Raw genomic sequence first — 115,343 nt, 5'->3', positions numbered from 1 at the left:
CCTGCTGCACATCGTGCGCACGATCTTCCTGTGGCGCGGCACGGCGTATCAGCGCATCGGGCTGCAGAACCACGGCGAGCAACGTGCCAGTTTCGAGCTGACGCTGCTGTATGACAACGATTTTGCCGATCTGTTCGAAGTGCGCGGCGAGCGGCGTCCTCGCCGTGGGACGGGGACCAGCAAGCTGCTCGGGCCAACCGACGTGCTGTTCGAATATCGCGGCCTCGACGATGCCGAGCGGACCACCGGGCTGCACTTCGATCCGCGTCCGACGCGGCTTTCGGTCAATGCCGCGACCTGGCAGCTCGAGCTCGATCCGCATGAGTCGAAATCGCTGTTCGTGGCCGTGTCCTGCAACCGGCCGATCGCGGAGAAGCCGGCGCGCTTTTTCAGGGGCCTGCTCGCCCACCGCCGCGAGATGCGGCAGTCGACGATTGGCGCGGCCTGCATCGAGACCTCCAATAACATTTTTAACGAGGTGCTGTGCCAGGCCATGGCCGACCTCAACATGCTCATGACGGAGACGCCGCAGGGGCGTTATCCCTATGCCGGCATTCCCTGGTACTCGACGACGTTCGGCCGCGACGGCCTGATCACCGCGCTGCAGATGCTATGGGTCGATCCGCGTATCGCCAAGGGCGTGCTGCGGCGGCTCGCGCATTTCCAGGCCGAGGCGGTTGATCCGCTCGCCGATGCCGCGCCGGGAAAAATCCTGCACGAGATGCGCGGCGGCGAGATGGCTGCGCTGCGCGAGGTGCCGTTCTCGCAATATTACGGCAGCGTGGATTCGACCGCCTTGTTCGTCCTGCTCGCGGGGCGCTATGTCGAGCGCACCGGCGACGAGAAAACGCTCGTCGAGCTGTGGCCCGCGATCGAGGCCGGGCTCGCCTGGATCGATGGTCCCGGCGACCCCGACCAGGACGGCTTTATCGAATACCAGCGCGCGACCGAAAAGGGGCTCGCCAACCAGGGCTGGAAGGACTCTTTCGACGCGATCTTCCATGCCGACGGCAAGCTCGCGGAGGGCAACATCGCGCTCGCCGAGGTCCAGGGCTATGTCTACGCCGCAAAACAGCTCGCCGCGCGATGCGCGCTGCGGCTTGGCAAGCCTGATGTCGCGAACAGGCTCGAGGCGGAAGCCAAGACGCTCGCCGAGCGCTTCGAGGAAGCGTTCTGGTGCGAGGACCTCGGCACCTATGCGCTGGCGCTCGACGGCAAGAAGCGGCGATGCGAGGTGCGCACCTCGAATGCCGGGCAGGTTCTGTTCAGCGGCATGATCCGCCAGGACCGCGCCCGTCTCGTCGCAGCCGATCTGATGCGGCCGCATTTCTTCTCGGGCTGGGGCATCCGCACCGTCGCGCGCGGCGAGGTGCGCTACAACCCGATGTCGTATCACGACGGATCGATCTGGCCGCACGACAACGCGCTGATCGCGCTTGGCCTGGCGCATTACGGGCTCAAGCACTCGGTTGCGCATGTGTTCAAGGGCCTGTTTGATGCCGCGACCTATATGGATCTGCGCCGGCTGCCGGAGTTGTTCTGCGGCTTCCGCCGCGAGAAGCGGCGCGGCCCGACGCTCTATCCGGTCGCTTGCGCACCGCAGGCCTGGGCCAGCGCGACGCCGTTCACGCTGCTGGAGGCGGCGCTCGGCATCGAGTTCGACGTCGCGCGCTGCGAGATCCGCCTGCGCAATCCGCATCTGCCGGCGTTTTTGAACGAGGTCATCCTGCACGACCTGCGGCTCGGCGAGTCCAGCGTGGACTTGCGCGTCAGCCGCCACGGCCACGACGTGGCGCTGGAGGTGCTGCGCACGCGCGGCCAGATCCAGGTCTCGATCGTGCTCGCGCACTAACAGCGTGCGGCAAGGAGGGTTCATGCGTACCGCCGGATGGTTGGTCCTGAGCGTGGCGACCGTCGCGGGCTTGACGGTTGCCGTATCGCGTGCCGCGGAGGAGCAGCCCGCGGCCGCAACCGAGGCGAACGCGCCGCCGACGGTGCAGCCGCCTGCTTCGGTCGTGCCCGTCACGCCGAAGGATGCCGCGCCACCGCCGTCGGTGACCATCATCGGCGCCAGCGACGCCCATGGCGTGCTTGGACGCGACGTGCGCAGCGCGGCGGACGAGGACATGGGCCATATCGTCGACGTCATCGTCGACCTCACCGGCCATGTGCGCGCCGCCGTGATCGATTTCGGCGGCTTCCTCGGCGTCGGCAGCCGCAAGATCGTGGTCGACTGGAACGCGCTTCGGTTCGGCAAGATCACCAACAAGAAGGACAGCATCACGCTGGAATTGACCAAGGCGCAGGTCGCGGCGGCGCCGGAATACAAGGAAGACACGCCGATGGTCGTGCTCGGCGCATCCGGCAGCCTGCAACCGCTGCAAGCGGTTCAGTGAGGCGAGGGAAGGGATGGCTGCCTGTGCTGTTGTCGAGGAAGCCGAACCATGCAGGTCGCGAGGGACGCGTTGAACAGGACAACGTCACCTTGCCCCTGCCTGCCGGCATTCCGGCGCCGTCGCGCCGGAGCCTGCGCGGCCTCGACTGGTTCATCTTCTTCCTCGCCGACGTGCAGACCGGCTTCGGCCCATTCATCGCTGTCTATCTGACCACGCAGAAATGGACCCAGGTCGAGATCGGTCTCGTGCTGTCGATCGGCGGCATCGTTGCGCTGATCGGCCAGATGCCTGGCGGTGCCATCATCGACGCCGCGAAGTCCGAGCGGCTGGTCGCAGCGCTTGCGATCGCGACCATCGGCTGCTGTGCGCTCGCCTATGCGGCGATGCCGATCTTCCCCGTCGTGGTCGCCGCCGCTACTTTGCATGCGGCGGCGAGCTGCGTGCTGGGGCCCGCGATCGCGGCGATCAGCCTTGGCCTGGTCGGTCCGCTCAAGATCAGCGAACGGCTTGGCCGTAACGCCCGGTTTGCTTCGCTCGGCAACGGCGTTGCCGCCGCGGTGATGGGCACGGCCGGATATCTTCTCTCGAGCCGCTCGGTATTTCTCGTCAGCTTCCTGCTCGCGATTCCGACTCTGATCGCGCTGTCTCGCATCCGCGAGGAGGAGGTCGATATTGGACGCTGCCACGGCGAGATGCCGCGTGAGGCGCCGATTCCCGGCGACACCAATATCTGGCATCTGATCCGGCAGCGGCCGCTCATCGTGTTTGCGCTGAGCGTGCTGCTGTTGCAGCTCGCGAACGCCTCGATGATGCCGCTGATGGCAAGCGCCGTGACGGCGCGATCGAGCCAGTGGGCGACGGTGCTCGTTGCCTTCTGCATTGTCGTGCCGCAGGCGATTGTCGCGCTGTTGTCGCCGACCGTCGGACGCAAGGCGCAGCTCTGGGGCCGGCGGCCCCTGCTGCTGATCGGGTTCGGTGCGCTGGCGATCCGCGGCCTGCTGTTTGCGACCGTGCGCGATCCCTATCTGCTGGTGCTGGTGCAGGTGTTCGACGGTTTTACCGCGGCGGTGTTCGCAGTGATGATTCCGCTGATCGTCGCCGACGTCGCCTTCGGCAGCGGGCACTTCAATCTGGCGCAGGGCATCGTCGGCACGGCGACCGGCATCGGTGCGTCCTTGAGCACCGCGCTTGGCGGCTATGTCAGCGACAAGTTCGGCAATGCCACCGCCTTCCTCGGGCTGGCGAGCATCGCCGCGACCGGGCTGTTGCTGATCCTCTTCGTGATGCCCGAGACCAGGCGCACGGGCATGACGGCAAACAAAATGGCCGGCTGAACGAGATCGGCCGGCCATAAGTGGAAGACAAAATCAGGCGTCGAGGTTGTGCAGGCGCTGGCGGTTTCGCAGCACCGATCTGGCGAGCGCCGGAGAAACCAAGAACGCCCTGGGCGTGAAGCTGCGACAGCGCGCGCGACACGGTCTCGAGCGTGAGGCCGAGATAGTCGCCGATGTCGCGGCGGCACATCGGCAGCGCCATCATGCCGGCAACGGCGAGACGACGATCCAATTCGAGCAGGAAGGTCGCAACCCGCTCCATCGCGGTCTTGCGGCCGAGCAGCAGCATGTGGTCTTCGGCATGGCGCAGCTCGCCGGCCGTCATGGCCCAGAGCTTGCGGGCGACCTGGTCGGCCGCTTCCTCGACCAGAACATGCGGCGCCGGACGCGCGCGGTCGCCGGCAATCTCGCCGCGTTGAAGGCGGAGACTGCGGCGAAGTTCGTCGGGCCCGATGAAATCTCGCAGGTGCCGGTCGCTGCGATTCATCCCGGTGACATCGTGCTGCTGCGGCCCGGCGAGCGCTGCGCGGTCGACGGCACCGTGATCGAGGGGCGTTCCGAGATCGACCAGAGCCTGATCACTGGCGAGACGCTCTACGTCACGGCCGAGCAGGGCACGCCGGTCTATGCCGGCTCGATGAATATCTCCGGCACGCTGCGGGTGCGGGTCTCGGCCGCTTCGGAAGCAACACTGCTCGCCGAGATCACGCGGCTGCTCGACAACGCGCTTGCGGCGCGTTCGCGCTACATGCGGCTCGCCGACCGGGCCTCGCGGCTCTATGCGCCGGTGGTGCATGCGACCGCGCTCATCACCATTCTGGGCTGGGTCATTGCGGGTGCCAGCTGGCACGATGCGATCGTCACCGGCGTTGCCGTCTTGATCATCACCTGTCCCTGCGCACTCGGGCTTGCGATTCCCACCGTGCAGACGGTGGCGTCGGGCGCGATGTTCAAGGCGGGCGTGCTGCTCAATTCCGACGATGCCATCGAGCGGCTGGCCGAAGCCGACCACGTCATCTTCGACAAGACGGGTACGCTGACACTGCCTGATCTCGACGTGACGAACGCGGCCGACATTCCCGCCGATATTTTCGAGCTCGCCGGCCGCCTCGCGCTGTCGAGCCATCATCCCGTCGCCGTCGCGGTTGCGCAGGCCGCCGGTGCCAGATCGCCGATCGTCGGCGCGGTTGAAGAGGCCGGGCAGGGCGTGCGCGCTGTGGTGGATGGTGTTGAGATCCGCCTCGGCCGCCCGTCCTTCTGCGGTGCCGAGGATTTGGTCGGCAGCGCCACGCTCGATCCCGAAGCCTCCATCGTCGCTTTCAGCAAGGGCAGCGAAAAGTTCATCCTCTCGGTGCGGCAGGGCCTGCGCCCGGACGCACAGGCAGTGATTGTGCGCTGAAGGATCGTCACATCAGCATCGAAATCCTCTCCGGCGACCGGGAGCCTGCGGTGATTGCGGCGGCTCACGCACTCGGCATCGCCGGGTGGCGCGCCGGCGTCACGCCGGCCGACAAGATCGCGCGGATCGAGGAGCTGAAGCGGCGCGGCGCAAAGGTGCTGATGGTCGGTGACGGCATGAACGACGCGCCGTCGCTGGCGGCGGCGCGTGTCTCGATGTCGCCGATCTCGGCTGCGCATCTGAGCCAGGCTACCGCCGATCTCGTCTTCCTCGGCCGGCCGTTGGCCCCGGTCGTGGCCGCCATCAATTCCGCCCGCAAGGTGCTACATCTGATGCGGCAAAACCTCTGGCTTGCGATCGGCTACAATGCACTGGCCGTGCCGGTCGCGATCAGCGGCGTGGTGACGCCCCTGATCGCGGCGGCCGCCATGAGCGGATCCTCGATCCTGGTGATGCTGAACTCGCGCGGGCCCGGAGCCGCGCGCGGGAGATCGTGTGATGGAAATCCTGGTCTTTCTGGTGCCGCTGGCGCTGATGCTCGGACTTGCCGGCCTCGCCGCCTTCCTCTGGTCGCTCCGCAGCGGCCAGTACGACGATCTCGACGGCGCTGCTTGGCGGGCGATTGCCGACGACGACCCGCCGCCGGCGGAAGCGCCGGCCAAACGCTAGCGCGTCAGCCTGAAGGTGAGCACGGCGGCCACCGCGAGGGCCGCGCCGACACCGGCGACGCAGGCGTGCCAGCCGAAATTGTCGAACAGGCGGCCCAGCACGGCGGTGCCAACGAGGCCGCCGCAGAAATAGCACGCCAGATATGTTCCGCTGGCAATGCCGCGGTTGTCGGTGGCCGTCTGCCCGACGAATCCTGTCGCTGCGGCCTGCGCGAAAAAGGTTCCGACGCCGACCAGGACCATGCCGGTGAGGACTTCGCCGAGATTCGGTGCCAGCATCAGAGGCAGGCCCAGTCCGGCGACCACAAGCGAGCCCCAGATCGTCGGTCGCGTTCCCAGGCGCGACGCCACCTTGCCCGCCAGCAAGGTCGTGACGACCGACGGCAGGAAGACGAAATAGACGAGACCAAGGTCCATCATGCCGAGCGACAGCGGCGGCCGGACCAGGACGAAATTGACGAAGGTGAAGGTGCCGATGAAGGCGAACAGGATGCAGAAGCCGATGCCGAAGGCGGAGCGCAGCCGCGGATCGCGCCAATGCGCGATCGTGGCCGCCAGCGGTGATCCCCGCGGCATCATCGCATGCATCGGCTGCACGTGCTTGATAGTGAAATAGACCGGTAGGGCGCCGGCCAGATTAAGCGCTGCAAAGAAATAGAAATTCCACGCGAGGCCAAGGCCGTCGGCGACCGCCGCCGAGATCAGCCGGCCGACCAGATTGCTTGCAACATTGCCGGTGATGTAGGCGGCAAAGGCGCCGCCAGCGTCCATGGCGCTGCATTGCTCGCCGAGATAGGCGAGGGTGAGCGCGAAAGCAGATGCCATGCAGAGGCCCTGCGCGATCCGAAAAATGGTGAAGACGGCAAGGCTCGGCGCCGACGCCAGCAGGCTCGTCGGGATCGCCAGAAGCGCGAGGCTGAGCAGGATACCGGTTCGCCGGTTGATGTGCGGGCTCAAGAACCCGACGATAAGTCCCGCAACCGCCATGCCGAATGTGCTGGCGTTGACGGCGAAGCCCATCGCAGCCGGCGTGACACCATAATGCCGCGTCAGCGAGGGCAGGATCGCCTGTGTCGCGAAGAGATCGACGACCGTCAGGAACGCGGTCAATCCGATCACGAGCGAGCGGAGTGCTGCTCCCGGCGAATGCGCATCCATTGTCACGGCGATAGGCCTGATGGGGGTGGAGAGATCAGTCATGGCGTGCTTGTCCTTCTTGTCATTCCGGGTTGGTGCGCTAGCACCCGACCCGGAATCTCGAGATTCCGGGTTCGCTTCGCGCCCCGGAATGACGGCGCATTCAGGCACCCGTTACATGTTATGGTCGTGCGGATCCCTGCGAACGTCGCCGACATAGAGAATGACCGTCTCCTTGCCGAGGTTCTTCCACCAATGCGAGGTGCCTGATACCTCGGGGCGGATGTCGCCGGCCTTGTGCAGGATCGGATCGACACAATTGGAAGCGTATTCGACGATCTCGCCCTGCTGCACGAAGATCAGGGCCGGGCGGTCGTCATGGCTGTGCCACGGCACGATGCCGCCGGGCTCGATCGTGAGCTTGCGGAAGCGAAGCTCGCGGCCTTCGATATGGGCCGGCTGCTTGCCGAGGTCGATCGCACCCAGCGTGGTATCGGTGACGCCGACCGGCTTGTAGTCGACCATCTGATGCGCGTTCGGCTTGATCTTGTCGGCGGGGCATTCGCCGGCAAGCACCGGTTGCGCGAGAAGCGTCAATGTGCCGGCGACGGCGAGGCCCGGCCAGATCAGGCGTGACAATGTGGGATGCTTGGACATGAGACGTCTCCCGTGTTGGCCGCAACCTCGCTGGTTGCCGGCTATGGCAGGAGCTTGGTCGAGACCAAGCCCATCCTGAAATGCCGGTTGGCTCTCGATGCGATAGTCCCGCGCTATGTTGATGCGCCGCGGCTATCGAACCGATTGGGGATCGGTATTTCCGTCTGACCGGGAGCTGGCATTAGATAGCCATCACCCCCTTGCACGAGGGGCGGAACGCAAAAATAATGCGACCCCCGATGCCGGAGCCGGAGATGCCGGAGATGACATCACTTTCGCCAGCCGATGCCGAACGTCTCAGGCTCGCCTTCCAGCGCTGCCGCGACATGGAAGGGACCCTGAACGAGCAGCTCCACGCCTATGCCGACGCCAGCCGCGAGGTTTTTCCGGCCTATGGCGAGGCGGTCGATCGCCTGGTGGTGCGATTGAATGGCAACGGCGGCGGCGAGACCGCGCCGCGTCCGGGCGACGCGATGCCGCCATTTATGTTGCCCGACGAGACGGCGCGTCTGGTCGCGCTATCCGCGCTGCTGGAGCAGGGCCCGGTCGCGGTGATGTTCTTTCGCGGACACTGGTGTCCCTATTGCCGCCTCAATATGCGGGCGGTGGCCCAGGCCGAAGCGCGCATCCGGGCGATGGGCGCGCAGGTCGTCGCGATCATGCCCGAGACCCAGGAGTTCACCGAACAGCTCAAGGACGATGCGGACGCGCGGTTTCCAATCCTGACCGATCTCGACAATGGCTATGCGCTGTCGCTGAACCTCGCGATCTGGCTTGGCACGGAGATCCAGCAATTGCTGTCCTACCAGGACATGGCGAAGTTTCATGGCAATGACGGCTGGGTGCTGCCGATCCCGGCCGTGTTCGTCGTCGGTCGCGACGGGATCGTGAAGGCCCGCTTCGTCGACCCCGATTTCCGCAAGCGCGTGGAAATCGATGACCTGCTCGCCGCGCTGGAGAGTGCGAGCCGAGAGCGGTGAATTCCGCGCGGGATGACTACCCCACAACAATGCGCCAGTCCGCACCGCGCAGCATGCGCATCACGGCGTTGGCGACCGCCGTGCGCTGCCGGCCTGCCACGCCATAGAGGCTGACAGTGCGGCGCGCGTCGAGCCCGGCGACTGCGGCCCGTTTCAGGCTCTCCGGCACCGGCGAGGTGCGCGGCATCATGGCGATGCCGATATCGGCCTCCACCAGCTCGATCAAGTCGCGCTCGCTCGAAATCTCGTGGCAGTACTCGATGTCGACGCCGTGCTCGCGCAGGCTTGCCGAGATGCGCCTGGAATGCTCGCAATAGCTGCGGCCGAGCAGTTGCTCCGCGCGCAGATCGTCTGGCTCGATCGTGTCGTGGCCGGCGAGCCGGTGCTCTCTGCTGACGACGAGATCGAACGCTTCGGTGAACAGCGGCCACGTGTCGAGCCGATCCCAGGCTTCGTCGATCTCGGCGGCGATGCCGAGCTCGGCGTCGCCCTTCTTCAGGAATTCGCCGACCTCGCGGCTGGTCCCGCGCAGGAAGCGGAATTCGAGACGATTGAACTGCCGCCTGATCTCGTTGAGATGCGGAATCAGCAGCGACAAATCGATCGCATGCGTCAAGGCAATGCGCAGCGCGCCGATCTCTCCGCTCCTGAACGAGGAGGCGAGCGAGCGCGCGCCCACGGCGGCGTCATAGCACTGCTTCAGCAGCGGATGCATGCGCTGACCGAGCTCGGTCAATTGCGCGGCCGGCCGTTCACGGCGGAACAGGTCGCCGCCGAGCTCGGCCTCGAGCTGCTTGATCGCGCGCGTCAGCGAGGGCTGTGTGACGTTGCACTCCTCGGCCGCGCGCGTGAAATTCAACAGCTGCGCCACCGCGAGGAAATAGCGGACCTGGTGCATTTCCATGGATCGGCTCCCAGCGAGATCGCCCCGAAATCTAGCCGATCGGAGCCGGAAATGACATCCCGCCCGCGATAGCGCCGACGTATGGACTCGGAAGCCAGCCGGCATTTCAAAAGGTCCCGTAATCTCGTAAAACCATCAGGCGTAACATAACCACCGCGTTCGACGAATATTCGACCAGTACGGGCTCACCGGGAGCGAATCATGAACGGCATGCAAGGCAAAGGCGCTGACCTTCCGGGTCAAGTCGTCCTCGTGCTGCAAGGCGGCGGCGCGCTCGGCTCGTACCAGGCCGGCGTCTACCAGGCGCTGCACGAGGCTGGCATCGAGCCGGACTGGGTGATCGGCACCTCGATCGGCGCCATCAATGCAAGCCTCATTGCAGGCAATGCGCCGGCGCACCGGCTCGCGCGTTTGCGGGAATTCTGGAAGCGGATGGAGCAGAAGCCGGTCTGGGGTCCGGGCAGCATCTTTCCCGGCTTCAACGAGAAGCTGGCCTATTGGTCGACCGTCACCCACGGCGTTGCCGGCTTCTTCCGGCCCAATCCGCTGGCACATGTCAGCGAGACCTACCCGCTCGGCGCCGATCACGCTGGATTCTATTCAACCGCGCCACTGGAGACGACGCTGCGCGAGCTGGTCGATTTCGATCTGGCCAATCGCTGCGCGCCGCGACTCACGGTCGGCGCGGCTCATGTCGGCACCAGCCAGATGCGCTATTTCGACAGCCGCGACGGCGAGCTGACGGTGCAGCACGTGATGGCTTCGGGCGCATTGCCGCCGGCCTTCCCGGCGGTGCGCATCGATGGCGAGCTGTATTGGGACGGCGGCATCCTGTCGAACACGCCGACGGAAGCGGTGTTCGACGACAATCCGCGCCGGGACTCGCTGATCTTCTCCGTGCATCTGTGGAATCCCGTCGGCGGCGAGCCGACGACGATGGCGGAGGTGCTGAACCGGCACAAGGACGTGCAGTATTCAAGCCGCATCGCCAGCCAGATCGTCCGCCAGCAGCAGGCTCATCGCCTGCGCCACGTCATCAACCAGCTTGCGGCACGATTGCCCAAGAGCGAGCGCGACGATCCCGCGGTAAGAGATTTGATCGGCTACGGCTGTTCGACCCGGATGCATGTGGTGCGGCTGCTGGCGCCGCAGCTCGAGCGCGAGACCCACACCAAGGACATCGACTTCAGCCCGTCGGGCATCACGCGGCGCTGGAATGCGGGTTACGCTCACACGAGGTCCGTGCTGGCGCGCAAGCCATGGGTCGGCGAATTCGATCCGTTGTCCGGCGTGGTGCTGCACGAGCATATGGACGAGATGCCACTGGCGGCGGAATAGCGCCACAAGCCGCCGCTCGCTTCATGGAATTGCCACAGGCCTTGTGGATCGTCGGCGCCGGTCCGCAGGCGAAAGGCTCTGCAAGTGGTATCCGGCAATGATCTGGAATTGGCTCTCGATCAGGTCCGCACCAGTGCGGCGGGACCGATCCCGGGCGTGTTCGGCCCCGACACGGTGACCTGGCGGATCGACCGGGAGGCCGTCATCTTTCTCGGTGCCGGCCGTGCGCTGCTGCTGCAACTGGCGCATCCCTGGGTCGCCGCCGCCATCGCCGAGCATTCCAAAACCTTGGCCGATCCGATCGGCCGCTTCCATCGCACCTTCGACATCGTCTTTGCCATGGTGTTCGGCTCGCTCGACCGGGCCATGCTGTCGTCGCGGCAGCTGCACCGGCGCCACGCGATGATCGTAGGCCTGATGCCGGAGACGGTCGGTCCCTTCGCGGCCGGCTCGCGCTATTGCGCCAACGACATCCCGTCGCTGTGCTGGGTTCACGCGACCTTGGTCGAGACGGCGCTGATGGTGCATGATCTGGTTCTGCCGCCGCTCTCGGCCGAGGAGCGCGAGCGCTACTGGACCGAGAGCCGGACCTTTGGCGCGCTGTTCGGTCTGACGGGCGATGATCTGCCGGCGGACTGGTCCGGCTTCTCGGCTTACGCTGCCGCGATGACGCAGTCGGACACGCTGACCGTGAGCCCGGCAGCACGCGAGATCGCCGCGCAGATCTTTGGCGGTGCGCGTCCGTGGCTGCGACCGCCGCGATGGTATCGCGCGCTCACGGCAAGCCTGGTGCCGGAGCGTCTGCGCGCGGGCTTTGGGTTTGAGTTCGATGAGCGCGACGCCAGATCTGCCGACAACGCGCTGCGATGGATACGGCGCGTCTATCCGAAACTCCCCGACCGGCTGCGTTACGTCGGCCCCTATCAAGAAGCGCAGGCCCGGCTACGCGGCGAGCCGCAGCCCGACTGGATGACCCGCTGCCTCAACCGCGCCTGGATCGGCCGGTCGCAGATGGATGTGCGCGGGAAGCGGTGAGGTGCTCAGCTCTTAATCCGTCCTCCTGAGGTGCGAGTGGCGCGATGCAGAAGCATCGCGCCGGGAGCCTCGAAGGATGCACGGCTCCGCTGCTGCAGCCGGGCCGTCGCCCTTCGAGGCTCGCCGAAGGGGCGAGCACCTCAGGGTGACGGGAGATGGAGTGTCGTACGTTGCTCTCACGCCGCCGCCAGCTTCCGATACAGCGCGCTGTAGCTGCCGGCCGAAATGCTCCAGGAGAACGAGCGGCCCATGGCGCTGCGGCGCATCGTGTCGAGCTGGTCCTGGGCCATGAACGCCTCGAAGGCGCGGCGGACGCCGCCGAGGAAAGAGTCATGCGAGGGCCTTGAGAACAAGAAGCCGGTCTCGCCGTCGGTGATGGTCTCTGCCAGGCCGCCGGTCTGGTGGCCGATCGGCAGCGAGCCGAAGCGCTGGGCGTACATCTGGCTGAGCCCGCACGGCTCGAAGCGCGACGGCATCAATGTGAAATCGCTGCCGGCAAAAATGCGTCGGGCCTGGGCGTCGCTGAAGCCGATGGTGACGCCGATAGCGTCGGGCCGGCGGCGATGGGCGTCGATCAGCGCCTGCTCGAGCGCGGGTTCGCCGGAGCCGGTGACCACGATCTGCCCGCCGGCATCGACGATCTCGTCGGCCGCCGATAGCACGAGGTCGATGCCCTTCTGGTGCACGAGGCGCGCGACGATCGCGAACATCGGCCCGCGCGAGACCGCGAGGCCAAACTGCTTGCGCACATAATCCGAATTGGCCTTCTTCCCGACCCAATCTCCGGCACCGAATTGTTGCGCGAGCTGGGCGCAGGAGCGCGGGTCCCAGCTCTCGTCGATGCCGTTGAGGATGCCCGTGAGCTCGGACGCGTCGGAGCGGACGCGCAACAGGCCTTCGAGGCCGCAGCCGAATTCCTCCGTCGTGATCTCGCGCGCATAGGTGCCGCTGACGGTGGTGAGGTGCGAGGCATAGACCAGCCCTGCCTTGAGGAAGGAGAGCTGGTCGTAGAACTCGACGCCGTCGATGTGGAAGGAGCTTTCGGGGACGCCGATCCGCCGCAGCGACTCCTTGGGGAAGAGACCCTGATAGGCGAGGTTGTGGATGGTCAGGATCGACGGCAGCTTGCTGCCGCGCCAGGCGAGATAAGCCGGCACGAGCGAGGCTTGCCAATCATTGGCATGGATCAGGTCTGCTGCCCAATTCTTGTCCAGCTTGCCCATGGCAAGCTCAGCGGCCGCCGAGGCAAAGCGCGCGAAGCGGATGTCGTTGTCGGGCCAGTCGCGCCCGGACTCGTCGCCATAGGGATTGCCGGGCCGGTCGTAGAGTTGTGAGCACAACAGTACATAGACCGGCAGGCCGTCCTTGGTGGCGGCCCGGCCGAGCGAGCAGGCCGGCATCTCCGCAAATGCCGGGCAGCGGCCAACGATCTGAATATGCGTGAGTTGTTCGATGATATCGCGATAGCCGGGCAGCATGATCCGGATATCGGCGAAGGGGCGGAGCGCTCGAGGGAGGGCAGCGGAAACGGCACCAAGTCCGCCGACGCGGACGAAGTCGTCCATCTCCGTGGTAACGAATAAGACCCTCAAGAACGATTGCCCTCTTCCGATCCCGATTGCTGCTATGCAAGATCGGGTCCAGTTGCCCCTGGAAATCTCGGCCTGCCCACGAGACGCGTTCGTTCGGTAAAGACTTTCCTACTCAGCCGCCGCCATCTAGGGTCGGCGCACCAACAAGAGAGAACAACATTAGTTCCTTAAGGGACGGGCCGGGGATGCAGCTACCAGATAAGCACGAAGACATGACGACAAAGGCCTTCGCGGGCTTAAGGGTCCTGGATTTTTCGACCACCATCGCCGGCCCCCATTGCGCGCGGATGCTGGCCGACATGGGCGCCGAGGTCATCAAGATCGAGACCGACGGCGGCGAGACGATGCGGACGCGGCCGCCGCTGCGCAAGGGCTGCAGCACCGTGTTCGGCCAGCTTAATGTCGGCAAGAAGAGCGCGGTGCTCGACCTCAAGTCGGAGGACGGCAAGGAGGCGGTCCGCCGGCTGGTCGCCACCGCCGACATCCTGGTCGAGAATTTTCGGCCCGGAGTGATGCGCCGGCTGCGGCTCGACTATGACAGCCTGCGCTCCGTCAATCCCAGGCTGATCTACTGCTCGATCTCGGGCTACGGCCAGACCGGTCCTTCGGCCGAGCTGCCGGCCTACGCGCCGGTGATCCATGCCGCCTCCGGCTACGACATGGCGCATCTCGCCTACCAGCCCGGCCGCAACCGTCCGGACTATTGCGGCATCTACCACGCCGATGTCGTCACCGGCACCTACGGCTTCGGCGCGATCGCGTCTGCGCTCTATCAGCGCACGGTGACCGGGCTTGGTCAGCACATCGACGTCTCCATGCTGGAGTCGATGCTGACCTTGACAGTGATCGAGCTGCAGAGCTCGCAATTCGCGGTGAAGCCGCCGCCGCGTCCGATGTTCGGGCCGACCGAGACCGCCAACGGCTATGTCATGATCACGGTCGCCAGCGAGAAGACGTTCCAGGCCTTGATGGGTGTGATCGGCAGGCCTGAATGGATTTCCGATCCGCGCTTCGCCTCCTATGCTTCACGGCGCGAGAACTGGGCCGACATGATGGACGGCGTCGAGGTCTGGTCGAAGCCGCTCACGACCGATGCATGCCTTGTGGCCTTGAGCGCCGCCGGCGTGCCGGCCTCGGCCTACCGCAGCATCAAAGAGGCCCTGGCCGATCCGCAACTCGCGCACCGGTAGGCGCTCTCGTCGGTGGAAGACGGAGGCGGCTCGTTCCGGGTGCTCAATCTGCCGTTCCGGATGACGGGTGCCGACACGACTCCGGGCGAGACGATCGCTGTCCTCGGCGAGCACACGGATGCGCTGCGCGACGAGATCGGCCTCGCCAATGCAGCGCCAATTCCGTCAGGCAAAACAGAAGCGGCCAACTGAGCGCGTCACGCCGCGCGCATGGGGCATCGAACCCCGTGTGTTCCTCTTGCCGTGGCGAGCATTTGTCGCCAATCTCGCCTCCAAGTCATTCAACGATCCGAAACATCGGACGAGGATCCCGGGAGGAACCATGACGAACATTGCTGCCGCGGCGTGCAAGCGCGCGCCGATTTTCCTTGTTGCGGCATTTGCGCTCCTTCCGCTGGCACAGCCCGCGCAGGCGCAGAAGGCGGGCGGCAGCATCACCGTCGGCCAGGAGCTCGATATTCCCGGTTTCGATCCGCTCAAGGTCGGCGTCTACGACACCTCGACGTTCACCGCGGCGGCCGCGATCTTCGACACGCTCACCACGCTCGACGACAAGGGCGAGGCGGCGCCAAAGCTCGCGGAATCCTGGATCCACTCCGACGATTACAAGAGCTGGACCTTCAAGCTGCGCCAGGGCGTGAAATTCCACGACGGCACGCCGTTCAACGCGCAGGCCTTCAAGGAAAATTTTGACCGCCAGAGGGACCCCGCCAACAAGTGCCGCTGTGCCTTCTACATCACCAACGTCAAGGAAGTGCTGGCGCCGGACGAATACACCCTCGTCTATAACCTGACCGATCCGTCCGTGAACCTGCCGGCGGTGATCAGCATCCAGAGCCAGAACAACGCCGTGCATTCGCCGACGGCCTGGAAGACCAAGGGCGACGACTATAATCGCAATCCCGTCGGCACCGGCCCCTACATCCTGAAATCATGGACCGCCGGCGACCGCATGGTGCTGGAGAAGAACCCCAACTATTGGGACAAGGGCCGTCCCTATCTCGATCGCATCATCCTGAAGCCACTGCCCGACGCGCAGTCGCGCTTCGCCTCGCTGCAATCAGGCGAGGTCGACATCATCTGGGACGATGAGAACGACGCCGACAACATCATGAAGGCGCAGAAGGACTCCAAGCTCACCGTGCACACCTACAAGGGCTCGGGTGCCGCAGTCTATGCCTTCAACACCAAGGTGGCGCCGTTCGACGACGTCCGCGTGCGCCAGGCGCTGGTGATGGCGATCGACCGTCCAAAAATGTCGCAGGCGATCAGCAACGGCCTGAGCCGGCCGGCGACCAACCCCTATGGCGACGGTTCATGGGTCAGGTGCAAGGACGACGGCGCACTGCCTTACGACGTCGAGAAGGCCAAGGCGCTGCTGAAGGATTACGGCAAGCCGGTCGACTTCAAGATGCTGGTGACGGCGACGCCGCGCGGCCGCGTGATCGGGCAGGTGCTCCAGCAGTTCTGGAAGCGGGCCGGCGCCAATATGGAGATCGACCAGGTCGACCAGGCGACGATTCCGTCGCGCGCCTTCTCGCGCCAATTCCAGCTGACGCCGTGGCGCATTGTTGATCTCGCCGATCCCGATCCGCAGGTGTACGCGAACTTCCACACCGGCAGCCCGCTCGCGCTCTCCGGATTCTCCGATCCGGAGCTGGACCGGCTACTCGACCATTCCCGTGTCACCGCCGACACCGCAGCGCGCATCGAGGACTATTGTGCGATTAGTCGCTTGATCAACAAGGAGGCGATCTGGTTCTGGGCCTTCCAGAATACCTATTACGCGCTGTCGAGCGCCAGGCTGAAGGGTTTTCCGAAAATTTACAACGGCGTGATCGACGTCTCGACCACCTGGCTGGAATGACTGCGCGATGCTGAACTTCGTCGTGCGGCGGATCCTGGCCATCCTACCGGTGTTGCTTGCCGTCTCGCTGCTCACCTTCCTGATCGCCTCGCTGCTGCCGGGCGATCTTGCTTTCGTCATCCTCGGCGATCAGGCGACACCGGAGAATGTCGCAGCGCTCCGCCACGAGATGGGGCTCGACCAGCCGTTGTGGTGGCGCTACCTGAGCTGGCTCGGCCACGTCCTGCAGGGCGATCTCGGCCGCTCGTTCCGTACCGGGCAGACCGTGCTGCAGGCGATCTCCGAGCGCATTCCGGTCTCGCTCGAGCTGATGCTGATGGCCGAGTTCATCGGGCTCCTGATCGGCGTGCCGCTGGCGATCGCCTGCGCCGCGCGCGCCGGCGGCGCGTTCGACCGCTTCATGACCGGCAGCGCGTTTGCGATGCTGTCGATGCCGTCCTTTCTGATGGCGATCCTGCTGATCTATCTGTTCGCGGTCGAGCTGCACTGGCTGCCGGCGACCGGCTATGTCCCGTTCACCGAGGCGCCGCTCGCCAATTTGCGCTTCTTCGTGCTGCCGGCGCTGACGCTGGCGCTGGCGGAATGGCCGGGGATCATGCGGGTGCTGCGCTCCGACATGATCGCGACCCTGCAGGAAGACTACATCGCGCTGGCCAAAGCCAAGGGGCTGAAGCCCTCGCGTATCCTGTTCGTGCATGCGCTGAAACCCTCGTCGCTGACGCTGGTGACCGTCACAGGCATCAATATCGGCCGCCTGCTCGGCGGCACGCTGATTGTTGAGTCCATCTTCGCGCTGCCCGGCATCGGCCGGCTGCTGGTCGGCGCGATCTACACCCGCGACCTCGTCATCCTCCAGGGCGTGGTGTTGCTGGTCGCCTGCGGCTTCGTCATCGTGAACTTCATCGTCGACATGCTCTATGCCGTGCTCGATCCGAGGATCCGCCATGGCCACGCTTGAGCTCTCGATGCAGGACGAGGAATTGGCGCCGGTCGGGCGCAAACGCAAGCTCGGCCTGCTGTTCTGGATCGCGAGCCTTTGGCTCGCCGCTGTCATTGCGGTCGCGATCCTCGCGCCGGTGCTGCCGCTGCAAAATCCTGTAGACATGGACATGCTGGAGCGCCGTGCCGCCTTCTCCACCGAGCATTGGCTCGGCACCGACGGCCTCGGCCGCGACGAGTTTGCCCGCCTGATCTTTGGCGCACGCGTGTCGCTGACGGTGGGGCTGATCGCGCCGATGATCGGTCTGATACTCGGCGGCGCGCTGGGCCTGCTCGCCGGCTATTTCCGCGGCCGGTTCGAGACGCTGGTGGTCGGCAGCATGGATGTGCTGCTGGCCTTTCCGCCGCTGATCTTCGCGCTCGCGGTGACGGCCTATCTCGGCCAGTCCATCCCCAATCTCACGTTGATTTTGGGCGTGCTCGGCATTCCCGCCTTCATGCGGGTGGCGCGTGCGGCGACGCTGACGCTGGCGCGGCGCGAATTCGTGATCGCGGCCGAGGCGCTGGGCGCCAGCCATGCGCGCATACTGCTGCGCGAGCTGCTGCCGAATGTGATCCTGCCACTGCTCGCCTTCTTCCTGCTCGGCGTCGCCGTCACCATCGTGGTCGAGGGCGCGCTGTCCTTTCTCGGGCTCGGCGTGCCACCGCCGATGGCGAGCTGGGGCAGCATGATCGGCGAGGGGCGTGACAGCCTCGACGTCGCGCCGCGGCTCGCCTTCCTGCCGGCGGCCGGACTGTTCCTGACCGTGCTGGCATTCAACCTCGTCGGCGACGCCATGCGGGCGCTGACCGACCCGCGTCAGGGGGCGCTGTGAGCACGCCGCTGTTGACCATCGCGGACGTCGCGGTCGAGCTGCCGACCCCGCGCGGCAACTTGCGCGCCGTCGATCATGTCGATCTGTCGCTGGAGGCCGGGCGTACGCTCGGCATTGTCGGCGAATCCGGCTGCGGCAAGACCATGCTGTCGCGCGCGATCCTTCAGCTGCTGCCGAAGAAGGCGAGGCTCTCTGGACGCGTCATGTTCGACGGCCAGGACCTGGTGCGGCTTGCGCCTGAAAGCCTGCGACGGCTGCGCGCGCGCGAGCTCGCGGTGGTGTTCCAGGATCCCATGACCTCGCTCAATCCGGTGCTCACGATCGGCACGCAGTTGATGGAGACGATCCAGGAGCACCTCGAGCTCGATGCGCCGGCGGCGCGGAAGCGCAGCATCGAGTTGCTCTCGGCCGTCGGCATTCCGGCGCCGGAGCAGCGGCTCGCGCAATATCCACATCAATGCTCCGGCGGCATGCGCCAGCGCATCGCGATTGCGATCGCGCTGTCCTGCGAGCCGAAACTTCTGATCGCGGATGAGCCGACCACCGCGCTCGACGTCACCATCCAGGCGCAGATCCTCGACCTGCTGGCGCGCGAGCAGCGCCGCCGCCACATGGCGATGATCATCATCACCCACGATCTCGGCGTGGTCGCCGGCCGCGCCGATGAAGTCGCGGTGATGTATGCGGGCAGGGTGGTGGAACACGCGCCGACGCAGGCGCTGTTCAAGCACATGCACATGCCCTACACCGAGGCATTGCTGGCGGCGATCCCGAAGCTGGAGACCGCGCCGCATACGCCGCTGCCCGCCATCTCCGGCCGGCCGCCCGATCCAACGCGGCCGCTCAAAGGCTGCTCCTTTGCGCCGCGCTGCCGCTATGCCGCCGGGCGCTGTCACGAAGCCAAGCCCGAATTGAAGAGCGCCGAGGTGCCGGGACATCTTTACGCCTGCTTCCACCCGATCCAGATGGCGGGAGGGATTGGCGCATGATGCAGTCGGCCGTGCGCGATGAGACGCTGCTGGACGTCGACAATCTCGTCGTCGAGTACGGTCTCGGCAACAAGACGGTTCACGCGGTTTCGGGCGTCAGCCTTCACGTCGCGCGCGGCGAGACGCTGGGACTGGTCGGCGAGTCCGGCTGCGGCAAGTCGACGCTGGGCCGCGCGGTGCTGCAGTTGCGCCGGGCCAAATCCGGCCGCGTGTTGTTTGACGGCGAGGACCTCACTGCGATGGAGGGTGAGGCGCTACGAAAAATGCGCCGGCGCGTGCAGCTGATCTTCCAGGATCCGATCGCCTCGCTCAACCCGCGCCGCCGTATCGGCGACATCGTGGCCGAACCGCTGATCATCGCCGGTGTCAAGGATGCTGCCGAGCGCAAGCGGCGTGTTCACGAGGTGCTCTCCGCGGTCGGGCTCGATCCTGATTTGGTGGCGGGCCGGCTGCCGCACGAGTTCTCCGGCGGCCAGTGCCAGCGCATCTGCATCGCGCGATCGCTCGTGCTCAATCCCGAGTTCATCGTTTGCGATGAGCCGGTCTCGGCGCTTGACGTCTCCATCCGCGCGCAGATCCTCAATCTGCTGGAGGAGATGAAGGCGTGGTTCGGCCTGACGCTGCTGTTCATCGCGCATGACCTTGCCGTGGTCAAAGCCGTCAGCGATCGTGTCGCGGTGATGTATCTCGGCCGGCTCTGCGAGGTCGGGCCGTCGGAGCAATTGTTCGCAAGACCAGTGCATCCCTACACGAACCTGTTGCTGCAGGCGATCCCGGTGCCTGATCCTGATGTACGTCCCACCGAAAGCGTGGCGACTGGCGAGCCGCCATCGCCGATTGCGCCGCCATCCGGTTGCCGCTTCCGCACCCGCTGCCCGCGGGCGGATCAGCGATGCAGCGCGGAGATACCGGAGTTGCGTGAGGTGGCAATCGGCCAGTTCGCGGCTTGCCACCATCCGCTCGCCTAAGACGGTGATTTGTCTCGCCCCGCCGCCCGTGGCATGGTGGCGCGACGAAGAGTGTGCCGGGAGGATGCCGATGAAGAGTTTCAAGGTCGCCGATTTCAAGGCGCCGCTGCAGGAGTTCGACGAGGCGACGCCGCAACCATCCGGCACGCAGGTGCTGATCAGGGTCAAGGCCGCCGGCGTCTGCCACAGCGATCTCCACATCTGGGAAGGCGGCTACGATCTCGGCCACGGCCGCAAGCCGCTGTCGTTGAAGGACCGCGGCATCAATCTGCCGCTGACCATGGGCCACGAGACCGTCGGCGAGATCCTTGCGTTCGGACCCGACGTGAAGCCGACCGACCAGGGCGGCCTCAAGCTTGGCAATGTCGGCCTGGTCTATCCCTGGATCGGCTGCGGCAAATGCGCCACGTGCCTCGCCGGTGACGAGAACATGTGCCTGACGCCGCGCTCGCTCGGCGTCTATTGCGACGGCGGCTATTCCGATCACATGCTGGTGCCGCATCCGCGCTATCTGCTCGACCTGAAAGGGCTCGATCCCGCGTCGGCCGCACCCTACGCCTGTTCGGGCGTCACCACCTACAGCGCGCTGAAGAAGGTCGAGCAGCATTTTGATACGCCGATCGTGATGTTCGGCGCGGGAGGTCTCGGTCTGATGGCGCTGTCGTTGCTGAAGGCGATGGGCGGTAAGGGCGCGATCATGGTCGATATCGACGCCAGGAAGCGTGAGGCCGCCGAGAAGGCCGGCGCGCTGGCGACCATTGATCCCAAGGCGCCGGATGCGCTGGAGCAGTTGGCGAAGAAGGCGGGCGGGCCGATCCGTGCCGTGATCGATCTCGTCGGCAATGCCGCGACGACACAGCTTGGCTTCGACTGCCTGACCAAGGGCGGCAAGCTCGTCATCGTCGGCCTGTTCGGCGGCGGCGCGACCTGGGCGCTGCCGCTGATCCCGATCAAGGCGGTGACGATCCAGGGCAGCTATGTCGGAAACCTGCGCGAAACGCGGGAGCTGCTCGATCTCGTCCGCGCCAGGAACGTGGCGCCGATCCCGGTGACGAAGGCGCCGCTCAACAAGGCCAACGACGCGCTGCTGCAGTTGCAGCAGGGTGCGGTGGTCGGGCGCACGGTGCTGACGCCGTAATTTCACTCTCTCCGCCGTCATTGCGAGCGAAGCGAAGCAATCCAGAATCCATCCGTGGAAACAGTCTGGATTGCTTCGTCGCTTCGCTCCTCGCAATGACGACTTGGCTGGCTCCTTCTTCAAGGTCCTTAAATGTCCGCAAACAACGCCTTCCACATCGCCGTGCTCGCCGGTGACGGCATCGGTCCCGAAGTCATGGCGCCCGCGCTCGAGGTGCTGCGCAAGATCGAGGCGAAGTCCGGCTTGAGCTTCCGCTTCACCGAGGCGCCCGCCGGCGCCAACAATTATCTCGCCACCGGCAAGTCGATGCCGGATTCCACCATCAAATTGTGCGAGGAAGCCGACGCGATCCTGCTCGGCGCCTGCGGCCTGCCATCGGTGCGCTATCCCGACAATACCGAGATCGCGCCGCAGATCGAGCTGCGCTTCATCTTCGATCTCTATGCCGGCGTACGCCCGGCGCGGCTGATTCCGGGAGTGCCGAGCCCGATCGTCGGCGCCGACAAGCGCGGCATCGATCTCGTCGTGATCCGCGAATCCACCGAAGGCCTGTTCGCCTCGATGGGAAAGGGCGTGGTCACGCATGAGGACGCGCGCGAGACCATGGTGATCACGCGCAAGACCTCCGAGCGGCTGTTCGATTTCTCGTTTCGTCTCGCCGAGCGGCGCAAGGCGCGCGGCAAGCCGGGTTCGCTGGCCTGCGTTGACAAGGCGAATGTCTTCAAGGCGTTTGCATTCTTCCGCGGCATTTTTGACGAGATCGCCAAGAAGCATCCCGAGGTGAAGACCGATCGCCTTTATGTCGATGCCTGCTCGGCGATGCTGGTCAAGCGTCCCTGGGATTTCGACGTGATGGTGATGGAGAACATGTTCGGCGACATCGTCTCCGACATCACCGCGAGCCTGATCGGCGGTCTCGGCATGGCGCCATCAGCCGACATCGGCGACAAATACGCCGTGTTCCAGCCGTGCCACGGCACCGCGCCCGATATCATGGGGCAGGGCAAGGCCAATCCCACCGGCATGATCCTGTCGGCGGCGATGATGCTGGACTGGCTCGCCGACAAGCACGGCGTCGAGAGTGCGGCGGAAGCCGGCGAGCGGATCGAGCACGCGGTCGATCAGGTCTATGCCGGCGGCCTCAAGCCGATCGAGTTTGGTGGCAGCAACGGCACGGCCGACATTACCAAGGCGGTGCTCGCCGCGCTGTAGGAGTGAACCACGTCCTAAGGTACCTTCTCTGAAAGGCTTGGACGACCATGAGCAAGCCGGTCCCCGAACACTATCGACACCTCCGGAGTTTCGCCTTCGGCGACAGTCCGGCGCTTGCGGATGAATTGCTCGAGCTCGTCGTCAAGGGCGTCAAGACCGCGACCTGCAGCACGGAAGACGAACCCAACACGTCGACGCCGGGTGAGCGCTGGGTCGTGCTCGACGGACGGGGAGAGCCGCGCTGCGTCATCGAGACCGTCGAGATCACCTATCGGCGGTTCAATGACGTCGACGCCGCCTTTGCCTTCGATGAGGGTGAGGGCGATCGTAGTCTTTCCTATTGGCGCAACGCTCATCGCACCTATTTCGGCCGGCTCGGACGATTCAGCGAAGACATGATGCTCATGTGCGAGCGCTTTCGCCTGATCGAAGTTTTTGGCGATTGACCGCCTGCGACGCCTTGCAGGAAAAAGGGGCCTCGCGGCCCCTTTTGTCATTTACCAGCGGTGCCAGCGATGGCCCCAGCCCCACGGACGCGGGCCGTAACCGTAGAAGCGCCGCGGTCCGCCGCCGTAATAGCCGTACGCGCCGTAGTAGTTCGGACGCCACCAGCAGCGGCCCCAGGCATTGCAGACCATCCGCACCTGGTCGACATGCGCGGCCGGGCCGCCTGCCACCTGATCGGCCTGCGGAATGCCGTTCGGCATCGCCGCCAGCGCTTGTCCCGACGCCAGCGCCACGCCGCCCAGGGCAGCCAGACCAAGAACAGCAAGTTTGAGTTTCATCACGATCTCCCTCATTGGTGGCGGGAGAACTTGCGGCAGATCAATTGGTTGCTATCGCAACGCGAAGCCGCAAGGAATTTAATCTTGGTGAATGACCGTTCAGATCGGCTGACGGTTCCGGACGCGTTGGGCGCCTCCACCTCGCCATTGCTGCCTTCTGATCGATGCCGATTCAAACGCGGCCGGTTGCCTTTACAGTCCACATTCGCTCCCGAATGACACTGCAAATCTGGAATCTGAATTCGCTGAAAAAGGACTCGATTCCACGCCGCTTTGCCTTGCCATGCTCGGGATCAATCCGCCATTGATGGAGCGCTTCCTCCGTCTCGAATTCGACGATCGTCACACGCTCTCCATCGTCCGCGACGAAACCCTTGTGCGAGATGTAGCCGGGCATTGTTCGCGCCAACTCGCTCATGCGCTTTGCCATCGGCCCATATTCCTCTTCCGCACCTGGATTCATCCGCGTGCGAAATACGGTGACGATCATCAGATAATCTCCTGCGTGGGACGAATTCTGTTCACGGCTATGCGGCGACGATCGCCCTAGTCGGCGATGCCATCAATGATGATGAAATCGGCGTCCGCGCACTTTTGGCGAATAGCCCGCGCACCCTGGTATTCCGGACTTGCGTAGCAGGCAGCGGCCGTGGGGCGATCCTTGAATTCGACCACGACGTTCCGGTCGCGGGCGTTTCCCTCCATTCGTTCGAACGCTCCTCCACGCACGATGAACTTTGCGCCGAATTTCTTGAATGCCAGGTCAGTCGCAGCAAGATACTCGGGATAATTTTGCTCATCGCGAACCGAGACGCGCACAATCCAATAGGCCTTCGACACATCAGTCTCCTCTGTTTCCCGGACGGCAGAAGCCGCCGTCGGGGCCGCGATCTTTACCCAATGCAAAATATCACATATAATGAATAATTATGATGTAGTTGATCACTAGGAGAGATATATGGATCTGCCGGATCTGCGGATATTCGTCGCGGTCGTGCGCGAAGGCGGCGTGACCCGCGCGGCCGAGCGCCTGCACCGCGTTCAGTCCAATGTCACAACCCGTGTCCGGCAGTTGGAAGAGGATCTCGGCGTTGCTCTCTTTGTACGAGAGGGTAAACGCTTGCGTCTGGCGCCTCAGGGCCAAGTGCTGTTTGGTTACGCCAATCGCCTGCTCGCTCTTGCGGATGAAGCACGTAATGCCCTGCAAGATGCAAAACCCCGCGGTACGTTCCGCCTTGGCGCGATGGAAAGCACGGCGGCTGTCAGGCTGCCGGGACTGCTCAGCGAATACCACCAAAGGCATTCAGGGGTCGTTCTGGAGCTTCGTACAGGCAATCCGCAGGTTCTGGCGAGCGCCATCCTCGCCGGCGATCTCGATGCAGCGCTTGTTGCCGAACCAATAGCCGATGAGCCATTTGAGAAAGCGCTCGCCTTCGAGGAAGAGTTGGTGATTATTGCGGCCGCCAATCATTCACCGATCGGCAAGAAAGGCGGCGACCTGCCGCGTACCATCATCGTCTTCGAACACGGATGCCCGCATCGCAAGCGGCTTGAAGACTGGTACGCGAAGCGAAACGAAATGCCGGAACGCATGATCGAACTGGGGTCGTATCACGCCATGCTGGGTTGCGTTGTTGCGGGCATGGGGGTGGCGCTGATTCCAAGGAGCGTTCTGGCCACTTTTCCAGACAGGAGACTCCTGAGCGTCCACCCGTTGGGAAGAACAGAGAACCGGGCATGGACTGTGCTCATCTGGCGCAAGGGAGCGGGCTCCGCGAACGTTCAGGCCTTGAGGGAATTATTGCAAGGCCCCCGGTTGGCTGGTCATCGGCAAGCGAGGATCGCCAAGGCTGTATGAGGTGCGTCCGGCGCCGAGGCTACTTCCCCTGGAACTGCGGCTTGCGCTTCTCCATGAAGGCTTGCCGGCCCTCGCGAAAATCCGCGCTGTCCATGCAAGCCGTGCCGATCGCCTTGATCGCACCCATGTCGCGTGCGCTTTCGTCCTTCAGCACTTCTGCGATGGTGATCTTGGCGGCCTTGATCGCAAGCGGCGCGTTGTGCGAGATCGTCTCCGCAATCATCATGGTCTCGCCCCAGAGCTGGTCGTCCGGGATCACGCGCTCGACGAGGCCGATGCGCAGCGCCTCGGCGGAATCGATGCGCATGCCCGTGTACATCAGAAGCCGCGCCCAGGACGGGCCGACCAGCGACACCAGGTGCCGCAAGCCGTCATAGCCATAGGCGATGCCGAGCCTGGCGGCAGGAATGCCGAACTGGCTGTCATGCGCGGCGATCCGGATGTCGGCGAGCATCGCGACCTGCATGCCGCCGCCGAGACAAAAACCCCGGATGCAGGCAATCGTCGGCTTCGGGTAATCGGCGAGCAGCGCGCGTTGGGCGGCGCTGCGCTTGCCGTATTCCTCGGAGGCCGCTGCGTTATGACGGGTCCTCTCGAACTGGCTGATGTCGGCGCCGGAAACGAATGCCTTGCCGCCGGCACCACGCATGATCACGACGCGCACGGCGTCGTCTTCTCGCAAGGCTGTCAGCGCCTCGCCAAATCCCACCCACATCTCCAGCGACATCGCGTTGCGCTTGTCGGGATTGTTGAAGGTGATCACGCCGACGCCGTCGGTGACCTGTGTGATGATCTTGCCGTCGGCGTAGGGAGTCTCATCGGAGAGATCAGGCATCGCGCGCTCGCTTGTCATTGACGAGGCGCAATGTGCGACCGGGCCAAGGCCCAGGTCAACCGCGGCAGGGGATGCGGCTCTGCATCCGCCCGTGCCGCGATTGCATGCCTACTGCGCCATATGCGCGGTCAGCGGATGGTTGCCGGCATTGCTGAAGAACGCGGCTTCTTCGGCGGTCGCCTCCAGCAACTGCTCGTCCTGGTTATAGACGTCGTTGCGGAACTGGATGGTCTGGTCCTTGGTCATCCACGCCGTGAGATAGATCCAGGCCACCGGCACCTTCCTGGCCATGGCGACCTCCTGATGCTGACCGGTGGCGATTTCCGCGTCGATCGCGGCGCGCGTCCATTTCGGCTGGTCCTTCAGCAACCAGGCGGCGAGATCGCGCACATTGTCGACGCGGGAGCAGCCGTGAGAATCGAAGCGGTAGTCGTCGCTGAATAAATTGCGCTGGTTGGTGTCGTGCATGTAGACCGAATAGGAGTTCGGCATGTCGATCTTCACCGCGCCCAGCGCGTTGAAGGTGCCGTTCTGCTGCCGCACGGTGAAGTTCGGCGTGTGCGTGCCCGACCAGTCGACCGAATGCGGGTCGATCGGATTGTCGTGGCCGTCGAGCACCTCCATGTGCATGCGCGACAGATAGGTCGGATCCTTGCGCATATGCGCGGAGATCTCGGTCTTGGCGATCGAGGAGGGTACCGTCCAGGTCGGATTGAGCACGACGCCGGTGATCTGGGCCGTCAGCGTCGGCGAGGGTTTTTCGGTCTTGCCGACGATGACGCGATAGCGCCGCACCACGACGTCGTTCTCGACCGCCTCGGCAAAGGCGGCGGGGATGTTGACCACGACATAGCGCGGGCCGAAGCTGAAATTCGTGTTCTCGAGCCGCTCAAGCGACGCCTCGAGTTGACGGATGCGCTTTTGGACCGTGACGTTCAGGGCCGCGAGCGTGCGCGGCGTCATCGTGCCGGTGGGCGCAAGACCGTGGCGGGCCTGGAAGCGCTTCACACCGTCCGCGAGATCCTGGTCGAAAGCGCCACTCGCCTTCTCGGCGGCGAGGTCGCCCGAGAGAATCAGCCGCTTGCGCAGGAGGTCGTCATTGGCGCCCTGGACGCCTGGCGCGAACTTGGCGTCCGCAGGAATCGTCGGCCAGCCGCCGCGTACCGCAAGATCGGAATAGCTCAACGCCGCGTCCTTGATCCGCTGCGCGGTGCCCTCGTCATAGGTCGGCTCATGCGTCAGCGCGAGCGCCGCAGCCGAACGGCTCTCGGCGATCGAGGCCGGTGCCGCTGCGGTTTTGGGGACGGCGGCGTGAGCCGGGTTGGCGGTCGCCGGCACGGTACCGGTCGGCTTGGGGCCGGCCTGGCCCGTGGTCTCCGTCTGCGCAAGCGCGGAGGCGCTGGCGAGGAGGCCCATGGCAATGATCACGGCATGGCGTTTCGACATCTGTCTGGTTTTCCCCCAAGAGGCAATTCCCGGCCGCTGTGCTGCGTGCGCCGATTCGCGAAATCGGCGAGAAGCTAGGGCATCAGGGTTGCGGTCCCATTAAGCACGAGGCCCCGTGCGTCCGACGCGGAGGCTCTCGATTAGGTCGCAACGAGGTTGGGATGGGTTCGCGAAAACCGCGACGAATGACAACGAAATGCCAAAAAAAGAGCGGCCAAGCCGCTCCAAAGATCGAAGGCCGCGCGTAAGGCGCGCAAGCCTCGGTTCTGCCAATCAGGCCTCGCCCAATCCGGCCGCGCCCCCGCGACGCGGCGGATTGAACATTGGCCGTTAAGGCCAGGCCGTCGACCGGCTCAGCTCTCGTTCGCTGCGATCGATTCCATCAGCGAGACGAGCTGACGCTGCACCGTCTGATCCTTGATCTTGCTGTAGGCGCGCAGCAGGCGGAGGCTGAAAGCCGAGTCCAGGAACAGGAGGCTTTCGACTTCGCGGGCCTTGTTGTCGCCGTCATAGAAGAAGGTCACGGGCACATCGAGGGCGGTGGCGATCTGCTGAAGCCGAGCCGCGCCGACGCGATTGACGCCCTTCTCGTATTTCTGGACCTGCTGGAAGCTCACGCCGAGCTTTTCGCCGAGCTCGGCCTGCGAGATCTTCATCTCGACGCGCCGCAAACGAATCCGTTTGCCAAGCTCGATGTCCGGCTTGCCGGCACTGCGTTGCTTCATTCTCTTCGCCGCTGCTTTCATTTTCGTTTTCACCTTTGTTCTTCGGTTGAAAATCCCCCGAAGAGCTGGGTCAGGGGTTCGCCCATATACGAGTCCTTGAATTCATGCGGATGCACGAATTCTTCCTTAAACCACGGGAAGCGAGCTGGATTGAAAGCTTCGATCAGCCAGTCAATCATGTGCCGCACGCGGGGAATCCGGCCGCTACCGGGATGGTAGGACAACCAGATATCCAGCGGTCGGTTCAACTCGACCTCCAGTGGAATCAACTTCCCGCCAAGCGCGATCGCATAGCTCGGGAATACGCCGATTCCGGCTCCATTCGCGACGGCCCAGTAGTTGGCGCTTGAGACGTTGGTCTTCATGACCAGGAGGTCACGTTCCGGAACGCCCGGGAAGAAGCTCTCAAAGGTTTCCTTGGCGGCGATCTGGTCAGCGAATTGCAGCACCAGGCGGTGCTTGATCAATTCGACGGCCGAGCGCGGCGTGCCGTATTTCTCAAGGTATTTTTCCGAAGCCCAGAACATCAAATGCATGCGGCCAAGCCGCACCAGCTTGACGTCGAGCGCCGACGGCCGCGACAGATGGATGGCGACATCGGCTTCGTGGCGGGAAACGTCGGCCGAGCGCATCGCGCAATGCAGGTCGACCAGGACTTTCGGATAGGCCTGCTGGAATTCCACCAGCCGTGGGGCGAGCCAGAAGGTGCCCAGTCCCTCGGTGACGGCGACGCGGACTTCGCCGGTGAGGGCGTTGGCCGTCGAATCGCTGGTGCGCAACACGTCGAAGGCGGCCGCCTCCATGCGCTCGACCGCGGAGACCACCAGCGCGCCTTCATCGGTGAGATGGGTGCCGTGGACATCGCGTGTGAACAGGGTGGTGCCGGTCTGGCGCTCGAAATCATCGATGCGGCGGCGGACAGCGTTGATCGACAGCGACAAGCGCTCGGCCGCCGAGCGGAAACTGCCGCATCGAACGACTTCCAAAAAGATGCGGGCCGCATCCCAATCGGAGAGGCCGCTGATGTTTGTCTTTAGGCGTTCCTCCAGTGGAACGCCCCTTTCCGCCAAGGAGTGCATACAAGTCCCTTCGGGGCGCTAAACTGGCAGAATCTAGCGAAAACCACAACCACGACGGGTTGGGGAACGGTGAGTTTTGAACGCCATACTTACCGCGTCCGAAGTGGTATTTGAGTGTGCTTGAGGTTGGGAATCGGGCTAGTTGTTGCCCGGAAGAGGGGTACGCGTGCGTTCCGTTGCGAGCCTTACCGTGGCTGCGGGATTGCCGGGTCCATGTGGGCCAGAGGGTGGCGTGCGAAGTGTCGCGCGCTTTCGTGCAGTGGATCGATCGCGCGGACCCAGGCGTTTGAATTTTCACCGTTCCGACCTGCGCCGCGGAGCGATGCTGTCTGGAACCGCGGTTTCGACGCAGAAACACATTGAAATGGTATTCGAGGGTGCGGACTCCTCATGCTATCCTTGTCTCTCTTTGGGGGCCCAGGGGATCGTTTCAAGCACGTCTCGAAGCCCGAATTAACGGAAAGAACTCCGGTGTCGCATTCAGACGAACAATTGCAGTCGGTGCTCGAGACGCTCGAGGAGTGCCGCAAGGTTCTCAACGAGAGCAACAGCCGTGAGTCGGCTGAGCTGCTCTCGATCGTCATCCTCGATGTCAGGATGAAGCTCAAAGGAATTGACAGTGCCGACCTCAAGGCGCTGTGCGACGAAATGCTGCGGGGCGCTGCCAGCGAACCGCTTCCCCCCTCCAAGCAGACGCAGGACCAGCCCCGGCGTCCGCTGCTCCGCGTGGTGAAGTAGCCGCGCCGCTGAATCTCGCTTTTTGGCGAGGTTTGTGCGCGTCCCGATGCCGCATCTGTGATCGCAGACGGCATCGGGAGGAGCCCTGGTTTGATCGCGCCTCTGTTGCGCATTCCCCGGCATCGGCTACACCAGAGCCGGTTCGGCTCCGGTTGCGTGCGCATTTCCCGCGCCCGGCCCGAGGGCCCGGGATGGCTCCGACTACATCATGCAAAATGTCTCGATTACGGCGGCGCTGATTGCCGGCCTTGTCAGCTTCCTCTCGCCGTGCGTTCTGCCCCTGGTTCCGCCCTATCTGATCTATCTCACAGGCGCCACGATCGAGCATGTCGAGAGCGACGAGCCGGCCTCGGCCTCCAAGCGCGCGATCATGATAGCGGCGCTGCTGTTCGTGCTCGGATTCTCCACGGTGTTCGTGGCGCTCGGCGCCAGCGCCTCGCTGATCGGCGGGCTGATCCGCGCCTGGTCGGCGGAACTGTCGATCCTTGCCGGCATCGTCATCATCATCATGGGCCTGCACTTCCTCGGACTGACGCGGATCGGCCTGTTGATGCGCGAGGGGCGTCTGACCGCGCCAAAGCCCGTCGGCCTCTGGGGCGCCTATGTGATGGGGCTCGCCTTCGCCTTCGGCTGGACGCCCTGCATCGGTCCGATCCTCGCCGCGATCCTCTCGATCGCCGCGGCCGAGGCGACGGTGACCAAGGGCGCAGGGCTCCTCGCGGTCTATTCCGCGGGCCTCGGCATTCCCTTCCTGATCGCGGCGTTGATGATCGAGCAATTCTCAAAACTATTCGCGCGCATGAAGGGCCAGCTCGTCAATGTCGAGCGTGCGATGGGCGTGTTGATGGTCATCACCGGCATCGGCTTCCTCACCGGCGCGGTCTCCAATGTGAGCATCTGGCTGCTCGAGACGTTTCCGGCGCTGCAGACGATCGGGTAGCGCGCGGCTCGCAATGCCGGCAGTCATTGCGCGCTCCACATACTGAGCGCTTGCTCAATCGAGCGTAGCTGGAAATGTCGATTTCCGGTTGCGGTCCAAGGCCGACGCGCAGTCATGTCAGTATCAACGTCGCTTCCCGAGTCACCGGGTTTCATCCAGCGCGCAGATCACCGTGCAGACCACGCCGCGTGGCAGGAAGTCGACCGTTGCCTCGCCGCCGAGCTGGTCGCGGGCGCTGCGCTCGATCAGGCGCGAGCCGAAGCCGCGCTGCACCGGCGCTGTCACCAATGGTCCGCCGGTCTCGGTCCAGATCAGCCGCAGCCGTGGCTTTGGCGTGTCCTCCATGATTTGCCAGTCCAGCGTCACCCGGCCGGTCTCGTTGGACAGTGCACCGTATTTCGCGGCGTTGGTCGCGATCTCATGCACGATCATCGACAGCACCACGGCAAGCCGTGGCGACAGCGGCACGGCGGGGCCATTCATCCGGATACGATCGGGATTTGTGAGCAGGAATGGCTGCAGCACGCGCGCGATCACGTCCCTCAGCTCCGAGCCCGCCCACTTCTCCTGGCTGAGGAGATTATGTGCCTCGGCGAGCGCGCAGAGACGTCCCTCGAACTTGGCGCGCTCGTCGCGGCTGGCGCTGCGAAATGTCTGCACCGCGATGGCCTGCATCAGCGCCAGCGTGTTCTTGACGCGGTGGTTGAGCTCCTCGATCAGCAGATTGTGCAGCATGTCGCCGCGCGCGATCGTGGTCGCCATCCTGATCGCAAAGGTCAGGCCGACCAGCAGCAGCACGCCGCCGATCAGGCTGGTGATCGCGATGTTGCGCCAGAGCGGTGCGATCAGCGAGCTCTCGGTGACGCCGGCGGCAACGGTCCAGCCGGTCAGCCGCGAGCGCGTATAGGCCGAAGCGAGCGCAACGCCGTCGAGCGACACGCTCGACAGCACCGCCTCGGGTGAGCGGAACATCGCTTCAAAGAGCGACGGTGAGGCCTGCTTGCCGAAAGTCTCGTTCGGATTGGGGGCGCGCGCGAACACGACGCCTTTGCTGTCCAGCAGCGACACGGTCCATTGCTCGTCCGGGCGCTGCCGCTCGACCAGATGCTGGAAGATGTCGATCGGCGGGCTGAAGGAGAGCGCGTAGATCACCTCGCCGTCGCGCAGCACCGGGACTTCGACCGTGACGATCGGGCGCTTCTTGGTCGACCCGATGAAAAGATCGGAGAATTGCGGCGTCTTCGTCGTGAAGACCCGTTCGATGATGTCGTGGTTGTTGCGCAGTGGCAGGTTCGCGGCGTCGGTCGTGACCGTCGAGAACAGCTGTTGCCCGGACCTGTCGGCCAGCAGCAGGACGCTGTCGTCGCCATACTGGCTGATGAACCCGACTGCCGAGCGCCGGAAACTGTCGAAGTCGCCTTTGCGTAAGGATTCGCTGAGCGCGAGCACCTGCAGGCCACCCGTCATCCGCTGCACTTCGGAATCGAGCACGAGGCGCATGCTTCGCACCGTCTCGAGCACCCGGCGCGTCGCGTCGCTGCGGTCCTGGCGATAGTTGGAATAAGCGAGGCCGACGGCGAAGACGATCAGCGGCAACATCGTTCCCGCCACCAGGAGAGCGAGCCGGACCGGCAAGGTGAGCTTTGACAACGCGGGCGTCCCGGTTCCAGCGCTGCGGCGCCGGATTATGATTTTGTCAGACCATACGGGCAGGATTTACGCGGCGCCATAATTATCATATCTGGCGCGAAGACCGGGGCGGGTTTTTTGCAGCGCGGCCGCCGGCACTTCAGCTCATGCTGATTGCGGTGAGCAGCAGGCACATGGCGTACACGGCCGCCAGGCTGAGGCCGGCGATCCGGGCTTGTCGACGCAATGTCATGCGATCAACTCCGAGGTGACGGCCGCGCTCGAGGCGACCGCCCCCGTTCGTCAGGTCTCAATCAACTTCCTGCACGACCGTGCGGGTGCCCGGATCGACAAGCATGACGCGATCGCCGGAGTAGACGTAGCGATATTGCGTAAGCGACGGACCCCAATCGGCCGGGACCGCCTCCAGTTCGATATCGCTCGGAACCTTCGCGCCGACGATGATTTTCTCCTTTGTCATGACCGGCCGCAGGTGATGCTCGGTGACGTAGGATTTGATCCGCGTCCGGTATTCCGGCTCGATTTGAACCGTCGCAGCGTGACCGGTTCCAGTCGTGGTCACCACGGTGGATTGCGCGAACGCGCCCGTCGAGATCATCAGCGCTGCCGCGGAAAGCAGAAATAACCTTTTCATTGTGTCCTCCTCGGGAATAAGCGCTGCACCAACATCTCACCCTCGGTGACGTTCCCATTGGATAGGAACGAATTGCTAGTTTTTCCCGTTGTGAATCGGCCGGACGCGGAACGTCCCGGCAAAATTGGAGGAGGAGAGAATGAAGCTGAGGATTGCAACCGCAGCATCGATGGTTGTTGCGTTTTCCGTGCCGACGTTTGCAGCCGACGAGTTCTACGTGGTGCAGGACGTCAAGACCAAGAAGTGCACCGTGGTCGACAAGAAGCCGACGGACTCGTCCATGACGGTCGTCAGTCCCTCGGGCACGATCTACAAGTCGCGCACCGAGGCTGAGAGCGGCATGAAGACCGTCAAGGTCTGCACGTCAAACTGAGAAGGATGGCACAATGCCAGTTCTGATTTTGTGGGCCGTGCCGGCCGTGCTGGTGATCGGCGGCGGTATTTATCTGATCGGCCATTTCCACTGAGCAGAAGAAGCAATCGATTGGCTCCGCGATCGCTCGCGGAGCCCATTGCAACAAATGTCAGGAAGCTCAGAGATTGCTCTCGGTGATCGCGGCGTAGACCATGCTGCGCAACTCGCGCCGGATCGGATAGGCGCTCGACGGCAGCACCTGCGTCATGAAGATCGTGATCAGTTCCTCGGCGGGATCGATGAAGAACGAGGTCGTGGCTGCGCCGCCCCAATTATATTCGCCGGGGCTGCCGGCGATCAGCGTCTCCGCCGGGCGCATCGTTACGGCGAAGCCAAGACCGAACCCGATGCCGTTATAGGCCGCTTCGGAGAACAGCGAGCGCGACACTTCCGGCAGCGATTGTCCGCCCGGAATGTGGTTGCTCGTCATCAGCGCCAGAGTCTTCGGCCCGATCAAGCGGACGCCGCCGAGCTCGCCGCCGTTGAGGAGTGCTCGGCAGAAGGTGAGATAATCCGCCATCGTCGAGCACAGCCCGCCGCCGCCGGAGATGAAGGAGGGCGGCGACAGGAACGAACTCTTGGTCGGGTCGTCCTGGAGTGTCAGGCCTTCGCGGCGCTGGCCGGCATGGAAGGTGAATCCACCACTGGGATCGGCGTTGTAGCAGGCGGCGAAGCGGTGCGCCTTCGAGGCCGGCACGTGGAAATCGGTGTCGGTCATCCCGAGCGGGTCGAGAATGCGTGCCTTAAGGAATTGCTCGAACGGCATCCCGGAGATATTGCCGATGAGATAGCCGAGCACGTCGGTCGCGACCGAGTAATTCCAGGCTTCGCCCGGCGAGAACTCGAGCGGGATTTTGGCAAGGCTCTCGATCATGGTCTGCAGCGTACCTGCTTTCTCGACCTCGCCGATCTTCTCGGCGCGGTAGGCGGAATCGACATTGGAGCGCTGCTGGAAGCCGTAAGTGAGCCCCGACGTGTGACGCAGCAGGTCGACGATCAGCATCGGCCGGGCCGGCGGCCGGGTCAGGAAGGCCGGCGAGGTGCCGGCGACGAACACGCCGAGATTCTTCCATTCCGGAATGTATTTGGCGACGGGCTCGTCGATCGCGACCAGGCCTTCCTCGACCAGCATCATGAAGGCGACGCTGGTGAGCGGCTTGGTCATGGAATAGATGCGGTAGATGGTGTCGTCCTTGACCGGTGCCTTGCGCTCGACGTCGGCCAAGCCCTGGACGGTGCTATGGGCGATCTTGCCGCGTCGGTAGACTAGGAGATGCGTGCCCGGGAAGCGGCCGGCCTCGATGTACCGGTTCTTCAGATGGGCATCGATGCGGTCGAGCGCGGCCTTGGACATGCCCACGGATTCGGGCGGGGCGGGGGTAGCGGCGAGCATCAGTTCCTCCGGGCAGTTTTCTCAGGCGTTGATAACCGAAATGAGGGTCCCATTCCAAGCTGGTCGCGCTTAACGCGGGCGGGTCGACTGGTGTAGGCTCCAGTCTGGAACGCTTCCAAGGCGCCCCAAGGATTCCAATGGGGTCAACGAGAAAACGCAGGCAAACGCACCATGACCCAGTTCAACGAGACCGAACTCACCGAAGCCGTCGTCAAAAGCTTCGACAATACGCCGAACCCCCGTGCGAAATTCCTGCTCCAGGAATTGGTGAAGTCGCTGCACGATTACGTGAGCAAGACCGGTCTCACCTTCGAGGAATGGGAATACGCCATCGATTTCCTGACCCGCACCGGCCAGAAATGCACCGACACCCGCCAGGAGTTCATCCTGCTGTCCGACGTGCTTGGGGTCTCCATGCTGGTCGACGCGGTCAACCACCGCGACCGCGATGGTGCGACCCAGACCACGGTGCTCGGCCCGTTCTATGTCGGCGAGCACAAGGTCACGGCCCACGGCACCGACATCTCGCCGAACAATCTCACGGGCGAGCGGATGTTCGTGCAGAGCCGTGTCACCGATCTCCAGGGCAAGCCGCTTGCGAATGTCCCCGTCGACGTCTGGCATGCCGACGATGACGGTTTCTACGATTCCCAGAAGGCGAACTATGACGAGGTCGGCGCCTCGGCGCGGGCGCGTTTTATCACGGACAGCAACGGCCGCTTCTTCTTCCGCACGATTTTGCCGTGCAGCTATCCGATCCCGACCGATGGGCCGGTCGGCGAGATGATCGTGCAGACCAAGCGCCACCCGATGCGCCCGGCGCATGTGCACTTCCTGGTCAATGCGAAGGGCTACGAGCCGCTGATCACCCACGTTTTCATGGACGGCGACAAATATCTCGATTCCGACGTGGTGTTCGGCGTCAAGGACGACCTCGTCGCCAAGGTCGAGCCGCGCAACGATGCGACGATGCCCGACGGCGCCAAGGCGAACGGGCAATGGCATCTGATGACCTACGAATTCCACCTCAAGCCTGGCGGCGGCACGGCGCCCAAGCCGCTCGGGACCAAGGCGGCTGAACCGGCCTGATGACCGGCACCAGCCCTGTTAGCGCGCATGCAGCAGGGCGAGCAGGGTCACAACGGCGCAGGCCAGGACCACCGTGGTCAGCTTCCAGAACAGAAGCGGATTGCGCTCCAGCAGCGGCGTGGTCCGCGTGCTGAGATAGGCCGGATTCGGGTTTCTAAGCTCGTAGGTGAATTCGGACAGGTCCTCGTGTCGCTTGTTGGGATCAGGATGCAGCGCCTTGCGCAGCGCGCCGTCGATCCAGACAGGGACCGCCCGGTCATCGTGGCCGGCCGGACGATATCGGAGCTTCCACGCGTCCGATCGTCCCCGGATGCGCGCGATTTGGGCGCCGTAAGGCAGATCTCCCGTCAGCATCTGGTAGCAAATCACGGCCAGCGAGAACATGTCCGACCGCGGCGAACCACCTTCTCCGAGAAAGTATTCCGGCGCGGTGTACTGCACCGTGCCGAGGATCTCGGCGTCGTTCGGATGTGGCGCGGCCTCGACGATTCCGGCGACCTTGACCGCGCCGAAGTCGATGATCTTCGCGGTGCCGGTCTTGTCGATCAGGATGTTGTCGGGTCTCAGATCCTGATGCAGCATCTCCATGCGATGGAAGGCGCGCAGGCCCGATGCGATCTGGTCCACGATGCCACGCACGGTCTCGAGGTCGGGGCGCGGATTGTCCAGCATCCATTGCCGCAGCGTCTGCCCCTCGATGAACTCGGTCGCGACGTAAAGGTAGTTGCGCCGCTTGGACCGCCAACGGGGTTTCAGCACGTGCGGGCTGTCGATCCGGCGCGCGATCCATTCCTCCATCAGGAAACGCTTCAGATAAGCGGGATCGTCGCGAAGATCGATCGAGGGGATCTTCAGGGCGACCATCTCCTCGCTCTCAGCGTCGACGGCGAGATAGATGTGGCTGCGGCTGGAGGCGTGTACTTCGCGCACGATACGGTAGCCGTCGAACAACGCTCGCGGCCCCGGCAACGCAGGCAGCGGCAGTTCTGTCGTGCCGCCGAAGATGTCGGATGAACCGGTCTGCGGCACCTCGTCGATGCGCAGGATCTGCACCGTGATGTTGTCGTCGCTGCCGCGGCGATAGGCTTCCTCGACGATGGATTTGGCGGCGCCGTCGAGGTCGCCGGCATGGGCATCGATCGCGCTCGTGATGAAGCGATGATCGACGAACTCGTAGGCGCCATCGGTGGCGAGCAGGAAGATGTCGCCTTGCTCGATCTGGAACGCCTGGTAGTCGATCTCGATCTGCGGGTTGATGCCGAGCGCGCGGCCGAGATAGGTCTGCTCCGACGAGACGATGACGCGATGGTCTTCGGTGAGCTGTTCGAGCGCCTTGCCGGCGATGCGGTAGATCCGGCAGTCGCCGACGTGAAAGATGTGGGCCATGGTCGACTTGACGACCATTGCGGTAAAGGTGCAGACGTAACCCTTGTCGCGATCATAAGAGTATTGGCTGCGCCGCGTTTCCGCATGCAGCCACGAGTTAGTGGCTTCCAGAACGCGTCGTGCCGACGTCTTCACCGTCCAGGATTCGGAGGTGCAGTAGTAGTCGGTCAGGAAGCTCTTGACCGCCGACTCGCTCGCCACCTGGCTTACCGCGCTGCTCGAAATGCCGTCGGCCAGCACGACGGCGATCCCCTTCAGGCTCAATAACGGCTCCGCCGGGATGAGGGCGCCGTGAAAGTCCTGGTTGACCGGCTTGCGCCCCTTGTCGGAGTGCTGCCCGATCGAAATTCGCAAGCCGCGGCCCATCTCGCCACCAATGCAAAGGGAGCCTCACCTTATCAGGCAAGGCTCCCTTGTTGACGTACATTCCAATCAAGCCGCGGCGCGGGTCGAGTTGGTCGATGCCGGCTGGCGCTTCGGCTTCGTCAGCACATGGGTCGTGTAGAGCGTGAGGCCAGTGAAGGCGAGGCCGCCGACGAGATTGCCCAGCACGGTCGGGATCTCGTTCCAGATGAAGTAATCCATGATCGAGAATTTGGCGTGGAGCATCAGGCCCGAGGGGAACAGGAACATGTTCACCACGGAATGCTCGAATACCATGTAGAAGAACACCAGGATCGGCATCCACATCGCGATCACCTTGCCCGGCACGGTCGTTGAGATCATGGCGCCGACGACGCCGGTCGAGACCATCCAGTTGCAGAGCATGCCGCGGATGAACAGCGTCGCCATGCCGGCGGCACCGTGCGCCGCGTAGCCGAGCGTCCGGCCTTCACCGATGTTGCCGATGGCCGCGCCGACCTTGTCGGGGTCCTGCGTGAAGCCGAACGTCGTCACGAACGCCATCATGAAGGCCACGGTGAGGGCGCCGGCGAAATTGCCGATGAAGACGAGGCCCCAATTCCGCAAGACCCCGCCGAGCGTGACGCCGGGGCGTTTGTCGAGCAAGGCGAGCGGGGCGAGGACGAAGACGCCGGTCAGAAGGTCGAAGCCCAGCAGATAGAGCATGGAGAAGCCGACCGGAAACAGCAGCGCGCCGATGATCGGCTGGCCGGTGTTGACGTTGATGGTGACGGCGAACCAGGCCGCGAGCGCCAGGATGGCGCCGGCCATATAGGCGCGGATGACCGTATCCCGGGTAGACATGAAGATCTTGGATTCGCCTGCGTCCACCATCTTGGTGACGAATTCCGAAGGCGCGAGATACGACATAACAGCTCCTTTGCTCATGTGAACGATCGACCCGGCCCGTGCCGGATCGACGCCTCTATCCAGACCAGTGAGCTGTGTGCGCGTCCGCGGGACGGGGACGCGTAGCGGAGAAGGATACCGACATGCGCAAGGGATAGCGTCACGATGACCGCGCCTTGGCGGACCAGCGAACAGGCTTCCCAATGGCCTTCGGTGGCTTAACGCTCCGGCTCACTGTCAGTCATCGTTGACCAAGCAGGACAAAAGCAATCGATGTGCCAGACGGGCGGCGAGCAGGACGGCGGGCTGGGCCCGATTTTGCCCTGTTTGGAAGAAGATAGGCCTCTCCGGCCGTGCCTTCTCGGCTCTGGCAGATTGCCCGATGGCGAAAAAACGGGCGCATGCCCAAGCCTTGTGCGACGCACAATCAACGGGCGAATCGGTATTCAAGAAATGAGCGCCTCGCTGGTTTTTGATGCAATTGTAGGCGTGATTACTTTTTCATCATCATAAGCAAGGTATTGTAATTATTTATCTTTCTGGCGTTGCCCAACTTGGCACGGAGCTTGAATTAAGGGTTTTCGACGCCATCGACGCCGTCACCGAGCAAATCATTCAAATCGTGACACCGCCGAAAACGGGGGCCTCCCCGAGCGTGCATCTGTGCGCCCCCCGCGTCAGTCGGTGTCCCGCTTCCTAGCGAAAGGGAATTTTTCCAATGAGGGAAAGCAATCCGACGTGGATTTCTGACTGGCGCCCCGAAGATGAGGCGTTCTGGAATGCGGGCGGCAAAGCCGTCGCCCGGCGCAATCTGATCTGGTCGATCGTCGCCGAGCATATCGGCTTCTCCGTCTGGCTGATCTGGAGCATCGTCGCGACCAAGCTGCCGCAGGCGGGCTTCCACTATTCGACCGACGAGCTGTTCCAGCTCGTAGCGGTGCCGGGCCTGATCGGCGCCTTGATGCGCTTTCCCTATACGTTCGCCGTCACCACGTTCGGCGGCCGCAACTGGACCATCTTCAGCGCGGCCGTGTTGTTCATCCCGACGCTGGCGCTCGCGTATTTCGTCGGTCAGCCCGAGACACCGTTCTGGCTGATGCTGGTGATCGCTTCGACCGCCGGTCTCGGCGGCGGCAATTTCGCCTCTAGCATGACCAACATTTCTTTCTTCTTCCCCGATCGCATGAAGGGTTGGGCTCTCGGCCTGAACGCAGCCGGTGGCAATATCGGGGTCTCCAGCGTGCAGCTGCTGACGCCGATCCTGATGACGCTCGCCGTCATCAACCTGTTCCAGGCCGCGCCGGTCGGCGGCGTCTACCTCCAGAACGCCGGCTTGATGTGGGTGCTGCCGATCGCGATCGCGGTGCTCGGCGGGGTGTTCTTCATGAACAACCTGACCTCGGCCAAATCGTCGATCAAGAACCAGCTCGCCATCGTCAAGCGCAAGCACACCTGGATCATGGCCATCATCTACATCGGAACGTTCGGCTCCTTCATCGGCTACTCCGCCGCGTTTCCGCTGCTGATCAAGACCCAGTTTCCGACGGTGACGATCTCGATCGCGTTCCTCGGCCCGCTAGTCGGCTCGTTGTCGCGTCCGTTCGGTGGCTGGCTCGCCGACAAGGTCGGCGGCTCCATCATCACCTTCTGGAATTTCATCGCGATGGCGGCGGCCACGATCGGCGTGCTTTACTTCGTCGGGGAGAAGGACTTCACCGGCTTCCTGTCGATGTTCCTGATCCTGTTCCTGACCACGGGCATCGGCAACGGCTCGACCTACCGCATGATCCCCTCGATCTTCCGCGAGGAAAACCTGTTCAAGGTGCGCGGCAAGGGCGATGCGGCGCGTGCGCTCGCGATGAAGACCGCGAGCATCGAGAGCGGTGCGGCTGTCGGCTTCATCGGCGCCATCGGTGCCGTCGGCGGCTATCTGATCCCGAGCAGCTTCGGCAAGTCGATCGCGATGACGGGCGGACCGCAGGTCGCGCTCGCGATCTTCCTCGCCTTCTACGCCGTCTGCCTCGGACTGACCTGGTGGTTCTACCTGCGTCGCAGCCCGCAGGCTGAAGGCGCGCCAAGCCTCGCCGAAGCGCGCGTGTGAGCCTGGTCCAAATCTCGCCTCTCCCCGTACGCGGGGAGAGGTCGCTCTGATGACGTTTGACCCATGAACTTTTTCCGCAACGACGCGGACAAGGCAGACCGAAACAGACAGGACAACATCATGACGCCCCAGCAGATCGCCCTCGTGCAGCAGAGCTTTTCCAAGGTCGCACCGATTTCAGAAGCAGCCGCCGTGCTGTTCTACGATCGCTTGTTCGAGGTTGCGCCGTCCGTGCGCGCGATGTTTCCCGAGGACATGACCGAGCAGCGCAAGAAGCTGATGGGCATGCTCGCCGCTGTCGTCAGCGGCCTGTCGAAGCTCGAGACGATTCTTCCCGCGGCATCCGCGCTCGCCAAGCGCCACGTCGCCTACGGCGCCAAGGCCGAGCACTATCCCGTGGTCGGCGCGACCTTGCTGTGGACCTTGGAGAAGGGTCTTGGCGAGGCCTGGACGCCCGAACTCGCAACCGCCTGGACCGACGCCTACGGCGTGCTGTCCGGCTACATGATTTCCGAGGCCTACGGCCCACAGGCGCAGGCCGCCGAATAGGAGATGCCTTGTGAGTGAACCGCTCGTCATCGTCGGTAACGGTATGGCGGCCGCGCGTCTAGTCGACGAGCTCGCCAAGACCGCGCTCGGCCGCTATGCGGTCGCTGTGATCGGCGAAGAGCCGCGGCTCGCTTACAATCGTGTGCTGCTCTCCTCCGTGCTGGCCGGCGAGACCGGCTCGCACGAGATCGAGCTCCGCCCGGCGGACTGGTGGCGCCATCGCGGCGTCACGGTGCGCTACGGCTATCGCGTCACCGAGATCGACACCGGCCGCCGCGAGCTCAAGATCGCCGGCGAAGAGAGCATGGAATATTCCAAGCTCGTGCTCGCCGTCGGCTCGACGCCGCTGCGGCTTAACGTGCCTGGCGCTGACCTTGCCGGTGTGCACACCTTTCGCGACACCCGCGATGTCGACCTGCTGCTGACGCTGGCGGCTGCAAAGAAGCGCGTCATCGTGGTTGGCGGCGGCTTGCTCGGGCTTGAAGCGGCCTACGGCCTGGCGAAAGCCGGCGCGCCGGTGACGCTTCTCCATCTGATGGACCGGCTGATGGAGCGCCAGCTCGATGGGCCGGCCGCCGATCTGCTCAAGACGCTGGTCGAGCGCAAGGGTATCCGCATCCTGCTCAATGCCTCGACCGCCCGCATCCATGGCGAGCGCTACGTCGAAGCCGTCGAGCTTGCCGACGGCAGCCGCATCGAGGCCGACGCCGTGATTTTTGCTGCCGGCATCAGGCCCAACATTGCGCTCGCCAAGGAGGCCGGCATCGCGGTCAACCGTGGCATCGTCGTCAACGACGTGATGCAGACCGCGTCGTCCGACATCTACGCGCTCGGCGAATGCGCCGAGCATCGCGGCACCTGCTACGGTCTGGTCGAGCCGGCTTATGAGCAGGCGCGGGTGCTGGCGCGGCATCTCGGTGGCCGTCCCGCCGCCTATCAGGGCAGCGTGGTCTCGACCAATCTGAAAGTGTCCGGTGTCAGCGTGTTCTCCGCCGGCGACTTCATGGGCGGGGAGGGCAGCGAGAGCCTCCTGCTGACCGACCGCAGGCGCGGCACCTACAAGAAGCTTGTGATCGCCGACGGATGCCTCACCGGCGCCGTGCTGATCGGCGATACTGCGGACGCGCTCTGGTATCTCGAGCTGATCCGTACCCGCGAGAGGATCGCCGGGATCCGCGCCGACATGATGTTCGGCCGCGCGCTCGCGCTTCCGTCCAGGGCGGCGTGAAGGAGGCGGCTTGACATGACGGCGATCGACCCTAACCTCCGCACGACCAAGACGACCTGTCCCTATTGCGGCGTCGGCTGCGGCGTGCTCGCAACGCCCGACGGCGCAGGCGGCGCTGCGATCGCGGGTGATCCCGATCATCCTGCCAATTTCGGCCGGCTGTGCTCGAAAGGCTCTGCGCTCGGCGAGACCGTCGGGCTCGAGAGCAGGCTGCTGTATCCGATGATCCGCTGCAAGGGCGTGCTGGAGCGTGTCGCGTGGAGCGATGCGCTCGACCATGTTGCGCATCGCATGCAGCACATTGTCGCGCGCGACGGTGCCGACACGGTCGCATTCTATCTTTCGGGGCAGCTGCTCACCGAGGACTATTACGTCGCCAACAAGCTGATGAAGGGCTTTGTCGGCACGGCGAACGTCGACACCAATTCGCGGCTCTGCATGTCGTCCTCGGTCGCCGGCCACCGCCGTGCCTTCGGCGCCGACACCGTGCCCGGCTGCTACGAGGATCTCGACCAGGCCGATCTGCTCGTCTTCGTCGGCTCGAACGCGGCCTGGTGCCACCCGGTGCTGTTCCAGCGCATGCTGAAAAACCGGCAGGAGCGCGGCGCCCGCATGATCGTGATCGATCCGCGCCGCACCGATACCGCGAGCGATGTCGATCTGTTCCTCGGCCTCAAGCCCGGCACCGATACCGCGCTGTTCTCCGGCCTGTTCGTCCATCTCGCCGACAACGGAGCATTGGATCAGGAGTATATCGCTCAGAACACGTCGGGCTTCGACGATGCGCTGGCGCGCGCGCGCAACATCGCCGGCAGCGTCACCGCGACCGCGCTGGCGTCCGGCCTCTCCGAGCAGGACGTCGCCACCTTCTTCAAGATGTTCCGCGACACCGAGCGTGTCGTCACGCTCTATTCGCAGGGCGTGAACCAGTCGGCGCAGGGCACCGACAAGGTCAATGCGATCCTCAACTGCCACCTCGCCACGGGCCGTATCGGCAAGCTCGGCGCCTCGCCGTTCTCGCTGACGGGCCAGCCCAATGCGATGGGCGGCCGCGAGGTCGGCGGCCTCGCCAATATGCTCGCCGCCCATATGGGTTTCACGCCGCCCGACATCGACCGCGTGCGGCGGTTCTGGAAGGCGCCGCGCACTGCGACCCATGAGGGGTTGAAAGCGGTGCAGCTGTTCGAGGCGATCAATCGCGGCGAGGTCAAGGCGCTGTGGGTGATGGGCACCAACCCCGCGGTGTCGCTGCCCGATGCGGACTTCGTGCGCGAGGCGCTGAAGAAGCTCGAGCTGTTTGTGGTATCCGAGAACGTGCTCTCCAACGACACGGTCGAGGCCGGCGCGCACGTGCTGCTGCCGGCGCTGGCCTGGGGCGAGAAGTCGGGCACGGTGACCAATTCCGAGCGCCGCATCTCGCGCCAGCGTTCGTTCCTCCCCGCGCCCGGCGAGGCGCGCCCCGATTGGTGGATTCTCAGCGAGACCGCAAAACGCCTCGGCTTCGGCGACAGCTTCAATTACAAATCCGCCGCCGAAATATTCCGCGAGCATGCCGCGCTATCGACCTTCGAGAACAACGGCAGCCGCGATTTCGACATCGGCGCGCTGACGTCGCTATCCGACGAGGCCTTCGATGCCCTGAAGCCCGTGCAATGGCCCGCACGCGAAGGTGAGGCTCCGGGCGAGCGTTTCTTTGCGAACGGCGGCTTCTTCACCAATGACGGCAAAGGCCGCTTCGTTGCGCCGGAGGTACCGGCGCTGCGCAGCGAGACCGGACCGTCGCGTCCCCTGCGGCTCAATACCGGACGCATCCGCGACCAGTGGCACACCATGACGCGCACGGGGCTGAGCAAGCGGCTCGGCGCGCATCTGCCCGAGCCGTTCGTCGAGATCCATCCCGACGACGCCAACAAATACGGCATCGTCCATGATGGCTATGCCCGCATCACCACCGACTACGGCCAGTGCATTTTGAAGGCCGTCGTCAGCGAGCGGCAACAGCGCGGCGCGTTGTTCGCGCCGATCCACTGGAGCGCGATGAATGCCTCGCACGGCCGCGTCGGCGCGCTGGTCGCGCCGTTCACGGATCCGTTCTCCGGGCAGCCGGAGTCGAAGGCGACGCCGGCTGCGATCGCACCGTATGAATACGTCTTCCGTGGTTTTGCACTCTCGCGGAAGCAACTCGATCTCCCGCAAAACCTGCTGTGGACTCGCGCGACTGTCGCCGGCGGCTTCGGTTATCTCTTCGCCGACAACGCCGATCTGTCGCGCTGGCCGGCCTGGCTCGGCGGCCTTGCCGGCGAAGACGTCGCCGATTATCGCGATTTCGGCGGTGGCGTTTATCGCGCGGCCTCGTTCACGGGCGATCGCATCGAGACCTGTCTGTTCGTCGGCCCCGCGCATGATGCTGGCGACTGGGAGGTGGTGAAGAGTGTGTTCGCGGCCGATCGCGTCACCGACGATCAGCGCCGCATGCTGCTGTCAGGCAGGTCCAGCGAAGGCGCCGCGGCGACCGGTCCGATCGTCTGCGCCTGCTTCGGCGTTGGCCGCGCCACCATCTGCGACACCATCGCGAGCGGCGCGCGCACCGCCGCCGAGATCGGCGCAAAACTCAAGGCCGGCACCAATTGCGGCTCCTGCATCCCCGAGCTGAAGCGCCTGATTGCAACGACCGAGGCGGTGCCGGCGAAGCAGGCGAAGATCGCGGGCGCGGCGGGGTAGAGACGCCGTTCGAGGTCGTCGCCGCACGCGCTGCCGTCATCGTCCGGCTTGACCGGGCGATCCGGTATTCCAGAGACAGCGATGGGGTACAGAGAAGCCGCGGCGTACTGGATTCCCCGCTTTCGCGGGGAATGACAGTGAGGGCGAGGAGCCATGCCGCTGTCCCAATCGACGCGCCGTCGATTGTGCCCTATGTTGCCGCGCTCTTGCCGACATCAGCGGATTGAACTCCTGAGCTTGGTGGCGGTTGCCTGAGCGAAAGAGCGGCATCGGAGAACAACATGAACACGCATCCCTTCGGCAGGACCGGCGCCAACGTCTCCGTGATCGGGCAGGGCACATGGTATCTCGACCACGGCGATCGCAAGCGCGCAATCGCGGCGCTGCAGCGCGGGCTTGATCTCGGCGTGACCCATATCGACACCGCCGAGATGTATGGCGATGCCGAGCTCGTCATTGCCGATGCGATCGCCGGCCGCCGTGATGAAGTGTTCCTGGTCTCAAAGGTGCTGCCGAGCAACGCCTCGCGCCGCGGCACCATCGCGGCTTGCGAGCGCTCGCTGAAGCGGCTGAAGACGGATCGACTCGATTGCTATCTGCTGCACTGGCGTGGGGCGTATGCGTTGGAAGACACCGTCGCCGCGTTCGAGGAGCTGGTAAAGGCCGGCAAGATCAAATCCTGGGGCGTCTCCAATTTCGACGCCGACGATCTCGGCGAAATCCTCGATGTATCCGGCGAAGGCCGTATCGCCTGCAATCAGGTGCTCTATCATCTGAAGGAACGTGCGATCGAGCACGCCGTCATCCCCTGGTGTGAGAAGCACGGCGTCGCCGTCGTCGCCTATTCACCGTTCGGGCACGATGATTTTCCCGATGAGCGCAGCAAGGGCGGCGCCGTGCTCGCGCACATTGCGGAGGCGCGTCGCGCGACGCCGCGTCAGGTCGCGCTGAGCTTTCTCACCCGTGCAACTACGGTATTCGCGATTCCGAAGGCGTCGTCTGCGGAACATGCCGGTGAAAATGGCGCCGCTGGCGATCTTGTGCTGAGGAAAGAGGAGATTTCGGCGTTGGATGCGGCGTTTCCGCGCGGTCCGAAGCCGCGCGGTCTGCCCATGCTGTAGTGCACAAAGGCCTATTATTAACGGAGTATTGATGCGCGGACGTGAGCGCATATCGGCATCCTGTTTTCGGAAGTTGTGAAAGCGGCGCATATGTCGTTTTTTACGATCGTTCCCGAATCGTCGTTTCCCCAGGTTCCAGCCGTGACACCGCCGCCCGCCGCAGCCGCAAGGCTCGACAGTATTCCCATGCCCGTGCCGGAGAAGAAGCAGGAGGCTCGCCGTGCACCTGCGCGCGTCGATCATCCCTTCAAGGGCATTGCGCTGGTGCTGCTGTCGACGGTGTTTCTCGGCTGCTCCGACGTCACCGCGAAATATCTCTCGACCAGCCTGCCGTCGATCGAGATCACCTGGATCCGCTTCGTCACCTTCGCGCTGATGTTCACGCCGGTGATGCTGCCGGGGTCGCCGCTGCACGCGATGCGCACCGAGCGTCTCGGGCTGCAATTGATGCGCGGCGTCGCGCTGCTCGGCTCCTCGCTGTTCTTCATCACCGGCCTGCGCTTCCTCCCCATCGCGGAAGCGTCTGCGACCGGCTTCGTCTCGCCGCTGTTCGTCACCGCGCTGTCGATCATCTTCCTCAGCGAGAAGGTCGGCATGCGGCGCTGGATCGCGACCGTGATCGGCCTGATCGGCGTGATGATCATCCTGCGGCCGGGTTCGAGCGCGTTCCACGTCGCCGCCTTCTTCCCGATCGTCTCGGCGTTCTGTTGGGCCGCCGCGCTGATTCTGACGCGCCTGATGAGCGGCCGCGAAGCCGTGCTCACCACGATGGCGTATTCGGCTCTCACCGGCGTTGCGATCCTCAGTGTGATGGTGCCGTTCGTCTGGGTCACGCCGACATGGACAGGCATCGGGCTCGGCATCGTGATCGGCCTTGCCTCCACCATCGGCCAGTGGATCATCGTGCTTGCCTATCGCTACGGCGATGCCTCGGTGCTGGCGCCGTTCTCCTACACGCAACTGCTCTGGGTCAGCATTCTGGGCTTCTTCCTGTTCGGGGAACTGCCTGACGTCTGGACCGTCACCGGCGCGGCCTTCATCGTCGCCAGCGGTCTCTATATCGCCCATCGCGAGCGCATCCGTCGCGCCCAGCTCCTCGTGCTGGAAGAGCGTTCTCCGAACCCCTGACGCAAGTTCAGGCGTCCCGCTTCGTGCTATCAACGGCTCCAACGATATGGGAGGAGCCGGATGCGCGTCCTACGGGACCTTCTCAATACTTCGAAGGCACGTACATCTCCGGCGGGATCGGGCCGCGGTGATAATCGGGATTGCGCACGCGCGGTGGCAGCACCACGGGCGTGCGGCCGACCTCCTGGTAGGGGATCTGGCTCAAGAGATGCGAAATGCAGTTGAGCCGGGCGCGCTTCTTGTCCACGGCATCGACGATCCACCACGGCGAGTCGGGCAGGTGCGTGTGCTCCAGCATGGTCTCCTTGGCCTTGGTGTAGGCTTCCCAGCGGCTGCGCGCCTCGACGTCCATCGGGCTCAGCTTCCACTGCTTCAGCGGATCCCGGATGCGCATGGTGAAGCGGAACTGCTGCGTGTCGTCGGTGATCGAGAACCAGTACTTGACCAGAATGATGCCGGAGCGGATCAGCATCCGCTCGAACTCCGGCACGGTCTGGAAGAATTCCTGGTACTGCTCGTCGGTGCAGAAGCCCATCACGCGCTCGACGCCGGCGCGGTTGTACCAGCTGCGGTCGAACAGCACCATTTCGCCGCCTGCGGGGAGGTGCGAGACATAGCGCTGGAAATACCATTGCGTGCGCTCGCGCTCGCTCGGTGCCGGGAGTGCGGCGACGCGGCAGATGCGGGGATTGAGGCGCTGGGTGATGCGCTTGATGACGCCGCCCTTGCCGGCGGAATCGCGGCCCTCGAACAGCACCACGACCTTCTTCTTCTCGCTCTGGACCCAGTCCTGGAGCTTGACCAACTCGCCCTGGAGACGAAGCAGCTCGCGGAAATAGACCCTGCGATCCACCGTCGGATTAAGGACGTCAGTCTCGTCCAGCAGTTCGTCGAGCCTGGAGTCATCGAGCTCCATCTCCAGCTCCTCGTCGAGGTCGTCGGCCATCTCCTGAATGATGCGCTCGCGCTTGGCGGTCTGGGAGGTGTGGTCGGATGCAGTCATGGGTCTCTCTCTCGGGCCAAGGATGCCTGTCGCCCACGACCATCGACGGGGTTTATTGCGTCCATGTGACACCGGCGGCCGGCCGGGCCGACCAGTGCGAAAATGGCCCGGCAGGAGCCGTCAGACCGGCAGCGCGATCGAATATTTGACCTGGCTGAGCGCGAAGCTGGACTCGATCGAGGCAATGCCGTCGAGCCGGGTCAGCTTGGTCTTGAGGAAGGTCTCGTAGGAGGCGAGGTCGGCCGCGACGACGCGCAGCAGATAGTCGCGGTTACCGGTCATCAGATAGCACTCCAGCACCTCGTCCCATTTCGAAATGGCGCGGGCAAAGCGGTTGAGATCCTCCTCCTTCTGCCGCGCCAGCTTGATCGAGATGAAGACGCTGACATGCAGGCCCAGCGCCTTCTGGTCCACCGTCGCGATATAGCGCGAGATGACACCGCGTTCCTCCAGCAGCTTGACCCGGCGATGGCAGGGCGAGACCGAGAGCCCGACCTTGTCGGCGAGCTCCTGCATGGTCAGCCGGCTGTCGGTCTGGAGGGAGCTGAGGATTTTGCGGTCGATGGCGTCGAGCCCGGGCATTGGGATGAAACCTGTATTTGGCTGGATAGATTGGTAAAGTATCCCAATATTCGGTGTTACGGCGCGAAAAATTGAGAAGTATGGCGGCGCCCGCAGGCGTATCATTTGGCACCTGTTTCCGGGAGCATTGCCATGCCCGTTGATTCCGCCCGTCTCGACACATTGACCGCACTGACCCGCAAGGCGCTGTGGCTGTCGTCATGGACCATCCACCACGCCAACCACGTTCGGTCGAACACGGATGGACTGAAGGTCGGGGGACATCAGGCCTCCTCGGCCTCGCTCGCCACCATTATGTCGGCGCTGTATTTTAGCGTGTTGCGGCCTGAGGACCGTGTCGCGGTGAAGCCGCATGCGAGCCCGGTGTTCCACGCCATCCAGTATCTGTTCGGCCGGCAGACCCGCGAGAAGCTCGAGAATTTCCGCGGCTTCAAGGGCGCGCAATCCTATCCCTCGCGCACCAAGGACGTCGACGACGTCGATTTCTCGACAGGCTCGGTCGGCCTCGGCGTCGCGCAGACGCTGTTCGCCTCGCTGGTGCAGGATTACGTCAAGGCGCATGGCTGGATGAAGGATCGCCGTGAAGGGCGGATGATCGCGCTCGTCGGCGACGCCGAGATGGACGAGGGCAACATCTTCGAAGCGCTGGCCGAAGGCTGGAAGCACGGCCTGCGCAACACCTGGTGGGTGGTCGACTATAACCGCCAGTCGCTCGATGCCGTCGTGCGCGAAGGTCTCTGGGAAAAGTTCGAGACGATGTTCCGCAATTTCGGCTGGGACGTGGTCATCGTGAAATACGGTCGCCTGATGCGCGAGGCCTTTGCCGAACCCGGCGGCGAGGCGCTGAAGCGCTGGATCGACAATTGCCCGAACGCGCTCTATGCGGCGCTGTGCTTCCAGGGCGGCGCCGCCTTCCGCAAGCATTTGCATGACGAGATCGGCGACCAGGGACCGATCACCAGGCTGATCGACAAGCGCAGCGACAAGGAGCTCTTGGCGCTGATGTCGAACCTCGGCGGCCACGACATGGCGAGCATGCTGGAGGCGTTCGAACGGATCGATCACGACCGTCCGGTCTGCTTCATCGCCTACACCATCAAGGGCGTCGGCCTGCCGTTCCAGGGCCACAAGGACAACCATGCCGGCCTGATGACGGTCGCGCAGATGGAGAAATATCGCGAGAGCCAGAACATCCGTCCCGGCCACGAATGGGACAAGTACGAGGGCCTGACGCAGGACGCCGCCGAGCTTGACGCCTTCCTCGCGCGTGTGCCGTTCAACAAGGACGGCCGCCGGCTGACCGCGCCTGTTATCGAGGTGCCGCAGCAACTCGCGTTGAAGCCGTCGCCACAAATGTCGACGCAACAGGGCTTTGGGCTCGTGCTGAACGAGATCGCGCGCGGTGACAGCGAGCTCGCACAACGCATCGTCACGACGTCGCCCGACGTCACGGTCTCGACCAATCTCGGCCCGTGGGTGAACCGGCGCGGCCTGTTCGCGCGCGGCGAGAAGGCGGATTTATTCCGCAGCGAGAAAATTCCATCCACCTTCAACTGGGACTTCTCGCCCAAGGGCCAGCATATCGAGCTCGGGATCGCCGAGATGAACCTGTTCATCATGCTCTCCGCGCTCGGCCTGTCGCACCAGATCAACGGCGCGCGGCTCTTGCCGGTCGGCACGCTTTACGATCCCTTCATCGAGCGCGGCCTCGATGCGCTCAACTATGCCTGCTACCAGGATGCGCGCTTCATGGTGGCGGCGACGCCATCCGGCATCACGCTCGCGCCGGAGGGCGGCGCGCACCAGTCGATCGCGACGCCGCTGATCGGCATGGCGCAGGACGGGCTCGCCACGTTCGAGCCGGCTTTCGTCGACGAGCTCGCGGTGATGATGGGCTGGGGTTTTGAGCACATGCAGCGCGATCTGGGCGAGGGCGGCTCGGTGTATTTGCGGTTGTCGACGCGCAGCATCGAGCAGGCGCAGCGGATCATGACGCCGGAGCTGCAGCAGGGCATCACCGACGGCGCCTATTGGCTGCGCAAGCCGGGCCCGAATGCCGAACTCGTGATCGCCTATACCGGCGCGGTGGCGCCGGAGGCGATCGAGGCAACCGGCTTCATCGGCGAGAGCCGCCGCGACATCGGCCTGCTCGCGATCACCTCGGCCGATCGCTTGCACTCCGGGTGGACAGCCGCGCGAAAGTTGCGGCGCGATCGGCGTGGCGTGCAGCATCTCAGCCACATCGAAAAGTTGCTGGCGCCACTGCCGCGCGACTGCGGCATCGTGACCGTGATCGACGGCCATCCGTCCGCGCTCGGCTGGCTCGGCAGTGTCCGCGGCCATCGCGTCGAGCCGCTCGGCGTCGAGCAGTTCGGCCAGACCGGCACCATCGCCGACCTCTATCGCCACTATGGCATCGACGCGAACGCCATCATCGATGCGGCGGAAAGCCTCACCACCGGCGCGCCGGTGCTCCATCGCAAGGTGGCGGTGTAATTCGTCGCCCTGGCGAAAGCCAGGGCCCATACGCCGCGGCGGTTGTTGTCAGTGACGGATGGCAGACGCCTGAGCAAGCCAACTGAATCCGGTGGTACTGGGTCCTGGCTTTCGTCAGGACGTCGAGGCCACCTTGCCACGTTCCCGCCATCGGCTCATATAACCTCCGTCTGCCGCAACGCTGGCCCCGCATATGGCGGGTTCAATTGCTGGCGCTTTCGTGCAAGGATGCCTGCCGAAACGCCCCCTCCAAGCCCCAAGAAGAGGTTAACGATGGTCAATCGCATGCAATTCTACATCGACGGCGCCTGGGTCGATCCCGCCGTCAAGAAGTCCACCCCGGTCGTCAATCCGGCGACGGAAGAGGCGATGTACGAGGTTGCGCTAGGCTCCAAGGCTGACGTGGACAAGGCTGTCGCCGCCGCCAAGCGCGCTTTTGCAACATTCTCCCAGACCAGCCGTGAGGAGCGCGTGGCGCTGCTCACCAAAGTCATCGAGGTCTACAAGGGCCGTCTCAAGGAGATCGGTGCCGCAGTCTCCGACGAGATGGGTGCGCCGCTGCCGATGGCGGAAAAGCTCCAGGCCGGCGCCGGCCTCGGCCATCTCATGACCACGCTCGACGTGCTCAAGAACTATCATTTCGAGGAGCCGATCGGCACCGCCATGGTGCTGCGCGAGCCGGTCGGTGTGGTGGGCATGATCACCCCCTGGAACTGGCCGCTCAATCAGATCGCCTGCAAGGTCTCGCCCGCGCTCGCCGCCGGCTGCACCATGATCCTGAAGCCGTCGGAGTTCACGCCCACCTCGGCGCTGATCTTCGCGGAAATCCTCCATGAAGCCGGCGTGCCGAAGGGCGTGTTCAACCTCGTCAACGGTCTCGGCCCCGAGGTCGGCGCCGCCATGAGCGAGCACCCCGACATCGACATGATCTCCTTCACCGGCTCGACCCGCGCCGGCATCGACGTGGCCAAGCGCGCGGCTCCGACCGTGAAGCGCGTCAGCCAGGAGCTCGGCGGCAAGTCGCCGAACGTCATCCTCGAAGGCGCCGACCTGCAGAAGGCGGTGACGGGCGGCGTGATGCACATGTTCAACAACTCCGGCCAGTCCTGCAACGCGCCCTCGCGCATGATCGTGCCGCTGTCGAAGATGAAGGAAGTCGCCACGATCGCGAAGGCCGTTGCCGACAAGACCAAGGCGGGTGATCCGCGTGCCGAAGGCACCACCATCGGCCCGGTCGTCAACCGCGGCCAGTGGGACAAGATCCAGGCGCTGATCAAGAAGGGCATCGATGAAGGCGCAACGCTCGTCGCCGGCGGCCCGGGCCTGCCGGAAGGTGTCAACAAGGGCTTCTATGTCCGTCCGACCATCTTCGCCGACGTCACCCCCGAGATGACGATCGCGCGTGAAGAGATCTTCGGACCGGTGTTGACCATCCTCGGTGCCAAGGACGAAGCCGAGGCCGTGCACATTGCCAACGACACGCCGTATGGCCTCGCTGGTTACGTCACGGCCGACACGGTCGAGAACGCCAAGCGCGTCGGTCGTCAGATCCGCGCCGGCAACGTCAACCTCCAGGGCGTGCCCAACGACCGCAGCGCGCCGTTCGGCGGCTACAAGCAGTCGGGCAACGGCCGCGAGTGGGGCAAGTACGGCCTCGAGGACTTCCTCGAAGTGAAGGCCGTCGCCGGCTTCAACGCTGCGTAAGTTTGAGCGTCTGAACACAATGACGCCGGAGCGGACAACCGCTCCGGCGTTTTTTGTTTTGGGTCGTCATTGCGAGGAGCCCGCGACAAAATTGCGAAGCAATTTTGCGCTGGCGACGAAGCAATCCAAACTGTCTCCACGGAAACATTCTGGATTGCTTCGCTTCGCTCGCAATGACGGAGGAGGGCCGGCGCCTATCCCCCCACCGTCCCCTGCGTGTTCACATACAGCGCGTAGATCGACTGGCTCGCCGCCATGAACAGGCGGTTGCGCTTGACGCCGCCGAAGCAGAGATTGGCGCAGCGCTCGGGCAGCGCGATGCGGCCGATCATGACGCCGTCGGGCGCGAACACCACCACGCCGTCGAGTTCGGGATCGCCCATGCCCCAACCGCACCAGAGATTGCCGTCGATGTCGCAGCGCATGCCATCCGGCGTGCCGGGACCAGCGTCGATGTGGACGCGCTTGTTGGAGATCGTGGTGCCGTCAGCCGAGACGTCATAGGCGAGGATTTTGCGGTTCGGCACGCCGCGGGATTCCACCACGTACAGGATCTTCTCGTCGGGCGAGAAGCACAGCCCGTTCGGCCCAAGCACGCCCTCGGCGACCATCGTCGCCCTGCGGGTCACGGGATCGAGCCGGTAGACGTTCGGGTCGATCTCGGGCTCCGCCTTGTAGCCCTCGTAATTGCCGAGCAGGCCGAAGGTGGGATCGGTGAACCAGATCGAGCCGTCGGACTTGACCACGACGTCGTTCGGCGAGTTCAGCCGCTTGCCGCCGAATGAATCCATCAGCACAGTGATCTCGCCGTCATATTCGGTGCGGGTCACGCGACGGCCGCCGTGCTCGCAGGTGACCAGCCGGCCCTGACGATCCCTGGTATTGCCGTTGGCAAAATTCGAGGGCTTTCGGAAAACCGAGACCGCGCCGGTCTCTTCCTCCCATTTGATGATGCGCTGGTTCGGGATGTCGCTGCAGAGCAGATAGCGCCCGTCGCCGAACCAGACCGGCCCCTCGGCCCAGCGCAGGCCGGTCGCCAGCCGTTCCACCGCCGAAAGTTTTAGCCAGTATTTTTCGAAGCGGGGGTCCAGTGCTTTTATCGCCGGATCGGGGTAATAGGTCGCCGGTTGCCAGCCTCGAGTGCGGGACGATGCATCGTTCATGTGCAATTCTCGTTGTTACGTTCCCTCTATCCAGGTCTGCTACCATCAGTGATCAACGACCGCAAATCGGTCGCCAAATACGAGGAAAGACATGCCGCGCATCTTGATGACGGGAGCTTCGGGCGGAATCGGAACGCACCTGCGGAAACTGCTGCCGCCGATCTATCCGGACCTTCTGCTCAGCGACATCCGCCCGCCCAAGGATCTCGGGCCGAACGAGCAGTTCAAGGCGGCGGACCTGGCCGACCTCGCGCAATGCGAGGCGCTCTGCGAAGGCGTCGACGGCATCATCCATTTCGGCGGCTATTCGGTCGAAGGCCCGTGGGACGACATTCTCCAGGCCAACATCATCGGCGGCTACAATCTGTTCGAGGCCGCCTACCGCAAGGGCGTCAAGCGCGTGGTGTTCGCATCCTCGAACCATGCCGTCGGATTCTATCCGCGCCACCGCAGGATCGACACCGACGTCACCGCGCGCCCAGACGGCCGCTATGGCGTCAGCAAGGTGTTCGGCGAAGCACTCGGCGCGCTCTATGCCGATAAGCACGGCCTGAAAGTGACTTGCCTGCGCATCGGCAACTTTGGTGACGTGCCGCTCGACCTTCGCCGGATCTCGATCTGGCTGAAGCCGGAAGACCTCGTGCAGCTCTGCCAGATCGGGCTCGAGCATCCCGACATTCATTTCGAGGTGTTTTATGGCGTATCGCTGAATGAGCGCGCCTGGTGGGACAACCACCGCGCCTACGAATTCGGCTATCGCCCCACCGGCCGCTCCGAGGACCATGTGGCGCACGCCATGGCGGAGCAGGCCAAGCTGAAGCCGGATCCGGTCGGCGACCACTACCAGGGCGGCGCGTTCTGCAGCAACGAGTTCGACGGCGACGCAAGCCGGATTATCGATTGGACCAAGCGCTAGGCGTCGCGCTCGTCAATTCCTCGCAATTGCGGCGGCCGGGCCGAGCGCCCGGCTTGCGGTGCACGTCGTCATTTCGCAACCCGTGCTTCCTGCTGTTTGGTCACATGCCAGAGCACCACATGGTAATGCGGCACATCCACACCGGGGTGGCCCGGGTTGAAGTAGATGCTGACGTGGTCGACTGGCCGCGCTGATCCCGCTCCCTCCAATGACTTGTGATCGTCGATGTCCTTGATCGGGACCATATACACGGTCGCGACCAGACGATCCCTGCGATCGAAGCACAGGAATGGACCCAGCGGCAAAGTGTCGGGCTTGACGAAGATGATGCCAAGTCCCGGAAAGAACTTCGGGAAGTTCACGAGATCGCTGACCCGCTTGTATCCGCTTTTTTCCGCGACCTCCCGCTGATTTGGCGGCGGACGAATGACTTCGTGTTTTCTGTGCGCCTTGCGGCTTCGATGAGGAGCTGTCCTGGTTTGCTCGACATTGTCGGCCGGTGGCGCGCTGGCCGGTGGGAGCTGCTGCGGCGCTTGTGGCCAGAAGGGAGCAAATTGGGCCGCGGGACGCCTCACATCGGCGATCAAGACGAGCAACGCAACCAGGGCTGCGCTCACCAACGCTTTGCGCATCGACACCTCCCGAGGTTCGTTTGCCAAAGTTCGCTCACTTGGCCGGATTGCGTTCTCTCCAGCGCAGGAAATCCCGGAACAATTCTTCACGGTCGGGCGGACTGGCGGTTGGCTTTCTCTCGAGGAACCGGCCGAACGCCTTGCGAAGCGCGGCCTCGCCCCCCGATTGCTGCTGGAGCCAGCGCTCCGCGGGTCGGAATCGTCGCCATCCGGGAAGCAACGCGGCCAGGTTCACCTCGCGCCATTTAGGGTGATGCCCGTCGCCGAGAAACTCGGGAAAGCGCGTGAACAATGTCTGGACGAACAAATCCAGCAACCGATATCGCTCGTTGCCGATCGGCCAGTTGTAGGCCAAGAGAGCGGATTTAATCGCGATCGTGTCGACGCTTGCTTCGGCCGCGATGATATTCGGGTAGTCCTGATGGCGAAGCGTCGATGGCAGATAATCTTGTTGCAGCAGCTCTTTGGAGTAGGGGATGGGCAGGAGGCGAATACCATCGAACTGCGAGATCTGCGTCAGGAAGCTCACCGGCTTTCCAGAGACCAACAGAGCGGCGGAGAGATCTCCCTTCCTCAGACCATCCAGCGCCGCCTCCGGTCCCAGGTTCGACTCGCTGATCTTGACGCCCAGACGGTTGAACACTTCGCGGCCAAGGATGGCGCTGGCACTGCCGTCGTCCCCGAGATTGACCCTCTTTCCCGCCAGTTCCGCCAGGCTTCCGATCTCCGGCCGCGCGAGAAGATGGAACTCTTCGATATGGAGCGGGGCAATGTAGGTCAGCCTGTCGGAGATATCTCCAAAGGTCCTTGTCTCCCGGAGCCGATCGACAAGGACGACAGGCGCGATCGCCACGTCGGCACCAGCAAGCGTGAGCACATCAAGGACGTTGCGAATACCGTCGTTTCCCACGATGGGCAGAACCCGCAAGGCGACCTCGCCGTGAGGGCCGGTCTCTTGGCCGGTAGCGAGCGTGGTCGCAATGTCCTGAGCGATCGCGAATTCAGTGCATTGCGGCGTACCTGTTACGAATCCCACCGTATACGGGTCCGCAGATCGTCCCGTTTCCTTCCTGGGGGTGGCTTCCTTTCTCGGCGACGCCTTCGTGGAATCGCTCGGAGACGCGGGCGGCGGCTTTTGAGCGAGGGAATCCTGGACCTGTCCGCCGAGCCAAGCCGCTGCAATCAATGCGATGAACAAACCGGCCCGCATCGCTTCGCAGACCCTCATTGTTCAAGCCTGCTCGGTCAGCGCTTCCCTTGGGCGCGACGTGCTCCGAGAAACTGCGCCTGCCGCGTCCGAAGCAGGACCGAGCTTACTTTGCCTTTCAACGCGTCCGGGCCATTGGCGTTCCGTGACGATGCCTGCATCAGGAGTTTGGCGATTGGCGCCCGGCCTCGCTCGCAATCCTTGCGAGATAATCCGACTTGCTGAACTGCATGTGATCCACACACAGCCGCGCCAGCGCCCAGCTGTCGCGGCCTCTGAGTAGCTCGATCATCAGCTCGTGCTGTCCCCACAGCATCCACTCCAGCGTGTCCCTGGACGAGCGCGCTTGGTGGACAACCACCATACAGCCCGGCGATTGCTCTTCATCCGGTTCGCCGATCGTGGTATTACCATCGACATTCAAGTGCCGCCCTCCGACAGCAGAACGATAGGGCAAAGGCCATGCTATTCCGCTCTCACTCGCTTGCATCTCGGGTCGACGAGTCCGCCACCAAGAATGCCGACCTCCTGATTCTGATCGGCCGCGTCCTGCTTGCATGGATCTTTGTTGGAAGCGCGTACGGAGCGATTACCAACTTCAGCGGCTCAGTGGGTTATTTCAGGTCGCTGCACGTTCCGGCGCCTGAGCTGTTCACGACGATGACGGTTGCGCTGGAGGTGCTGATGTCGGCTGGTTTGATACTCGGCATTGGTACGCGCTACTGCGCGGTGGTGGTTTTTCTGTTTGTATTGCTGGCTACTGCGATCGCCCATCGTTACTGGGAGTATCCCGGTCCGCAGCAGATCGGTCAGTACAATAATTTTTTGAAGAATATCTCGATAATGGGAGGCGCTATGTTGATCTTTGTCACCGGAGGCGGCCGGTTCTCCCTCGATCGGAAGCTGGCAGGATAACAGCTTGATTTTCAGCCTCTCCCGCAGCCTGATATCCGGGCGATGACAGCTCGGCGCCGTCAACGCTGCCAAGCCGTACCTATGAGGCCGTCACTGCGTCACTTCGCCTTGAGCTTGAAAGCTTCCTCGAGCAATCGGCTAATGAGTTTTGAGAGCGGCTTCAGGCGCTCGCTTATGAGCCCGAATAAAAGCATCAGCCACGTCGCAAGCGCGGCACACCACAACAGGCTTTCCAATGTCTCGGGCATCACGCCCTCCTTAAAATACTACCTTAAAATCCGAGGAGTCCGCTGCGCTAAGGAGAGGCTCTTGTTTAGTGGCCTCTTCCATCCGCCTCGCCGCGACCGAATTCGTGCTGCGCGTCTGTCGTGCCGGCACCACCCTGATCAGCAGGATCGTAGTCCGCTTCTCGGACTTCAGGATTTTTACCCGCGATCAGCAGCTGCTTCCGCATTTCAGCGAGACGGGCGCGGCAATATTCGACGTAGAGCAGGTCGAGTATGGTGGGCATGATCACCCCCATCGTTTGACTGTCGCTATGGAAATATTTCCATCGCGAATTTCCGGATGACCTTAGCCCCATTGATGGCTGCACAATGTGAGCTCGTTCACGAGCCGACCTCATTCAAACGCTCAGAGGCGGCTGGCTCAGTTGCTTGTCGGTGCAAGAAAAAGGCACAGGGCTAATGACCCAAAATCCACGATAGCAGCTATTTGTTTCAGCAGAACTTCGTCGGACAACCTAAGAGAGGCGCCCTGCGATCAAAAATCCAACTACAGCGCGAAATGACTTACCAATGGCTGCGATCGTTGCTGGATGCAACGCGGACCGAGATCACCCGGCGGCGATATCGCGACTTATCTTTTGCAATCGCGTGAAAGCTGCCCACGCCTTTGGATATTCGATATCCTTTGGATCAATCGTGAGCAGCGCCCTGCATGCCTCGTTAATGTCTTCCGCTGAAGGACGCATCGAGACGTCGGCCGACGGCTCCGCCTGTTTCCAGCGGTCCTCTACGTCTTTCGCGAGCTTTAGTGCTTCGGACGGGGTTCGCTTCCGGGTTGGCTTCGCAAGCGCGTGATCCGGAGGGAATTTGGGCCACGCGGTGGGCGGCCGATCTGCGTGCCACTCACTCTCCTTGGCAACCTCACGCGTGCCGGCCGGATTTGGCTGATGTCTATTGGCAGCATCCGGCGGAACGGTCCGGGCGGCCAGTTCGCGGACCTGCTGCTCCATTGTCCCACCAGACGACGATCCGCCCGCCGAGGGTGCGGGCGTCGTCAGCACGGGCGCAACCGAAATCTGTACTTCAGGGGCGACTTTCTGAACGGCCTCGACGACCGACGTCAGCCCGGGCGACACAGCCGGCCGCTGCTGCACGACCTTGCCCTCTCCAGTGGGGCAAGGTCTGTATCCCGATTGATATTGCGTGATCCGTCCGTCGTCATCGATGCGGGCAAAATCGATGGCCACAGTGTAGACGAACGCGGCGTTGACGGATTGGCCGGACTTGTCCCTCGCGTTGACAGCGCCACAGACATACCTCGCCGCGTCGGCCTCGACTGAACGGAGTGTGCCGAATTTTGCCGAGTCCGGATTGATCAGCGCATGTCGGACTGCTGCTCGGGCCCTCCTATGTTCTGTGGAGAACGCGCTGATCAGAACGTCTGGGTTAATGGTAGTACAACCCATACTCAATGGCGAAAAATGCTCCGCCGAAGGTCACTGCGATCAGGAAACCGGATACATTCATCTGATTGCTCCGGGCAATGCAACCCGGCATGGTTGTTCTTTCTCTCTGAAACCATTTGCGATAGTATCTTCTAACAACCGGTTAATTGGTTGAGCGGTTTAGATGATTCTACCAAAAGATTAGCGATTTGATCGGATGAGTTCCGCCGGTTCCGTTGCCGGCGCGAGGTTTATCCGTATTGGCTGCTGCCGCGCCGACAATCGCGTGAGCGCTAGCGCCCTTCCTCGCCCGCAATCCTTGCCAGATAATCCGACTTGCTGAATTGCATGTGGTCGACGCAGAGCTGGGCCAGCGCCCAGCTGTCGCGGCCCTTCAACAGCTCGATCATCAATTCGTGCTGGCGCCGCGACTGCGCGAGGCCCTCGCCGTCGGCGAGATTCTTCGCGCGCATCGGCAATGTCAGGTTCATATAGTCCTGAAGGGAGCGCACCAGATAGGGATTGCCGCAGGCCGAAAACAGCGCGACGTGGAAGGCATCGTTGGCTTCGTGGATGCCACGCAAATCCTGCACGTCCGCCTTCGCGCAATACTGCAATTGCAGCGCAGTCAGTTCGTCGATCAGGCCTTGCGGCGCGGGCAGGGGGATCATCAGCGCGGCCTGCCGCGTCAGCATCTCCCTGACTTCGTAGATCTGCCGGACCTCCTCGGCCGAATAGAACCGCACGGTGGCGCCGACATTCTTCTCGCGGCGGACGATGCCGCGGCGCTCCGCATCCACCAGCGCCTGGCGCACGAAGTGCCTGGAGGTGCCGTAGCGCGACATCAGCGCGTCCTCGGTCAGGCGCGCGCCGGGCGGCAGGCGGCCGAAGATGATGTCCTCCTCCAGCCGCGCGACGACGTCGTCCGGATCGTCGCGCCGGAGCGGCATGGCGTCTGCGGTGCGAATGTCGGACATGCCCTCAGCCTCCGGCGCCTCGCCGGTCTGCCTTGTGGAGCAGGGAGAGGCCAGATTGTCAATAATTTGCGTCTGCTGACGGCCTCAGGAGCAGAAAGCGCGGCGATGTGGCCCTGTCTTATTGACAATCGGGGGGCAGGCTGTACCACAATGGCAGGTAAGGAGTGGCATGATGACGAGTGGTTTGCGCAAGGGTCTGACGAGCTATGGCGATGCCGGCTTCTCGCTGTTCCTGCGCAAGGCGTTCATCAAGGCCATGGGCTATTCCGACGACGCGCTGGAGCGCCCGATCGTCGGCATCACCAACACCTACAGCGACTACAATCCCTGCCACGGCAACGTTCCTGAGATCATCGAGGCCGCCAAGCGCGGCGTGATGCTGTCGGGCGCGATGCCGTTCGTGTTCCCCACCATCTCGATCGCTGAGAGCTTCGCGCATCCGACCTCGATGTATCTGCGCAATCTGATGGCGATGGACACCGAGGAGATGATCCGCGCCCAGCCGATGGATTCGGTGATCGTGATCGGCGGCTGCGACAAGACCTTGCCGGCGCAGGTGATGGCGGCGATCAGCGCCGACCTGCCGACCGTGGTCATTCCCGTCGGTCCGATGGTGGTCGGCCATCACAAGGGAGAGGTGCTCGGCGCCTGCACCGACTGCCGCAGGCTGTGGGGCAAGTATCGCGCCGGCGAAATCGACGATGTCGAGATCGAGGCGGTGAACGGCCGCCTTGCGCCATCCGTCGGCACCTGCATGGTGATGGGCACGGCATCGACCATGGCCTGCATGATCGAAGCCATGGGCCTGTCGCTGCCGATGAGCGCGACGATACCGGCACCGCACGCCGAGCGTTTCCGCCTGGCCGAGGCGAGCGGCCGGCTTGCCGCTGAAATGGCCAAGACCAATGGGCCGAAGCCGAGCGAGCTGTTGACGCCGGCGTCTTTCAAGAATGCCCAGGTCGTGCTTCAGGCGATCGGCGGCTCGACCAACGGCCTGATCCACCTGACCGCGATGGCACATCGCTCGCCGCACCGGCTTGATCTCGAAGCATTCGACCAGATCGGCCGCGAGGTGCCGGTGCTGGTCGACCTCAAGCCATCAGGCGAGCATTATATGGAGCATTTCCATCACGCCGGCGGCGTGCCGAAACTGTTGGCGCAGCTCGGCGATCTGGTCGATCTCGATGCGAAGACCATCAGCGGCCAGACGCTGCGCGATGTCGTTGCGAATGCCGAGGACGTGCCGGGCCAGGACGCCATCCGTTCCCGCGACAATCCGATCAAGAAGGAAGGCGGTCTTGCCGTGCTGCACGGCAACCTCGCGCCGCGCGGTGCCGTGATCAAGCAGTCGGCCGCGAGCCCCAGGCTGTTGCAGCATACGGGACGGGCCGTCGTGTTCGAGTCCGTCGAGGACATGACCTTGCGGGTCGACGATCCCGATCTCGACGTGAACTCTGATGACGTGCTGGTGCTGCGCAATGCCGGCCCCAAGGGCGCGCCGGGCATGCCCGAGGCCGGCTATCTGCCGATCCCCAAGAAGCTTGCGCGGGGTGGCACCAAGGACATGGTGCGCATTTCGGATGCGCGCATGAGCGGCACCGCGTTCGGCACCATCGTGCTGCACATCACGCCGGAATCCGCGGTCGGCGGGCCGCTGGCGCTGGTGCAGAACGGCGACAGGATCAGCCTGGATGTGGCCAGGCGCAGCATCGAGCTTTTGGTCGATGCTGCCGAGTTGGAGCGGCGGCGCGCCGCCTTGAAGCCGACTGCTGCGCCCGATGAAGCACGCCGCGGCTATGCCTGGCTGTTCAACGAGACCATCATGCAGGCCGACGAGGGCTGCGACTTCGACTTTATGCAGAGGACTGGGAAGACGACTGAGTAAGGGCTGACAACCAACGAGCGCTCAGACCGCTTAAAGCGGCGGGCGATAACACAGGGGGAGACGATGATTGCACGATCCATGCGTGCGTTGGTGGCTGCGGCCGCCATGCTGTTCGTCACGAACGCCGCGGCGCAGGAGGTGAAGCATTATCGCTTCGCCTATGACCAGCCCCGCAATACCGGCTACTCGATCGCCGGCGACCTCTTTGCCGACAAGCTCAAGGAATTGAGCAAAGGCACCATGATCATCGACCAGTATCCGGGCGCGCAGCTCGGGCAGGAGCCGCAGGTGCTCCAGCTCGTCAAATCCGGCGACGTCGAATTCTCCATCGTCTCCTCGGCCAACACCGCGACGATCTCGCCGCAGGCCGGCGTGATGTCGCTGCATTATCTGTTCCGCGACGAACAGCATGTGATCAAGGGGCTTGCCGATCCGAAAGTGTTCGAGGCGCTCAAGGCCATGATCGAGGAGACCACGCAGGGCTTGCACCTGATCGGCACGGGATCGCAGGGCGTTCGCCACATGTACTCCAAGAAGGAGATTCACAATGTGGCTGATATCAAGGGCCTGAAGGTCCGCGTTCAGGCGACGGCGACCGAGGACACCATGTTCCCGGCCTACGGCGCCCAGACCGTGCACATGCCGTTCGGCAGCGTCTATACGAGCCTGCAGACCGGCGTGGTCGACGTCGCCGAGAACAGCATCAACGTCTACCTCGTCAACAAGCACTACGAGGTCGCGCCGGTGCTGAACATCACCGAGCACGAGGCCAACAACGCGCTGGTGTTCGTCTCCGACAAGCTCTGGCAGAGCCTCTCGGCCGAGCAGAAGGGCTGGGTCCAGACCGCGGCGAACGAGATCAGCACCAAGGAGCCGGCGAAGGCGTTCGACCTCGAACGCGCGGCGGCCGAGAAGCTGAAGAAGATAGGCGTCAAGGTCGTCGATAACGTCGACAAGAAAAGCTTTGCGGCGATCGCCGATCCCTATCTCGACAAGCTCGCCAAGGAGCTCGGCCCGCATGCCGAGAAGATCAAGAATTTGATCCGGTCGATCAATTAGGTCGCCCGCAGCCATCCTTCGAGACGCCCGCCTGGGGCGGGCCCTCAGGATGAGGTTGCGCTTTGCGGCGGGTTCTCAGACCCTCATGGTGAGGAGCCCGCCAGAGCGGGCGTCTCGAACCATGCAGGCCGAGCAAGTTCGGCAGCTTTCCAGCTGTCACATGCGATAGCTCCGGGACGACGAGGACATTGATGGCCATCGCCGACAAGCTCGTGTTGCAGCGCCAGCGCCACCTGAAATGGCGCTGGCTCGATTGGCTCGAGCTCGCGCTCATGATCCTCTGCGGGCTGCTGTGCTTCGGTTTCTCGCTGTCGGTGACCGCCGACATCGTTACCCGCACCATCGGCCATCCCTGGCTGTGGCTCCAGGAAGTCACCTCGACGCTGTTCATCTATGCGATCTTCATCGGAACGGCGGTGGCGACCCGGCGCAACGATCACCTCTATCTCACCGCGATCTCCGAGGCGATGCATGGCGTGCCCAGGGTCATCGTCGAAGTCATCATCCGCCTGATCGTGCTCGGCGTGGCCTTCTGCCTGATCTGGTACGGTTACCAGAACTATCTGCGCGGTTTCGGCAGCTTCCGCCTGCCGTCGGGCACGCCGATCGCCTCGCTCTACGCGATCATTCCGCTCTCCGGCATCCTGGTCGGCCTGTTCACCATCGAGCAGCTCGTCAACGGCCTGCGCAACGGTTTCGACCATCCGGAGCCGCCGGATGAGGATGCCGCGCCCATCGTCACCGAAGCGCAGATGGGGGCGCAGCCGTGAGCGCACCCATTGTCCTGGCGTTGATGTCGATCTGCTTCTTGTCGTTCGGCTATCTCGGCGTGCCCGTGCCATTCTCGCTGCTGGCCGGCGTGTTCATCGGCGCGATCCTGTCGGACGTCTCGCTCGCGGCGATCATCCAGAAGATCTTTGACGGCGTCGATTCCGAGGCGCTGCTGGCGATCCCGTTCTTCCTGCTGGTCGGCGAGCTCATGAGCTCGGCCAATGTCGTCGTGCGAATAGCCAATCTCTCGGTGTCGCTGGTCGGGCATATCAGGGGCGGGCTGTCGCAGGTCGTGGTCGTCTTCAGCATGTTCTTCTCGGAAATGTCGGGTTCCACCACCGCCGACGTCGCCGTGATGAGCCGCGCGCTCGGCGGCCCGATGAAGCGCGAAGGCTACGAGCCCGCCTTCATCGCCGCGATCATCGCGTCGGCCTCGACCATCGCGGCCCTGGTGCCGCCGAGCATCACCGCGGTGGTCTACGGCGCGGTCGGCAACGTCTCGATCGCTGGCCTGTTCATGGCAGGCGTGGTGCCGGGCCTGATGATCGGCTTCGGCCTGATGATCTATTGCTATTTCTTCGGCCCGTCGGGCTTGCGCAAGCCGCGCGCGCCGCTGCGGCAGATCGTGTTCGCGGCCGGCGATGCGGCCCTGCCGCTGATGATCCCGGTGATTTTGCTGGGCGGCATCCTGACCGGCTGGTTCACGCCGACGGAGGCCGGCGTCGTCGCCGTGGTCTGGATCATCCTGGTCGTGATCCCCGCGCTCAACCGCGGTCACTTCAGGAAGATCCCGTATGATTTCTGCCTTGCCGGCCTGATCTTCTCGCTGCCGCTGATCACCATTGGCGCTGCCAACGCCTTCGGCTGGATGCTCGCCTATCTGCGCGGCGCCAGCTACATCGCCGACATGATCACCTCGATCGCGGGCAACGACCCGCACCTGATCATGTTGCTGATGGTGCTGCTCTTCACCGTGGTCGGCGATTTCATCGAGCCGGTGCCGACCATCATCATCTTCATGCCGCTGGTCAACACGCTGACGGAAGCCGGCGACATCAATGGCGTCCATATGGGCGTGGTGCTGATTGCGACGCTCGCCTTTGGCCTGATCACGCCGCCTTACGGGCTGGTGCTGCTGATGGCGTCGAAGTTCGTCGGCGTCAGTTTTGCAAAGGCGTTACGCGCGGCGCTGCCGATCTATGTTGTGTTCTTCGCGACCATCGCGTTTGCGATCTACTTCCCGAGCGTGGTGCTGTGGCTGCCGCAGAAGGTGCTGCCGGAATCGGTCGGTTGCTTCAAATCGCCGGCGGGGACGGGCTACATCTGTCCCAAGTGAAGGGCTACTTACTTCCCTTTGCTCGTGAACTTCTTCACGGCAACGCGAAACTCCGACGTGTTCATCGCCATGATGATCTTGTGCTCCTCGGCATCGAGCTGCTGTTTTATGGGCGTGGTGGCGGCTGCGTAGACGAGGGATTTGGTGCCGGCGATGGCTGCCGGCGAATTCTGCGCCAGCCGCTCGGCGAGCTGCCGCGTCGCAGCTTTCAACTCGGTCGCGGGAACGGTCTTGGCGACGAGGCCCCATTCATAGGCCTGCTGCGCCGTAATATTGTCCTCGGCCAGGAAGATCTGCAGGGCCCGGCGCGAGCCGACCGTGGCGACGATCCCGACCGTCGAGCCGCCATCCGGTGACACGCCGATCTTGGCATAGGCCGGCGTGAACTTGGCATCTTCCGCAGCGATGCAGAGATCGGTGACGAAGGCCAGCCCCATGCCGGCGCCAGCGGCTGAGCCGTGCACGCTCGACAGCGAGATTTTTGGCATGCGCCGGATGATCTCGATGAAGGAATGATAGTGCTTGAGCAGCTCGCCGACCACCGGCGTCACGGTGTTGGCTTCAGCCGCCGCACCAATCGTCTGCAGATCGCCGCCGGCCGAGAAGGCGCGGCCTTCGCCCTCGATCACCACGACCCTGATGGCGTCGTCGCCTTCGATAGTGGCCGCGAGCTGTTCGAGCTTTTGCGCGATTGCAAGGTTGACCGAGTTGAACGCGGCGGGGCGGTTGAGCGTGATGGTCGCGATCGGACCGTCGATCCGCAGCAGCGCGGGATCATCGGGTTGGGAGACGGGAGCTGGCATCGGAGAATCCCCGGTTAGAGGTTCGTTGCTGCAACTAAATCGCAGAAGGCGAGGGGAGACAATCCCCGTGTATGGCCCTTGCGAAAGCCGGAATGATCGGCTCAAATGGGCCGCCTTCGTTTAGGGACGGACACGAGCGCCGGCTCCTCTTGGGCGAGCAAGCCAAAATCAGCGAGAGAGGAGACGACATGGGTGACGCTCATGTCTTGCGGAAATGGGCTGTCCAATGACGGATGGTCCTGTGATCATTGTCGGTGCCGGCCATGGTGGCTACCAGGTCGCGGCATCCCTGCGCCAGGCGGGTTTTTCCGACCGCATCTGCCTGATCAATGACGAGCCGCATCTGCCCTATCAGCGGCCGCCGCTGTCCAAGGCCTACATCAAGGGCTCGGCCGGGCCGGAGAGCCTGATGTTCCGGCCGGAGAAATTTTACCACGACCAGACAATCGAGCTGATCGCCGGCCGCGCCGTCTCGATCGACCGCGCTGGGCGCAAGGTGCTGCTCGCATCGGGTGAGATGCTTGCCTACGGCCACCTCGTGCTGGCGACCGGCGCGCGCAACCGGCTCCTTGATCTGCCGAATGCGAATTTGCCCGACGTGAAATATCTGCGCATCCTGGACGAGAGCGAGGCGCTGCGAAAGATCATGCCGTCGAAGACGCGGGTCGTGGTGATCGGCGCCGGTTTCATCGGCCTCGAATTCGCCGCCACCGCGCGCATCAAAGGGCTCGAAGTCGACGTGCTCGAGCTCGCGCCGCGGGTGATGGCCCGTGCAGTGACGGCGGAGGTCTCGGACTATTTTCAGGCGCGGCATCGCGAGGCCGGCATCCGCATTCACCTCGGTGTGCAGGCGACCTCGATCGAGGCCGAGGGCGGCAAGGTCACCGGCGTCTCCTTGAGCGACGGACGGCATCTCCCCGCCGACCTCGTCGTGGTCGGGGTCGGCGTGCTGCCGAACATCGAGCTTGCGGCCGAGGCGGGGCTGCCTGTTGCCGCCGGCATTATCGTCGACGAATATCTCTCGACGGCCGATCCCAACATCTCGGCGATCGGCGATTGTGCGCTGTTCGCAAGCCCGCGCTTCGGTGGCTCGCAGCGGCTGGAATCGGTGCAGAACGCCACCGACCACGCCCGCTCTCTGGCGGCGCGTCTGACCAGCGACAGGAAACCCTATGACAGCCATCCCTGGTTCTGGAGTGACCAGGGCGACGACAAGCTCCAGATCGCAGGTCTCACCACCGGCTACGACCGCGTCGTGCTGCGCGGCGATCCCGGCAAGAAGGCGTTCTCCGTGTTCTGCTATCACGGCGACAAGCTGCTCGGCATCGAATCGATCAACCGCGCCGGCGATCACATGTTCGGCCGCCGCTTGCAGGCCATGGATCGCTCGATCACGCCGGAGCAGGCCGCGGATGAAAAGTTTGACCTGAAGAGTGCGCTGGCGTGATCAGCCTGTGCTGAGCACGGCCGCCACTTCCGCGGCCATCGGCATCGACGGTCCGGCCCCCATGCGCTGCACGCTGATCGAGGCGGCAGCGTTGGCGAAGGCGAGGGCTGCGCGCAAGGGCACACCATCGGCGAGCTGGGACGCGAGCGCGCCGACAAGGCAATCGCCGGCGCCGGTGGTGTCGACCGCCTTCACCACGCGACCCGGCACCGCAAACTCCTCGCTGGCAGCGAGCGCGAGCACGCCGCGCTTGCCGAGCGTGACGCAGATGGTCTGGTCCTGCCGCGCCTGAAGTTTTCGCGCGACCGCGATGATCTTTGCGGCCTCGTCGCTGTCAGACAACTCCACGCCGGCGAGGAAGCCAAGCTCGGTCTCGTTCAGCACGAGGATATCCACGAGTGCAAGCAGCTCGCCGGACATCTTTTGCGCCGGTGCCGGGTTGAGCAGCGTCGTCGCGCCGGCCGCGCGTGTACGTTGAAAGAATGCGGCGATCGTCGGCAGCGGGATTTCGAACTGGCTGACGGCGACATCGCCCTTCGCCAGCGGCGCATCCGCAACGTCGTCGGCGCTGACCAGCGCATTGCTGCCGGGAATGACGACGATGGTGTTGTCGGAGGCGGCGACCGTGATGATCGCGGTGCCGGTGTGCGTTTCGGGCGTCTCCTTGATCGAGCCGGGATCGATGCCCTGCGCCGTGAGGAACGTCCTCAGCTCGGCCCCGAACGCGTCAGTGCCCAGCCGCCCGATCAGCGTGGTCTTTGCGCCGAGCCGTGATGCCGCGACCGCCTGGTTCGCACCCTTGCCGCCCGGAAAATACAGCACCTGTCGGCCGGCGACGGTCTCGCCGACCCTGGGGTGGCGATCGGCGGTCGCCACCACATCCATGTTGATGCTGCCGGCGACGAAGACGCGCCCCATGAAAGACCCCTTCGAAGTCTAGACCTTGACCTCGAACTCGTGCCTGACTTTGGCGATGTCGACAAGGGTCGGCAGGCCGGCCTCGTTGCCGAGGCGCTGGATCTTGAAGGTCGAGGCGGCGCGGGCAAAATCAAAATGCTCGCGCCAGCTTTTGCCGGGATGGGCGAGGTAGGAATAGACATAGGCGCCGTGGAAGACGTCGCCGGCGCCGTTGGTGTCGATCACGCGCTCGCGCGGGATCGGCATCGCCGGCATCACCTGGACCGTCCCAGTTTCGTCGTACCAGAGCAGGCCCTTCTCACCCATGGTGATGCCGCCGATCTTGCAGCCGCGGCCCTTGAGATAATCGAGCATTTTCTCCGGCGTCAGATCCATCTGCTCGCACAGCCGCTCGGCGACGATCGCAACGTCGATGAACTCCAGCAGCTCGTGCGTGTTGGTGCGCAGACCGCCGCCGTCGAGCGAGGTCAGGATGCCGGCTTCGCGGCAGACCTTGGCATAGTGGATCGCGGCATCGGGCTGGTGGCCGTCGACATGCAGCGCGCGGCAGCCGCCGAGATTGAGCATCGGAAAGGGGTGGATGTGCTCGTCGTCGCGGCAGCGCACGATGGCGCGCTTGCCGTCCTTCGGCATGATGAAGGAGAGCGAGGACTGGTTCACCTTCCGCCCGTGCAGCGAGATCGCATATTTCGCACACATGTCCTGGAACATACGCCCCAGCCAGTCATTGGCCGCGGTGGCGATCAGGTCGGGCACGATGCCGAGCTTGGCGCAGCAGAACGCCGCCGTGACCGCGTTGCCGCCGAAAGAGACCGCGTAGTCGGAGGCCACGTGCTTTTCGTCGCCGGTCGGCATGTGGTCGGTGATGAAGACGACGTCGATATAAGTCTGTCCGATAAAGAGAGCCTGCATTGCTTGTCCGTGATGCGCTTGGTGGTCCCGGCCGGCGAGATTACTCTAACACCGGTTCCGCGTCTGGGACGCTGAAAATATTCGCAAAACCGCCCCGATGTGCTTGAGGTCAGCATGGGGCCGGAATACGACCATCACCGGGTAATGCCAAGTCCGGACAAATGCCGTTTTTCGGCCCAAGGTTCCAGGTCGATCAAAAAAGGGGAAGCATGATCACCGGCCTCGATCACATCGTCGCTCTGGTCAAGGATATCGGTGCGGCCAAGGCGGCCTATCAGACGCTTCTGGGGCGCGCGCCGGCCTGGCAGAATTCCGGCGAGGGCGCCGACCGCGTGCTGTTCACCCTCGACAACATGACCATCGAATTGATGGCACCGAGCGGCTTTACCGCGACCGCTGACCGGATGCGTGCGCTGCTCGACGACCAGGAGGGCGTGCTCGCCAGCCTGTGCTTTCGTGTCGCAGACATGAGCAAGATGCACCGGCGGCTGGACCGGGTTGCGCTGAAGCCGGATCCCGTCGCCGAGGTCGAGAGCAGCGACGCCGCGACCGGCACGGCCCTGCACTGGAAGCGCACGCGGGCCGCCACCGAGCTGACGCGCGGCGTGCGCATGTTCTTCCTCGAGCTTGCTGAGGAGCGTCCGAAGTCGGTTGCGACCGACGTCGCGCCGATCGACGGGCTCGACCATGTCGTGATCACGACCGAGGATTCCGATCGCGCCGCCGCGCTCTATGGGGCGCGGCTCGGGCTCGATCTGGCACTCGACCGCTCGCACCACGACTGGGGTCAGCTGATGTTCTTCCGCTGCGGCGATCTCATCGTCGAAGTGGTGCGCCGCCCCGTCGCGGGCGGGGATTCCCGGCACGACCGTCTCTGGGGCCTGAGCTGGCGCGTCGCCGACATCGAAGCCACCCGCGCCCGCATGCTCGGCGCCGGCTTGGACGTCACCGAAGTGCGCAACGGCCGCAAGCCGGGCACGCGGATCATGACCGTGCGAAACGGCACCTGCGGGATCCAGACGGTGCTGCTGGAGCGCTCGCCGAAGCCGGTGGACTAGGACGCCGTTCTCTCCTCCGACATTGCGAGCGCAACGAAGCAATCCAGAATCCCTCCGCGGTAGCAGTCTGGATTGCTTCGTCGCTTCGCTCCTCGCAATGACGGCGGAGGCGTGATACATGGCATACGGTAAGCACCCAGCGAGCACCCGGTTTGGCGACAAAGGCAAAGCGAACTCTGAAATGGCAGCGCGATCCCGAAGGGATGCGGCTGCGCATTCTCGAGGCTGCCAAGCAGGAGTTTTCCGCTCACGGGCTCGCCGGTGCGCGCGTCGACCGCATTGCCGCCAACGCCGGCGCCAACAAGCGCATGCTGTACTACCACGTCGGCAACAAGGACGACCTCTATCTCGCGGTGCTGGAAGGCGCCTATGACAAGATCCGCAGCGAGGAGCGGGGGCTCGATCTCGAACATCTCGATCCGCCCGAGGCCATCAAGCGGCTGATCGAGTTCACCTGGGGTTACTTCCTGCGCAACCCCGAGTTCCTGTCGCTGCTCCAGACCGAGAACCTCGCGCGCGCAAAGCACCTCAAGCGCTCGACCAAGGTCAAGTCGATGCACTCGCCCTTCGTCGAGATGATCCGCACCGTGGTGCGGCGCGGTGTCGAGAGTGGCGATTTCCAGGTCGCGGTCGATCCGGTGCAGCTCTATATCTCGATCGCGGGCCTCTGCTTCTTCTATCTCTCGAACTCGGCCACGCTGAGTGTGATCTTCGGCCGCGACCTGCTGGACAAAAAGGCCAAGGACGAGCGACTTGCGCACATAGTCGGCCTCGTGCTCGCCGCGCTGACGGGGCAATCGGCCGCGTTGTTCGAGATCGCCAAGGCGCCGATGTCGCGCGCTGCGGTGGCGCAGACGGTGTAGCGGGGCGGTCCGCGCGTTGGTCGACGGATCGTCCGCCGTTTCCTCAATCTCCGCCGTCATTGCCCGCGAAAGCGGGCGATCCAGTATTCCAGAGACGCTGGTGAGGTGAGGAGAAGCCGCGGCGTACTGGATTCCCCGCTTTCGCGGGAATGACACTGTGGGTGGCGCGACGGTCCTGCCATCAACCATGCGATACCCCTTCGCGCACGACTTCGGCCCCCGGAACCGGCGCAAAACGTCACAGGGAAACCTCTAGACAGTATTTATCCAACGGGTTAATTTCTCCCGGAAACGAAAAAGACGACCGGGAGTGAGGCGTGGCTGAGCTGAAGCCGCAGAGTGCGGTGTCCAAGATGCTGAATGCGGCCTGGGTGCGGCCGTTTCTGTTCCTGGTTTTCATCGTCGTGGCCTGGGATCTCGCGATCCGGCTGTTCAGGATTCCCGCCTACCAGATCCCGTCGCCCGCCGATGTCGTCGCCGTGCTCCGCTCGGATTGGCCCGAGCTGCTGCGCCAGTGCTGGCCGACCACCTATGCGACCGTCTGCGGCTTCCTGCTGTCGGCGCTGTTCGGCATTCCCGTCGCCATGCTGATCGCGGGCTCGAAGACGGTGGAGAGCTATGTCTATCCGCTGCTGGTGTTCTCCCAATCGGTGCCGAAGATCGCGATCGCGCCTTTGTTCGTGGTCTGGTTCGGCTTCGGCATTATTCCTAAAGTGATCTCGGCGTTCCTGCTCGGCTTCTTCCCGGTGGTCGTCTCGGCGGTGCAGGGCTTCAAGTCGGTCGATCCTGACATGGTCGATCTCGCCCGCGCCATGCAGGGCAGCCGCTTCCAGGTGTTTTGCGCGGTGAACCTGCCGCATGCACTGCCGGCGATCTTTTCCGGCCTCAAGGTCTCGGTGACGCTCGCCGTGGTCGGTGCCGTCGTCGGCGAGTTTGTCGGCTCCAATTCCGGCATCGGCTACGTGATGCAGCGCTCGATCGGCACGTTCGACCTGCCGACCATGTTCGCAGCCCTCGTCATCCTCGCGCTGCTCGGCGTCATCCTGTTCTGGATCGTCGACCGGATCGAGAAGCTGGTCATTCCCTGGCACGTCAGTCAGCGCGAGGACGTGATTTTCGCTTCTTAATTTAAGCAACGGCCAACAACGGCCGAAACATAACGACAAGGGAGAGTGACGATGAAGCGGTGGATTGGGGCTGCGTCTGTGGCGCTGATGGCGTTTGCGGTTTCGCCGGCGCAGGCGGCCGACAAGGTCGTGCTGATGCTGAACTGGTATGTCTATGGCGAGCACGCGCCGTTCTATTACGGCAAGTCCAAGGGCATTTACGCCGCCGAAGGCATCGACCTCGAGATCCAGGAAGGCCGCGGCTCGGCTGCGACCACGCAGGCGGTTGCCGCAAAGACCGCCGACTTCGGCTATGTCGACGTTCCCACCATGATGCGCGCCGCGATCAAGGGCGCGCCGGTGATTGCGACCGGCGTTCTGCTGCAGACCTCACCGATGTCCGCCATGGGCCTCGTCGACAAGAACATCAGGAAGCCCGAAGACATCAAGGGCAAGACGGTGGCGATCACGCCGGCCGATTCCATGACCCAGATCTGGCCGCTGTTCCTGAAGAAGACCGGCCTGAAGGAAAGCGATTTCACCACCGTTGCCGGCGATGGCCAGACCAAGCTCAACGCCGTCATCAACGGCCAGGCTGATCTCCTGCTCGGCTACGTCATGGACCAGTCGATGAAGATCAAGGACGCCACCGGCAAGGACGTCTACCCAATCAAGTTCGCCGACTATGGCATCAACATGGTCTCCTCCGGCATCATCGCCAACTCCGACTATGTGAAGGCCAATGCCGATCTCGTCCGCCGTTTCATGTCGGCGACGACCAAGGCGGTCGAAGCCGCCGAGAAGGAGCCGAAGGCGGCCGCGCAGTCGATCCTCGATGCCAACCCGAAGGGCGGCAAGATCGACACACTGACGCAGGGCTTTGAATTGACCATTCCGCTGTACCGGACGGCTGAGACCAAGAGCAAGCGCCCGTTCCAGGTCACCGACCAGAACATGACTGATAGCGTCAACCTGATGGTCGAATATGGCGGGCTCGATGCCAAGGCCAAAGACAACCCGAAGGCCTTCTACACCAACGATTACCTGCCGAAGAGTGGCTCGTGAAACCTGCGACAGTCGTGAGTGAAACCGTGCAACCGGCCGCGCATCTGAGACTGGTGAGCGACCGGGCTGCCGGCGATGCGTCGGGCATCACACTATCCGGCGTGTCGAAAACCTACCGGACGCGCGACGGCGACGTGCCGTCGCTGCGGCCGCTCGATTTCCACATCAATGACGGCGAGTTCTTTGTCGTGGTCGGCCCGTCCGGCTGCGGCAAGTCCACGCTGCTCAAGTTGATCTCGGGTCTGCTGCCGCCGACCTCAGGCGAGGTGCTGGTCGAAGGCGAAAAGGTGACGAAGCCGCACGGCAATGTCGGCATCGTCTTCCAGAACGCGCTGCTGCTGCCCTGGCGCAACATCCTGTCCAACGTGATGCTGCCGATCGACATGAAGCGGCTGCCGCGGGACGAATATCTCGCCCGCGCCAAGGCGCTGCTCAAACTGGTCGGGCTCGAAGGATTCGAGAAGAAGCTGCCCTGGCAGCTCTCCGGCGGCATGCAGCAGCGCGCCTCGATCTGCCGCGCTCTGGTGCACGATCCCAGGATCATGCTGATGGACGAGCCGTTCGGCGCGCTCGATGCGCTGACACGCGAGCGCATGAATGTCGAGCTGATGCGGATTCAGCGCGAGACCAGGAAGACGGTGCTGTTGATCACGCATTCGATTCCGGAGGCCGTGTTCCTGGCCGACCGCGTGCTGGTGATGACCGAGCGGCCCGGCGCGGTCGCCGCGATCTACGACGTGCCGCTGCCGCGCCCGCGCTCACTCGACGTGATGGCCGATCCGGTTTTCACCGAACTCGTGCAACGCATCCGCAAGCATTTCTTCTCGCAGGGTTCGCTGGACTAAGACCATGGCGCCGCGCCTGAAGCTGCGAGATATCTCATTCTTCGAGCGTCCCGTGCATTTCGCGCGGCCGTTCCGCTTTGGCGCTGTTACCATCAACGCGACGCCGCAGCTGTTCGTGCGGGTGGAGATCGAGGTCGAGGGCAGGGGAACCGCCGTTGGCGCCAGCGCCGAACTGCTTGTGCCAAAATGGTTCGACAAGCGGCCAGAGCTGTCGCCGGCGCAGACGGTTGACGGCTTGCGCCACTCGCTGCATATCGCGCGTGGCCTTTATCTCGCACGGTCCGGATTCCAGACGGCGTTCGATCTGCATGCCTCCTGCATCGGCGCGCAGGTCGCGACGTGTGCGAAGAGGAACATTCCGGCGCTTGCCGCAGCCTATGGCCCCGCCGAGATCGACAAGGCGATCCTCGACGCATTGCTGCGCGGAGCCGAGACCAACTTCTTCGACGGCATGGCCGGCAACATCGCCGGGATCGATGCGCGGCTTTCGCCAGACCTGAAGGATGCGGACCTCACGACGTTTCTCGCCGGCCGCAAGCCGCTGCCGCGCGTTGCCATCAGGCATACCGTCGGCCTCGACGATACCGTTGAAGGCGAGGGCGGCGTTGCCGATGTACGAGAGAACGCCGGTGCGAGTTACTTCAAGCTGAAGCTGTCGGGCGATCCCGCTGCCGACGCAACGCGGCTGGCGCGCATCGGCAAAGAACTCGACACGCTCGGTCGCGACTACAAGGTGACGCTCGATGCCAACGAGCAATATGCCGATCTGGCCGCGTTGCAGGCGCTGATCGACCGGCTCGATCGCGAGCCCGCGCTGCGGTCGATCGCTTCGCGCTTGCTCTATATCGAACAGCCGATGCCGCGCGACATTACGCGACAGTCCCCGCTCGGCGCGCTGGCCGCGCGCGGTTTCATCATCGACGAGGCCGACGATTCCTATGACGCGTTTCCCGCGGCGCGGGCGCTCGGCTATCGCGGTATCTCGTCAAAGTCTTGCAAGGGGCTCTACAAGTCCATCGTCAACGCGACGCGTGCCGCCAAATGGAGCGCGGGCGGCGAAAAATTCTTCGTCACCGGCGAGGACCTCACCTGTCAGGCCGGCCTGGCCGTGCAGCAGGACCTCGCGCTCGGCGCCTTCATCGGCGTCAGCCATGCCGAGCGCAACGGCCACCACTATGTCGATGGCTTTGGCGAGACGCCGACCGCTGAAGCGCAGGCCTTCGCGGCTGCGCATCCCGATCTCTACGCCGATGCCGGGCAGGGCATCCGGCTTTCCATTCACGACGGCGATCTCCCGACGGGATCGCTTCATGCTGCGGGCTTTGCGACGTCGGTCCATCCGGACTGGTCGGCGCTTCGTCCGCTCGAACAGCCAAAATCACCTAGGGAGCAATTGGCATGACCACCCAACGCCTCGGCCTCATCATGAACGGCGTCACCGGCCGCATGGGGCTCAACCAGCATCTGATCCGCTCGATCGTGGCGATCCGTGACCAGGGCGGCGTCCGCCTGAAGAACGGCGATCGCGTCATGCCCGACCCGATCCTGGTCGGCCGCAGCGCCGAAAAGATCGAGGCGCTCGCAAAACGCTTCAACATCACGCGCTGGACCACCGACCTCGACGCCGCGCTCGCCGACAACAACGACACCATGTTCTTCGACGCCGCGACCACGCAAGCACGGCCGGGCCTTCTGACCCAGGCCATCAATGCCGGCAAGCACGTTTATTGCGAGAAGCCGATCGCAACGAACTTCGAGGAGGCGCTTGAAGTCGTCAAGCTCGCCAATGCCAAGGGCGTCAAGCACGGCACGGTGCAGGACAAGCTGTTCCTGCCCGGCTTGAAGAAGATCGCCTTCCTGCGCGACTCCGGCTTCTTCGGCCGCATCCTTTCGGTGCGCGGCGAGTTCGGCTATTGGGTGTTCGAAGGCGGCTGGCAGGAGGCGCAGCGGCCATCCTGGAACTACCGCGACGAGGACGGCGGCGGTATCATCCTCGATATGGTCTGCCATTGGCGCTACGTGCTCGACAATCTCTTCGGCAATGTCCAGAGCGTGGTCTGCATCGGCAACACCGACATTCCCGAGCGGTTTGACGAGCAGGGCAAGATGTACAAGGCGACCGCGGATGATTCCGCCTACGCGACCTTCCAGCTTGAGGGTGGCGTCATCGCGCACATCAACATGTCCTGGGTAACCCGCGTCTATCGCGACGACCTCGTCACCTTCCAGGTCGACGGCACCCACGGCTCGGCGGTCGCAGGCCTTACCGACTGCATGATCCAGGCGCGGCAGGCGACGCCGCGTCCTGTCTGGAACCCCGACGAGAAGCGGCTGCACGATTTCTACGGCGATTGGCAGAAGCTGCCCGACAACGTCACCTACGACAACGGCTTCAAGGAGCAGTGGGAGATGTTCATTCGCCACGTCTACGAGGATGCGCCCTACAAGTTCACGCTGCTCGAAGGCGTCAAGGGCGTACAGCTCGCCGAATGCGCGCTGAAGAGCTGGAAGGAGCGGCGCTGGATCGACGTCGCCCCGATCAAGGCCTGAGGAGGGACACATGAATAAGCCCGTCCTGCCGATGTCGTCATTGTCGCTCAAGCTGCCGAAGGCCGATCGCTCGATTGAGACCTACCGGCTCGCGGCCTCGCGCACCTTCCCCGCAAAGCTCGAGGGATCGCTGAACCGCATCGCCTTCTCGGCCGTGCATACGGTCGCCGATCCCTTTGCGGACAACGATCCCTGGCTTTCGGCCGCTGTCGACTGGGACAAGACCATCGCCTTTCGCGAGCATGTCTGGGACCTCGGCCTCGGCGTTGCGGAAGCCATGGACACCGCGCAGCGCGGCATGGGGCTGGACTGGCCGACCTCGCTGGAGCTGATCACGCGTTCGGTCGGAGCCGCGAAGCGGCGCAACGCGCTGGTGTTCTCCGGTGTCGGCACCGACCATCTCGCGGTCGAGGATGCCAAGAGCCTCGACGACGTGATCCGCGCCTACGAGGAGCAGATCTCGGCGGTCGAGAAGGTCGGCGGCCGCATCATTCTGATGGCGTCGCGCGCGCTGGCAAAACTCGGCCGCAACGCCGACGACTACGCCAAGGTCTACGACCGCGTGTTGTCGGGGGTAGCGCAGCCCGTGATCATCCACTGGCTCGGCGACATGTTCGATCCGGCGCTGGCGGGCTATTGGGGCACCAAGGATATCGACAAGGCGATGGATATTGCTGTCGCCATCATCAACGGCAACGCCGCCAAGGTCGACGGGGTCAAGGTTTCGCTGCTCGACAAGCAGCGCGAGATCGACATGCGCCGTCGTCTCGACAAGCGCATCAAGATGTACACCGGCGACGATTTCAACTATGCCGAACTGATCGCCGGCGACGAGCAGGGCTTTTCACATGCGCTGCTCGGCATTTTTGACGCGATCGCGCCGGCGGCGTCCTATGCGCTGTCGCGGCTCGCGGCCGGCGATGAGACCGGCTTCCACGAGGTACTCGGGCCGACCGTGCCGCTGTCGCGTCACATCTTCAAGGCGCCGACACGCTTCTACAAGACCGGCGTCGTCTTCATGGCGTATCTCAACGGCCACCAGGATCATTTCACCATGGTCGGCGGCCAGGAGAGCGCGCGCTCGATGCTGCATCTGGCCGAGCTGTTCCGGCTCGCCGATCAGGCCGGGCTGCTCGCCAATCCTGAACTGGCGACCCGGCGGATGAAGACGGTGCTCGCCTCGCACGGACTGGACGCCTGATGCGCGATTTCTTGTCCGACCATCGCTGGCTGTCGCTGAACACGGCGACAGTCCGCAAGCAGGGTGACCTCGTTCAGATCATTGATGCCTGCGCGAAACACGGCATCCGCGCCATCGATCCTTGGCGCGACCAGGTCGCGACCGTCGGTCTCGACCGCGCCGTGCGCGCCGTGCGCGATGCGGGGCTTGATCTTTCGGGCTATTGCCGTGGCGGCATGTTCACCTCGGACGCGGCGCGCCGGGGTGAGGTGCGCGACGACAACCGGCGCTGCGTCGACGAAGCCAAGGCGCTGGGCGCGCCCTGCATCGTGCTCGTCGTCGGCGGCCTGCCGCAATATTCGCGGCCGGGCAGCGAGGCGTCGAAGGATCTCGTGGCGGCGCGCGGGCAGGTCGAGGAAGCACTCGCCGACATGCTCGATTACGCCAAACAGGCAAAGCTGCCGTTGGCGATCGAGCCCTTGCATCCGGCTTACGCCGCTGACCGCGCCTGCGTGAACACCACAAAGCAGGCGCTCGACATCTGCGATCGGCTTGACCCCGGCCGCAGCGGCATGCTCGGCGTCGCGCTCGATGTCTATCACATCTGGTGGGATCCGGAGCTGATGGAGCAGATCGCCCGCGCCGGCAAGGACCGCCTGCTCGCCTTCCATGTCTGCGACTGGCTGGTGCCGACCAGGGACATCCTCAACGACCGCGGCATGATGGGCGACGGCGTCATCGACATCAAATCCGCGCGCGCTGCCGTCGAGGCGCAGGGTTATGCCGGCTATTGCGAGATCGAGATATTCTCCAATGACTGGTGGGGCAGGCCGATGGATGAGGTGCTGCAGACCTGCATCGCGCGTCACAGGACGGTGGTGTAGAGAGTGCGGATCCTACGGGCTTGCGACTTGTTGCCGCGTGCGCCTTCTCCTCGCTGCTCAGCGTGCATAGGCCTCGTCCAGGGCGCTCGACCAGCCACGACCCGTTGCTGAAGTTGCCCGTGCTGAGTTGGTCCGCTTTGCGCCAAAAGCTGCCGAATTGATCAGGTCGCCGTTTGATGACCTATTTTGAAATGATTGTCCTGAAGCTCAGCAAATCATGTTGCCGCTCGCGTCGATGTGGCAAGGACCGCGCCCAGCACTGCTGCAGAATTGCGGCTAAATGTCTCGCCCGGCTCTCGTCGTAGCAGCGGACGGCAATAGTTGCCGCGTCGCTGTCGCGACCGGAGTCATAAGCCGATTTTCTTGCCCCTCGTTTCATGCGAACTGACACGATTTCCTGCGTCAAATGACAGCGGGCGCGGGAATGAAAGGGTAGCTAGATAAGATCGAAGATGGGTTAGTGCCGAAGCGCGGAGCTTGTACCGTCGAAAGGCAGAGAGTGGTGGTTGTGCTAACCGTCCTTGCGCTTACGAAGTCGTGAATTGAATTTGCTATTCACCGGCTCATGCTTGTTTTCGAGCAGGTCGTTTCCTGTATGGCTTGAGAAATTTTTCAGAACCGAGCTGGCGCGGCCCTCAACATATTAGTCAGCCCTACCCTGACATCTTTCAGCGCGCTCTGCGGTAATCGCCGTGCTGCTGGTGCAGTCCACCATCGCTCATCGAAGTTCCGGCCCGGAACGCATCCGATCGCAAAGGCTCGTTTGTTCGCGAGGCACATCTAATCGGCGGAGTAGCGATCATTGACCTTTATCAAAAGATCAAAAAGTCAGTCATGGGGGGCGAACGTAGTCCAAGTTGTTGACGATGTCCGATTCACGATTTTTGATTTCGGAGGCAAGTTCCTGCCGAAGCATTAGCTATGCCGGGGATCTGGTCGCAATTGGAGCGATCTATTTCGCCCTGGCAAAAGGCGGCCTTGCCCTCGCCTCTATTCATCCCAGCGCAACGCCAATTTGGCCGCCGACGGGTGTCGCGCTGGCGGCCGTGTTGTTGCGGGGATATCGGATTTGGCCAGCAATTTTTACAGCGGCGATGGTCGCCAATGCCACGACGGCCGGCTCGGTTGCCACCTCAATGGGTATTGCAACCGGCAACTCTCTCGAAGCGGTTGTCGGCGCTTATCTCATCAATCGATGGTCGGGCGGCTGTAACACATTTTCAACGCCAAATTCCGTTGCAAAGTTTGCTCTGATTTGCGTCGTGATCGCGACACCGATCAGCGCAAGCATTGGACTAACCAGCCTGGCAACCGTCGGGTACATCGAACCCAAGAATTTTGCTGACGCCTGGATCACATGGTGGCTGGGAGATGCGACCGGCGCGCTGGTGATTACCCCGGTTATTGTGCTTTGGGCGGCAGGCCACCACTATGCTTTCAGCCGCAATGAGTTTTTGGAGACAGTCGGCGTGCTTGCAACAGCGGCGGTCGTTGGCCTCATTGCTTTCAGCCCCCTGATCGAGCAAACGCCAGGCCGAGATCCACTGGGTTTTCTTGCGATCTTGCCAATGTTATGGGCGGCACTGCGCCGCGGTCCGCGCGACACCGCAACGGTCGCGCTGGTACTTGCGGGCGCCACGATTTGGGGGACGCTCATGGGCGGCGGTCCCTTCACGAGCGGAGATCTCAACTCTTCATTCCTGCTGGTGTTGATGTTCTTGATCAGTATTACCGTTCCAAGCTTGTTGCTCAGCGCCGACGTCGAGGTACGCAAGAAAGCGGAGGAAAGTCTGCGCGGCGCGCAGATCGAACTTGAGCACAAGGTCGCAGAGCGTACGCAAGAATTGGAGCTCGCCAACGCCGCAAAATCGCGCTTTCTTGCCATGGCAAGCCATGATTTGCGGCAGCCATTACATGCACTGGGCTTGTTCGTTGCCCAGCTGCGCACGCCGCTCAATTCGGGGGAAAGGACAAAGACGATCGAACGGGTCGATGCAGCGCGCAAAGAAATGGATGAAATGTTCAATTCGCTCCTGGATATCTCCAGGCTCGATGCTGGGATGCTTACTCCGAAAATTACCGAATTCCCAATCGCGCGCCTGCTGCAAAAACTTGAGACGACCTTTAATCAGGCAACGCGAGAAAAAGGCATACAGCTACGCATTAGGCGAAGTAACGCCTGGGTGCGGAGTGACGCCATGCTGCTCGAACGCATACTGCTCAATCTGGTATCCAATGCCGTCCGCTATACGTTGTGGGGCGGGATCATCGTCGGATGCCGTCGGCGCGGCGAATCGTTGCGTATCGAAGTGTGGGATACCGGCCCCGGTATTCCTAAGGATCAGAAGCAGAACATCTTTGGCGAGTTCGTTCAAGTTCCCGCCCAAGAGCGGAACCGGTCCGGCGGCCTGGGGCTTGGCCTTGCCATTGTTGACAGGCTTCGCCTCCTTCTCAACCATCAAATCGACTTAGCTTCGCGTGTGGGCCGAGGTTCGCGCTTCGCGATCGAGCTTCCGATGGTCGATGAATGTGTCACGTCCACCGCACCCGTTGACTCCCCGTACAGCGGAGCTTTTTCGGCCGAAGGGAAACTCATTCTTGTTATTGCTGACGCTCCAATGGTGACGGAGGGAACGGGCGGATTGCTCAGCAATTGGGGATACTCCGTCCTTACCGCCGGATCCGACGAAGCTGCACTTATGCGAGTTGTTCAGCGCCAACAACCCCCCGATCTTATAATCTCGGACTATCATCTTGCGAGTGGAAAGACTGGAATCTGCGCAATTGAACAAATCAATGCGGCGTTTGGTTCCTCCATTCCAGCTATTCTGATCAGCGGCGATACGGCAGCTGAACCGTTGCGTGACGCTAACGCGAGAGGATACATTTTGCTGCACAAGCCTGTTGATCCAATGCGGCTCCGCGCTGTTATGCACGAACTCTTTAGGGATCATGGAGGATAGGAGAGACGCCGGAGCAATTTTATGGTTCAGATTTTGGCGGCAACTCCCAGCCCATTTTTCCTACCTTTATTATCGCCTCGGTGCGACTGGCTACACCGAGCGCCTTGAGAACGACCGTGATGTGGTTCTTCACTGTCGGTACTGCCATATTGAGTGTCTTGGCAATGACCTTGTTGCTTCTTCCCTTCATCAGGAGCGCAAGTACCTCAATCTGCCGATCGGTCAACCCGATACCCTTGAGCGAGTCGCGTGCCGCTGGCTTATCTGTAAGCCGAGGACTCCCCGTTTCCTCCAACATTTGTGAGGGAATGTAAACGCCGCCAGAGAACACCAACTTGATAGCGCTGAGTATAACCTCACGTTCGGTAGTTTTCGGGATGAAACCCAAAGCGCCAAGTTTGAAAGCGCGCTTGACTGTGTCTTGATCATCCGACGACGAGAGGATGACGATAGCAATGGTCGCATAGCGCTCACGCAGTTCGCGAAGAACAGAAAAACCATCTCGATCGGGCAAATTGATATCAAGCAGAATGAGGCTGATGTCCGGATGTTCCTCGACGATGCACATTGCCTGATGGCTGTTCGAAGCGTCAAGAACGACCGCTTCTCGGTTCAGTTGCTTCAGAACAGAGTGCAGGGCCTCGCGAATCAATGCGTGATCGTCGACAATCAGGACCTTCATAAAAAGCTCTCCGTCATCCTGCACGGAGATCCAATTTAAGAACCATACACCCACCTTCGGGCCTTTGGCGACACGAAGGTGGCCAAGGATTGGCTCTCGAACCGCCCATCCGCCATCCCTATCCCGACCAGCGGTTGACGGTCAGGCCACTCAAGATGGGAGCCGATGGGCGGTGTGCCACACAGTACAACAGCGAGAAAAGCGAGCGCGGACCACGAGGGTCCGCGCGAGTCGGCCTCTCCTTGGCCTATGCGCAATGGTGACATGCCTATGATGTGGCCTGAGCGACGTCAGATTGAAGCCGAGAGCTGTGCGGTACCTTGATCATAGGACCAAGGGATCTCCCAGTCCGGACCTCGGGCTGATTTACAAGCTGTGTCGGTTGAACGATGCTCCTCCACGAACAGCCTCACCGCCAAGAGCTACTGCCAAGCGCCACCTTATGATCGTTGTCGCAATTGGGGTCATGGCGGGGTTGGGCGTGAATCAGCTCTAGACTGCGGCGTTGTTAGGATTCCGCAGGGGGTAGGATGTTTTTCGCGGCATTGGCTTTCCCAGCAGGTTCAGAGGGGATTGCAAAAATGACCAGAATTGCTGCTGCTATTGTCGGCGCTGCTACCGCTGGCGGGCTTCTCATCACGCTTGCACCGAATTTCAGCGCCGATTTTAATCTCGCCGATTTTGCTCTCGCGGTTATCGCGTGCTTTTCATAGCGTAGAGAGCTCGCCTTCTGTCCCTCTTGATCGTTCGTCTTGAAGAGTGCTTGCGCGCCGGACGAGGCAACCAGATGCATGATCGAACTGCCACCCCGAAGCCATTGGTAAGCGCGCTGCCGGAGCTAAAAGGTTCCGGCCGCGATCTGCGAATTGACGCCTGCCGCGGCATCGCGCTCTGGTGCATCTTTCTCGACCATGTTCCCAACAACATCGGAAGTTGGCTGACGCTGCGGAACTACGGCTTCAGCGATGCCGCGGAAGTGTTCATGTTCGTCTCGGGTGTGACCTGCGCACTGGCCTACGGCAAGGTATGGCGCTGCGAGGGCTGGACCGGCCTGATCAGGCGGACGCTGCGGCGAAGCTGGGATATTTATGCCGCATTTCTGCTGCTCACGCTCTCCTGTGCGATCCTGGTTTACCTCGCAGGCGGGGACCGTCTTGCTGACGAGAGCAATACGCGCATTCTATTGAACCAGCCAGGCGCGACGCTCATGCACGCGGCAATCCTGCAATACTGTCCGGTAAACACCGACGTGTTGCCGATCTTCGTGCTTCTTCATCTCTTATTCGCGCCGCTGCTGTGGCTGCTGCTGCGAGTGCCGAACGTGATGCTCGGCGCCTCGCTGGCGCTTTATACCCTGGTGCATGTATTCGGCTGGGTGATACCCGCGTGGCCGAGCGGCCACTGGGCCTTCAATCCCATAGCCTGGCAGTTGCTTGTTGTACTTGGCGCGTGGTCGACGATCGAAGGCGAGAGAGCGCGGCCATGGGTGACGTCACGCACGGCGCTTGTGCCCGCCGCTCTCTATCTGGTGTTCAGCCTAATCATCGCATTGAGCTGGAGGACCAAACTATTGGACGGAATAATCCCACAGGCGCTGCTGAAACTGTTTTATCCCATGGATAAATCAAATCTCGACCCATTCAGGCTGCTGCATTTTTTGGCCCTTGCGGTTTTGGCGGTATGGCTCGTGCCTCCCAATCAGCGAGGGCTGACGGCGACAGTGATGCGCGGTGCGATTCTCTGTGGCAAGAACTCGTTGCCGATCTACTGCCTCGGCGTTCTGCTTACGCTCGCCAGCGTCCTGGCGCTGCTCGATGTTTCGGAAGGGCTGGCGATGCAGATCGCGCTCAGCGTTGCTGGCGTCCTGATGATGATCGTGGCGGCGACGCTGCTGAACTTGATCAAGAGCAAACCGAGTCAGCAGCTGACCGTCGCAGCGTCTATGAGTGCGCGCGCCGAGCAGGAAGGCTGGGGCGCCGTCGGCTGGCGCGCCTGGAGTCGTTTCGCCGGGGGCCACGCGAATTCGGATGGACCGGCGGCCAGAACCTTGCCCAAAGCCGATGTCCAGACTTGGATGAGGATTGTCAGCTTGCGAGATGGGTTCGCTGTGCCGCCAACAGGCCGCCTACAACAGCATGAACAAATGGAAGCTGCTCGCAGAAGCAGAATACTGGGATCATCTGGCCGATCTTGAGTTGTCTTCTCACTTCCAACAATGCAACGCCGCTGGCTCGAATGAGATAGAGCAGCCTGAACCGATCACAAACACAGATGATGCTGAGCGGAAGACGATTTCCGCGTGAGGTCAGAACGAAGCTGTCGTTGCGTTCCGTGCCGCTGTACTCTCACAGAGAGAGCCGCGGGGATATAGATGATGTCGTCGAGCTGTGAAGCAGGACGATTGCGCACCCCGCATCATTCGGCCGCGGCGCAAATTGCAACGACAGAAGGCGGCGCAGCCGCTACGGGCCTGCGACCTGTTGCAGCGTGTTGAACCGTGCCTTCTGCTCGCTGCTTAGCGTGGCATAGAACTCGTCCAGCGCGGGCTCGACCAGCTTGGCGGCCGTCAACATGGCCTCGAGCCGGTGCTGCATCGCTTCCAGCCGCCCGACCGGCGTCAGCGGTATATCGTTCGGGCAAGCCGCCTGGAGGCCTTCAACGCCCTTGGCTGTTGCTTCACTGAGGCGGTCGAGCGCATCCTTCTGCTTGCCGGCGGGGTGGAGCACGGCCTCGATCCTTTGGATCGGCAACTGGGTCAGGCCGGATTTCGGATCGCCGCAGCTCTCGGCGCCCGCTTGCTGCTGCTGCGAGCGGTCGCCGACATTGGGGCCGAGCGCGTTGAAGCGGGCCTGCTGCTCGTCACTCAGCGAGTTGTAGAAATTCTCCAGTGCCGGTCGCACGATCTTGACCGCTTCCAGCGTCGCGTTGATGCGGTTCGCCATTGCCCGCAAGCGGCCAGGCGGGGTGAGTGCGTAGGTCTCCGCGCAGGAGTCCTTGAACATATCGGCAGCCCTGGCTGCCGCTGTCTTCAACTCGTCGAGCAGCGCACGTTGCTCCGGCGTCGGCCGCACCGCTTGCGTGATATCGGCAAGCGGCCAGGCGGTGACGCCCTTGTCCGGTGTGCTGCACAATTGCTGTAGCGTTTGCGGGCTCACGCTGGCGCGCTGGCGCACGCGGGAGCCGCCGCCGGCTTGCGGATAGTCATACGGGTTGATGCTGGCATAGGCCGAATAGGGGCTGTCACTCCCCCAGAACACGGTGTCGACGAAGTCGTCATACGCGTACGCCCAATAGCCGGGCTCGTAAGCATAGGACCAGAACGTGTAGTTGAAAATGTCGGAATAGGCGTAGGGCCAGAACACGGGCCCAAGCCACGCCACGAACACCGCGGGATGGCGGTGTCGCCAGGCCTGCCGGGGCGCCCAGCCGCTCTGGCGGGTGGTGAGCGCCGCTTGGGCTTGCGCAGCGGCCTGCCCGCGGAAGCGCTCGGCAAATCGCCCGCGCTCGGCGGCCTGCGCAGCCGCCGCAGTAGCTGGCGTGCGCCCGGCCGGAGCCTGTAGTCCAAGCCGCTGCTGGCGCGTCAGATCGCTTTGCTGCGCACGCTGCTCACGCTGAAGCAAGCGGTTCTGCGTCTGCAACGTCCGTTGCTGCTGGCGCAACGCCCGGGCGCCTTCCGGTTTCTGCGACTGGAGTTGCTGCACACGCTGCTGCAAGCGATCGATGCGGGTCTGGCGCTCCGTCGTCTGGCGCGACAGCATCTCGCGCTGCCGCTGCTGCACCATCTGCTGGCGCTGCTGGACTTGCTGCTGGCGCTGTTGCGCGCGCTGTTCGATCTGATCCCGCCGCGACAGCTGCTCGCGCGCAGCCGGCGGTGCGCTGGGGTGCGAGGGGGCGGCGATGTGCGGCATCGGCCGGGGTGCCATGGCCGGGCGGTGCGGTGCTGCCGGCCCCGGGTGGAATTCAGGCCGCGGCGCTGCCACATGCGGGGCCGCCCGCGGCGGCGGGGCAGCGAAATGTGGGGTCGGGCGCGGTGGCGGTGAGGCGATATGCGGCGCCGGATGTGGCGCCATGGCCGGTCGCTGAGGCATGGCCGGGGGATGGAATGCCGGTGCGGCGGGACGTGCCATGGCTGGCGGTGCCGTCGGACGAGCCATAGCCGGTGGTGCTGCTGGCCGGGCGGCCGGCGCTGCGGCTGGACCGGGTGGTCCGCCCCTTCCGTGTCCCTGGCCGGGTCCTTGGGCGAACGCGCCGACGCTCGTCGCCAGCATCGAGACACCGACCAAAACAGCCGTCAAGCAAACGCCACGCGGAAGCATGATTGTAGCTCCCAGCTCGTAATCGCCCACGATGTTCAACGCACAGGTGGCGGAATCGTTCGTTGCAGGTCACGGCCGACATTGCGATCTTCCGTCGCAGCCCAGCCTCACGAGAAATCCTGCGTCAGGGTCGTGGCGAACCGCTCGAGCGCCCAGTCGACCTGGTCGCTGGTGATCACCAGCGGCGGGGCGATGCGGATCGTGTGCTCATGGGTATCCTTGGCCAGGATGCCCTTGGCCTGGAGCGCCTCGCAGTAGCGCCGTGCGCGGCCGGCTTCAGGATGCAGCTCGACCGCCAGCATCAAGCCGCGCCCACGCACGTCGCGGATCGTGTTGGCGCGGATGTCTTTCAGGCCTTCCAGAAAGCGCGCGCCCTGCCTGGCCGCGTTTTCGATCATGCCTTCCTCGACCAGCACGCGCATGGCGGCGCGCGCTACCGCGCAGGCAAGCGGATTGCCGCCGAAGGTTGAGCCATGCTGCCCGGGCTTCAGTGTGCCGAGCACTTCGTTGTTCGAGAGCACGGCCGACACCGGATAGAAGCCGCCGGACAAGGCCTTGCCGAGCAGCGTCACGTCCGCCTCGACTCCCTCATGGTGCTCGGCCAGCAGCTTGCCGGTGCGGCCGAGCCCGGTCTGGATCTCGTCGAGCACCAGCATCACGTTGTTGGCCGTGCAGAGCTCCCGCACTTTGGTGAAATAGCCGGCCGGGGGAATGATGACACCGGCCTCGCCCTGGATCGGCTCGACCAGAAAGGCGACGGTGTTTGGCGTGATCGCCGCCTCCAGGGCAGCGGCATCGCCGAACGGGATGATCTTGAAGCCCGCCGCGAACGGCCCAAAGTGCTTGCGGGTCTCAGGGTCGGTAGAAAAGCCGACGACGCCCAGCGTGCGTCCGTGGAAATTATCGGCGCAGACGATGATCTCGGCCTGGCCGTCCGGCACGCCTTTCACCTCATAGCCCCATTTGCGCACCGACTTGATCGCGCTTTCGACCGCCTCGGCGCCGCTGTTCATCGGCAGCACCTTGTGGGAGCCGGTCAGCGCCGCGATCTCTTCGTAGAAGGGGGCGAGCTGGTCGTTGTGGAAGGCGCGCGAAGTCAGCGTCAGCCGGTGGGCCTGCTCCACCATCGCCGCCAGGATCTTGGGGTGGCAGTGGCCCTGGCTGACCGCGGAATAGGCGGAGAGGCAATCGAGATAACGGTTGCCTTCGGTATCCCAGACCCAGACACCTTCGCCGCGCGACAGGACGACCCCGATCGGCTCGTAATTGTGGGTGCCAAGGCGCCTTTCCGTTGCGAGGAAATCAATGACCGACGAGCCCATCTTCGTCACTCCATTGCTGCGCGCCGGCTTCGACCGGCTGCGCTCAACTTGATGTGGGTATCAGCCGGGACGTCCGGAAGCCTTCATGCGCTCGATGATGGGACGCAGCCTGATTTGCTCGAAATTTCAGATGGTTCTGCGAAGCCACAGGTCATCCTTCGCCGACCCGTGCTCTACTGTGCATGGGGTTGTTTTCGCAGTTTTGTTTTTGCCCCCTCACCCGATCGCGCAGGGCACGCTCAAAAAGCCGCGAAACCGCACGCGGCCGCCGCGCACGGGCTGGCCGCTCACGGCATAGTTCGGGAAGCGCGCCAGGAAACGCGAGATCGCAATTGCGCCTTCGAGCCGCGCCAGCGCCATGCCTGCGCATTGATGCGCGCCGGTGGCGAAAGCCAGATGCCGGTTCGGCGTGCGCGCGACGTCGAAGCGTTCAGGGTCGGGGAACTGCGCAGGGTCGCGGTTGGCCGCACCGATGCACAGCGTCACCGACGTGCCGGCCTCGAGCATGACGCCGCCAAGTTCGACCGGTTCGGTCGTCATGCGGTTGCCGAGCTGGTTCGAGCTCTCGTAGCGCAGGATCTCCTCGACGGCCGTCCTGATCAGGTCCGGATTGTCGATCAGCCGCTGCTTCTGGTCCGGATTCCGATGCAGCGCGACGAGGCCGTTGCCGATCAGATTGGTCGTGGTTTCGTGGCCGGCATTGAGCAGGAAGATGCAATTGTGCAGCAGCTCCTTCTCGGTCAGCCGCTCACCGTTGTCTTCACCCTGGATCAGGCGCGTCAGCACGTCGCGCTCGGGATTGCCCGGCTTTCGACGCCGGCGCGCGACCAGCGTCTCGAGATAGGCCAGGAAATCCGTCACCGCCTTGTTGCCGCGCGCGGCGACCTCAGACGATACCACGGGCTCGAGCGCGCCAAGGATCGCCAGAGACCAGTCGCGCAACGGCGCGCGCTCCTCGTGGGGAACGTCGAGCAGATTGCCGATCACCTCGATCGGAATCGAAGCTGCAAAATCCTCGATCAGCTCGCAATCGCCCTTGGCGGCGATGGCGTCGAGCAGGCCGTCGACCAGCTTGGCGATGTCAGGCTCCATGCCTGCGATCGCGCGCGGCGACAGCGCGCCCATGATCAGGCGCCGCACGCGGGTGTGGGCGGGCGGATCGTTGAAGACGAGGCTGGTGGTGTGGTGCTCGTAGAGCGGGGTGTCGCCATATTTCGGGGCGAACTCGCGCTTCTTGTCCGAGCTGAACGACTTCGTGTTTTTGTAGGTGGTGACGAGGTCGTCGTAGCGGGTCAGAAACACGGTGCCGCTGGGCAGGCGCTTGACCGGCTCGTTCTCCCGCAGTGCACGGTAAGTCGGGTAGGGATCGCCGTAGAATTCGCTCGTCAGCTTCGCCAGATCGAAATTGGCCGCCAATTCTTTCGCATCTGCGTTCATGCGCCATACTCACCGGTTGAGACCGATATGCCGTTTTCGCTGTTTCGAGCCGTGCTGATCACCGTCTACAGTCTCGCCGTGATTTGCTAGCCGACCGGACAGGAAAATGCACGCCCGCGCTGACGCTTCCGACACGGCCCCGAACTGGCCGGACGATATTTTCGCGACCTTGCAGCGCTTCGACGTCAGGCAGGTGCCTTACGTGCCCGATGCCGGCCATTCGAAGCTGATCCAGCGCGTGCTGGCTTCATCGACGATGCGCGGCATTCCGCTGACGACGGAGGAGGAGGGCGTGGGGCTGCTCGCCGGCGCCTGGACCGGCGGCCAGCGCGGCGTGCTGCTGATGCAGTCGAGCGGCGTCGGCAATTGCGTCAACATGCTGTCGCTGATCCCGATCCTGCGCTTTCCGTTCCTCACGCTCGTGACCATGCGCGGCGAGTGGGGCGAGTTCAATCCGTGGCAGGTGCCGATGGGCTCGACCACGCAGGGCGTGTTCGAACTGTCCGGCATCAAGGTGCTGCGCGCCTCGAACGCAACCGAGGTGCCGGCGGTGTTGGAGGCGGCCGCGGCGCAAGCCTACAACGCGCTGACGCCCACCGCCGTCCTGTTGTCGCAGCGCCTGATCGGCGCCAAGGTTTTCACCAAATGAGCAAGGCCAATCTCCTCGACCGCCGCCAGGTGGTTTCCGCGCTCCTTGCGGACCGCAAGGACGTGGTTGCGATCGGCGGCCTCGGTGCCTCCACCAACGACATCACCGCTGCCGGCGACCACGCCCGCAACTTTTATCTCTGGGGCGGCATGGGCGGCGCTGCGATGATCGGATTGGGCTTGGCGCTGGCGCAGCCAAAACTGCCCGTGCTGGTGATCACCGGGGACGGCGAGATGCTGATGGGCATAGGCAGCCTCGCCACCATCGGCCTGCAGAAGCCGTCCAACCTCTCGATCGCGGTGCTCGACAACGAGGCCTATGGCGAGACCGGCGGTCAGATCAGCCACACCTCGGCCGCGGCCGATCTCGTCGGCATCGCCAGGGCCTGTGGCATCGCCGACAGCCGCGCGATCTCGACCATGGCCGACGTGGAAGCCTTCGCCAAAGCCGTCCACGACCTCTCGGCCGGGCCGCGCTTTGCCAATGTGAAGATCGACAGCGCCAGCGTCGAGCGGATCTTGCCGAGCCGGGATGGGACCTACATCGTCAACCGGATCCGCGGCGACCTCGGCTTCCAGCCGATCTGACAACGCCGGTTCCTGACGCCCTGACCGGGCCCTCGGGAATCTGTGGCCAATTTCCAACAAGTCGGCACCCATCTAGGTTGCGTCGCACCATTTAGCTTGACTTTGGCGTGGGTGAGTGCTTACTCACTAGCATGAGCTCATTGCGTATGACGAGCGACCTGAGGCGTCAATTGATCCTCGGAGCCGCGAAACGCTGCTTCGCCCGGCACGGCTATACCGGCACCACGACCAAGAGCGTGGCGGCCGCTGCTGCCATTTCCGAGGCACTGCTGTTCAAGCATTTCCCGTCCAAGGCGGCGCTCTACGCCGAGATCCTCAGCGACGAGTGCGAGGCGGACCCGGCCTTTATGGAGCTGCTCGAGCGGGAGCCGTCCACGGCCACCCTGGTCGAACTGATCCGCGGCATGGTCCAGCATTTCCTCGAGATCGCCGATGGCCCCGACCAGGAGGAGGCCCAGCGCGTGCGACTGATGGCCACCAGTCATCTGGATGACGGCGAGTTCGCTCGTTTGCTATATGCCAAGATCGAGACACTGATCGGAGCGATCTTCGTCGGCTCGCTGGAACGCGCGGTCGCCGCCGGCGATGCGCGGCCGTGCGGCATCGAACCGCTCAACCTGTTCTGGTTTGCGCATCACACGATGATGACCGCTGCGCTGACCAGGCTGCCCTCCGTGCCCTGTCTCGCTTATGGCAGGGCGAACGATCTGGAGCGGCAGCTCTGTGAGTTTCTCCTGAGAGGCATCGGACTTAACGACGCCGCAATTGCTTCGCATCTGGGCCGCGATCAGGCCGTGGGTGCCGGCAAGACGGCGATTGCAGAAAGTGCATGACATGAACATCGTAGCCGAACACAAGATTTCGGGCGAACCGATCGACAGCAAGGCTCCCAAGCGTCCGGTCCGGCCGGTGCTCTGGTTCATCATCGTCGGCGTGCTGCTAGGCGCGCTCGCCGGGGGCCTCGTCTGGTTCAATTATTTCCGTGGCCAGATGATCAAGCAGTTCTTCGCCAACAACAAGCCGCCGCCGACCTTGGTCAGCGCAGCCGAGGCGAAGTCCGAGGTGGTGCCGAACCTGCTGACCGCGGTCGGCAGCCTTGTTGCCGTACACCAGGTTGACGTCAGCGCCGACGTCAACGGCCGCGTCACCGAGATCAAGTTCGAGCCGGGCGCGCATGTCGAGGCCGGCATGCCGCTGGTGCAACTGTTCGACATGCCGGAGCAGGGCGACCTCGCCAACTACAAGGCGCAGGCGACCGTCGCGCAGCTGTCGCTCGACCGTGCCAAGCAGCTGGCTTCGCGCCAGTTCGGTCCGCAAGCGACCGTCGATTCCGCGCAGGCCGCTTACGACCAGGCGATGGCCGGCATCGCCAAGACCGAAGCGCTGATCTCGCAGAAGCTGGTGCGTGCTCCGTTCTCGGGCGATCTCGGCGTCCGTAAGGTTGAAGTCGGACAGTATCTCACGGCAGGCACCGCGATCGTTTCGCTGACCGATCTGTCGGAACTGTGGGCGAACTTCACGGTGACCGAAAAGGACTCGGGCAATCTCAAGGTCGGCCAGCCGGTCCGGCTGAAGGTCGATGCCTATCCGGGCCGGACCTTCGACGCAAAGATCACCACGATCGAGCCGCAGATCGCCACCGACACCCGCAACATCCGGGTGCAGGCGACGGTGGCCAATCCGGAGAAGATCCTGAAGCCAGGCATGTTCGTGACCACCACTGTGGTGCTGCCGGACAAGCCGGCGGTGGTCACCGTGCCCGAGACCGCCGTCGACTACACGCTGTACGGCGACTCCGTGTTTGTGATCACCGAGAAAAAGGGAGAGGACGGCAAGACCAGCCTGAGCGCGGTGCGCACGTTCGTGCAGACCGGCAACCGGGTCGAGGGTCGTGCTGAAATCGTCAAAGGCTTGAAGCCGGGCGACAAGGTTGTCGCCGTCGGTCAGCTCAAGCTGCAATCGGGCTCGGCGGTGTCGATTTCAACGGATGCGGCTCCGGCTATCCCGGCGCAACCGCCACGCTACTGACAATGCGCTCGCATGATCCGGCAGGGCCGGATCATGCTTCATAAGCCCAAGAAATCGAGATCGAATAGAGATCGCTGCGATGGCCTTTACCGATATTTTCATCAAACGCCCGGTTCTGTCGGTCGTCGTCAGCCTGCTGATCCTGCTGATCGGTCTGCGCGCGGCGACGACGCTGCCAATCCGGCAATATCCAAAACTGTCGAACACGGTCATCAACATCACGACCGTCTATCCCGGCGCGTCCGCCGACCTGATCCAAGGCTTTATTACCACGCCGATCGAGCAGGCGGTCGCCTCCGCCGACGGCGTCGACTACATGACCTCGTCCTCGGTGCTCGGCACCTCGACGATCCAGGTCTACATCAAGCTGAACTTCGATCCGAACCAGGCGCTGACCGAGGTGCTGGCCAAGACGAACTCGGTCAAATATCTGATCCCGAAGGAATCAAACGACCCGATCGTCACCAAGACCACGGGCCAGACCACGGCGGTAATGTATCTCGGCTTCTCGTCCGACGAGCTGTCAGGCTCGGCGATCTCCGATTACCTGACGCGCGTGGTGCAGCCGGTGCTGTCGACCGTCGACGGCGTCGCGTCCGCCGACATTCTCGGCGCCCAGAATTTTGCGATGCGGCTGTGGCTCGATCCGGTGAAGATGGCGGGCCGCAATGTGTCGCCAGCGGACGTTGCCTCCGCGATCGCCGCCAACAACTTCCAGTCCGCGGCGGGCCAGACCAAGGGCTATCTGATCGTCTCGAACATCTCGACAAACACGGGCCTGACCGACGTCAACCAGTTCAAGAAGATGATCGTCAAGGCCAAGGACGGCGGCTTCGTGCGGATGGAGGACATCGCATCCGTCGAGCTTGCCGCGCAGACCACCGATGCGAGCGTGGCCTTCAACGGCGAGCACGCGATCTTCATCGGTGTGCAGGCGACTCCGCAAGGCAACCCGCTGACGCTGGTCAAGGGCGTGCGCGCGCTGTTCCCGGAGCTGGAGCGTAACCTGCCGCCGTCGATGAAGATGAAAGTCGCCTACGATTCGACCAAGTTCATTCAGTCGTCGATCGACGAGGTCGAGAAGACGCTGGGCGAAGCCATCTTGATCGTCATTGTGGTGATTTTCCTGTTCCTGGCATCGTTCCGCTCCGTCATCATTCCGGTTGTCACGATTCCGCTGTCGATGATCGGCGTCTGCACGCTGATGCTGATGTTGGGCTTCAGCTTCAACTTGCTGACGCTGCTGGCCATGGTGCTCGCGATCGGCCTTGTGGTCGACGACGCCATCGTGGTGGTGGAGAACATCCACCGCCATCTGGAGGAGGGCAAGACACCGGTGCAAGCGTCGCTGCAAGGCGCGCGCGAAATCGTCGGTCCGGTCGTCTCGATGACCATCACGCTCGCCGCCGTGTACGCCCCGATCGGCTTCCTCGGAGGATTGACTGGCTCGCTGTTTCGCGAATTCGCCTTCACTCTGGCGGGCTCCGTGATCGTATCAGGCGTCATCGCGCTGACGCTGTCGCCGATGATGTGCTCGGTGCTCCTCAAGAACACCGAAGAGGGCCGTTTCGCCAAGCTGGTGAACCGCGTATTCGGTGCCGTAACCCGTTGGTACGGCCGCAGGCTTGACCGCTCGCTCGACTACAAGGCAATCACCGGCCTGTTCGCCGTGACGATCCTCGGGCTTGTCGGCTTCCTTTACATGCACACCTCGAAGGAGCTGGCGCCCGAGGAAGACCAGGGCATCGTCTTCGCAGTGACCAAGGCGCCGAAATACGCCAACATCGACTATATCGATTTCTACGGCGAGAAGCTCGACAAGGAGTTCCAGAAATTCCCCGAGACCGATCTTCGTTTCGTGTTGAACGGCATCAACGGGCCGCAGGGCGGTATCGCCGGTATGCTGCTAAGGCCCTGGGACGAACGGAAGCGCTCGTCGATCGCGCTGAAGCCGCTGGTTCAGGCCGAGCTCTCCAAGATCGAGGGCGTGCAGGCTTTCGCCTTCAATCTGCCGCCGCTGCCGGGCGGACCGGGTGGTCTGCCGGTGCAGATGGTGATCAACTCGACCGCGGGCTTCCAGGCCGTCTACGAGCAGATGGAGAAGTTGAAGGACGCCGCGCGCAAGAGCGGCATGTTCATCGTCTCCGACAGTGATCTCAACTATAACCAGCCCACGGTGACGGTGAAGATCGATCGCAGCAAGGCCCAGGATCTCGGCGTCAACATGCAGAATCTCGGCAGTGCGCTCGCGGTACTGCTGGGCGGCAACTACATCAACCGCTTCAATCTCGAAGGCCGCTCCTACCAGGTGATCCCGCAGGTGCCGCGGAGCCAGCGGCTCTCGCCGGAATCGCTCGGCGGCTACTACGTGTCGACCAACACCGGCCAGCAGCTTCCGTTGTCGACGGTGGTGTCGATCGAGACCAGGACCGATCCGAACTCGCTGACGCATTACAATCAGCTCAATTCGGCGACCTTCTCGGCCGTGCCGATGCCCGGCGTGACTGTCGGCGCCGCGGTCGATTTCCTCGAAGGTGAGGCCAAGAAGTTGCCGCAGGGCTTCAGCCACGACTATCTCGCGGATAGCCGGCAGTACGTGCAGGAAGGCAATCAGCTCGCGATCACCTTCGGTTTCGCGCTGATCATCATCTTCCTGGTGCTTGCGGCGCAGTTCGAGAGCTTGCGTGACCCGCTGGTGATCATGATCTCGGTGCCGATGGCGATCGTCGGCGCGCTTATCCCGCTGTTCTTCGGCGTGGCGACCATGAATATCTACACCCAGGTCGGTCTACTCACCCTGGTTGGCCTGATCACCAAGCACGGCATCCTGATGGTGGAGTTCGCCAACGAGCTTCAGATTAACGAGCGGCTCGACCGCCGCTCGGCCATCGAAATGGCGGCGCGTATTCGCCTCCGTCCAATCTTGATGACGACGGCTGCGATGGTCACTGGCTTGATCCCCCTGCTGACGGCAACCGGCGCCGGTGCGGCCAGCCGCTTCTCGATCGGCCTCGTGGTCGTTGCGGGCATGTCGATCGGCACGCTGTTCACGCTGTTCGTGCTGCCGGCGGTCTATGTCGTGCTGGCGACCGACCATCGCGCGGCGGCCGATTCCGAGCGTAACAAGCAGGTCAACGAGGTCGATCTCGGCTCCAAGGTGCTGCGGCCGACCTGACCAAGGCCCGATTTGGGTGCGAAGCGGCAACAGCCATCGCTGTTGCCGCTTTTTTTTTGTCGTGCGACATCTCGTAATGTGATCGCTGTAGCGCCGTGATTGTGCGCTCGAGGCGGGTTGTCGGACGAAGAGGCGCGAATTTCTGGCAGTGCTTGGCGGGGCGGCATTGGTGCGCCCGGGCATGGCGCCGGCCGATACGCCAGGCCGCATCTATCGCCTGCGTACGGTGACGCCGATCGCGCCGGTAACGGCGGAGAGCCGGGGCGAAGACGGCGAAGGCGACAGGACTTGAAATTCCCCCGACCATGCTGGCACTTGCCGACGAGGTGATCGAGTAACCTTGTGCGCTGGGGCGAGAGACAAGGTCCGGCCTTCTTGCTAGGCTTGGGGGAATGAGCATTTCCGTCCATCCCGACACCCCGCAAACCAGGTCGCTACCGCGCGCGGCCGCGGGCGGCGTCGCGTCCGGAGAGGCGAGGCGAGGGATCAGGACGCGGCTATTCACCAAATATGTCGCGCTGTTCGTGGCCGTGGTCGCCGTCGCCCTGCTGGCCAATGGCCTGTTCGAGGTCTTGTTCTACTATCGCGAGCACAAGGCCTCGCTGATCCGGGTCCAGCACGAGCAGGCCGAGGCCGCCGCCGCCAAGATCGGCCAGTTCGTCAAGGAGATCGAAAGCCAGCTCGGCTGGACCACGCAACTGCCGTGGTCGGCGGGCTCGATCGAGCCGCGCCGGTTCGACGCGCTGCGGCTCTTGCGTCAAGTGCCGGCGATCACCGAACTCGCCCAGGTCGATGCGACCGGCAGAGAGCGGTTACGCGTTTCGCGCCTGGCGATGGACGCGATCGACAGCGGCATCGATCTGTCGGACGATCCAAAATTCACGCAGGCGGTCGCACACAAGGTCTTTTACGGACCGGTCTATTTCCGCAGGGATTCCGAGCCCTACATGACGCTGGCGCAGGCCGGCGCCCGCAAGGATGCCGGCGTCAGCATTGCAGAGGTCAATCTCAAGCTGATCTGGGACGTCGTGTCCCAGATCAAGGTCGGCGAGCACGGACATGCCTATGTGGTCGGCCCGGAGGGCCGCCTGATCGCGCATCCCGATATCAGCCTGGTTTTGCGCAACACCGACCTGTCGGGACTGGCGCACGTGCGCGCCGCGCTCGCCAGCGGCGGCGTCATGCCGGACGCCCTGCAGGAAGCGACCAACATCCAGGGGCAGAAGGTTTTGACGGCGTCAGCGCCGATCGCTCCGCTCGGCTGGACCATGTTCGTCGAGCTGCCGGTCGAGGAGGCCTATGCGGCGCTCTATGCTTCGCTGGAACGGCTCGCGATCGTGCTGCTCGCGGCCTCGATCTTCGCGGTGCTCGCTGGAATATTCCTCGCGCGGCGCATGGTCGGCCCGATCCAGGCGCTGCGCAGCGGCGCCGAGCGGATCGGCGGAGGTGATTTCTCGCAGCGGATCTCGATCAAGACCGGCGACGAGCTCGAGGAGCTCGCGGACCGGTTCAACCACATGGGCGAGCGTCTGCGGGAATCCTATGCCGATTTGGAGAGGAAGGTCTCGGTACGTACGGCTGAATTGAGGGAGTCGCTGGAGCAGCAGACAGCGACGTCGGAGGTGCTACAGGTGATTAGTTCGTCTCCGGGCGAACTCACGCCGGTGTTCCACAAATTGCTCGAGAATGCCACGCGCGTCTGTGGCGCAAGTTTCGGGATCATGAACCTGTGGAACGGCGAAAGCTTCACCATTGCAGCTGACTACAACGTGCCGCCTGCGTTCGCCGCTTCGCGACGGGATGTGGCGATCCATCCTCATCCGGAGAGTGCGCTCGCCGCCGTTGTCAGGACAAATCAGGTCGTTCACGTTCACGATGTGCAGAACACGCCTGCCTATATTGCAGGAGGACCAAGCATTCGCGGAATCTCCGATGTGGCCGGCGCCCGCACGATCGTCGTCGTGCCGATGCTGAGGGAGAACGAGCTGATTGGCACGATCGCGGTCTATCGCAAGGAAGTCCGTCCGTTTACCGACAAGCAAATCTCCGTCGTCGAGAATTTTACGAAGCAAGCCGTCATCGCCATTGAGAACGCGCGGCTGCTGAATGAGTTGCGCAAACGCACGATGGAGCTCTCGAAGTCCCTTGATGAGTTGCGCGCGGCTCAAGGCCGCCTGATCCAGACCGAGAAGCTGGCCTCGCTCGGCCAGCTCACCGCTGGGATCGCCCACGAGATCAAGAACCCGCTCAACTTCGTCAATAATTTCTCGTCGATCTCGGCGGAGCTGATCGACGAGCTCAACGAGGTCCTGCAAACGGCATCGCTTGACGGCAAGACGAAGGACGAGGTGGCTGAGCTGACCGGCATGCTCAGGGGCAATCTCGAGAAGGTCGCGCAGCACGGCAAGCGCGCCGATTCCATCGTCAGGAACATGCTGCTGCACTCGCGCGAGGGCTCCAGCGAGCATCGCCCAGCCGACATCAACGCGATCGTCGAGGAGAGCCTTAATCTCGCCTATCACGGCGCGCGCGCCGAACGGCCGTCGTTCAACGTGACACTCCAGCGCGGCCTCGATCCGACCGCCGGGATGGCCGACGTCTATCCGCAGGAGATCGCCCGCGTCTTCCTCAATTTGATCTCGAACGGCTTCTATGCTGCGCTTAAGCGCAAGGACAGCGCCGCCGATGGATTCGAACCGACCGTGAGCGCCACGACGAAGAATCTCGGCGGCAAGGTCGAAATCCGGATTCGCGACAACGGCACGGGCATTCCGCCGGACGTGAAGGAGAAGATGTTCAATCCCTTCTTCACCACCAAGCCGGCCGGCGAGGGCACCGGGCTTGGTCTGTCCATGAGCCATGACATCGTCGTGAAACAGCACGGCGGCACGATCGACGTGAACACCGAGCCCGGTGTCTTCACCGAATTCATCATCACCCTGCCGCGCGTCATCGCGGCAGGCGATACTTCCGGAGGCAAGACGTGAACGTTTACATCCTGGTCGTCGATGACGAGCCCGATGTCGAGGCGCTGTTCCGGCAGCAATTCAGGCGCGACCTGCGCGCCGGCCGTTTCCAGATGGAGTTCGCACCCTCGGCGTCCGAAGCGCTGAAGCTCGCGGCCGAGGTTCGCGACCCCTCGTTGATCCTGATCCTGTCTGACATCAACATGCCCGGCATGAGCGGGCTCGACATGCTGCCCAAGGTGCGCGCCGAGCATCCGCATGTTCCGGTCATCATGATCACGGCGTACGGCGATGCCGAGACGCGTCGCAAGGCGATCGAGCGTGGCGCCATTGGGCTGCTCACCAAGCCGATCGATTTTGCGCTGCTGCGCCAGCAGATCGACACGAGGCTCGAGCAGGCGGCATGACTTCGACCATCCTCTTCGTCGACGATGAGCCCGATCTCGAGGCACTGATCCTGCAAAAATTCCGCAGGCAGATCCGCGACGGGATCGTTGCCATCATGTTCGCGCGCGACGGCTTGGAGGCGCTGGAATCGCTTGAGCAGAACCCGCACGTCGACATGGTGGTCTCCGACATCAACATGCCCAGAATGGACGGGTTGTCGCTGTTGCAGAAGCTGCAGGAAGCCGAGGACAAGAAGTCGACCATCATCGTTTCGGCCTATGGCGACATGAGCAATATCCGCACCGCCATGAACCGTGGGGCGTTCGACTTCCTGACCAAGCCGATCGACTTCGCCGACCTGGAAACCACAATCGAGAAGACCCTTCGCCACATCGGGATGTTGCGCGAGGTGAGGCGCCGTCAGGCTGAGGCCGAGCGGGCCCACGCCGCATTGTCGCGCCACTTCTCGCCAGAGCTTGCCAAGCGTCTGGCGGCGGGCGGCGAGGGTGAGGGGATCGAGGTGCAGTGGCGCGATGTCGCGACCATTTTCACCGATATCACCGGCTTCACCTCGCTGGTCGAGACCGCGCCGCCCGAGACGCTGGGCGCGCTCCTCAACGAATATGTGGGCGGGATGACCGAAGTCGTCTTTGCACATGAGGGAACGGTCGCAAAAATTATCGGCGACGCGATCCAGGTGCTGTTCAATGCGCCCGGCGATCAGCCGGACTATGCGACGCGTGCGGTCGCATGCGCCCATGATCTGGATGCCTGGGCACAGGATTTTTGCGCGCGCCAAAGTGATCGAGGCGTGGATTTCGGAGCCACCCGCATCGGCATTCACGCCGGGTCCGCGCTGGTCGGCAATTTCGGCGGCAATCGCTTCTTCGACTACACCGCGTATGGGGACACCATCAACATCGCCGCGCGGCTGGAAGCTGCGAACAAGCAGCTGGGCACGCGTATCTGTGTCAGCTCGGGTGTCGCCGAGGCAGCCAGGAATTTTCAGGGGCGTCCCGTCGGCGATCTGATGCTGCGCGGGCGTAGCGAGCCGCTGCGCGCGTTCGAGCCGCTGCCGCGTGAAAGATTCGAGGCGCCCGAGACGGCGCTGTATTCCGAGGCCTTTGCCAGGATGGAAGCCGGTGACGCCGCGGCCATGCCGGCCTTTGCCGCGCTGGTCAGCATGCACGCGGACGATCCTCTCGCCGGATTTCACTTGAGGCGCCTGCTCAACGGCGGCAAGGGCATCCGCATTCAATTGGATTAGGAGTTCGTCATGACGCGTGAATTCTCCGCCGGCAACTATCGGTTCATTCCCTCCGTGTTTCAGTATTCGGCTGGTGCGGCCGCCGATGACGGCTATGAGATCGAGCGCGTCCGGTTCGATCGCCTCGTGCCTCTGGCCGAGGGGTTTGCGCTTGCGGCAAAGTTCATTCAGGAGGCAGGGCGCCCGTTGACGGCGTTCTGTGCCTGCGAGCTGCGCTCGCCGGCTGCCTTCAGCGAGGAGGGCTTCCGCGCATTCAACTTGCATTACGTCAAGACGCTGTCGGAATGGGGCATCTTCGACGGCACCACCAATCCGGTGGCGCGCAGCAATGTCTGTCCCGAGATCGATCCGCCGTCGGAGCCGTCGTTCTACGCGTTCTCCTTCACGTTCCCAACAAGCTCCAAAGCGCCGTCCTTCGTCATTGCTGGCGGTGCCGAGGCGCGCGAGGGCGGCGGCAGCTATGTCGAGCGCACGGTACGCTACCGCGACCTCAGCCCGGAGGGGTTGCGCGAGAAGGTGCGATTCACCACGACGTCGCAGATGGAGAACCGGATGACGGCGTTCGGATTCGGTTGGAAGGACACGACCGGCGTACAGGCCTATTCCGTGCACGACTTCCACCATGCGCTTGTCGACGAGCTTGTCCGCCGTGGCGCGCTGCGCTCGGGCCTCACCTGGCACTTCGCGCGGCCGCCGGTGGTCGACCTCGAATATGAGATGGATTGCCGCCGCGTGATGCGCGAGGTGGTGATCTAACGCTGCCGCGGGTCGAGGGCGTCGCGCAGGCCGTCGCCAAGCAGGTTCAGCGACAGCACCACGAGGAAGATCGCAAGCCCCGGCCAGATCGCCATCCAGGGCGCCTGGGTCAGGAAGCGTTGCGCTGCGTTAAGCATGCTGCCCCAGGATGGCGCCGGCGGCTGCTGGCCGAGGCCGAGGAACGATAGCGCCGCCTCGGCGATGATGGCGGCTGCGATCGAGAGCGTCGCCTGAACCAGCAGTGCGGGCAGGATGTTCGGCAGGATGTGCGAGACAGCGATGCGCCAAGGCGGATTGCCGAGTGCGCGTGCCGCTTCGACATAGTCCTCGGCCTTGACGCTCAGCACCTGGCCGCGGGTCAGGCGGATGAAGATGGGCGTTGCCGAGATGCCGATCGCGATCATGGCGTTGCCGAGGCTCGGACCGAGGAACGCCGCCAGCGCAATCGCCAGGATCAGGAACGGGCAGGCCAGCATCGCATCGGTGATCCGGCTGATCAGCGCATCGACGAACCCGCCGCGATAGCCGGCGAGAAGGCCGAGCGGCACGCCGATGCCGAGGGCGATCGCGACCGAGATCAGGCCCGCAAGCAGCGAGGCCCGCGCGCCGTAGACGACGCGGCTCAGGATATCGCGGCCAAGCTCGTCAGTGCCGAACCAGTGCGTGAATGTGGGCGGCTTGCGCACCAGGCTCCAGCTCGTCGCGATGGGGTCGTAGGGCACGATCAGAGGGGCGAGCAGCGCGAGCAGGATGACGATGGTGAGGACCACGAGGCCCGCAACCGCTGCCTTGCGCTTGAACAGGTGACGCCGCGCGCGGCGCGCCGGGCTGTCCAGTTCGTCCGCTTGCACAAGGGGGCCCGACAGGGCGGCGTCGGTCATGGCCTAGCCCCTCAGCCGCGGGTTGACGAGGATGTAGGCGACGTCGGCAACCAGATTGAGGGTGATGTAGACCGTGGCGGTCACCAGCACCACACCCTGCACGACGGCATAGTCGCGGTTGAACACGGCGTCCACGATCAGCTTGCCGAAGCCGGGAATGGAGAAGATCTGCTCGGTCAGCACGGCGCCGGACAGCAGCGTGCCGAGCTCGAGCGCGCCGAGCGTGATGATCGGCGTCAGCGCGTTGCGCATGGCATGTTTCAGGATCACGGAACGCTCGGAGAGCCCCTTGGCGCGCGCGGTGCGGACGTAATCGCTTTCCAGCACCTGGAGCATGGCGCTGCGGGTATGCCGCATCAGGACCGCGGCAATCGCATTGCCGAGCACGAAAGCGGGCATGATGGTGGCAGCCAGGCTCGCGCGCCAGTTCTCGGTGAGCGGCACATAGCCCGAGGCCGGCAGCCAGCCGAGCTCGATCGAGAACAGGAAGATCAGCATGATGCCGAGCCAGAAGTTTGGCGTCGAGATGCCCCATAGCGCGAAGAAATTGGCGCCGTAGTCCCAGGCCGTTCCCTTCTTCACGGCGGCGACGATCCCGGCGGGAATGCCGATCAGGAAGGCGATGATGATCGCCATCGAACCGAGTTGCAGTGTCACCGGCAGCTTTTGCGCAATCAGCTCGCGCACCGGCATCTTGTTACGCAGGGACTCGCCGAAATCGCCCGATAACACGCCCTTCATCCAGTAGGCGTACTGCACGGGGACCGGCTGATCGAGCCGGTATTGGTGGCGGATCTGCTCGATCACGGCCGGATCGCGCTCTTCTCCCGCCATCACCAGGGCGGGATCGCCCGGCAGCAATTGCTGCAGCGAGAAGATCAGCAACGACACAAAGAACAGTGTCGGTACGATCTGCGCAAGCCGGCGGGCGAGGAAATTCAGCATCCCTGCAGCGTCACTTCAGCTTGAGGCCGACGACGCGCACGAGGCCGTCGGGCATCTGCCTGTAGCCCTCGAGCTTGGTGGTATGCGCAATGATGATGCGGCGATGATAGAGATAGAGCAGCGGCTCCTCATCCTGGACCAGCTTGGCCAAATCTTCGTAGCTGGCCTTGCGCTTGGCGAGGCCGGTCACGAGCCGCGCGTCTTCCAGCGCCTTGTCGGCCTGCGCATCGTTCCAGTCGCCGTAGTTCTGAGGAGCGCCGCTGTGCAGGAAGATGAAGGTGTTGCCGTCAGGATCGACGCGGCCGCTCCAGGCGAGCATGAAGGCCTGGTAATCGCCGGCCTCGGCCTGCTTGAGCCCGGTTGCGAATTCGGTGACGCGGATCTTCATGTCGAAACCAGCTTCTGCAGCCATCGACTGGATCACCTGCGCCGGTGTCTCCGTCTCCGCGCCCTTCGGCACCAGGAAGTCGACGCTGACTGGCGGCGTCACGCCGGCTTCCTTCAGCAGCGCCTTGGCCTTCTCCACATTGCGGGGACGGACCGGCAAGCTCTTTTGGTAGTAGGGATGATCAGGATTGACCCATTGATTGCCGACCTGAAACTCGCCGTTAAACACGACCTGGTTGATCGCCTCGCGGTCGATGGCAAGGTCGAGAGCCTGCCGCACCTTGGCGGATTGGCTCAGCGGTCCCTTGGCCTTATCCTTGCCGATATTGAGCGTGATCCCCTGATAGCCGAGCTCGATGGCGGTGGCGACCTTCAGCCGTGAATCGGCGCGCACCTCCTTGAGATCGGTGGCGAGCACGCGCTCGATCAGATCGAGGGCGCCGGATTTCAGGTTCGCCAGCCGCACGGTGGCATCGACGATGGGCTGGAACACGATGCGGTCGATGAAAACGTGGTCCTTGTTCCAGTAGTCCGCGAACTTCTCGAACACGATGCGGTCCTGCTGCACGCGCTCGACGAATTTATAAGGGCCGGCGCAGACCGGGTGCAGGCCGAACTTGTCGCCGGCTGCCTTCGCCGCTTTCGGCGACATCATCATGCCGGCGCGATCTGTGAGCTGGGCGAGCAACGGCGAGAACGGCGATTTCAGCACCAGCTTGATGGTGAGGGGATCGACGACATCGATGTGGTCTACCGAGGCGAGCTCCGGCTTGCGGAACGAGCCGGGGAGAGTCAAATGGCGCTCCAGCGAGAATTTGGCGGCCTCCGCGTCGAAAGGCTCGCCGTCGTGGAATTTCACGCCGGGCCTGAGCTTGATGACGAGGCCCTTGCCGTCATCGGCGGTCTCGCTCGACAGCGCGAGCTGGGGCACGATGTTGAGCTTCTCGTCGATGTCGAACAGCTTGTCGCAGAATGCGGCGAACACGATGCGGCCGACATAGGTGCGCGCCATCGAGGGATCAAGAATATCGGGGTCCTCGGCAAGGCCGATACGCAGCGTGGTCTGCGCGTGGGCGGCCCCAAGCGACAGCAGGAACGCAGCCGCGGTTGCGGCGAGGCGAAACATCTTCATCGGACAGTCCCCATTGCTCCGGCTACGTCGTTGCAGGCCTTGCACTCTGTATACCAACCCCGGCCGGGCTTGCGCCTTCCGTCTTTCGGCTGAAGGCTGCGACTAATTTTGCCAGTTCCGGCGTGAATCCGCCCGCTGTGGGCAGGATGCCGTCGGCCGGAGGCAGCTCGCCGACGCGATGGCAGGCGGTGGCGTGGCCTGCCTCGTCTGCCACCAACGCGGGCGCCTCGGTGCGGCAGCGGTCGATCACGAAGGGGCAGCGGGTATGGAAGCGACAGCCGGCTGGCGGATTGAGCGCGCTCGGGATCTCGCCTTGCAGGATGACCTTCGCCCGCCTGGCGCGAGGTTGCGGCAGCGGGATCGCGGACAATAGGGCGCGGCTGTACGGATGGCGTGGGTCGGCGAACAGCGCATCCGCATCGGCTTCTTCGACGATGCCGCCGAGATTCATCACCGCGACGCGGTCGGCAATGTGCTTGACCACCGCGAGATCATGCGAAACGAAGATATAAGCCAGACCAAGCCGGTCCTGGAGTTCGCGCAACAGATTCAATATCTGCGAGCGGATCGAGACGTCGAGCGCCGAGACTGGCTCGTCGCAGATGATCAGCTTCGGCTCGACCGCAAGCGCGCGGGCTATGGCGATGCGCTGGCGCTGGCCGCCGGAGAACTCGTGCGGATAGCGCCGGGCCAGCCGCGGCTCGAGCCCGACCAGCCGCAACAGCTCCGCGACACGCTCGCGCCGCTGCGCTGACGGCACGAGATCGTGCAGCGCCAGCGGTTCGGTCAGGATCTGGCCGACCGTCATGCGCGGATTGAGCGAGGCGTAGGGGTCCTGAAAGATGATCTGCGCCTCGCGGCGGAATTCGCGAAGCGCATTCGCATCGAGGGAGAGCAGATCGCGGCCGTCGAAGCGTACCGTGCCCGCATCTGGTTCGATCAGTCGCAGCACCAGACGGCTGACGGTGGATTTGCCGCAACCGGACTCGCCGACCAAGGCGAGGGTCTTGCCGGCTTCAAGTGAAAATGACACGCCATCGACGGCTTTGACATGCGCCAGGGCGCGACCGAACAGCGAGCGCTGGGCGGCGAAATGCTTGACCAGGCCGTTGACTTCGAGCAGCGCCATCACGACACCAGACGTTCGAGCGGCGCGCGGATGCAGCGCGAGAGGTGGGCGGGGCCAACTTCCACCAGCGGCGGCGGCGCCTTGGTGCAGGCGTCCAGCACGAAGGGACAGCGTGCGGCGAAGCGGCAGCCGGCGGGCGGCTGCGCCATATTCGGCACCATGCCCTCGATCGTTGCAAGCTGCTCGGCGCGATGGTCGAGCCGCGGGATCGAGCCGAGCAGGCCGACCGTGTAGGGGTGCTGCGGTGCAGAGAACAGTTCGTCGACCGGCGCGCGCTCGACGATCTCGCCGGCATACATCACCGCAACCTCGTCGCAGACTTCGGCGACGACGCCGAGATCGTGAGTGATCAGAATGATGGCGGCGCCACTCGCGGCCTTCAGCTCGCGCATCAGCTCCAGGATCTGGGCCTGCAGGGTGACGTCGAGCGCAGTGGTCGGCTCGTCCGCGATCAAGAGCTGCGGATCGCAGGCGAGCGCCATCGCGATCATGACGCGCTGGCGCATGCCGCCGGAGAGCTTGTGCGGATATTCGTCGATCCGGCGCTCGGGCGAAGGGATGTGCACGCGGCGCAGCAGCTCGATCGCGCGGTCCCGTGCGCTGCGGCGCGAACCGCCGCGATGGCGCAAAATGGTCTCGATGATCTGGTCGCCGATCGTGAAGCTCGGGTTGAGCGAGGTCATCGGCTCCTGAAAGATCATCGCGAGCCGGTTGCCGCGCAGGTCGCGCAGCGTCCGGTCCGGAGTCTTCAGCAGGTCGAAGCCATCGAAGCGGATTGCGCCCGATATCTCCGTCGTCTGCTTCGGCAGCAAGCCCATGATCGCCAGCGAGGTCACGCTCTTGCCGCAGCCGGATTCGCCGACGAGGCCGAGCGTTGCGCCATTGGCGACGCTGAGATCGACGCTGTCGACCGCATGAGTGACACGGCCGTCGTCGCCGTGAAAGCGAATGCGCAGGTCCCTGATCTCGATGAGAGGGCTTGCGCTCATGCCTGTCTTGCTCGTGCCGCGGCGATGCTGGCATCGATGACGCTGCGATCGGTGTTGCCGGCCGGGTTCCGCCGGGTCGGCATAGAGCCGCGGAAGTGGACCCAGAGTTCGTGGCTGACCCGCTCGAGCCGCTCGAGTTCACCGAGCGGATCAGGGTGGTCGTCGGCACGAATGTCCAGCGCCGGCCATTCCTCCTCGCCGTGGATCAGCAGTGCCGCGGACTGCTTGCCGCGCTTGTCGCCGCCGGCGGCTTCGCCTGCGCGCATGGCTGCAAGCAGCCGGCGCGGGAAGGGCAGGCTGTCATTGGCGATGTAGGTTTTTGCCGTCTCGGCGAGGACGTCGGCGCCGGCGAGCATGTTGCCTGCGATCGAGAAGCCGCTGCCGGCGATGTGCCCGCACCAGTCGACGCAATCGCGCCCGGTATGCGCGGCAATCGCGCCACTCGCGTCCATGATGTGGATCTGCCGGCTCTCGCGGCCGTCGTCGGTCGCGAGCAGCGCGGCGAGTACGTCATGCGCGTTCAGGCCTTCGCGTAACAGCTTGACGCCGTCGATGCCGTAATAGGGATTGACGAAAGCTTGCGTTGCAATGGCCCCGAGGCCCGCCGCGATGTAGGGCACATGTGCGCCGACGGCGAAGAAGCGGGTCGCAACCGCAATGCCGAACTGGCCGGTGGCAGGGTCTCGCGCGATAATCGACCAGGTCATGTGCTTCAGCGTCCTGCGGCGTAGCCCTGCATGCCGCGCGGATTGGCGGCGGCGCGCCGGCGCGCACCGACGCGCGAGGCTGCAGTGAGACGGCCCTCGGACCAGTCGGGGCCGACCTCGACGATGTGCCCGCGCTCGCGAAGGTTCTCGATCGTCGCCTTGGGCACCCGGTTTTCGACCACGAGCACGCCGGGGCGCGCCGTGCGCGGCCAGAACGAGATCGGGAAATGCTCGGAGTGCCAGGCCGGTGCGTCGATCGCCTCCTGGAGATTGAGGTTGCAATGGACGTGGCGCAGGAAGAACTGCGTGATCCATTGATCCTGCTGGTCGCCGCCCGGCGAGCCCCAGGCGAGATACGGCTCACCGTCGCGCAGCGCCATGGTCGGCGACAGTGTCGTGCGGGGCCGCTTGCCCGGCGCGAGCGAGCTCGGTTGGTTCTCCTCCAACTCGAACATTTGTGCGCGGCTGCCGAGGCAGAAACCCAGCTCGGGAATGACAGGCGAGGATTGCAGCCAGCCCCCCGACGGCGTCGAGGACACCATGTTGCCGGCTTTGTCGATGATGTCGAAATGCACGGTGTCGCCGCGCACCTCGCCGAAGCGCCCCACGGTCGGTTCGCCGGCTCCAAGCGCGCCAACGGCCTCGCGTTGCCCTTCAGCGCGGCGCAGCTTGACCACGCCGCCAAAACCCTCGACCGCACCGGGCCGGAGATCGAGCGAAGCCTTCTCGGTAACCAGCTTACGACGTTCGTCGTTGTAGGCGTCCGATAGCAGCGTCGCGATCGGGACCTCGCTGAACTTGGGATCGCCGTAGAATTTTTCGCGGTCCGCGAAGGCTAGTTTGGCGCATTCGATCTGGAGATGGATGAACTCCGGCCCGGTCGGATCGAGCCCGTCCAGCGCAAACCCCTTCAACAGCGCGAGCTGCTGGAGGGTCACCGGGCCCTGGCTCCAGACGCCGGCCTTGCAGACGGTGTAGCGGCCATAATCGTAGGTGAGCGGCGCCTCGATCGTCGGCTGCCAGCGTGCCATGTCGTCGGCGGAGAGCACGCCGCGATGTGGCGAGCCGCTGACGTCCATCACCTCCTGCGTCCGGCAGAACTTGTCGATCGCTTCCGCGACGAAACCTCGCGACCAGGCCTTTCGCGCCCGCTCGATCTCGGCGTCGCGGCCACCAGCGCCGCTCTCGGCTTCGTTCAGAATCCGGGTGTAGGTCGCGGCCAGCGTCTTGTTAGTGAAGAGCGTACCCGGCTTCGGCACTTCGCCGTTCGGCAGGTAGACCGCGGCCGAGGTCGGCCAGTGCTTGCGGAACAATTGCTCGACAGTCTGGATCGTGGCGCAGGCGCGCTCGACCAGCGGGTAGCCGTCGCGGGCATAGGAGATCGCGGGTTCCAGCACGTCGCGCACTCGCATCGTGCCGTAATCGCGGAGCAGCATCATCCAGGATTCGAAGGTGCCGGGGACACAGGCCGCTAGCAGGCCGGTGCCGGGCACCATGTCGAGGCCCTCGCTCTTGTAATGCGCGATGGTGGCGCGCGCCGGTGCCGGGCCCTGGCCGCAGATCACCTCGGTGCGGCCGCGCTTCACGTCATGGACGATAACAGGCACGTCGCCGCCGGGGCCGTTCAGATGCGGCTCGACCACTTGAAGCGTGAAGGCCGTGGCGACACCGGCGTCGAAGGCATTGCCGCCCTTTTCCAGAACAGCCATGCCGACGGCGGTTGCGATCCAGTGCGTGGTGGCGACGACACCGAACGTGCCTTCGATCTCTGGGCGCGTCGTGAAGGGATCGGGATTGACATTGCTGGCCATGGCTACCTCATTTGCGGCGCGCAATTGATCACAGGCAATGCCGTGCCGCCAATGCGCTGCTAGCATGGCACGCGCGCGTCACGCCGGGACCGGCGCGGTGTTAACCGCGTGGCAGGCGACGCCATTGATCAGTTCTGGAGCCTCCTTGCGGCAGAGATCGAACGCCAGCGGGCAGCGCGGATTGAAGGCACAGCCGGGCGGCGGATTGATCGGGTTCGGGATCTCGCCTTTCACCGGAATGCGCTGGCGGCCGCTCATTGCCAGATCAGGCACGGCGCCCAGCAGCATCTTGGTGTAGGGCATGCGCGGACGGGCGAACAGCTCGCGACCCTCCGCGATCTCGACGATTCGGCCGAGATACATCACCCCGACGCGGCTCGCCATGTGCCGGACCACGGCGAGGTTGTGGCTGATGAACATGTAGGTCAGGCCGAACTTGTCCTGGAGGTCGCGCATCAGGTTCAGGATCTGCGCCTGCACGGAGACGTCGAGCGCCGAGGTCGGCTCGTCGCAGACGATGAATTCGGCGTCGGAGGCGAGCGCGCGGGCGATCGCGATGCGCTGGCGCTGGCCGCCGGAGAATTCATGCGGATATTTCAGGCGGTCGTCGGGATGCAGGCCGACAAGACTGAGCAACTCGCCGACGCGGGACTGGATATCGCGCTCGCCCTGGATCAGGTCGAAGGCGCGGATCGGTTCGGAGATGATGGCGTCGACGCGGAACTGCGGGTTCAGGCTCGCATACGGGTCCTGAAAAATCATCTGGATGCGGCGGCGCAGCTTGCGGCGCGCCTGACCTTGCCGTGGATCGGTCATCGAGACGCCGTCGATCAGGACATCGCCGGAACTCGGCGGCAACAGGCCGACCACCATCCGCGCCACTGTAGTCTTGCCTGAACCGGACTCACCGACCAGCGCAAAGGTCTCGCCCTTCTTGATGTCGAAGGTGACGTGATCGACAGCCTTGAGATATTCGAGATGTCCGCCTTCGAGTACGCGGTTGAGCCAGGGTTTTGAGACGTCGAAGACGCGACGGAGATTTGTGGCCTGGACTAAGGGGGCGCTCATGCCGCGGTCTCCGCCGGTACGCTGTCATAGAGATGGCAGGCAACCGATTGTGTGCCACGCGGCAGCGGCTCTGGTCGCTCTACCCGGCAGCGATCGAACGCGAACGCGCAGCGCGGGTTGAACGAGCAGCCGCGCGGGATCGCCGACAGGCGCGGCATCGAGCCGGGGATCTGCACCAGACGCTTGTCGTCGCCGGCAAGCGTCGGGATCGCGCCCATCAAACCCTTGGCATAGGGGTGCAGCGGGTTCCTGACGACGTCCTGCACCGGGCCGATCTCGGCGACGCGGCCGGCATACATCACCGCGACGCGATCAGAAGTCTCGGCGATCACGCCCATGTCGTGCGTCACCAGCATCACGGCGGTACCGTGGTCTCGGCCGAGACGCTTGATCAGCGAGATGATCTGCGCCTGCACGGAGACGTCGAGGGCGGTGGTCGGCTCGTCCGCGATGATCAACTCCGGCTCGGCGCAGATCGCAAGTGCAATCACCACGCGCTGTCGCATGCCGCCGGAGAATTCATGAGGATAGCCGTCGATGCGTTTCTCCGGCGCGGGAATGCCTACCTCGGCGAGCAGGTCGATGGCACGGCGGCGGGCCGCCTGTTCGGAGAGATTGAGGTGGGTCCGGATCGTTTCCACGATCTGGTCGCCGACCTTGTACAGCGGATTGAGGGACGTGAGCGGATCCTGGAAGATCATGCCGATGCGCTTTCCCCTGATACGGCGCATTTCCTCAGGCGGCAGGTTGTCGATGCGCAGGCCTGCGAGATGGATCTCGCCACCGGCGATGCGGCCGGGCGGATCGATCAGGCCGATCACCGAAAGGCCGGTGACGGATTTGCCGGCCCCGGATTCGCCGACCACGCCGAGCACCTCGCCCTTGGCGATGTCGAAGGAGACGCCGTCGATCGCGCGCAGCGTGCCGCGGCGGGAGGCGAATTCGACCTGGAGATTGCGGACGGAGAGAACGGGTTCGGTCATGAACGCTGGATACTCATCGGAGTTTCGGGTTGAGCGCGTCGCGCAGCCAGTCGCCGAGCAGGTTGATCGACAGGATCAGGGCAGCGAGTGCGATTCCGGGGAATGCGACGATCCACCATTCGCCTGCGAACAGATAGCCGTTGCCGATGCGGATCAGCGTGCCGAGCGACGGCATGGTCTCGGGCATGCCCGAGCCGAGGAACGACAGCGTTGCCTCGGTGATGATGGCGAGCGCGAGGTTGATGGTGGCGATCACGAGGATCGGCCCTGTGGTGTTCGGCAGCACGTGGCGCAGCATGATCACGGGGGCAGGCAGGCCGATCAATTGCGCGGCTGCGACATAATCCTTGTTCTTTTCGACCAGCACCGAGCCACGCACCGTGCGCGCGTACTGCACCCAAAAACTCAGCCCGATCGCGAAGACCAGCACCGCCAACATGCTCATCTCGTCGAGCTTGTTGCCAAAGACCGATTTGGCGATGCCGTTGATCAAGAGCGCGATCAGGATGGCCGGAAAAGAAAGTTGCACGTCGGCGATGCGCATGATCAGCCCGTCGATGGCGCCGCCGAAATAACCGGCCGTCAGCCCGAGCAGGATGCCGATCGCGCCGGATAAAACCACGCCGAGTACGCCGACGAGAAGCGAGATGCGCAGGCCGTAGAGGATCGCTGACAGCACGTCGCGGCCCTGCTCGTCGGTGCCGAGCAGGAACGGGCTCTGGCCGTCGGCGGTCCAGAGCGGCGAGATGCGCGAATTCATCAGCTGGAGCTGCGCCGGGTCGAACGGATTTTGCACCGACAGCACCGAGGCAAAGATCGCGAACAGGAAGAACAGCAGCGTCACTACGGCGGCGATCATGGTGATCTTGGAGCGGCGGAACGAATAGAACAGGTCGCTGTCGAGCGCGCGCCTGAACCAGCCGGGTGCGGCGGCGGCGCGCTTCTCGGTGCTGTGTGGAACGACGGCCTCGCTCATGTCAGTGCGCCCGGCTGACCGTCGAGCGCAGCCGCGGATCGACGATGGTGTAGAGGATATCAACCACGAGATTGATGGTGACGAAGATCAGGGACACCATCATCAGATAGGCCGCCATGATCGGGATATCGACGTTCTGAACCGCCTGCACGAACAGGAGCCCCATGCCCGGCCACTGGAACACCGTCTCGGTGATGATTGCGAAAGCTATGACCGAGCCAAATTGCAAGCCCGCCACGGTGATTACGGGAATCAGTGTGTTGCGCAGCGCATGGCCGAAATGGATCGCCCGCGTGGTCAGCCCGCGCGCGCGGGCGAAGCGGATGTAGTCGGTGCGCAGCACTTCCAGCATCTCCGCGCGGACCAGCCGCATGATCAGCGTCATCTGGAACAGGCCGAGGGTGATTGATGGCATGATCAGCGCCTTCAAGCCTGACAGCGTCAGGAGCCCCGTCGTCCACCAGCCGATATGCACGACATCGCCCCGCCCGAACGAGGGTAGCCAACCGAGCGTCACGGAGAACAGGTAGATCATGAGAATGCCGATCAGGAAGGTCGGCAGCGAGATGCCGATCAGCGAGACGGCCTGAAATATGTGCGAGAGCCAGCTATCACGGCGCAGCGCCGAATAGACCCCCATCAGGATGCCGCTGACCATGGCGAAGATGGTGGCGCAGATCGCGAGCTCAAGCGTTGCCGGCATCCGCTCGATCAGCAGATTGGTGACCGGCAGGCGGAACTGGTATGACACGCCGAATTTGAATTGCGCGGCGTTGCCGACATAACGGCCGAATTGCACGATCACGGGATCGTCGAGGCCGAGCGATTTGCGGATCGCGGCGCGCTCGGCGCCCGAGGTGTCCATCCCGACCATCTGGTTCACGGGATCGCCGGCGAAGCGGAACATCGAGAACGAAATGATCCCGACGGCGATCATGACACCGATGGCCTGGATGGCTCGGCGCAGTGTGAAAGCGAGCATCTGTTCCTTTCACATGTCTTCAGCAGCACGCGTCATCGCGTTAGCCCGAAACGGCAAGTCCCGGAAGCCAGGGCTTCCGGGACTTCACAACTTGTCGACACCTACTCGTCCTGCTTGGTCGCCCAGTAGAGCATGACCATGTTGTCCGCACGCTGGGTCAGTTTCACCTTCTTCGACACGCCCCAGGCGAGCGCCTGCTGGTGCAGCGGAACGTAGGCCCAGTCCTTCATCGAGACCTCGAAGGCCTGCTTGATCAGGAGATCGCGCTTGGCTGTATCGGATTCCACGAGAACCTTGTCGGCGAGCTCGTCGAACTGCTTGTTGCAATAGCCGGCGAGATTGGCCTCGCCGCGGTTGGGATCCTTGGGATCGTCCCGGCAGCCCATGATGTCGTGCAGCACGTTCTGGGAGTCGAGCGTATCCGGGGTCCAGCCCAGCATGTACAGCGAGGTTTTGTAGCCGCCGGGCTTCAGCACCTTGGCGAAATATTGGGCCTTGGGCTGCGCCAACAGATCCACCTTGATGTTGATGCGGGCGAGCATGCCGACGATCGCCTGACAGATCGCGGCGTCATTGACGTAGCGATCGTTCGGGCAGTCCATCGTCACTTCGAAACCGTCCGCATAGCCGGCGTCTGCCAGAAGCTTCTTGGCGGCGTCGGGATCGAACTTCGGCCGGGTGAAATCTTTCGAGGTAAAGATCTCTGGTGCGACCATCAATGCGGACGGCGTGGACAGTCCACGCATGACGCGATTCTTGATTAGGTCGACGTCGATCGCCCGGTAGACGGCTTCGCGGACGCGAACATCCTTGAACGGGTTCTTGCCCTTGATGTTGGAATACAGGAGCTCGTCGCGCGCCTGATCCATGCCGACGAAAATGGTGCGGAGTTCAGGTCCCGTCAGCACGGTGGCGTTGGGGCTCGCTTTGACGCGCTCGATGTCCTGGACCGGAACCGGCTCGATCACGTCGACCTCGCCCGACAGCAGCGCCGCGACACGCGTGGCCGGGTTTGCGATCGGCGTGAAGACGATCTCCTTCAGATTATGTTCCGGCTTGCGCCACCAGTTTGGATTGGCCTTGAATACGGTCTTCACGCCCGGCTGATGGCTCTCGATCATGAAGGGGCCGGTGCCGTTTTCATGGAGCGAGGCGTAGCTCGGTGTCGTAGCGGCTGCC

The 115,343-nt window shown here is 63.6% G+C and carries 101 protein-coding genes and 4 pseudogenes (2 of these 105 running past the window's edge); 59 read left to right on the top strand and 46 right to left on the bottom strand.

Translation table 11 applies throughout. From position 1 onward, the window contains the following. The 3 genes in view from JJC00_RS28520 to JJC00_RS28510 are tightly spaced (at most 23 nt apart) and all read left to right on the top strand, a layout consistent with a single transcriptional unit that may run on beyond the window. Positions 1-1,852, top strand: partial view of an amylo-alpha-1,6-glucosidase gene (locus JJC00_RS28520; RefSeq protein ID WP_200469170.1) — the 3' portion only. The gene continues 353 nt to the left of window position 1, outside the view; the window shows 1,852 of its 2,205 coding nt (coding positions 354-2,205); its start codon lies off the left edge, out of view; it ends in the stop codon at positions 1,850-1,852. A 22-nt stretch (positions 1,853-1,874) separates the two neighbouring features. After that, positions 1,875-2,396 carry a PRC-barrel domain-containing protein gene (locus JJC00_RS28515; RefSeq protein ID WP_200469169.1) on the top strand — a complete coding sequence of 174 codons (522 nt, stop codon included), beginning with the start codon at positions 1,875-1,877 and terminating at the stop codon, positions 2,394-2,396. A gap of 23 nt (positions 2,397-2,419) precedes the next feature. Further along, positions 2,420-3,730, top strand: coding sequence for an MFS transporter (locus JJC00_RS28510; RefSeq protein ID WP_200469168.1), 1,311 nt, complete (start codon positions 2,420-2,422; stop codon positions 3,728-3,730). 33 nt (positions 3,731-3,763) lie between these two features. Here the strand turns inward: JJC00_RS28510 and JJC00_RS28505 are convergent. Further along, a pseudogene (locus tag JJC00_RS28505) lies at positions 3,764-4,076 on the bottom strand (helix-turn-helix domain-containing protein); the annotation flags it as partial. Here JJC00_RS28505 and JJC00_RS28500 point away from each other — a divergent pair. Together JJC00_RS28500 and ccoS are read left to right on the top strand one after the other, a co-directional pair. Then, a pseudogene (locus JJC00_RS28500) lies at positions 4,077-5,628 on the top strand (copper-translocating P-type ATPase); the annotation flags it as partial. Further along, positions 5,628-5,798: a cbb3-type cytochrome oxidase assembly protein CcoS gene (gene ccoS / locus JJC00_RS28495; protein WP_200469167.1), complete on the top strand. Its 171-nt coding sequence runs from the start codon at positions 5,628-5,630 to the stop codon at positions 5,796-5,798. The pseudogene JJC00_RS28500 and the gene ccoS, both read left to right, overlap by 1 nt. On the opposite strand, the gene JJC00_RS28490 is transcribed toward ccoS, so the two are convergent. Together JJC00_RS28490 and JJC00_RS28485 are read right to left on the bottom strand one after the other, a co-directional pair. Further along, complete coding sequence (locus JJC00_RS28490) at positions 5,795-6,997, bottom strand: MFS transporter (protein WP_200469166.1); 1,203 nt, start codon at positions 6,995-6,997, stop codon at positions 5,795-5,797. The genes ccoS and JJC00_RS28490 overlap by 4 nt on opposite strands. 111 nt (positions 6,998-7,108) lie before the next feature. Then, positions 7,109-7,591, bottom strand: a complete 483-nt coding sequence (locus tag JJC00_RS28485; protein ID WP_200469165.1) for a cupin domain-containing protein — start codon at positions 7,589-7,591, stop codon at positions 7,109-7,111. A 263-nt stretch (positions 7,592-7,854) separates the two neighbouring features. On the opposite strand from JJC00_RS28485, the gene JJC00_RS28480 reads away from it, so the two are divergent. Then, positions 7,855-8,571 (top strand): peroxiredoxin-like family protein, encoded by a 717-nt coding sequence (locus JJC00_RS28480; protein ID WP_200469164.1) that lies wholly within the window; start codon positions 7,855-7,857, stop codon positions 8,569-8,571. 16 nt (positions 8,572-8,587) lie between these two features. On the opposite strand, the gene JJC00_RS28475 is transcribed toward JJC00_RS28480, so the two are convergent. Continuing rightward, a complete protein-coding gene (locus JJC00_RS28475) occupies positions 8,588-9,475 on the bottom strand; it encodes a LysR family transcriptional regulator (RefSeq protein ID WP_200469163.1) in 888 nt (295 codons plus the stop codon). Positions 9,476-9,676: 201 nt separating this feature from the next. Here JJC00_RS28475 and JJC00_RS28470 point away from each other — a divergent pair, with 201 nt between their 5' ends. Together JJC00_RS28470 and JJC00_RS28465 are read left to right on the top strand one after the other, a co-directional pair. Continuing rightward, positions 9,677-10,813 (top strand): patatin-like phospholipase family protein, encoded by a 1,137-nt coding sequence (locus tag JJC00_RS28470; RefSeq protein ID WP_200469162.1) that lies wholly within the window; start codon positions 9,677-9,679, stop codon positions 10,811-10,813. An 84-nt stretch (positions 10,814-10,897) separates the two neighbouring features. After that, positions 10,898-11,848 carry an oxygenase MpaB family protein gene (locus JJC00_RS28465; RefSeq protein ID WP_200469161.1) on the top strand — a complete coding sequence of 317 codons (951 nt, stop codon included), beginning with the start codon at positions 10,898-10,900 and terminating at the stop codon, positions 11,846-11,848. 176 nt (positions 11,849-12,024) lie between these two features. On the opposite strand, the gene glgA is transcribed toward JJC00_RS28465, so the two are convergent. Then, positions 12,025-13,413 carry a glycogen synthase GlgA gene (gene glgA, locus JJC00_RS28460; RefSeq protein ID WP_246773951.1) on the bottom strand — a complete coding sequence of 463 codons (1,389 nt, stop codon included), beginning with the start codon at positions 13,411-13,413 and terminating at the stop codon, positions 12,025-12,027. Between the two features lie 212 nt (positions 13,414-13,625). Here glgA and JJC00_RS28455 point away from each other — a divergent pair. From JJC00_RS28455 to JJC00_RS28415, 9 genes and pseudogenes are all read left to right on the top strand, one after another. Then, positions 13,626-14,822 (top strand): annotated as a pseudogene (locus JJC00_RS28455) (CaiB/BaiF CoA transferase family protein). Positions 14,823-14,952: 130 nt separating this feature from the next. Beyond that, on the top strand, positions 14,953-16,497 hold the full coding sequence (locus JJC00_RS28450; RefSeq protein WP_200469159.1) for an ABC transporter substrate-binding protein: 1,545 nt from the start codon (positions 14,953-14,955) through the stop codon (positions 16,495-16,497). Positions 16,498-16,504: 7 nt separating this feature from the next. Then, on the top strand, positions 16,505-17,455 hold the full coding sequence (locus JJC00_RS28445; protein ID WP_200469158.1) for an ABC transporter permease: 951 nt from the start codon (positions 16,505-16,507) through the stop codon (positions 17,453-17,455). Next, the gene (locus tag JJC00_RS28440) at positions 17,442-18,311 is read left to right on the top strand and encodes an ABC transporter permease (protein WP_200469157.1); all 870 of its coding nucleotides are present in this window, start codon (positions 17,442-17,444) and stop codon (positions 18,309-18,311) included. Before JJC00_RS28445 ends, JJC00_RS28440 begins: the two co-directional genes overlap by 14 nt. After that, positions 18,308-19,300, top strand: a complete 993-nt coding sequence (locus JJC00_RS28435; RefSeq protein WP_200469156.1) for an ABC transporter ATP-binding protein — start codon at positions 18,308-18,310, stop codon at positions 19,298-19,300. Before JJC00_RS28440 ends, JJC00_RS28435 begins: the two co-directional genes overlap by 4 nt. Then, positions 19,297-20,268, top strand: a complete 972-nt coding sequence (locus JJC00_RS28430) for an ABC transporter ATP-binding protein (RefSeq protein ID WP_200469155.1) — start codon at positions 19,297-19,299, stop codon at positions 20,266-20,268. The genes JJC00_RS28435 and JJC00_RS28430 overlap by 4 nt, the downstream gene beginning before the upstream one ends. Positions 20,269-20,338: 70 nt before the next feature. Then, positions 20,339-21,406, top strand: a complete 1,068-nt coding sequence (locus tag JJC00_RS28425; RefSeq protein ID WP_200469154.1) for an alcohol dehydrogenase — start codon at positions 20,339-20,341, stop codon at positions 21,404-21,406. Between the two features lie 132 nt (positions 21,407-21,538). Further along, positions 21,539-22,618 carry an isocitrate/isopropylmalate dehydrogenase family protein gene (locus JJC00_RS28420; RefSeq protein ID WP_200469153.1) on the top strand — a complete coding sequence of 360 codons (1,080 nt, stop codon included), beginning with the start codon at positions 21,539-21,541 and terminating at the stop codon, positions 22,616-22,618. Positions 22,619-22,665: 47 nt separating this feature from the next. Beyond that, positions 22,666-23,064, top strand: coding sequence for an ASCH domain-containing protein (locus JJC00_RS28415; RefSeq protein ID WP_200469152.1), 399 nt, complete (start codon positions 22,666-22,668; stop codon positions 23,062-23,064). A 51-nt stretch (positions 23,065-23,115) separates the two neighbouring features. Here the strand turns inward: JJC00_RS28415 and JJC00_RS28410 are convergent, their stop codons facing one another. From JJC00_RS28410 to JJC00_RS28400, 3 genes are all read right to left on the bottom strand, one after another. Then, on the bottom strand, positions 23,116-23,403 hold the full coding sequence (locus tag JJC00_RS28410) for a hypothetical protein (RefSeq protein ID WP_200469151.1): 288 nt from the start codon (positions 23,401-23,403) through the stop codon (positions 23,116-23,118). Positions 23,404-23,575: 172 nt separating this feature from the next. Then, entirely contained in the window at positions 23,576-23,893 is a 318-nt protein-coding gene (locus JJC00_RS28405) for an antibiotic biosynthesis monooxygenase family protein (protein WP_200469150.1), read from the bottom strand. A 56-nt stretch (positions 23,894-23,949) separates the two neighbouring features. After that, positions 23,950-24,243: a DUF1330 domain-containing protein gene (locus tag JJC00_RS28400; RefSeq protein ID WP_200469149.1), complete on the bottom strand. Its 294-nt coding sequence runs from the start codon at positions 24,241-24,243 to the stop codon at positions 23,950-23,952. Positions 24,244-24,361: 118 nt separating this feature from the next. Between JJC00_RS28400 and JJC00_RS28395 the strand changes: the two genes are divergently transcribed. Beyond that, complete coding sequence (locus tag JJC00_RS28395; RefSeq protein WP_200469148.1) at positions 24,362-25,261, top strand: LysR family transcriptional regulator; 900 nt, start codon at positions 24,362-24,364, stop codon at positions 25,259-25,261. Positions 25,262-25,280: 19 nt separating this feature from the next. On the opposite strand, the gene JJC00_RS28390 is transcribed toward JJC00_RS28395, so the two are convergent. The 4 genes from JJC00_RS28390 to JJC00_RS28375 form a co-directional block, all read right to left on the bottom strand. After that, on the bottom strand, positions 25,281-26,096 hold the full coding sequence (locus JJC00_RS28390) for an enoyl-CoA hydratase (RefSeq protein ID WP_200469147.1): 816 nt from the start codon (positions 26,094-26,096) through the stop codon (positions 25,281-25,283). Positions 26,097-26,204: 108 nt separating this feature from the next. Further along, positions 26,205-27,542 (bottom strand): L,D-transpeptidase family protein, encoded by a 1,338-nt coding sequence (locus JJC00_RS28385; RefSeq protein ID WP_200469146.1) that lies wholly within the window; start codon positions 27,540-27,542, stop codon positions 26,205-26,207. A gap of 353 nt (positions 27,543-27,895) precedes the next feature. Then, complete coding sequence (locus JJC00_RS28380; protein ID WP_028179980.1) at positions 27,896-28,267, bottom strand: helix-turn-helix domain-containing protein; 372 nt, start codon at positions 28,265-28,267, stop codon at positions 27,896-27,898. Positions 28,268-28,296: 29 nt separating this feature from the next. Then, a complete protein-coding gene (locus tag JJC00_RS28375) occupies positions 28,297-29,346 on the bottom strand; it encodes a LysR family transcriptional regulator (RefSeq protein WP_200469145.1) in 1,050 nt (349 codons plus the stop codon). A gap of 471 nt (positions 29,347-29,817) precedes the next feature. Between JJC00_RS28375 and JJC00_RS28370 the strand changes: the two genes are divergently transcribed. Together JJC00_RS28370 and JJC00_RS28365 are read left to right on the top strand one after the other, a co-directional pair. Further along, entirely contained in the window at positions 29,818-30,084 is a 267-nt protein-coding gene (locus JJC00_RS28370) for a hypothetical protein (RefSeq protein WP_200469144.1), read from the top strand. A gap of 208 nt (positions 30,085-30,292) precedes the next feature. Beyond that, positions 30,293-31,024, top strand: coding sequence for a cytochrome c biogenesis CcdA family protein (locus JJC00_RS28365; protein WP_200469143.1), 732 nt, complete (start codon positions 30,293-30,295; stop codon positions 31,022-31,024). A gap of 141 nt (positions 31,025-31,165) precedes the next feature. On the opposite strand, the gene JJC00_RS28360 is transcribed toward JJC00_RS28365, so the two are convergent. Then, complete coding sequence (locus JJC00_RS28360) at positions 31,166-32,623, bottom strand: sensor histidine kinase (RefSeq protein WP_200474263.1); 1,458 nt, start codon at positions 32,621-32,623, stop codon at positions 31,166-31,168. A gap of 340 nt (positions 32,624-32,963) precedes the next feature. Continuing rightward, positions 32,964-33,308, bottom strand: a complete 345-nt coding sequence (locus tag JJC00_RS28355) for a DUF1236 domain-containing protein (protein ID WP_200469142.1) — start codon at positions 33,306-33,308, stop codon at positions 32,964-32,966. A 139-nt stretch (positions 33,309-33,447) separates the two neighbouring features. Here JJC00_RS28355 and JJC00_RS28350 point away from each other — a divergent pair, with 139 nt between their 5' ends. Further along, positions 33,448-33,681, top strand: a complete 234-nt coding sequence (locus JJC00_RS28350) for a hypothetical protein (protein ID WP_200469141.1) — start codon at positions 33,448-33,450, stop codon at positions 33,679-33,681. A 160-nt stretch (positions 33,682-33,841) separates the two neighbouring features. On the opposite strand, the gene JJC00_RS28345 is transcribed toward JJC00_RS28350, so the two are convergent. Then, positions 33,842-35,116, bottom strand: coding sequence for a serine hydrolase domain-containing protein (locus JJC00_RS28345; protein WP_200469140.1), 1,275 nt, complete (start codon positions 35,114-35,116; stop codon positions 33,842-33,844). A 171-nt stretch (positions 35,117-35,287) separates the two neighbouring features. On the opposite strand from JJC00_RS28345, the gene JJC00_RS28340 reads away from it, so the two are divergent. Further along, complete coding sequence (locus JJC00_RS28340; protein ID WP_200469139.1) at positions 35,288-36,205, top strand: intradiol ring-cleavage dioxygenase; 918 nt, start codon at positions 35,288-35,290, stop codon at positions 36,203-36,205. A gap of 18 nt (positions 36,206-36,223) precedes the next feature. On the opposite strand, the gene JJC00_RS28335 is transcribed toward JJC00_RS28340, so the two are convergent. Together JJC00_RS28335 and JJC00_RS28330 are read right to left on the bottom strand one after the other, a co-directional pair. Beyond that, positions 36,224-37,957 (bottom strand): bifunctional protein-serine/threonine kinase/phosphatase, encoded by a 1,734-nt coding sequence (locus tag JJC00_RS28335; protein WP_200469138.1) that lies wholly within the window; start codon positions 37,955-37,957, stop codon positions 36,224-36,226. A gap of 66 nt (positions 37,958-38,023) precedes the next feature. Continuing rightward, complete coding sequence (locus JJC00_RS28330) at positions 38,024-38,863, bottom strand: formate/nitrite transporter family protein (RefSeq protein ID WP_200469137.1); 840 nt, start codon at positions 38,861-38,863, stop codon at positions 38,024-38,026. A gap of 697 nt (positions 38,864-39,560) precedes the next feature. On the opposite strand from JJC00_RS28330, the gene JJC00_RS28325 reads away from it, so the two are divergent. The 6 genes from JJC00_RS28325 to JJC00_RS28300 all read left to right on the top strand — a co-directional run bounded on the left by JJC00_RS28325 (position 39,561) and on the right by JJC00_RS28300 (position 47,690). After that, positions 39,561-40,943 carry an MFS transporter gene (locus tag JJC00_RS28325; protein WP_200469136.1) on the top strand — a complete coding sequence of 461 codons (1,383 nt, stop codon included), beginning with the start codon at positions 39,561-39,563 and terminating at the stop codon, positions 40,941-40,943. Between the two features lie 120 nt (positions 40,944-41,063). Next, a complete protein-coding gene (locus tag JJC00_RS28320) occupies positions 41,064-41,492 on the top strand; it encodes a globin family protein (protein WP_200469135.1) in 429 nt (142 codons plus the stop codon). Positions 41,493-41,502: 10 nt separating this feature from the next. Further along, positions 41,503-42,720: an NAD(P)/FAD-dependent oxidoreductase gene (locus tag JJC00_RS28315; protein WP_200469134.1), complete on the top strand. Its 1,218-nt coding sequence runs from the start codon at positions 41,503-41,505 to the stop codon at positions 42,718-42,720. A 15-nt stretch (positions 42,721-42,735) separates the two neighbouring features. Further along, complete coding sequence (locus JJC00_RS28310) at positions 42,736-45,441, top strand: nitrate reductase (protein ID WP_200469133.1); 2,706 nt, start codon at positions 42,736-42,738, stop codon at positions 45,439-45,441. Positions 45,442-45,722: 281 nt separating this feature from the next. Beyond that, a complete protein-coding gene (locus JJC00_RS28305) occupies positions 45,723-46,562 on the top strand; it encodes an aldo/keto reductase (RefSeq protein WP_200469132.1) in 840 nt (279 codons plus the stop codon). A gap of 186 nt (positions 46,563-46,748) precedes the next feature. Further along, positions 46,749-47,690, top strand: coding sequence for a DMT family transporter (locus tag JJC00_RS28300; RefSeq protein WP_200474262.1), 942 nt, complete (start codon positions 46,749-46,751; stop codon positions 47,688-47,690). A gap of 82 nt (positions 47,691-47,772) precedes the next feature. Here JJC00_RS28300 and ppk2 read toward each other — a convergent pair whose 3' ends face one another. Next, positions 47,773-48,693 carry a polyphosphate kinase 2 gene (ppk2, locus tag JJC00_RS28295; protein ID WP_200469131.1) on the bottom strand — a complete coding sequence of 307 codons (921 nt, stop codon included), beginning with the start codon at positions 48,691-48,693 and terminating at the stop codon, positions 47,773-47,775. Positions 48,694-48,813: 120 nt separating this feature from the next. Next, positions 48,814-49,275, bottom strand: coding sequence for an Lrp/AsnC family transcriptional regulator (locus tag JJC00_RS28290; protein ID WP_200469130.1), 462 nt, complete (start codon positions 49,273-49,275; stop codon positions 48,814-48,816). 132 nt (positions 49,276-49,407) lie between these two features. Here JJC00_RS28290 and JJC00_RS28285 point away from each other — a divergent pair, with 132 nt between their 5' ends. Then, positions 49,408-51,771: a transketolase gene (locus JJC00_RS28285; protein ID WP_200469129.1), complete on the top strand. Its 2,364-nt coding sequence runs from the start codon at positions 49,408-49,410 to the stop codon at positions 51,769-51,771. A gap of 273 nt (positions 51,772-52,044) precedes the next feature. Then, entirely contained in the window at positions 52,045-53,475 is a 1,431-nt protein-coding gene (locus tag JJC00_RS28280; protein ID WP_200469128.1) for an aldehyde dehydrogenase family protein, read from the top strand. A 194-nt stretch (positions 53,476-53,669) separates the two neighbouring features. Here the strand turns inward: JJC00_RS28280 and JJC00_RS28275 are convergent, their stop codons facing one another. Continuing rightward, complete coding sequence (locus JJC00_RS28275; RefSeq protein ID WP_200469127.1) at positions 53,670-54,638, bottom strand: SMP-30/gluconolactonase/LRE family protein; 969 nt, start codon at positions 54,636-54,638, stop codon at positions 53,670-53,672. 91 nt (positions 54,639-54,729) lie between these two features. On the opposite strand from JJC00_RS28275, the gene JJC00_RS28270 reads away from it, so the two are divergent. Continuing rightward, complete coding sequence (locus JJC00_RS28270; RefSeq protein ID WP_200469126.1) at positions 54,730-55,554, top strand: NAD-dependent epimerase/dehydratase family protein; 825 nt, start codon at positions 54,730-54,732, stop codon at positions 55,552-55,554. A 68-nt stretch (positions 55,555-55,622) separates the two neighbouring features. On the opposite strand, the gene JJC00_RS28265 is transcribed toward JJC00_RS28270, so the two are convergent. The 3 genes and pseudogenes from JJC00_RS28265 to JJC00_RS28255 all read right to left on the bottom strand — a co-directional run. Further along, entirely contained in the window at positions 55,623-56,186 is a 564-nt protein-coding gene (locus tag JJC00_RS28265; RefSeq protein WP_200469125.1) for a hypothetical protein, read from the bottom strand. 34 nt (positions 56,187-56,220) lie between these two features. Beyond that, positions 56,221-57,414, bottom strand: a complete 1,194-nt coding sequence (locus JJC00_RS28260; RefSeq protein WP_246773950.1) for a TAXI family TRAP transporter solute-binding subunit — start codon at positions 57,412-57,414, stop codon at positions 56,221-56,223. A 139-nt stretch (positions 57,415-57,553) separates the two neighbouring features. Continuing rightward, a pseudogene (locus tag JJC00_RS28255) lies at positions 57,554-57,697 on the bottom strand (transcriptional regulator); the annotation flags it as partial. Between the two features lie 158 nt (positions 57,698-57,855). Here JJC00_RS28255 and JJC00_RS28250 point away from each other — a divergent pair. Further along, complete coding sequence (locus tag JJC00_RS28250; protein WP_200469124.1) at positions 57,856-58,308, top strand: DoxX family protein; 453 nt, start codon at positions 57,856-57,858, stop codon at positions 58,306-58,308. A 98-nt stretch (positions 58,309-58,406) separates the two neighbouring features. On the opposite strand, the gene JJC00_RS28245 is transcribed toward JJC00_RS28250, so the two are convergent. From JJC00_RS28245 to JJC00_RS28230, 4 genes are all read right to left on the bottom strand, one after another. Next, positions 58,407-58,556, bottom strand: coding sequence for a hypothetical protein (locus JJC00_RS28245; protein ID WP_200469123.1), 150 nt, complete (start codon positions 58,554-58,556; stop codon positions 58,407-58,409). Positions 58,557-58,621: 65 nt separating this feature from the next. Next, on the bottom strand, positions 58,622-58,819 hold the full coding sequence (locus JJC00_RS28240) for a hypothetical protein (RefSeq protein ID WP_246773949.1): 198 nt from the start codon (positions 58,817-58,819) through the stop codon (positions 58,622-58,624). Positions 58,820-59,143: 324 nt separating this feature from the next. Then, complete coding sequence (locus JJC00_RS28235) at positions 59,144-59,782, bottom strand: hypothetical protein (protein WP_349643517.1); 639 nt, start codon at positions 59,780-59,782, stop codon at positions 59,144-59,146. 491 nt (positions 59,783-60,273) lie between these two features. Next, entirely contained in the window at positions 60,274-60,957 is a 684-nt protein-coding gene (locus JJC00_RS28230; protein WP_200469121.1) for a GntR family transcriptional regulator, read from the bottom strand. A gap of 172 nt (positions 60,958-61,129) precedes the next feature. On the opposite strand from JJC00_RS28230, the gene JJC00_RS28225 reads away from it, so the two are divergent. From JJC00_RS28225 to JJC00_RS28210, 4 genes are all read left to right on the top strand, one after another. After that, the gene (locus tag JJC00_RS28225; RefSeq protein ID WP_200469120.1) at positions 61,130-62,842 is read left to right on the top strand and encodes an IlvD/Edd family dehydratase; all 1,713 of its coding nucleotides are present in this window, start codon (positions 61,130-61,132) and stop codon (positions 62,840-62,842) included. Positions 62,843-62,905: 63 nt separating this feature from the next. Next, positions 62,906-63,901 carry a TRAP transporter substrate-binding protein gene (locus JJC00_RS28220; RefSeq protein ID WP_200469119.1) on the top strand — a complete coding sequence of 332 codons (996 nt, stop codon included), beginning with the start codon at positions 62,906-62,908 and terminating at the stop codon, positions 63,899-63,901. Between the two features lie 191 nt (positions 63,902-64,092). Further along, positions 64,093-64,671: a TRAP transporter small permease gene (locus tag JJC00_RS28215; RefSeq protein ID WP_200469118.1), complete on the top strand. Its 579-nt coding sequence runs from the start codon at positions 64,093-64,095 to the stop codon at positions 64,669-64,671. Next, positions 64,668-66,008, top strand: coding sequence for a TRAP transporter large permease (locus JJC00_RS28210; RefSeq protein WP_200469117.1), 1,341 nt, complete (start codon positions 64,668-64,670; stop codon positions 66,006-66,008). Before JJC00_RS28215 ends, JJC00_RS28210 begins: the two co-directional genes overlap by 4 nt. Before the next feature lie 8 nt (positions 66,009-66,016). Here JJC00_RS28210 and JJC00_RS28205 read toward each other — a convergent pair whose 3' ends face one another. Continuing rightward, complete coding sequence (locus tag JJC00_RS28205) at positions 66,017-66,811, bottom strand: enoyl-CoA hydratase/isomerase family protein (protein ID WP_200469116.1); 795 nt, start codon at positions 66,809-66,811, stop codon at positions 66,017-66,019. A gap of 226 nt (positions 66,812-67,037) precedes the next feature. Between JJC00_RS28205 and JJC00_RS28200 the strand changes: the two genes are divergently transcribed. Then, positions 67,038-68,258 carry an NAD(P)/FAD-dependent oxidoreductase gene (locus JJC00_RS28200; protein ID WP_200469115.1) on the top strand — a complete coding sequence of 407 codons (1,221 nt, stop codon included), beginning with the start codon at positions 67,038-67,040 and terminating at the stop codon, positions 68,256-68,258. Here JJC00_RS28200 and rbsK read toward each other — a convergent pair whose 3' ends face one another. Then, positions 68,259-69,176 carry a ribokinase gene (rbsK, locus tag JJC00_RS28195; RefSeq protein ID WP_200469114.1) on the bottom strand — a complete coding sequence of 306 codons (918 nt, stop codon included), beginning with the start codon at positions 69,174-69,176 and terminating at the stop codon, positions 68,259-68,261. Between the two features lie 18 nt (positions 69,177-69,194). After that, positions 69,195-70,088 carry a sugar kinase gene (locus JJC00_RS28190; RefSeq protein ID WP_027528861.1) on the bottom strand — a complete coding sequence of 298 codons (894 nt, stop codon included), beginning with the start codon at positions 70,086-70,088 and terminating at the stop codon, positions 69,195-69,197. 209 nt (positions 70,089-70,297) lie between these two features. Between JJC00_RS28190 and JJC00_RS28185 the strand changes: the two genes are divergently transcribed. The 10 genes from JJC00_RS28185 to JJC00_RS28140 all read left to right on the top strand — a co-directional run bounded on the left by JJC00_RS28185 (position 70,298) and on the right by JJC00_RS28140 (position 82,602). Beyond that, the gene (locus JJC00_RS28185) at positions 70,298-71,146 is read left to right on the top strand and encodes a VOC family protein (protein WP_200469113.1); all 849 of its coding nucleotides are present in this window, start codon (positions 70,298-70,300) and stop codon (positions 71,144-71,146) included. A gap of 203 nt (positions 71,147-71,349) precedes the next feature. After that, on the top strand, positions 71,350-72,009 hold the full coding sequence (locus JJC00_RS28180) for a TetR/AcrR family transcriptional regulator (protein ID WP_200469112.1): 660 nt from the start codon (positions 71,350-71,352) through the stop codon (positions 72,007-72,009). Between the two features lie 317 nt (positions 72,010-72,326). Beyond that, positions 72,327-73,136: an ABC transporter permease gene (locus JJC00_RS28175; RefSeq protein ID WP_200469111.1), complete on the top strand. Its 810-nt coding sequence runs from the start codon at positions 72,327-72,329 to the stop codon at positions 73,134-73,136. Between the two features lie 51 nt (positions 73,137-73,187). Next, entirely contained in the window at positions 73,188-74,180 is a 993-nt protein-coding gene (locus tag JJC00_RS28170) for an ABC transporter substrate-binding protein (protein ID WP_200469110.1), read from the top strand. Further along, on the top strand, positions 74,177-75,025 hold the full coding sequence (locus tag JJC00_RS28165; protein ID WP_200469109.1) for an ABC transporter ATP-binding protein: 849 nt from the start codon (positions 74,177-74,179) through the stop codon (positions 75,023-75,025). The genes JJC00_RS28170 and JJC00_RS28165 overlap by 4 nt, the downstream gene beginning before the upstream one ends. Positions 75,026-75,029: 4 nt before the next feature. Continuing rightward, positions 75,030-76,427: a hypothetical protein gene (locus tag JJC00_RS28160; RefSeq protein ID WP_200469108.1), complete on the top strand. Its 1,398-nt coding sequence runs from the start codon at positions 75,030-75,032 to the stop codon at positions 76,425-76,427. Further along, the gene (locus JJC00_RS28155) at positions 76,424-77,575 is read left to right on the top strand and encodes a Gfo/Idh/MocA family protein (RefSeq protein ID WP_200469107.1); all 1,152 of its coding nucleotides are present in this window, start codon (positions 76,424-76,426) and stop codon (positions 77,573-77,575) included. Before JJC00_RS28160 ends, JJC00_RS28155 begins: the two co-directional genes overlap by 4 nt. A 10-nt stretch (positions 77,576-77,585) precedes the next feature. Then, complete coding sequence (locus JJC00_RS28150; RefSeq protein WP_200469106.1) at positions 77,586-78,776, top strand: dihydrodipicolinate synthase family protein; 1,191 nt, start codon at positions 77,586-77,588, stop codon at positions 78,774-78,776. Continuing rightward, positions 78,776-79,639 (top strand): sugar phosphate isomerase/epimerase family protein, encoded by an 864-nt coding sequence (locus JJC00_RS28145; protein ID WP_200469105.1) that lies wholly within the window; start codon positions 78,776-78,778, stop codon positions 79,637-79,639. Before JJC00_RS28150 ends, JJC00_RS28145 begins: the two co-directional genes overlap by 1 nt. 866 nt (positions 79,640-80,505) lie before the next feature. Next, a complete protein-coding gene (locus JJC00_RS28140; RefSeq protein ID WP_200469104.1) occupies positions 80,506-82,602 on the top strand; it encodes an MASE1 domain-containing protein in 2,097 nt (698 codons plus the stop codon). 19 nt (positions 82,603-82,621) lie between these two features. Here JJC00_RS28140 and JJC00_RS28135 read toward each other — a convergent pair whose 3' ends face one another. Continuing rightward, positions 82,622-83,284: a response regulator gene (locus tag JJC00_RS28135; protein ID WP_200469103.1), complete on the bottom strand. Its 663-nt coding sequence runs from the start codon at positions 83,282-83,284 to the stop codon at positions 82,622-82,624. A 530-nt stretch (positions 83,285-83,814) separates the two neighbouring features. On the opposite strand from JJC00_RS28135, the gene JJC00_RS28130 reads away from it, so the two are divergent. Together JJC00_RS28130 and JJC00_RS28125 are read left to right on the top strand one after the other, a co-directional pair. Further along, the gene (locus JJC00_RS28130) at positions 83,815-83,997 is read left to right on the top strand and encodes a hypothetical protein (RefSeq protein ID WP_200469102.1); all 183 of its coding nucleotides are present in this window, start codon (positions 83,815-83,817) and stop codon (positions 83,995-83,997) included. Between the two features lie 74 nt (positions 83,998-84,071). Beyond that, a complete protein-coding gene (locus tag JJC00_RS28125) occupies positions 84,072-85,478 on the top strand; it encodes an OpgC domain-containing protein (RefSeq protein ID WP_200469101.1) in 1,407 nt (468 codons plus the stop codon). Positions 85,479-85,746: 268 nt separating this feature from the next. Here the strand turns inward: JJC00_RS28125 and JJC00_RS28120 are convergent, their stop codons facing one another. From JJC00_RS28120 to JJC00_RS28110, 3 genes are all read right to left on the bottom strand, one after another. Then, a complete protein-coding gene (locus JJC00_RS28120) occupies positions 85,747-87,192 on the bottom strand; it encodes a Spy/CpxP family protein refolding chaperone (protein WP_246773948.1) in 1,446 nt (481 codons plus the stop codon). A gap of 515 nt (positions 87,193-87,707) precedes the next feature. Continuing rightward, positions 87,708-88,922, bottom strand: coding sequence for an ornithine--oxo-acid transaminase (gene rocD, locus JJC00_RS28115; RefSeq protein ID WP_200469099.1), 1,215 nt, complete (start codon positions 88,920-88,922; stop codon positions 87,708-87,710). Positions 88,923-89,138: 216 nt separating this feature from the next. Beyond that, positions 89,139-90,359 carry a cytochrome P450 gene (locus JJC00_RS28110; protein WP_200469098.1) on the bottom strand — a complete coding sequence of 407 codons (1,221 nt, stop codon included), beginning with the start codon at positions 90,357-90,359 and terminating at the stop codon, positions 89,139-89,141. Positions 90,360-90,465: 106 nt separating this feature from the next. Between JJC00_RS28110 and JJC00_RS28105 the strand changes: the two genes are divergently transcribed. The 10 genes from JJC00_RS28105 (at position 90,466) to cnbZ (ending at position 102,174) form a co-directional block, all read left to right on the top strand. Next, positions 90,466-91,008: a phosphonopyruvate decarboxylase gene (locus JJC00_RS28105; RefSeq protein ID WP_200469097.1), complete on the top strand. Its 543-nt coding sequence runs from the start codon at positions 90,466-90,468 to the stop codon at positions 91,006-91,008. After that, positions 91,005-91,595, top strand: a complete 591-nt coding sequence (locus JJC00_RS28100; RefSeq protein ID WP_200469096.1) for a thiamine pyrophosphate-dependent enzyme — start codon at positions 91,005-91,007, stop codon at positions 91,593-91,595. Before JJC00_RS28105 ends, JJC00_RS28100 begins: the two co-directional genes overlap by 4 nt. A gap of 131 nt (positions 91,596-91,726) precedes the next feature. Continuing rightward, positions 91,727-92,428 (top strand): TetR/AcrR family transcriptional regulator, encoded by a 702-nt coding sequence (locus tag JJC00_RS28095; protein ID WP_200469095.1) that lies wholly within the window; start codon positions 91,727-91,729, stop codon positions 92,426-92,428. A gap of 1 nt (position 92,429) precedes the next feature. Next, on the top strand, positions 92,430-93,623 hold the full coding sequence (locus tag JJC00_RS28090; protein WP_200469094.1) for an efflux RND transporter periplasmic adaptor subunit: 1,194 nt from the start codon (positions 92,430-92,432) through the stop codon (positions 93,621-93,623). Between the two features lie 79 nt (positions 93,624-93,702). After that, positions 93,703-96,798 (top strand): MexW/MexI family multidrug efflux RND transporter permease subunit, encoded by a 3,096-nt coding sequence (locus JJC00_RS28085; protein ID WP_200469093.1) that lies wholly within the window; start codon positions 93,703-93,705, stop codon positions 96,796-96,798. 169 nt (positions 96,799-96,967) lie between these two features. After that, on the top strand, positions 96,968-97,090 hold the full coding sequence (locus JJC00_RS38645) for a hypothetical protein (protein ID WP_283816676.1): 123 nt from the start codon (positions 96,968-96,970) through the stop codon (positions 97,088-97,090). Between the two features lie 100 nt (positions 97,091-97,190). Next, positions 97,191-99,785 (top strand): ATP-binding protein, encoded by a 2,595-nt coding sequence (locus JJC00_RS28080; protein WP_200469092.1) that lies wholly within the window; start codon positions 97,191-97,193, stop codon positions 99,783-99,785. Next, positions 99,782-100,171: a response regulator gene (locus JJC00_RS28075; RefSeq protein ID WP_200469091.1), complete on the top strand. Its 390-nt coding sequence runs from the start codon at positions 99,782-99,784 to the stop codon at positions 100,169-100,171. Before JJC00_RS28080 ends, JJC00_RS28075 begins: the two co-directional genes overlap by 4 nt. Beyond that, positions 100,168-101,418: an adenylate/guanylate cyclase domain-containing protein gene (locus JJC00_RS28070; protein WP_200469090.1), complete on the top strand. Its 1,251-nt coding sequence runs from the start codon at positions 100,168-100,170 to the stop codon at positions 101,416-101,418. Before JJC00_RS28075 ends, JJC00_RS28070 begins: the two co-directional genes overlap by 4 nt. 9 nt (positions 101,419-101,427) lie before the next feature. After that, a complete protein-coding gene (gene cnbZ / locus JJC00_RS28065; protein WP_200469089.1) occupies positions 101,428-102,174 on the top strand; it encodes a 2-amino-5-chloromuconate deaminase CnbZ in 747 nt (248 codons plus the stop codon). Here the strand turns inward: cnbZ and JJC00_RS28060 are convergent. The 12 genes from JJC00_RS28060 to JJC00_RS28005 all read right to left on the bottom strand — a co-directional run. Next, a complete protein-coding gene (locus tag JJC00_RS28060) occupies positions 102,171-103,055 on the bottom strand; it encodes an ABC transporter permease (protein ID WP_200469088.1) in 885 nt (294 codons plus the stop codon). The two genes, cnbZ and JJC00_RS28060, sit on opposite strands and share 4 nt — an antisense overlap. Positions 103,056-103,058: 3 nt before the next feature. Then, complete coding sequence (locus tag JJC00_RS28055; RefSeq protein ID WP_200469087.1) at positions 103,059-104,000, bottom strand: ABC transporter permease; 942 nt, start codon at positions 103,998-104,000, stop codon at positions 103,059-103,061. 10 nt (positions 104,001-104,010) lie between these two features. Beyond that, entirely contained in the window at positions 104,011-105,519 is a 1,509-nt protein-coding gene (locus JJC00_RS28050; protein ID WP_200469086.1) for an ABC transporter substrate-binding protein, read from the bottom strand. 22 nt (positions 105,520-105,541) lie between these two features. Further along, on the bottom strand, positions 105,542-106,648 hold the full coding sequence (locus JJC00_RS28045; RefSeq protein WP_200469085.1) for an ABC transporter ATP-binding protein: 1,107 nt from the start codon (positions 106,646-106,648) through the stop codon (positions 105,542-105,544). Continuing rightward, on the bottom strand, positions 106,648-107,637 hold the full coding sequence (locus JJC00_RS28040) for an ABC transporter ATP-binding protein (protein WP_200469084.1): 990 nt from the start codon (positions 107,635-107,637) through the stop codon (positions 106,648-106,650). The genes JJC00_RS28045 and JJC00_RS28040 overlap by 1 nt, the downstream gene beginning before the upstream one ends. Next, a complete protein-coding gene (locus tag JJC00_RS28035) occupies positions 107,634-108,344 on the bottom strand; it encodes a DUF1028 domain-containing protein (RefSeq protein WP_200469083.1) in 711 nt (236 codons plus the stop codon). Before JJC00_RS28035 ends, JJC00_RS28040 begins: the two co-directional genes overlap by 4 nt. Positions 108,345-108,349: 5 nt before the next feature. After that, positions 108,350-110,155 carry a gamma-glutamyltransferase family protein gene (locus JJC00_RS28030; protein WP_200469082.1) on the bottom strand — a complete coding sequence of 602 codons (1,806 nt, stop codon included), beginning with the start codon at positions 110,153-110,155 and terminating at the stop codon, positions 108,350-108,352. 78 nt (positions 110,156-110,233) lie between these two features. Beyond that, entirely contained in the window at positions 110,234-111,223 is a 990-nt protein-coding gene (locus JJC00_RS28025; RefSeq protein WP_200469081.1) for an ABC transporter ATP-binding protein, read from the bottom strand. Beyond that, positions 111,220-112,206, bottom strand: coding sequence for an ABC transporter ATP-binding protein (locus tag JJC00_RS28020; protein WP_200469080.1), 987 nt, complete (start codon positions 112,204-112,206; stop codon positions 111,220-111,222). Before JJC00_RS28020 ends, JJC00_RS28025 begins: the two co-directional genes overlap by 4 nt. A gap of 13 nt (positions 112,207-112,219) precedes the next feature. After that, the gene (locus JJC00_RS28015) at positions 112,220-113,182 is read right to left on the bottom strand and encodes an ABC transporter permease (protein WP_200469079.1); all 963 of its coding nucleotides are present in this window, start codon (positions 113,180-113,182) and stop codon (positions 112,220-112,222) included. 1 nt (position 113,183) lies between these two features. Then, entirely contained in the window at positions 113,184-114,164 is a 981-nt protein-coding gene (locus JJC00_RS28010; RefSeq protein WP_200469078.1) for an ABC transporter permease, read from the bottom strand. Between the two features lie 101 nt (positions 114,165-114,265). After that, on the bottom strand, positions 114,266-115,343 hold the 3' portion of the coding sequence (locus JJC00_RS28005) for an ABC transporter substrate-binding protein (protein ID WP_200469077.1). The gene runs 521 nt beyond the window's last position; the window shows 1,078 of its 1,599 coding nt (coding positions 522-1,599); its start codon lies beyond the right edge, outside the window; the stop codon is at positions 114,266-114,268.

It is taken from the genome of Bradyrhizobium diazoefficiens, from assembly GCF_016616885.1.
Taxonomy (GTDB): domain Bacteria; phylum Pseudomonadota; class Alphaproteobacteria; order Rhizobiales; family Xanthobacteraceae; genus Bradyrhizobium; species Bradyrhizobium diazoefficiens_F.
This window is presented reverse-complemented; position numbering and strand designations above follow the sequence as displayed.

Bases quoted from the DNA above. Each gene is read 5' to 3' on its own strand.
- JJC00_RS28265 (WP_200469125.1), bottom strand. From the start codon at position 56,186: ATGCGCAAAGCGTTGGTGAGCGCAGCCCTGGTTGCGTTGCTCGTCTTG.
- JJC00_RS28440 (WP_200469157.1), top strand. From the start codon at position 17,442: ATGGCCACGCTTGAGCTCTCGATGCAGGACGAGGAATTGGCGCCGGTC.
- JJC00_RS28485 (WP_200469165.1), bottom strand. From the start codon at position 7,591: ATGTCCAAGCATCCCACATTGTCACGCCTGATCTGGCCGGGCCTCGCC.
- JJC00_RS28285 (WP_200469129.1), top strand. From the start codon at position 49,408: ATGCCCGTTGATTCCGCCCGTCTCGACACATTGACCGCACTGACCCGC.
- JJC00_RS28420 (WP_200469153.1), top strand. From the start codon at position 21,539: ATGTCCGCAAACAACGCCTTCCACATCGCCGTGCTCGCCGGTGACGGC.
- ccoS (WP_200469167.1), top strand. From the start codon at position 5,628: ATGGAAATCCTGGTCTTTCTGGTGCCGCTGGCGCTGATGCTCGGACTT.
- JJC00_RS28515 (WP_200469169.1), top strand. From the start codon at position 1,875: ATGCGTACCGCCGGATGGTTGGTCCTGAGCGTGGCGACCGTCGCGGGC.
- JJC00_RS28240 (WP_246773949.1), bottom strand. From the start codon at position 58,819: ATGCCCACCATACTCGACCTGCTCTACGTCGAATATTGCCGCGCCCGT.
- JJC00_RS28230 (WP_200469121.1), bottom strand. From the start codon at position 60,957: ATGTCCGACATTCGCACCGCAGACGCCATGCCGCTCCGGCGCGACGAT.
- JJC00_RS28070 (WP_200469090.1), top strand. From the start codon at position 100,168: ATGACTTCGACCATCCTCTTCGTCGACGATGAGCCCGATCTCGAGGCA.
- JJC00_RS28095 (WP_200469095.1), top strand. From the start codon at position 91,727: ATGAGCTCATTGCGTATGACGAGCGACCTGAGGCGTCAATTGATCCTC.
- JJC00_RS28445 (WP_200469158.1), top strand. From the start codon at position 16,505: ATGCTGAACTTCGTCGTGCGGCGGATCCTGGCCATCCTACCGGTGTTG.
- JJC00_RS28220 (WP_200469119.1), top strand. From the start codon at position 62,906: ATGATTGCACGATCCATGCGTGCGTTGGTGGCTGCGGCCGCCATGCTG.
- JJC00_RS28310 (WP_200469133.1), top strand. From the start codon at position 42,736: ATGACGGCGATCGACCCTAACCTCCGCACGACCAAGACGACCTGTCCC.
- JJC00_RS28275 (WP_200469127.1), bottom strand. From the start codon at position 54,638: ATGAACGATGCATCGTCCCGCACTCGAGGCTGGCAACCGGCGACCTAT.
- JJC00_RS28080 (WP_200469092.1), top strand. From the start codon at position 97,191: ATGAGCATTTCCGTCCATCCCGACACCCCGCAAACCAGGTCGCTACCG.
- ppk2 (WP_200469131.1), bottom strand. From the start codon at position 48,693: ATGACTGCATCCGACCACACCTCCCAGACCGCCAAGCGCGAGCGCATC.
- JJC00_RS28385 (WP_200469146.1), bottom strand. From the start codon at position 27,542: ATGTCGAAACGCCATGCCGTGATCATTGCCATGGGCCTCCTCGCCAGC.
- JJC00_RS28045 (WP_200469085.1), bottom strand. From the start codon at position 106,648: ATGGCGCTGCTCGAAGTCAACGGCCTGGTCAAGCATTTCGCCGCCCAG.
- JJC00_RS28150 (WP_200469106.1), top strand. From the start codon at position 77,586: ATGAATAAGCCCGTCCTGCCGATGTCGTCATTGTCGCTCAAGCTGCCG.
- JJC00_RS28160 (WP_200469108.1), top strand. From the start codon at position 75,030: ATGGCGCCGCGCCTGAAGCTGCGAGATATCTCATTCTTCGAGCGTCCC.
- JJC00_RS28205 (WP_200469116.1), bottom strand. From the start codon at position 66,811: ATGCCAGCTCCCGTCTCCCAACCCGATGATCCCGCGCTGCTGCGGATC.
- JJC00_RS28475 (WP_200469163.1), bottom strand. From the start codon at position 9,475: ATGGAAATGCACCAGGTCCGCTATTTCCTCGCGGTGGCGCAGCTGTTG.
- JJC00_RS28340 (WP_200469139.1), top strand. From the start codon at position 35,288: ATGACCCAGTTCAACGAGACCGAACTCACCGAAGCCGTCGTCAAAAGC.
- JJC00_RS28055 (WP_200469087.1), bottom strand. From the start codon at position 104,000: ATGCTGAATTTCCTCGCCCGCCGGCTTGCGCAGATCGTACCGACACTG.
- JJC00_RS28360 (WP_200474263.1), bottom strand. From the start codon at position 32,623: ATGTTGCCGCTGATCGTCTTCGCCGTCGGCCTCGCTTATTCCAACTAT.
- JJC00_RS28480 (WP_200469164.1), top strand. From the start codon at position 7,855: ATGACATCACTTTCGCCAGCCGATGCCGAACGTCTCAGGCTCGCCTTC.
- JJC00_RS28025 (WP_200469081.1), bottom strand. From the start codon at position 111,223: ATGAGCGCCCCCTTAGTCCAGGCCACAAATCTCCGTCGCGTCTTCGAC.
- JJC00_RS28305 (WP_200469132.1), top strand. From the start codon at position 45,723: ATGAACACGCATCCCTTCGGCAGGACCGGCGCCAACGTCTCCGTGATC.
- JJC00_RS28185 (WP_200469113.1), top strand. From the start codon at position 70,298: ATGATCACCGGCCTCGATCACATCGTCGCTCTGGTCAAGGATATCGGT.
- JJC00_RS28405 (WP_200469150.1), bottom strand. From the start codon at position 23,893: ATGATCGTCACCGTATTTCGCACGCGGATGAATCCAGGTGCGGAAGAG.
- JJC00_RS28415 (WP_200469152.1), top strand. From the start codon at position 22,666: ATGAGCAAGCCGGTCCCCGAACACTATCGACACCTCCGGAGTTTCGCC.
- JJC00_RS28350 (WP_200469141.1), top strand. From the start codon at position 33,448: ATGAAGCTGAGGATTGCAACCGCAGCATCGATGGTTGTTGCGTTTTCC.
- JJC00_RS28290 (WP_200469130.1), bottom strand. From the start codon at position 49,275: ATGCCCGGGCTCGACGCCATCGACCGCAAAATCCTCAGCTCCCTCCAG.
- JJC00_RS28020 (WP_200469080.1), bottom strand. From the start codon at position 112,206: ATGACCGAACCCGTTCTCTCCGTCCGCAATCTCCAGGTCGAATTCGCC.
- JJC00_RS28330 (WP_200469137.1), bottom strand. From the start codon at position 38,863: ATGTCGTATCTCGCGCCTTCGGAATTCGTCACCAAGATGGTGGACGCA.
- JJC00_RS28110 (WP_200469098.1), bottom strand. From the start codon at position 90,359: ATGAACGCAGATGCGAAAGAATTGGCGGCCAATTTCGATCTGGCGAAG.
- JJC00_RS28430 (WP_200469155.1), top strand. From the start codon at position 19,297: ATGATGCAGTCGGCCGTGCGCGATGAGACGCTGCTGGACGTCGACAAT.
- JJC00_RS28355 (WP_200469142.1), bottom strand. From the start codon at position 33,308: ATGAAAAGGTTATTTCTGCTTTCCGCGGCAGCGCTGATGATCTCGACG.
- JJC00_RS28145 (WP_200469105.1), top strand. From the start codon at position 78,776: ATGCGCGATTTCTTGTCCGACCATCGCTGGCTGTCGCTGAACACGGCG.
- JJC00_RS28130 (WP_200469102.1), top strand. From the start codon at position 83,815: ATGTTTTTCGCGGCATTGGCTTTCCCAGCAGGTTCAGAGGGGATTGCA.
- rbsK (WP_200469114.1), bottom strand. From the start codon at position 69,176: ATGGGGCGCGTCTTCGTCGCCGGCAGCATCAACATGGATGTGGTGGCG.
- JJC00_RS28200 (WP_200469115.1), top strand. From the start codon at position 67,038: ATGACGGATGGTCCTGTGATCATTGTCGGTGCCGGCCATGGTGGCTAC.
- JJC00_RS28120 (WP_246773948.1), bottom strand. From the start codon at position 87,192: ATGCCGCACATCGCCGCCCCCTCGCACCCCAGCGCACCGCCGGCTGCG.
- JJC00_RS28490 (WP_200469166.1), bottom strand. From the start codon at position 6,997: ATGACTGATCTCTCCACCCCCATCAGGCCTATCGCCGTGACAATGGAT.
- JJC00_RS28090 (WP_200469094.1), top strand. From the start codon at position 92,430: ATGAACATCGTAGCCGAACACAAGATTTCGGGCGAACCGATCGACAGC.
- JJC00_RS28140 (WP_200469104.1), top strand. From the start codon at position 80,506: ATGTCCGATTCACGATTTTTGATTTCGGAGGCAAGTTCCTGCCGAAGC.
- JJC00_RS28010 (WP_200469078.1), bottom strand. From the start codon at position 114,164: ATGCTCGCTTTCACACTGCGCCGAGCCATCCAGGCCATCGGTGTCATG.
- JJC00_RS28260 (WP_246773950.1), bottom strand. From the start codon at position 57,414: ATGAGGGTCTGCGAAGCGATGCGGGCCGGTTTGTTCATCGCATTGATT.
- JJC00_RS28050 (WP_200469086.1), bottom strand. From the start codon at position 105,519: ATGAAGATGTTTCGCCTCGCCGCAACCGCGGCTGCGTTCCTGCTGTCG.
- JJC00_RS28100 (WP_200469096.1), top strand. From the start codon at position 91,005: ATGAGCAAGGCCAATCTCCTCGACCGCCGCCAGGTGGTTTCCGCGCTC.
- JJC00_RS28325 (WP_200469136.1), top strand. From the start codon at position 39,561: ATGAGGGAAAGCAATCCGACGTGGATTTCTGACTGGCGCCCCGAAGAT.
- JJC00_RS28125 (WP_200469101.1), top strand. From the start codon at position 84,072: ATGCATGATCGAACTGCCACCCCGAAGCCATTGGTAAGCGCGCTGCCG.
- JJC00_RS28390 (WP_200469147.1), bottom strand. From the start codon at position 26,096: ATGCCTGATCTCTCCGATGAGACTCCCTACGCCGACGGCAAGATCATC.
- JJC00_RS28155 (WP_200469107.1), top strand. From the start codon at position 76,424: ATGACCACCCAACGCCTCGGCCTCATCATGAACGGCGTCACCGGCCGC.
- JJC00_RS28060 (WP_200469088.1), bottom strand. From the start codon at position 103,055: ATGACCGACGCCGCCCTGTCGGGCCCCCTTGTGCAAGCGGACGAACTG.
- JJC00_RS28035 (WP_200469083.1), bottom strand. From the start codon at position 108,344: ATGACCTGGTCGATTATCGCGCGAGACCCTGCCACCGGCCAGTTCGGC.
- rocD (WP_200469099.1), bottom strand. From the start codon at position 88,922: ATGGGCTCGTCGGTCATTGATTTCCTCGCAACGGAAAGGCGCCTTGGC.
- JJC00_RS28300 (WP_200474262.1), top strand. From the start codon at position 46,749: ATGCCCGTGCCGGAGAAGAAGCAGGAGGCTCGCCGTGCACCTGCGCGC.
- JJC00_RS28320 (WP_200469135.1), top strand. From the start codon at position 41,064: ATGACGCCCCAGCAGATCGCCCTCGTGCAGCAGAGCTTTTCCAAGGTC.
- JJC00_RS28245 (WP_200469123.1), bottom strand. From the start codon at position 58,556: ATGCCCGAGACATTGGAAAGCCTGTTGTGGTGTGCCGCGCTTGCGACG.
- JJC00_RS28335 (WP_200469138.1), bottom strand. From the start codon at position 37,957: ATGGGCCGCGGCTTGCGAATTTCGATCGGGCAGCACTCCGACAAGGGG.
- JJC00_RS28190 (WP_027528861.1), bottom strand. From the start codon at position 70,088: ATGCAGGCTCTCTTTATCGGACAGACTTATATCGACGTCGTCTTCATC.
- glgA (WP_246773951.1), bottom strand. From the start codon at position 13,413: ATGGACGACTTCGTCCGCGTCGGCGGACTTGGTGCCGTTTCCGCTGCC.
- JJC00_RS28105 (WP_200469097.1), top strand. From the start codon at position 90,466: ATGCACGCCCGCGCTGACGCTTCCGACACGGCCCCGAACTGGCCGGAC.
- JJC00_RS28345 (WP_200469140.1), bottom strand. From the start codon at position 35,116: ATGCTCGCCGCTACCCCCGCCCCGCCCGAATCCGTGGGCATGTCCAAG.
- JJC00_RS28380 (WP_028179980.1), bottom strand. From the start codon at position 28,267: ATGAAGCAACGCAGTGCCGGCAAGCCGGACATCGAGCTTGGCAAACGG.
- JJC00_RS28280 (WP_200469128.1), top strand. From the start codon at position 52,045: ATGGTCAATCGCATGCAATTCTACATCGACGGCGCCTGGGTCGATCCC.
- JJC00_RS28250 (WP_200469124.1), top strand. From the start codon at position 57,856: ATGCTATTCCGCTCTCACTCGCTTGCATCTCGGGTCGACGAGTCCGCC.
- JJC00_RS28170 (WP_200469110.1), top strand. From the start codon at position 73,188: ATGAAGCGGTGGATTGGGGCTGCGTCTGTGGCGCTGATGGCGTTTGCG.
- JJC00_RS28425 (WP_200469154.1), top strand. From the start codon at position 20,339: ATGAAGAGTTTCAAGGTCGCCGATTTCAAGGCGCCGCTGCAGGAGTTC.
- JJC00_RS28040 (WP_200469084.1), bottom strand. From the start codon at position 107,637: ATGAGCGCAAGCCCTCTCATCGAGATCAGGGACCTGCGCATTCGCTTT.
- JJC00_RS28030 (WP_200469082.1), bottom strand. From the start codon at position 110,155: ATGGCCAGCAATGTCAATCCCGATCCCTTCACGACGCGCCCAGAGATC.
- cnbZ (WP_200469089.1), top strand. From the start codon at position 101,428: ATGACGCGTGAATTCTCCGCCGGCAACTATCGGTTCATTCCCTCCGTG.
- JJC00_RS28375 (WP_200469145.1), bottom strand. From the start codon at position 29,346: ATGCACTCCTTGGCGGAAAGGGGCGTTCCACTGGAGGAACGCCTAAAG.
- JJC00_RS28395 (WP_200469148.1), top strand. From the start codon at position 24,362: ATGGATCTGCCGGATCTGCGGATATTCGTCGCGGTCGTGCGCGAAGGC.
- JJC00_RS28470 (WP_200469162.1), top strand. From the start codon at position 9,677: ATGAACGGCATGCAAGGCAAAGGCGCTGACCTTCCGGGTCAAGTCGTC.
- JJC00_RS28015 (WP_200469079.1), bottom strand. From the start codon at position 113,182: ATGAGCGAGGCCGTCGTTCCACACAGCACCGAGAAGCGCGCCGCCGCC.
- JJC00_RS28085 (WP_200469093.1), top strand. From the start codon at position 93,703: ATGGCCTTTACCGATATTTTCATCAAACGCCCGGTTCTGTCGGTCGTC.
- JJC00_RS28410 (WP_200469151.1), bottom strand. From the start codon at position 23,403: ATGAAACTCAAACTTGCTGTTCTTGGTCTGGCTGCCCTGGGCGGCGTG.
- JJC00_RS28365 (WP_200469143.1), top strand. From the start codon at position 30,293: ATGCAAAATGTCTCGATTACGGCGGCGCTGATTGCCGGCCTTGTCAGC.
- JJC00_RS28450 (WP_200469159.1), top strand. From the start codon at position 14,953: ATGACGAACATTGCTGCCGCGGCGTGCAAGCGCGCGCCGATTTTCCTT.
- JJC00_RS28135 (WP_200469103.1), bottom strand. From the start codon at position 83,284: ATGAAGGTCCTGATTGTCGACGATCACGCATTGATTCGCGAGGCCCTG.
- JJC00_RS28215 (WP_200469118.1), top strand. From the start codon at position 64,093: ATGGCCATCGCCGACAAGCTCGTGTTGCAGCGCCAGCGCCACCTGAAA.
- JJC00_RS28225 (WP_200469120.1), top strand. From the start codon at position 61,130: ATGACGAGTGGTTTGCGCAAGGGTCTGACGAGCTATGGCGATGCCGGC.
- JJC00_RS28270 (WP_200469126.1), top strand. From the start codon at position 54,730: ATGCCGCGCATCTTGATGACGGGAGCTTCGGGCGGAATCGGAACGCAC.
- JJC00_RS28180 (WP_200469112.1), top strand. From the start codon at position 71,350: ATGCGGCTGCGCATTCTCGAGGCTGCCAAGCAGGAGTTTTCCGCTCAC.